At 53.9% G+C, this 94,676-nt stretch carries 60 protein-coding genes, 1 tRNA gene, 1 other RNA gene and 5 pseudogenes (1 of these 67 only partly in view); 48 read left to right on the plus strand and 19 right to left on the minus strand.

Features of this window, described 5'->3' with window-relative positions:
- Window positions 1–1,154, minus strand: partial view of a transglycosylase domain-containing protein gene (locus GA0061077_RS00200; protein ID WP_091846950.1) — the 5' portion only. It extends 1,147 nt beyond the left edge of the window; the window shows 1,154 of its 2,301 coding nt (coding positions 1–1,154); it begins with the start codon at window positions 1,152–1,154; its stop codon lies beyond the left edge, outside the window.
- Between the two features lie 285 nt (window positions 1,155–1,439).
- Here GA0061077_RS00200 and GA0061077_RS00205 point away from each other — a divergent pair, with 285 nt between their 5' ends.
- The gene (locus tag GA0061077_RS00205) at window positions 1,440–2,582 is read left to right on the plus strand and encodes an inositol-3-phosphate synthase (RefSeq protein ID WP_091846951.1); all 1,143 of its coding nucleotides are present in this window, start codon (window positions 1,440–1,442) and stop codon (window positions 2,580–2,582) included.
- A 261-nt stretch (window positions 2,583–2,843) separates the two neighbouring features.
- On the opposite strand, the gene glf is transcribed toward GA0061077_RS00205, so the two are convergent.
- Both glf and GA0061077_RS06685 read right to left on the minus strand, forming a co-directional pair.
- On the minus strand, window positions 2,844–4,025 hold the full coding sequence (gene glf, locus GA0061077_RS00210; protein ID WP_091846952.1) for a UDP-galactopyranose mutase: 1,182 nt from the start codon (window positions 4,023–4,025) through the stop codon (window positions 2,844–2,846).
- A 467-nt stretch (window positions 4,026–4,492) separates the two neighbouring features.
- Window positions 4,493–4,756 (minus strand): hypothetical protein, encoded by a 264-nt coding sequence (locus GA0061077_RS06685; RefSeq protein ID WP_143249570.1) that lies wholly within the window; start codon window positions 4,754–4,756, stop codon window positions 4,493–4,495.
- An 832-nt stretch (window positions 4,757–5,588) separates the two neighbouring features.
- On the opposite strand from GA0061077_RS06685, the gene ffs reads away from it, so the two are divergent.
- The 11 genes from ffs (at window position 5,589) to GA0061077_RS00275 (ending at window position 26,411) form a co-directional block, all read left to right on the plus strand.
- An RNA gene (gene ffs / locus GA0061077_RS00225) (signal recognition particle sRNA small type) lies at window positions 5,589–5,685 on the plus strand.
- Window positions 5,686–5,796: 111 nt separating this feature from the next.
- Window positions 5,797–10,584, plus strand: a complete 4,788-nt coding sequence (locus GA0061077_RS00230; protein ID WP_091846955.1) for a PD-(D/E)XK nuclease family protein — start codon at window positions 5,797–5,799, stop codon at window positions 10,582–10,584.
- A 1-nt stretch (window position 10,585) separates the two neighbouring features.
- The gene (locus GA0061077_RS00235) at window positions 10,586–14,830 is read left to right on the plus strand and encodes an ATP-dependent DNA helicase (RefSeq protein WP_091846956.1); all 4,245 of its coding nucleotides are present in this window, start codon (window positions 10,586–10,588) and stop codon (window positions 14,828–14,830) included.
- Window positions 14,831–14,900: 70 nt separating this feature from the next.
- Window positions 14,901–15,575: a GNAT family N-acetyltransferase gene (locus GA0061077_RS00240; RefSeq protein ID WP_159426885.1), complete on the plus strand. Its 675-nt coding sequence runs from the start codon at window positions 14,901–14,903 to the stop codon at window positions 15,573–15,575.
- A gap of 131 nt (window positions 15,576–15,706) precedes the next feature.
- A complete protein-coding gene (locus GA0061077_RS00245; RefSeq protein WP_234696434.1) occupies window positions 15,707–17,068 on the plus strand; it encodes an MFS transporter in 1,362 nt (453 codons plus the stop codon).
- A gap of 101 nt (window positions 17,069–17,169) precedes the next feature.
- Window positions 17,170–17,922: a 4-hydroxy-tetrahydrodipicolinate reductase gene (dapB, locus tag GA0061077_RS00250; RefSeq protein WP_091846958.1), complete on the plus strand. Its 753-nt coding sequence runs from the start codon at window positions 17,170–17,172 to the stop codon at window positions 17,920–17,922.
- A gap of 216 nt (window positions 17,923–18,138) precedes the next feature.
- Entirely contained in the window at window positions 18,139–19,050 is a 912-nt protein-coding gene (dapA, locus tag GA0061077_RS00255; RefSeq protein ID WP_091846959.1) for a 4-hydroxy-tetrahydrodipicolinate synthase, read from the plus strand.
- A 150-nt stretch (window positions 19,051–19,200) separates the two neighbouring features.
- A complete protein-coding gene (locus GA0061077_RS00260; RefSeq protein WP_091846960.1) occupies window positions 19,201–21,207 on the plus strand; it encodes a ribonuclease J in 2,007 nt (668 codons plus the stop codon).
- A 209-nt stretch (window positions 21,208–21,416) separates the two neighbouring features.
- The gene (pepN, locus tag GA0061077_RS00265) at window positions 21,417–24,029 is read left to right on the plus strand and encodes an aminopeptidase N (protein ID WP_091846961.1); all 2,613 of its coding nucleotides are present in this window, start codon (window positions 21,417–21,419) and stop codon (window positions 24,027–24,029) included.
- A gap of 235 nt (window positions 24,030–24,264) precedes the next feature.
- Window positions 24,265–25,653: a phosphoglucosamine mutase gene (gene glmM / locus GA0061077_RS00270; RefSeq protein ID WP_091846962.1), complete on the plus strand. Its 1,389-nt coding sequence runs from the start codon at window positions 24,265–24,267 to the stop codon at window positions 25,651–25,653.
- Window positions 25,654–25,751: 98 nt separating this feature from the next.
- Entirely contained in the window at window positions 25,752–26,411 is a 660-nt protein-coding gene (locus GA0061077_RS00275) for a peptide deformylase (protein WP_407640887.1), read from the plus strand.
- A 239-nt stretch (window positions 26,412–26,650) separates the two neighbouring features.
- Here GA0061077_RS00275 and GA0061077_RS00280 read toward each other — a convergent pair whose 3' ends face one another.
- Window positions 26,651–27,649, minus strand: coding sequence for a response regulator transcription factor (locus GA0061077_RS00280; protein ID WP_091846964.1), 999 nt, complete (start codon window positions 27,647–27,649; stop codon window positions 26,651–26,653).
- A 470-nt stretch (window positions 27,650–28,119) separates the two neighbouring features.
- On the opposite strand from GA0061077_RS00280, the gene GA0061077_RS00285 reads away from it, so the two are divergent.
- From GA0061077_RS00285 to GA0061077_RS00300, 6 genes are all read left to right on the plus strand, one after another.
- Complete coding sequence (locus GA0061077_RS00285) at window positions 28,120–32,154, plus strand: ATP-binding cassette domain-containing protein (RefSeq protein WP_091846965.1); 4,035 nt, start codon at window positions 28,120–28,122, stop codon at window positions 32,152–32,154.
- A gap of 129 nt (window positions 32,155–32,283) precedes the next feature.
- Window positions 32,284–33,156: an aldo/keto reductase gene (locus GA0061077_RS00290; RefSeq protein WP_091847531.1), complete on the plus strand. Its 873-nt coding sequence runs from the start codon at window positions 32,284–32,286 to the stop codon at window positions 33,154–33,156.
- A gap of 174 nt (window positions 33,157–33,330) precedes the next feature.
- On the plus strand, window positions 33,331–33,459 hold the full coding sequence (locus GA0061077_RS07110; protein WP_267886408.1) for a hypothetical protein: 129 nt from the start codon (window positions 33,331–33,333) through the stop codon (window positions 33,457–33,459).
- A gap of 30 nt (window positions 33,460–33,489) precedes the next feature.
- Entirely contained in the window at window positions 33,490–33,591 is a 102-nt protein-coding gene (locus GA0061077_RS07185; protein ID WP_200754428.1) for an alcohol dehydrogenase catalytic domain-containing protein, read from the plus strand.
- Window positions 33,557–33,931 (plus strand): alcohol dehydrogenase catalytic domain-containing protein, encoded by a 375-nt coding sequence (locus GA0061077_RS06920; RefSeq protein WP_200754429.1) that lies wholly within the window; start codon window positions 33,557–33,559, stop codon window positions 33,929–33,931. Before GA0061077_RS07185 ends, GA0061077_RS06920 begins: the two co-directional genes overlap by 35 nt.
- Before the next feature lie 538 nt (window positions 33,932–34,469).
- Entirely contained in the window at window positions 34,470–35,915 is a 1,446-nt protein-coding gene (locus tag GA0061077_RS00300; RefSeq protein WP_091846966.1) for a hypothetical protein, read from the plus strand.
- A gap of 62 nt (window positions 35,916–35,977) precedes the next feature.
- Here GA0061077_RS00300 and GA0061077_RS00305 read toward each other — a convergent pair whose 3' ends face one another.
- Window positions 35,978–37,033, minus strand: a complete 1,056-nt coding sequence (locus tag GA0061077_RS00305) for a Gfo/Idh/MocA family protein (protein WP_091847532.1) — start codon at window positions 37,031–37,033, stop codon at window positions 35,978–35,980.
- A gap of 307 nt (window positions 37,034–37,340) precedes the next feature.
- Between GA0061077_RS00305 and GA0061077_RS00310 the strand changes: the two genes are divergently transcribed.
- Entirely contained in the window at window positions 37,341–37,853 is a 513-nt protein-coding gene (locus GA0061077_RS00310; RefSeq protein ID WP_267886409.1) for a very short patch repair endonuclease, read from the plus strand.
- A 41-nt stretch (window positions 37,854–37,894) separates the two neighbouring features.
- Here GA0061077_RS00310 and GA0061077_RS00315 read toward each other — a convergent pair whose 3' ends face one another.
- A complete protein-coding gene (locus GA0061077_RS00315) occupies window positions 37,895–38,659 on the minus strand; it encodes a DUF4391 domain-containing protein (RefSeq protein ID WP_091846968.1) in 765 nt (254 codons plus the stop codon).
- 267 nt (window positions 38,660–38,926) lie between these two features.
- Between GA0061077_RS00315 and GA0061077_RS00320 the strand changes: the two genes are divergently transcribed.
- From GA0061077_RS00320 to GA0061077_RS00330, 3 genes are all read left to right on the plus strand, one after another.
- Window positions 38,927–38,999 (plus strand) — tRNA-Arg (locus GA0061077_RS00320).
- Between the two features lie 218 nt (window positions 39,000–39,217).
- The gene (locus tag GA0061077_RS00325; RefSeq protein WP_091846969.1) at window positions 39,218–40,348 is read left to right on the plus strand and encodes an endonuclease/exonuclease/phosphatase family protein; all 1,131 of its coding nucleotides are present in this window, start codon (window positions 39,218–39,220) and stop codon (window positions 40,346–40,348) included.
- 150 nt (window positions 40,349–40,498) lie between these two features.
- The gene (locus tag GA0061077_RS00330) at window positions 40,499–40,699 is read left to right on the plus strand and encodes a hypothetical protein (RefSeq protein ID WP_091846970.1); all 201 of its coding nucleotides are present in this window, start codon (window positions 40,499–40,501) and stop codon (window positions 40,697–40,699) included.
- 127 nt (window positions 40,700–40,826) lie between these two features.
- Here GA0061077_RS00330 and GA0061077_RS00335 read toward each other — a convergent pair.
- Together GA0061077_RS00335 and GA0061077_RS00340 are read right to left on the minus strand one after the other, a co-directional pair.
- A pseudogene (locus GA0061077_RS00335) lies at window positions 40,827–41,521 on the minus strand (NAD(P)(+) transhydrogenase (Re/Si-specific) subunit beta).
- Between the two features lie 18 nt (window positions 41,522–41,539).
- Window positions 41,540–41,803 (minus strand): hypothetical protein, encoded by a 264-nt coding sequence (locus tag GA0061077_RS00340; protein ID WP_091846971.1) that lies wholly within the window; start codon window positions 41,801–41,803, stop codon window positions 41,540–41,542.
- A gap of 856 nt (window positions 41,804–42,659) precedes the next feature.
- Between GA0061077_RS00340 and GA0061077_RS00345 the strand changes: the two genes are divergently transcribed.
- The 4 genes from GA0061077_RS00345 to GA0061077_RS00360 all read left to right on the plus strand — a co-directional run bounded on the left by GA0061077_RS00345 (window position 42,660) and on the right by GA0061077_RS00360 (window position 45,439).
- Window positions 42,660–43,400: an ABC transporter ATP-binding protein gene (locus tag GA0061077_RS00345; protein ID WP_091846972.1), complete on the plus strand. Its 741-nt coding sequence runs from the start codon at window positions 42,660–42,662 to the stop codon at window positions 43,398–43,400.
- Window positions 43,397–44,035 (plus strand): hypothetical protein, encoded by a 639-nt coding sequence (locus GA0061077_RS00350; protein WP_091846973.1) that lies wholly within the window; start codon window positions 43,397–43,399, stop codon window positions 44,033–44,035. The genes GA0061077_RS00345 and GA0061077_RS00350 overlap by 4 nt, the downstream gene beginning before the upstream one ends.
- Before the next feature lie 136 nt (window positions 44,036–44,171).
- The gene (locus GA0061077_RS00355; RefSeq protein WP_200754430.1) at window positions 44,172–44,750 is read left to right on the plus strand and encodes a hypothetical protein; all 579 of its coding nucleotides are present in this window, start codon (window positions 44,172–44,174) and stop codon (window positions 44,748–44,750) included.
- On the plus strand, window positions 44,747–45,439 hold the full coding sequence (locus GA0061077_RS00360) for a hypothetical protein (protein ID WP_091846975.1): 693 nt from the start codon (window positions 44,747–44,749) through the stop codon (window positions 45,437–45,439). Before GA0061077_RS00355 ends, GA0061077_RS00360 begins: the two co-directional genes overlap by 4 nt.
- A 113-nt stretch (window positions 45,440–45,552) precedes the next feature.
- Here the strand turns inward: GA0061077_RS00360 and GA0061077_RS00365 are convergent, their stop codons facing one another.
- Together GA0061077_RS00365 and xseA are read right to left on the minus strand one after the other, a co-directional pair.
- Entirely contained in the window at window positions 45,553–45,897 is a 345-nt protein-coding gene (locus GA0061077_RS00365) for an exodeoxyribonuclease VII small subunit (RefSeq protein ID WP_091846976.1), read from the minus strand.
- 108 nt (window positions 45,898–46,005) lie between these two features.
- Window positions 46,006–47,331, minus strand: a complete 1,326-nt coding sequence (gene xseA, locus GA0061077_RS00370; RefSeq protein WP_091846977.1) for an exodeoxyribonuclease VII large subunit — start codon at window positions 47,329–47,331, stop codon at window positions 46,006–46,008.
- Window positions 47,332–47,656: 325 nt separating this feature from the next.
- On the opposite strand from xseA, the gene nrdD reads away from it, so the two are divergent.
- The 3 genes from nrdD to GA0061077_RS00385 all read left to right on the plus strand — a co-directional run bounded on the left by nrdD (window position 47,657) and on the right by GA0061077_RS00385 (window position 56,203).
- Window positions 47,657–50,053, plus strand: coding sequence for an anaerobic ribonucleoside-triphosphate reductase (gene nrdD / locus GA0061077_RS00375; RefSeq protein ID WP_091847533.1), 2,397 nt, complete (start codon window positions 47,657–47,659; stop codon window positions 50,051–50,053).
- A 121-nt stretch (window positions 50,054–50,174) separates the two neighbouring features.
- Window positions 50,175–50,909: an anaerobic ribonucleoside-triphosphate reductase activating protein gene (gene nrdG, locus GA0061077_RS00380; RefSeq protein WP_234696436.1), complete on the plus strand. Its 735-nt coding sequence runs from the start codon at window positions 50,175–50,177 to the stop codon at window positions 50,907–50,909.
- 257 nt (window positions 50,910–51,166) lie between these two features.
- Window positions 51,167–56,203, plus strand: a complete 5,037-nt coding sequence (locus GA0061077_RS00385; RefSeq protein WP_091846979.1) for an acyl-CoA dehydratase activase-related protein — start codon at window positions 51,167–51,169, stop codon at window positions 56,201–56,203.
- Window positions 56,204–56,301: 98 nt separating this feature from the next.
- On the opposite strand, the gene GA0061077_RS00390 is transcribed toward GA0061077_RS00385, so the two are convergent.
- Entirely contained in the window at window positions 56,302–57,429 is a 1,128-nt protein-coding gene (locus GA0061077_RS00390) for an oxidoreductase (protein ID WP_091846980.1), read from the minus strand.
- 309 nt (window positions 57,430–57,738) lie between these two features.
- Between GA0061077_RS00390 and GA0061077_RS00395 the strand changes: the two genes are divergently transcribed.
- A complete protein-coding gene (locus GA0061077_RS00395; protein ID WP_091846981.1) occupies window positions 57,739–59,010 on the plus strand; it encodes a glutamate-cysteine ligase family protein in 1,272 nt (423 codons plus the stop codon).
- A gap of 120 nt (window positions 59,011–59,130) precedes the next feature.
- On the opposite strand, the gene GA0061077_RS00400 is transcribed toward GA0061077_RS00395, so the two are convergent.
- Window positions 59,131–59,751 (minus strand): TetR/AcrR family transcriptional regulator, encoded by a 621-nt coding sequence (locus tag GA0061077_RS00400; protein ID WP_091846982.1) that lies wholly within the window; start codon window positions 59,749–59,751, stop codon window positions 59,131–59,133.
- A 269-nt stretch (window positions 59,752–60,020) separates the two neighbouring features.
- Window positions 60,021–61,289, minus strand: a complete 1,269-nt coding sequence (locus GA0061077_RS00405) for an MFS transporter (RefSeq protein WP_091846983.1) — start codon at window positions 61,287–61,289, stop codon at window positions 60,021–60,023.
- Window positions 61,290–61,704: 415 nt separating this feature from the next.
- Between GA0061077_RS00405 and GA0061077_RS00410 the strand changes: the two genes are divergently transcribed.
- The 9 genes and pseudogenes from GA0061077_RS00410 to GA0061077_RS00450 all read left to right on the plus strand — a co-directional run bounded on the left by GA0061077_RS00410 (window position 61,705) and on the right by GA0061077_RS00450 (window position 72,583).
- A complete protein-coding gene (locus tag GA0061077_RS00410) occupies window positions 61,705–63,537 on the plus strand; it encodes an ABC transporter ATP-binding protein (RefSeq protein WP_091846984.1) in 1,833 nt (610 codons plus the stop codon).
- 40 nt (window positions 63,538–63,577) lie between these two features.
- Window positions 63,578–65,611 carry an ABC transporter ATP-binding protein gene (locus GA0061077_RS00415; RefSeq protein WP_375773984.1) on the plus strand — a complete coding sequence of 678 codons (2,034 nt, stop codon included), beginning with the start codon at window positions 63,578–63,580 and terminating at the stop codon, window positions 65,609–65,611.
- 343 nt (window positions 65,612–65,954) lie between these two features.
- Window positions 65,955–66,602 (plus strand): annotated as a pseudogene (locus GA0061077_RS07155) (ECF transporter S component); the annotation flags it as partial.
- 141 nt (window positions 66,603–66,743) lie between these two features.
- Window positions 66,744–67,502, plus strand: a pseudogene (locus tag GA0061077_RS07160) (energy-coupling factor transporter transmembrane component T); the annotation flags it as partial.
- The gene (locus GA0061077_RS00430) at window positions 67,499–68,350 is read left to right on the plus strand and encodes an energy-coupling factor ABC transporter ATP-binding protein (RefSeq protein WP_091846986.1); all 852 of its coding nucleotides are present in this window, start codon (window positions 67,499–67,501) and stop codon (window positions 68,348–68,350) included. The pseudogene GA0061077_RS07160 and the gene GA0061077_RS00430, both read left to right, overlap by 4 nt.
- Complete coding sequence (locus GA0061077_RS00435) at window positions 68,347–69,156, plus strand: energy-coupling factor ABC transporter ATP-binding protein (RefSeq protein WP_091846987.1); 810 nt, start codon at window positions 68,347–68,349, stop codon at window positions 69,154–69,156. Before GA0061077_RS00430 ends, GA0061077_RS00435 begins: the two co-directional genes overlap by 4 nt.
- A 100-nt stretch (window positions 69,157–69,256) precedes the next feature.
- On the plus strand, window positions 69,257–70,171 hold the full coding sequence (locus tag GA0061077_RS00440) for a ribokinase (RefSeq protein ID WP_091846988.1): 915 nt from the start codon (window positions 69,257–69,259) through the stop codon (window positions 70,169–70,171).
- A gap of 3 nt (window positions 70,172–70,174) precedes the next feature.
- Window positions 70,175–71,110, plus strand: a complete 936-nt coding sequence (locus GA0061077_RS00445) for a nucleoside hydrolase (RefSeq protein WP_091846989.1) — start codon at window positions 70,175–70,177, stop codon at window positions 71,108–71,110.
- A 30-nt stretch (window positions 71,111–71,140) separates the two neighbouring features.
- Window positions 71,141–72,583 (plus strand): MFS transporter, encoded by a 1,443-nt coding sequence (locus GA0061077_RS00450; RefSeq protein ID WP_091846990.1) that lies wholly within the window; start codon window positions 71,141–71,143, stop codon window positions 72,581–72,583.
- A 201-nt stretch (window positions 72,584–72,784) separates the two neighbouring features.
- Here the strand turns inward: GA0061077_RS00450 and GA0061077_RS06995 are convergent, their stop codons facing one another.
- Genes GA0061077_RS06995 through GA0061077_RS07000 form a run of 3 tightly spaced genes read right to left on the minus strand, consistent with a single transcriptional unit; the run spans window position 72,785 to window position 74,009 of the window.
- Window positions 72,785–73,333 carry a PfkB family carbohydrate kinase gene (locus GA0061077_RS06995; protein ID WP_260281748.1) on the minus strand — a complete coding sequence of 183 codons (549 nt, stop codon included), beginning with the start codon at window positions 73,331–73,333 and terminating at the stop codon, window positions 72,785–72,787.
- A complete protein-coding gene (locus tag GA0061077_RS07190) occupies window positions 73,287–73,496 on the minus strand; it encodes a PfkB family carbohydrate kinase (RefSeq protein WP_260281747.1) in 210 nt (69 codons plus the stop codon). Before GA0061077_RS07190 ends, GA0061077_RS06995 begins: the two co-directional genes overlap by 47 nt.
- Window positions 73,497–73,508: 12 nt before the next feature.
- On the minus strand, window positions 73,509–74,009 hold the full coding sequence (locus GA0061077_RS07000) for a LacI family DNA-binding transcriptional regulator (RefSeq protein ID WP_324609210.1): 501 nt from the start codon (window positions 74,007–74,009) through the stop codon (window positions 73,509–73,511).
- Between the two features lie 322 nt (window positions 74,010–74,331).
- On the opposite strand from GA0061077_RS07000, the pseudogene GA0061077_RS00470 reads away from it, so the two are divergent.
- The 4 genes and pseudogenes from GA0061077_RS00470 to GA0061077_RS00485 all read left to right on the plus strand — a co-directional run bounded on the left by GA0061077_RS00470 (window position 74,332) and on the right by GA0061077_RS00485 (window position 84,209).
- Window positions 74,332–77,165 (plus strand): annotated as a pseudogene (locus tag GA0061077_RS00470) (heavy metal translocating P-type ATPase).
- Between the two features lie 530 nt (window positions 77,166–77,695).
- Window positions 77,696–79,864, plus strand: coding sequence for a GTP-binding protein (locus tag GA0061077_RS00475; RefSeq protein WP_091846993.1), 2,169 nt, complete (start codon window positions 77,696–77,698; stop codon window positions 79,862–79,864).
- A 120-nt stretch (window positions 79,865–79,984) separates the two neighbouring features.
- Window positions 79,985–80,686 carry an ABC transporter ATP-binding protein gene (locus GA0061077_RS00480; RefSeq protein WP_091846994.1) on the plus strand — a complete coding sequence of 234 codons (702 nt, stop codon included), beginning with the start codon at window positions 79,985–79,987 and terminating at the stop codon, window positions 80,684–80,686.
- Window positions 80,687–80,690: 4 nt separating this feature from the next.
- Complete coding sequence (locus GA0061077_RS00485) at window positions 80,691–84,209, plus strand: FtsX-like permease family protein (protein ID WP_234696440.1); 3,519 nt, start codon at window positions 80,691–80,693, stop codon at window positions 84,207–84,209.
- 178 nt (window positions 84,210–84,387) lie between these two features.
- On the opposite strand, the gene GA0061077_RS00490 is transcribed toward GA0061077_RS00485, so the two are convergent.
- Window positions 84,388–85,017, minus strand: a complete 630-nt coding sequence (locus GA0061077_RS00490; RefSeq protein ID WP_091846995.1) for an NAD(P)-dependent oxidoreductase — start codon at window positions 85,015–85,017, stop codon at window positions 84,388–84,390.
- Between the two features lie 487 nt (window positions 85,018–85,504).
- Here GA0061077_RS00490 and GA0061077_RS00495 point away from each other — a divergent pair, with 487 nt between their 5' ends.
- The 5 genes and pseudogenes from GA0061077_RS00495 to GA0061077_RS07010 all read left to right on the plus strand — a co-directional run.
- Window positions 85,505–85,789: a winged helix-turn-helix transcriptional regulator gene (locus GA0061077_RS00495; protein WP_091847537.1), complete on the plus strand. Its 285-nt coding sequence runs from the start codon at window positions 85,505–85,507 to the stop codon at window positions 85,787–85,789.
- Window positions 85,790–85,933: 144 nt separating this feature from the next.
- Window positions 85,934–88,738 (plus strand): ABC transporter ATP-binding protein/permease, encoded by a 2,805-nt coding sequence (locus GA0061077_RS00500; protein ID WP_091846996.1) that lies wholly within the window; start codon window positions 85,934–85,936, stop codon window positions 88,736–88,738.
- Window positions 88,739–88,895: 157 nt separating this feature from the next.
- Complete coding sequence (locus tag GA0061077_RS00505; protein WP_260281746.1) at window positions 88,896–90,296, plus strand: O-acetylhomoserine aminocarboxypropyltransferase/cysteine synthase family protein; 1,401 nt, start codon at window positions 88,896–88,898, stop codon at window positions 90,294–90,296.
- A 222-nt stretch (window positions 90,297–90,518) separates the two neighbouring features.
- Window positions 90,519–91,457: a fluoride efflux transporter FluC gene (locus tag GA0061077_RS00510; protein ID WP_091846997.1), complete on the plus strand. Its 939-nt coding sequence runs from the start codon at window positions 90,519–90,521 to the stop codon at window positions 91,455–91,457.
- A gap of 83 nt (window positions 91,458–91,540) precedes the next feature.
- Window positions 91,541–91,689: pseudogene (locus GA0061077_RS07010) on the plus strand (SPFH domain-containing protein); the annotation flags it as partial.
- Window positions 91,690–91,774: 85 nt separating this feature from the next.
- On the opposite strand, the gene GA0061077_RS00515 reads toward GA0061077_RS07010, so the two are convergent.
- Entirely contained in the window at window positions 91,775–92,626 is an 852-nt protein-coding gene (locus GA0061077_RS00515) for a patatin-like phospholipase family protein (protein ID WP_234696441.1), read from the minus strand.
- A gap of 171 nt (window positions 92,627–92,797) precedes the next feature.
- The coding region (locus tag GA0061077_RS06925) for a BspA family leucine-rich repeat surface protein (RefSeq protein WP_200754431.1) at window positions 92,798–94,676 on the minus strand (1,879 nt) is incomplete at its 5' end.

Raw genomic sequence — 94,676 nt, forward strand, 5'->3', positions numbered from 1 at the left:
CCCGTCTGCATGCCTTGACTGAGTGTTTTGGAGTTTTCCGGAGTGGAGGGGCTTGCGGTGTTGTGCATCAGCTCCTGCTTGCCCTTGTCGATGGTGGTAACGATGGTATAGCCGCCGCTATCGATGTCATCAGGAGTGAAATTGCCGCTGCCGATGAGCTCGTCGCGAACCATCTGCAGTATGTAGCCGTTCGGTCCCTTATATGAACTTTGTTGGGACTGCACGGGTATAGTTTGCGGCATTTGTGCGGCTTTGGCGTCCTGTTCGGAAATGTAGCCCTGCTTTTCCATAATGCCGATGACGCGCGTAAAGCGCTGCTCGGCGCGCTTGGGATTAACCGCTGGATCCCACGCCGACGGTGCCGGGATGATGCCGGAAAGCATGGCTGCCTCGGGCATGGTCAAATCCTTGGCATCCTTGTTGAAGTAGGCTTTTGATGCCGCTTCGATGCCGTATGCGCCGCGTCCGAGATAGATCGTGTTCATATAGTTGCACAGGACCGTGTCTTTATCCTGCGATTTGGTGATTTTCATCGCTAGAATCGCTTCATGCACCTTGCCTGAATACGAATGGGTATCTCCCATGTAATATCGCTCTGCGTACTGCTGCGTGATGGTGGAGGCGCCTTGGCGGCTGCCGCCGCTGACGTTGTTGAGCAGTGCGCGTGCGATGCCCTTGAAATCAACACCAGTGTCTTTGTAGAACGTCTGGTTCTCTGAGGCGACTATTGATTCTCCCACGTATTTTGGCAGGGCTTCGCAGCTGATAATCTCGCGATTCTGCGTGGCGAAACTGCCGATTTCCGTGGAGCCGTCGTTGTAGTAGACCTTGGTCTTCTCGGCCATGGCGATTTTCTCGGGCAACGGGATTTCGATGGTGGCATACAGATATGCGAATGTGCCGGCGCCCGCAAGAATGAGAAGAGCGATAATGCCCAGTGCCCATCTAAGGATGCGGCCGAGCAGGCTGCGTTTGCGTTTGGGCTGTTCGCGCGGGTCGCGTTTCGGGCCTCGTTTATTGCTTGGCCCGCCCGTTTTAAGGTTTTTGCCCGGGGTTTGGTTGAACGTGTTTCGCGTGTTTGTGTAGGTACGTCTCACCTTGACTCTCCCCGAGCCGATGGAACGTGCCGAAACTCTGCGGTTCTCTCTGACCATGCCAACTACCGTAACGGTTACCCCTGAAAAACTGCTGAACGGTTGGTTGAAACCATTTCAAATGTGTGGTTTTTGAAATAAAAACACGGCGAATATTCGCAGGTTTTCTCTTGCCAGGGCTTTTTGGGTGTTCTCTCGACGCCTGTCGGCGTACTCATCCGCAAAAGCGCCATAATCCCGGTCTGTTTCGGTAACGGCGAACGCTTTTGACGCACGGCCTGTCCTTTTCTTTATGAGGGGCTAAACTCAGATATGGAATTTTGCACGTGAAATAAAGGAGTCGATATGAGCATTCGCGTGGCGGTCGCAGGCATTGGCAACTGCGCCTCGTCCCTGATTCAAGGGGTGGAGTACTACAAGGACGCGCAGGATGATGAAAAGATTCCTGGCCTGATGCACAACAACTTCGGTGGTTACCGGGTTCGTGACATTGAGTTCGTTGCGGCGTTCGACGTTGATGCACTCAAGGTGGGCAAGGATCTTTCCGAGGCCATCGGCGCTTCCCAGAACAACACCTACAAGTTCTGCGACGTGCCGAACCTAGGTGTTGAAGTGATGCGCGGACCGACATACGACGGGCTTGGTGAGTATTACCGTCAGATGGTCGATGAGTCCGAAGCTCAGCCGGTCGATGTGGCGCAGGTGCTGCGCGACGCGAAGGCCGACGTTCTGGTCAGCTACCTGCCCGTCGGTTCCGAGGAAGCGGACAAGGCCTATGCTCAGGCTGCAATGGATGCCGGCTGCGGTTTTGTCAACTGCCTGCCCGTCTTCATTGCTTCCGACCCGGAATGGGCCCAGAAGTTCCGCGATGCCGGTGTGCCGATTGTCGGCGACGACATCAAGAGCCAGGTCGGTGCCACCATCACGCACCGTACGATGGCCCGCCTATTCGAGGACCGTGGCGTGCGTCTCGACCGCACCTACCAGCTCAACGTCGGCGGCAACATGGACTTCATGAACATGTTGCAGCGCTCGCGTCTTGAATCCAAGAAGATCTCCAAGACCCGCGCCGTCACCTCCATCGTGCCTCACGAGATGGCCGAGCGCGATGTGCACATCGGTCCGTCCGATTACGTGGCATGGCTCGACGACCGCAAGTTCGCCTTCGTGCGTCTTGAGGGCACGACCTTCGGCGATGTGCCGCTGAACCTGGAATACAAGCTTGAGGTTTGGGATTCCCCGAACTCCGCCGGCATCGTCATCGACGCCGTGCGTGCGGCGAAGATTGCGCTTGACCGTCATCTTGCCGGTCCGATCCTCGCTCCCAGCTCCTACTTCATGAAGTCTCCGGCAGTTCAGCATGAGGATACCGAGGCCCGCCAGTTGGTGGAGAAGTTTATCAAGGGCGAGGTTGAGGGCGACGAGGCCGCTCTCGATGCCGACGTGAAGGCCGCCAAGGACAGCGGCAAGGATGTCTGGCACGCCTGAAAACGCGCAGCTGCACGCCTGTAGCTGAGACATGAAGAATGGCTGCCACCCGCAACGAGCGGGTGGCAGCCATTCTTCATGCTGTGGTGAGTATTCGCTTTGACTAGCAGGTCTCGGCTTGAGGTCAGGTGAACTTTTGTTTCCGCCCGATAAACGGTCGAAATTAGTCGGGCTGTTCTACTCGCCGGTTGGTTTGCTAATCTGTCCGATTCGACGTCTCGTATCCGTCTATCTGACTGACCTACTTGCCAATTGGTCTACTCACTTGTGCAGCAGCGGACCAACTTGCTTCTCGTAGGCGATGAGAGCTGAATTGATGACCTGATGCATGTCGTAGTAGGCGTAGGTGCCCAAGCGGCCGCCGAAGACGACCTGCGGTTCCTGCGCTGCCAGGTTCTTGTACTCCTGATAGAGCTTCTGGTCGTCGCTGGTGTTGATGGGGTAGTAGGGCTCGTCGTCTCGTCCGGCTGAACGGCTGTACTCCTCCCAAACCACGGTCCTGTCGGGGTTCTGCTGCTCGCTACGCTCCGGGTTGAAGTTCTTGAACTCGATGGCGCGGGTGTACGGCACGTCCGCATCCACGAAGTTCATCACCGGGCAGCCGAAGTGGTTGTCCTCGTCGTAACGCTGCTCCTTGAAGTCCACGGTTCGCCATTTGAGGTCACCGAGTGAATAGTCGAAGTAGCGGTCAACTGGACCGGTGTAGACGATCGGTACGCGGCCCACCAGTGCCGCCTTGTTAAAGGGCTGGGATTCGTCGAAGAAGTCGGTGTCCAGGGTCACATGGATTTTCGGATCGTCGATCATGCGCTCCATCCAAGCGGTGTAGCCGTCCTTGGGTAGACCCTCCCACGTGTCCTTGAAGTAGTGGTTGTCGTAGTTGAATCGCACCGGCAGGCGCTTGATAATCGAAGCGGGAAGCTCGGCGGGGTCGGTCTGCCACTGTTTGCCCGTGTAATTCTTGATAAACGCCTCATACAGCGGACGGCCGATGAGCTGAATACCCTTGTCGTTGAGGTTTTCCGGATCCGTGCCGGCCAGCTCGCCCGCCTGCTCCTTGATGAGTTCCTGGGCCTGCGCCGGGGTGTAATGGGCATGGAAGAACTGGTTGATGGTCCCTAGGTTGATCGGCATGGGAAAGACTTCACCGTCGTGTGTGGCGTAGACGCGGTGCTGGTAATCGGTGAACTCGGTGAAGCGGTTGACGTAATCCCACACACGCTTGTTGGAGGTGTGGAAAAGGTGAGCCCCGTACTGATGGATTTCCGCGCCCGTCTCCTCATCGGTGTAGGAGTAAGCGTTGCCGCCAATATGCTTGCGAACATCGATGATCTCGACGGTGTGCCCGTTCTCGGCAGCCTGCTGTGCCACGGTCAGTCCGAAGAGTCCCGCTCCCACCACGACCAGATCGGGCAGCGCCGCGTTTCTTTCGTTGTTAGCCATCTGTTTCCTCTCAAAATACGGAGATATACCATCCGCGGCATCCGGTTCTGCTACCCGTTGCCACGTTAACCTGTCCTCATTCTACGCAAAGGTGTGCTCTGCGCCATACGAACCGTCGCAACGCGCGCCGCGCATTGCCGCTCGTCAATATTGCGGGGGGGCATAGAGGTACGCCGCAGCGCACCGATGCTTAGCTTCAAAACGGAGGCAACCGCTCGTAAATCAGCAACTCATGCAAAATATGATGCCGGGCGTCTACACGTGGGCGTTTTGGGTGTTATTTCCGTGCGGGCGTCCGGCTGTGTGTTTCTGTCCGGTCCTAGGTTTTGGGCATATGGGCCGGGGGGATAGTTGTGCCGCCGCCGGCTGTAGGGTGGCAGATGTGGATGGTGTCGGTGGGGTTGTTGGGTTTGGCGGCGCTGCTGATGATGACCTGTTGGTGTTGGGGTTGCGGGATGCGGTGATGCCTATGGGGCTGTCGAGGAGTGTCCATCAGGCATGAGGGTGACGATGGTGCGTCCTTGTGCGTCAGTGGTACCGAGGTTGGTGTTTACGGGCGGTGTGCCGGTTCCTGTTCCGGTTTGGTAGTTGATGGTGATGATGAGGGAGGCGCGCACGTAGTGGCCTGGGGGCGTCCGGAGTTGCGTGCGGTGCGTGCCATCAAGCTGAGGACCGGCGTTTGATCGCCTGTTGCGGGCAGCTCCACCAGCCGGTGTCGTGGCCGAAGACATATTGATTCGCCGCTTCGGTTGTCGAGGTAGGTGTTGGGTCCGAGCCGCAGCTCCCGCAGCTTCGAACAGCCGAAGAATATGAAGGCCATGTTGGTGGTGCTGAAGCTGTTGAGGTTGTATCTGTCTGTGGTGCGGAGTGTGAGGTTGCCGTCGATGTGGATTTTGGTGATCTGGTTGCGGTACGTGTCGCACGGGACGTAGTAGCTGTGGCAACAGTCGAGTGTGGTACCGCGGTGGATGGTGAGGGTGCATTGGTTGTTGATGGTCCCATTGGACGGTTCCTGGGTCCCTGTTGGGTACGTTGTTGACGGTGGCGTCGTTTGCGGGTCGTCCCCATGTTCCACCTGTGGGTGTGCAGGTGTTGTCTTGTGGTCCGATGGCGTTGTCGTCCTGTGCCATGTCGATTTGGTCTTGGATGCCGGTTCCGTGGTTGGTAAGTGGTGCGGATGCGGGGTTGAGCGGTGCCGCGGGTGCCGTCGGCGATTCGAGTGTAGCGTCTACCAGCATTGGTATCGGGTTTTCTGATTCCGGGTTTGGTCCGGTGTCGGTACCGGGGGTCGTTTCGCTGGCAGTGTGTGATGTCGTGCTTTGTTGCGCGACCGTGCCGGAAGTCTTGGGCGTGAGGTTGGTAGTTTGTTGTGTTCGTGGTGTGCTGGTTAGTGGGTTTTCAGTTGGTCGCGGGTGCTTTTATGACGGTTCGGCAGGTGCTTCGGTGTATTGTGCCGGCGAATGTCAGTTGTTGTGTGTGAGTTTGAGAGTCGCTGACCGGGTTGCGGGAAATGCTTGTTTGATCAGAGAGTGAATCGTTGTTATCGAGGGGTGGGGTATACTGGTTAGGCCTTCACGTGGCGTTATGTCACCCAATCCCCCCAGGGCAGGAATGCAGCAAGGGTAAGTGGCCTCTGTCGGGTGCGTGAAGGTTTTCTTTTACTTTGGCATCCGGTTGGCGCTGAGGCCGACTGTTGACGTTGTGATTCTCCAATTGATTGTTGATTTCATTAAACGCTTTGTGGGACTACACCGGCATTTAAACTGGGGGAATGGCTATGGATGAGAATGGCACCTTGGATTCCGTTGGAAATGCTGCTATGGATGCGGTGAAGAAGCTGCTTGATGCGCAGGTTGCTGCAGGTGGCGACCGGACTCATTCGCTGCTTGTGGCGGGGCCTCCATGCTCGGGGAAGACTGAGTTTGCGGTGGCGGCGACACTTGAAGGCATTTCGCGGTTCGGGGATGCCAAGGTGCTGATGGCGGTCTCGGGGCGGCAGACGGCCGACAGGCTTTCGGACAGGGTTATTCGGGCCGTCGGTTCCGTTTCGAGTGCGAGACCGGTGACCACGCTTTCGGCCATTGCTTTTCGGCTTCTCTCTGCGGTGCGGGAGAGTCGGCGCGAACCGTTACCGAAACTGTTGAATGGTGCGGAGCAGGATGCACTGCTGCGGCAGGTAGTTGCGGTGCATGTGCGCCATGTACAGGCCGGGGAATTGTGTGGCACGTGCGGGTTGATGCGTCAATATTTCGCTAATAAAGACTGGGTTAACACCGTTTATGACGCGACGGGCGGCGAAAAGGGGGAGCGGCCGAGTATGTCGGCAACCGGCGGCCGGACCGCGGCTGCTGTTTCTGAGACTCAGCCCGGTTCCACTTCTCAAGGTATCGGTTCGAGCGATGTGCTGTTCTCACGGGGGGTCAGCGATGCGTTTGTGATGCAATTACGCGACATGCTGGCGCGTATGGATGAACTTGGTGTGGGCAACGAGCGTGAAGACGAAGTGCTTTCGATGCTTGAACACTCGGGGCAAACCGACGCGGATTATCGGTTGCAGGCCGAAAGGCTCGGCGTTCAATGGCGATTGGCGTTTGCGCTGCGTCGGGAGTATGTGCAGGCGGTTGCTCACGGGTATCCCAGCGAGTTCCGGCTGGATTCGTCGCGTCTGTTGGTTGAGGGTGCGCAGGTGGTTGCCTGGATTGGTGAGGCTGAGCTTCCTGCTCTTGTGGTGGTCGACGATTTTCAGGATCTGACGTTGGCCGGGCTTGCGTTCCTTGAGGCGTTGGCGCAACGCGGGGTGCGGCTGGTGCTGGTCGGAGATCCAGACGAGGCTGTGCAGACTTTCCGTGGTTCATATCCTGAATATCTGTTCGAGCGTGCTTGCGAGGTGCCGATTGCCGCCGAAATGTTGGAACTTCCCGTTCGTGCGGTTTGCGATGGAAACACTGCTTCAGGGGGTGTTCAGCATCGTCGAGAACGTGATGTCGGCCGAACAGCGGTTGAAGATGCGGTCGGTGCGGATTCTGGTCTTGCTTCCGGCAATCCGTCGTCTTATCTTGATGTGCTGGCCTCTCGTGTTTCACTTTCTATTGCAGCCTCTGACGATACCTTTGTTGCCCTGCCGGATCGACCTGGCAAATTGCCTCGTTTCAGCGGTGCTTTGCCCATCGAACCTCTTGATGCAAATAATCCGTTGCTTGCGGACAGCAGTGTTAAAGCGGCGCTCTATCACACCGAGCGAGAAGAGCTGGATGATGTGGTCTGGCGCATCAAGGAGGAGCATCTTTCCGGCGGTCGCGAATGGAACGAGATGGCGGTTATTGCCCATGACAACAGCACGGTGCGCGCATTCGGTGAGCGGCTGCGGCGTGATGGGGTGCCGGTACGCTATTCGGCCGTTACCAAGCCGTTGAAGGACGATTTGAGTGTGCAGGGACTGTTCGCGCTGCTGGAGCTGGCCGGTTTGCGGCGTGACGGTATCGAAGGTAATGGCATGACGTTGGTGCATACGGCCAAATACATCCGCTCGCGGGTGCAGGCTCTGCTGGAAAGCCCCTTGGTGAGCCTGCGTGGAACGACTGGCGTTTCCGGGGCATCGTTGCCGGCGCGTCTTGCGCCGGTGGAATCGGTGATGAAGGCCATCGCGTCCCTTGCCCACGTTCTTGACGGTGTTGCTGCTGGTTCTGCCGATGCTTCTGATGCCGCCGGCTCTGTTGATTTGGTGGGTTCAGACGGTTTGACCGATGCTGACGGACCTGCTGATTCCATGGATTCCCGTGATTCTTCAACTTCCGCTACTTTGAGCAGCGGCAAGGTAGCCGGTGAAGTCTCAGGTGATTCTGGCGATATTGACATGACCGCCGCCTTGCCGCAATTGCAAGCGGATTGGCAGCGGCTTCGCGACAACATGCTCTCGCAGCGCGAGAGCAGCAACGTCAGTGTTGACGACAGTCTGATTGACGGGGACGCGCAGCAGCAGGATGCCGATATGCCCTTGGGTGTGGATGCCCTGTACGTCATGCTTGCCTTGGGTGCCGGTGCCAATGCTGGTGTCGATTCCACATCCGCAGATTTGGATGAAAGCCGAAGCGTTGCCGACGAAGCGTTGGGCCTCATCATGGCCGTGGGTAACAACGCCTACACGCGTGCGTTCAGTCATGTGTGGAAGCTGGTGGGCGAGGTTGAGCGGGGATTGTCGGCGTTGCCCGGCAGGGAGCCCGAGTATGCGCTCGATGTGGCTTGGAAGGCTTGTCGCGTTGATAAGGCGTGGCAGTGCCTAGCGCTGGTCAACAACGACGAGGGGCGTGCGGCCAATGACCGGCTCGATGTGATGATGCGCCTGTTCGCCCATGCTTCGGGTGCTGGTGAAAAACAGACTATCGAGGACTTCATTGCCAGCGTGCGATCGTTGCGTATCGAGGCGGATTCGTTGGCCAAGGTGGCGCCCATCGATCAGGCCGTTACACTCACCACGCCAGCCGGTGCTGCGGGAGTGCATTGGTCGCTGGTTTTCATCACGCAGATTCAGCAGGATGTCTGGCCGAATCTCGCTGCGCGCAACACCATGTTCGGTGGGGAAAATCTGGCTGATATCGTCCTGCGCGGATGCATAGGCGATGTTCGCGATCGAAATGGAGCCCCCGGGGTTGATTCCGAGCTTGCGCAGGTGCTTTTGGGCGAGCAGAAGAGTTTCTTGGTTGCCTTGACGCGAGCGAGCGGGCAGGTGGTGCTCAGCGCTGTGCTGAGCGACGATGCGGTGCCTTCCGATTTCCTGTACACCTACGTTCCCGAGTGGTTCGACCGGGTGCGCGATGCCGACCCAGAAGCGCGCAACTATACGCAATTGGCGGATTCCGGTCGTTTTGTAGGTCTTGATACCAGCTCGCGAGGGTTGGTGAGCGCGGCTCGAATTGAGCTGATGCGTCAGGCCGGTTCCGGTCTTGCCGGCGCGGATCAGGGTGACGATATCGGTGCGGGTGAGGCTGATGAGCGAGATGCTTCCTTGGCGCAGGCCGCTGACAGTGAAGCAATATCGTTGGCACGCACTCGTGATGCTGCCAGGTCGCTGGTGTTGCTGGAACGTAACGACCTTCATGCCGCAGATCCCGATGCCTGGCCATATACGTTTGGAGGCGACAGAGGCGAAGACGATGCCGAGGGTAGTCGCGAAGATGCTAACCCCAACAATGACGGTAGCAATGGTGCCAGCACTGGCAATGGCAGTGACAAAGGCAACGGTGGCAGTGGCAACGCTGGTCATCGTTTCAATGATGACACTGCGACCGAAGCTCCTATGGTGGTGCTTTCGCCATCGCAAGTAGATCGCCTCTGGTCCTGCCCGGTGTGCTGGATGCTCGAAAGTCAGTTCGCAGGTCCGAGACCTTCCAACGTGGCCACCAGCTTCGGATCGGTCATCCACAACGTAGCGCAGAAAGCGGGGGATGAGGGACTCGATGCGCCTGATTTCATGGCAGGTAGCCCCGACGATGAACGCATCGCCAAAATCACGGACCGAATGATGGAAATGTACCTCAGCCTTGCCGACGATCTTGACGCGATCGATGATCCGGAGCAGCGGTATCAGGCGGAACGAAAGGATGAGGGCGCTCGGCAGACGTTGACCAACATCGCCACGTATTTCGTTGAGTCCAACAACAAGGGCTATCCGTACGGCAACCTCAAAAACTTCAGCGTCGGCCGACTGGAACGATCCAACAGCGAACTTACATTCACCGCAACATTCAATCTTGACGACATTCGTGACGCCTATAACGCCATCGACGGGATCGATTCGATCGGAACTGATGAGCTTGCTTCCATCATGGGGACGCTGTGCGGCGGCTGGCCTGAGGGGATGCGCAACGACCTCTGGATAAGGCTGACCGGACGCATCGACCGCATGGAATGGCGGGATTTGGGCGATGGCAAGCAACATGTGCGTCTGATTGATTGGAAAACCGGCCACAAACACAACAGCGAACAGATGCTCGACGACTTGCAGCTGGTATGCTATCAGCTCGGCCTCGCGTTCCCCGATTCGGTGCAGCCTGATGACGATAGCGTCACCGTTTCATCGATGCTGCCCAATGCCGGTTTGCGTGGTGTCGAGGCGCTCAACGCCATGCCCGACATCGCGCAATCCGCCCTGTTTGATGTCGATGTGGCAACCGCGCCGGCGCAGAGCTACGGTGCCGCGGAAACGTTGTTCCAACCGGCGCTTTTCCGTTCGGGGGCAATCAATAGCAACGCTTTCATGCCTCGTAGCCATTATCCGGACCCGCAGAAGGTGGCGAAGCTGGCGAATCTGCCGGATCTGCCGGAGATTGCGCCCGAAGGGGTGGGCGAGCGTACATGGGAGCAGTTCCTCGCTCTGCGCGGCACTCAAGCGGTCTGGGCGTTGACCATGATCGCGCGGATTGTTTATGCGGCGGCGGCGTCGCGCTCGCATACGCTGGTTGCGAGGCCGCAAGCCGACCATGTTCAGTTCTGCAATATGAACAAGGTGTGCCCGGCCTGTGCCGGCGAAGTCGATACGGTGTATGAGGTCAGGAGGGGCTGAAATGCAGGAGGACGACAAAACGGCTCGCGGGGGCATCTCGAAGAAAAGCGTGACCGATAGTCCCGAGCAGGCGAAGGTCATCAACGCACGTCAGAACGCCAACGTGCTCGTGGTCGCCGGCGCGGGATCGGGCAAGACCTACACCATGACTCGCCGCATTATCAACCTGATTGAAAACGGTGTTGCGCCCGAGAAGATTCTCGGCCTGACCTTCACTCGCAAGGCGGCTTCCGAGCTGCTGGGGCGGGTGTCGGCCGCCGTGGTCGAGAACGCAAGAACCGCCGAAGCCGAGGCGGTCGCCGCAGGAATCAAGCGCGCCAACGTGTTCCTCAAGCCGCAGGTTTCTACTTACGACGCATTTTTCCAGTCCATTGTGCGCCAGTATGGCCTGCTTGTGGGCTTCGATCCGAATACCCAGCCCCTGAGCGATGCCGGGGCCCACCAGCTCGCCGTCACGGTGATCGATGAGAACATGGACATGCTCAAAGGTCAGGAATTCGGCAGTTTTTCGGATGTCGTTGACAAGATGCTGGCCCTCTCCAACGCAATCAGCGGTTCGATGATAGGTGAAGGGTGCGCGAGCGTGCCTGAAGCCATCGAGCGTATCCGCCAATGGGATCAGGCGTTCATTGCGCAGATGGATGTCGCCATCGGTGACGAGGAAGCCACAGAAGATGAGCCGAAAATAGGTGCCGTGCCCAAGCGCAGGAGGAAGGACAACGACGAACAATATGCCGAACGCTTGGCCGCATATCGTGCCTCATACCATCAACTGGCCGTGTACCGCACTGCGGGCTTGCGTGATGTGGCCCGCAAGCGTGACATCCTGTTGACGTTGGTGGAACGATACCATGAACGCAAACAGCAGCTCAATATGGCGGAATTCAACGATTTCACCGTTGCCGCTTACGCCCTGATCGCCCGTTTCCCTTCGATCGGTGAACGGCTTCGTCGTCGGTATACGCACGTATTGCTTGACGAATATCAGGACACCTCCACTACGCAGGCCGCTCTGATTGCGGCGCTGTTCCACCCCGATTGCTCGGATTCCGACTTGACTTCCGGTTCGTCTTTGGAGCAGGCGACGGTTTCTGCGGTCAACGCCGTGGGTGATCCCTTCCAGTCCATCTACGCTTGGCGAGGGGCAAGTCCGGGCGCTTTCCGTATGTTCGAGCGCGATTTCGATATGGACGAATCGGTCAAACCGTATTCACTCAGCGTTACCCGACGCAACTCGCAGGTTGTGCTTGAAGCGGCCAACGACCTCACCCAGCCGTTACGCGTGGCCGATCGCAGTCGCTCAAGTTCGCTCATGCGTGAAGTGGAGGTCCCTGCGCTTTCAACCGTCGATGGTGCGAAGGTGGGAACGGTCGGTGTACTCGGTTTTGATACGTTGGGTCAGGAAATCGATGCGGTGGCGAGGTTCGCCAAGGCTTCCATCGCTCGCCACACCCCGAGTGATTCCAGTCAAAAGGATATACGCCCGCATGTTGCCGTCCTGTTCCGCAGCAAAACGAACATGTCGCAATTCGCTGATGGGTTGCAGGCTGCGGGACTGAGCACTCTGACAGTCGGTTATTCAGCTCTGCTGGAACGTCCCGAGATACGCGATGTGCTCGCGTTGCTCCACGTCCTAGCGGATCATGCCGATTCGGGCGCCCTGATGCGTCTTCTAGCAACGCCTCGCTTCGGTTTGGGCAGAAAAGACCTGAGTGCTTTGGCCCGATATGCGGACCGGTGCAACGATGAATACCGTTTCCGTGCCTTGGTGCAGGCCGGACTGGTGCCACAAGACGCCAAACCGGAGGAGCGCGGGAGGCTGCTTGCCGATCATCGCGATCAGGTGCCCAACATGGTATTCCTCGCCGATGTTCTGATGAATGACGACAGTCTGTTGGACCAGTCAAAGCTTGACGACTTGTTCAGCGCTTCTGGCGCGAAGGCCGTTGCACATGCAATTCGGGTGCTGCGGCAGGTCGGGCCGGTGGTCAATCATTCGCTTGTTGAAGTGGTTGAAACGGCGATCGAAGCCCTTGATCTTGACGTTGATACCGTGGTCTCGCAGGCAGTGCGGGAACCAGACAAGCCGCCGCAACCCGTGCTGGCGCGTATGCCGATGCATGCTCTGACGGATTTGGTGGACACGTACACGCGTGAGATTACAGAAGGGGCGATTCCCACGTTGCGCGGCTTTGTCGCCTGGGTGGATTCGTTGAGCAGTGTTCCCGACGAAACCGCATCCTTCCGCGGCGACCCAGTCGACGTGGTGCTGATGACCGTTCACCAGTCCAAGGGTCTCGAATGGGATTCGGTGGCCGTTGTCGGCATGAAGAAGGGCGGTTTCCCTTCGAATCAGGGTGACGGTCTGAAAATAGAAGCCGATGAGGAACATGTCGGTGGACTGCAAGACGGTCAGTGGCAAGCTCCCCAGTATCGGGAAACTGCCAAAACGTGGCTCGACGATGCGGCCGCGGTGCCCGTGCCGGTGCGTGCTGATGCCGAAATTCTGCCTCGTTTCCCGCATGATATGCCTGTGGGTGGCGACCCTCTTGCCGTGTTGGCCGAGCTTGCTGACGTTGAAACGGTTACAAACGAATCGGAAGGGCTGATGCGTCCCGTCGATGGTTTGGGCGATGGTAGTGAGGGCTCGCAGAACTCGAGTGAAACTTCGGTTTCGCCGATTGATGATGCGGATGCGGGCTACCTTTCGCAGCAGGAGGAATACGGCCGCAGGCTGCACGCCGACGAACGACGTCTTGCCTATGTGGCGCTGACCCGTGCCCGTGAAGAAGTGCTGATGACCTACAGCCGTCGTGCCGACGCTTCGCGCATTCCCGCCGATACCGGTTCCCACAACGCTTCGAAGCCATCCAATTTTTGGGATGAACTGCGTGATGCCTTGATTTATCGCGACGACGTGGCGGTGGTTGATGGCGGAATCGCGCAGACCGATGGTGGTGCCGCAGTTTCCGAAGGTAATCAGGGTGAAATGTCTATGACGCCCACGTTGACGGATCTTGGAGTTGCAAAGCCGGACGGTATTTTCGTCGGGTCTGCGGCTCAGGAATACGAGCAGGCTGTTGTTGAACAGGCCTGGCATGAGCCGATTACCGAGAACGGTCAACACGATGAATCCTTGTCGTGGCCGGCAGCGATGAGTGATGAGATGGAACGTCGTCTTGAACGTTCCGCGCAGCAGGTGCGTCAGATGCAAAAGCGTTTTGACGCCGAAGTCTCCGATGCGAGCGTGAAAGACGCGGGAAGTGGGGCTGACAACTTTGTTGAAACCGTCACTTCGCGGCTTCCCGAAGGTGAATCGTTGGCGCAGCGCACTCGCATGTTGTTGGCTGATGAAGACCTGATGCCGTCGATCGGTGTGGTTGCACGTGACGCGTCTCCGTCAGGTACGCAGCAAAACGCGTCTGGGCAGAACCAGGTTGCCGGCGGCGATACGTTGGATGACCAAGTGCGCCGTCGCGGTGAGCGGTTTCTTGTCAGCAGACGGCAGAACGTCACATCATTGCAGGCGCACGCAGGCATGATGAGCGAACGCGAAAGCCGAGAATACTGGCGCGGATTGGTTCGTCCGATTCCACGTGTGTCCTCTCCTGCCGCGCAAGCCGGTACTCGATTCCATGAGTGGGCGCAACGTTTCGTCGACGCTTATGGCGAGGATCCGGTGTCTGGGGTGGTTGGCGATGACGGTATTTCGGCGGTGGCGACGGATGTCGAACCTGAAACCCGGGCATCGCTGCTGGCCGATCTCGCTGCTGCCGAGCAACGTCCCAAGGATGCCCGAAGTTCAGTGGAGCGCAATATTTTGCTCTGGCAGCGTCGGTTGGTTGAGGGGCGTTGGGCCGCTCGTCGTCCCTATTGCGCCGAGGAGCAGATTGTCGTCGCAATTCCTGAGCTTGGCGGCCTCATCGTCAACGGCAAGCTCGATGCCGTGTTCTATGGCGGGCTTGATGAAAACGATGCAAGAAAACGTTTCACGGTTGTTGATTGGAAAACGGGCAAAAAACCGACCGCGCAAGAGGATGTTGAACATAAACTTGTTCAACTCGACATGTATCGACTTATGCTTTCGGCTATGAAAGGTATTCCGCTGGACAGTGTGGACGCTACCCTCTATTACTTGGGTATTGCAGCGGAGAACCAGCGTGAAATTCATGCGCGACCCAAATCCAAAGACGAGATTCTGGACGAGTTAAAAGCCGGGATTCCTACTTGGTCCGATGAGGACTAGGCGTGTGGATGGCAGATAAATGGTTAATTCGGAAGGGTGCGGACTTATGCAGAACGGAGCAAGAAGCGGTATGACAGGCGAAGTGATTTATGCACCGATGGTCTGGCGAGACGTGGAGAACATCACTCGTCAGTTCGATCAAACTTGGGGTCACTGCACGGCCGTCGACGACAAAGAGCTGTCGATGTTGCTCTCCTACCACTCCGTTTTACATTATGTTGAGCCCGCCACACATGGTGAGGTCGCTCGCAAAAACGGGGAATTTATGGGTGTCATTCTTTCTCGTGTAGCCGGGCAACCTCTCATGTTTTCCAACATTGCGGAGCAAATGATGAAGGTCGACGAAAAGATCAATGCCACCGAGGCTGGGCGCAGGGCGCTTGCCGACGTTGAACTTGGTTTTGAGATCGAACGACGGATGGAACGTCAGACTGGTATCAACGACAATGCTCCCGCCGAAATCGAACTCTTCCTTGTTTCACAGGCGTCCCGAGGACAGGGTGTAGGAGGTGATCTGTGGCGTCGCGCGATGGACTATTTCGTTGGTTTGCAGGTGCCGATGTTCTATCTGCACACCGATTCTGACTGCGATGTGAGCTTTTACGACCGACATGGCATGAAACGTATCATCGAACGTGAAGAGCGACGTCACATCGATGATGGTCACGACAAGCCGACGACTACCTCGATGTTCATATACTCAGGTATTCCGAGTCAAGTTAAGGCTTCTGGATCGGCGCGATGATCCGTTTGTCAGCGCCAAGAAGCGAGAAAAGTGGCGGAATAGTCCGCCGTGTGCAGGGGTAGAACCGCGAGGCCAAGTTCCCTGCTTTGCTGATTTGTCGTTGGTTGACGACGAGTGTCAGGAAGGATTTGATGGTAGTGCGCAGGACAAATCGTTCTATGCGGGTGAAGGATCATCGTTCGCCGTTCGGTAGGCTTTTTGCCATACCCGGCGCCAAGGCGTTCTGTGTTTCAGGGGCGGTGGCACGGCTTCCGATTTCCATGATGAGTTTGGGGATTGTTCTTGCATTGAACCACATGTACGGCAATTGGACGGTCGCCGGCACGATGAGTGCGGTCTACATCTTGGCTGTCGCGTTCGTAACCCCGTTTTATGCAAGGCTTTTCGACCGTTTCGGACAGCGCAAGGTCGGTTGGGTCGCGTTGATGTTGTCTGTTGCCGCCATGCTCGTTTTCGCCGTCGCCGTGTGGTCCCATGTTTCGATTCCGGTTCTGTTCATTCTGACAATCGTTACCGGTTGCACTCAGTTCTCGTTCGGTGCCCTCGTCCGTACCCGTTGGGCCTATGCGCTGCGCAAGCCTGAGGCTGCCGATTTGCTCGATGCCGCATACGCTTTGGAAGCCGGCATCGACGAGATGGTTTTCGTGCTCGGACCGATTCTTACCGCATTCCTGGCCACCTCGGTAAGTCCCGTCTCTCAGCTTTTCGTGCCGACGATTGCCTGCGCCCTCGGCGGGTCGGTGTTTTTCTCGCTCAAGGACACCCAGCCGCCGGTGATGGAGATGTTGCCGGTCGTCGCTGCTTCTTCTGCCGATCAGGATGTGGTGGCGGCTTCTGCCAATTTGGGCGGTATCGAAGGGTCCAGGCCTGAAGAGGATGGTGTGAGTCTTCGCCAGTTGCATACCCACGGACCCAAGCCGAAAAGTGTGTTGCTGTATGCCGGTGTTATCCCTTTGCTGGTGGTTTTTGTCGTCTTCAACATGAGCTTCAACGAGTTTGACGTTTCCGTCACCGCTATGATGCAAGACATAGGTCGTGAGCAGTGGCTTGGTTTGCAGCTTGCGATGTTTGCAGCCGGATCCTGCATTGGTGCGTTCATCTTCGGTTCCAAAAAACCCAAGGGCTCAAACTGGCAGCACATGGTCATCTATCTGATTCTGATGGGATTTGGGTATGTATGCTGCCGTCTGGCGATGGACAACCTTGTTTTGCTCGGTCTGTGCTCAGTGATTTCAGGTTTGTTCTGCTCCCCGCTCTTTGCCACGGGCAACCTCATCATCAAAGACATCGTGCCGCCGAGCAGTCTGACCGAGGGACTTTCATGGGTCACGACGGCAGGCACAATCGGTACATCTCTCGGCTCATCCCTGGCAGGTAGGGTTCTCGACGTCTCCGATCCACACATGGGCCTGTTGCTGCCCATAGCAACCACATTCGCCGCCATTCCATTGGCCATTTTGGGTTCGTTGCTTGCCGGGAGACGTCGCAAGTAATCGTAATGTGACTTGGCTGCCCACTCTGGGCTTTCGTGCGCTATGGTGAATGGTAAAAGATATACAAGGGCTATTGGGAAAGCCGTGAGAGTGAGGTTGCTATGATTCGAGTTTCCGTAGTTGGAGCGCAGGGTCGTATGGGTGCCAGTGTTGTTCAGGCTGTCGAGGCGGCACAGGACATGCAGATTGCCCAGAAAATCACTGAGAATGACGATATCGCCGCCGTTACTGCCGACAACACGGATGTGGCCGTGGAGTTCACGGTTCCTTCTGCGGCGTTGGATAACGTTTTGAAACTCATCGCGCAAGGTGTGAGCGTTGTGGTCGGTACTACCGGATGGACCGACGAGAAACTTGATCGGGTCAAGGCCGCGCTCGCTGATGCGCCGCACCAAGGCCAAGCCGTTTTCATTGCCCCGAATTTCGCCATTTCAGCTGTACTTGCCGATAAATTTGCTGCCGAAGCGGCTAAGTATTTCACCTCCGCCGAGGTTATCGAACTTCATCATCCCAACAAGGTTGATGCGCCTTCCGGCACCGCAATCCACACCGCCCATGCCATTGCGGCTGCACGTCGTGAGGCTGGTTGCGCTCAGATGCCCGATGCCACCCAGGGCGAAGTGGCTTCTCGAGGCCAGAGCGTTGACGGTGTCCATGTTCATGCCGTGCGACTACAGGGGCTTAATGCCCATGAAGAGGTGTTGCTGGGCAATGCTGGTGAGCAGCTGGTCATCCGCGCCGACAGCTTTGATCGTGCTTCGTTCATGCCCGGCGTTCTGCTGGCCGTGCGCAATGTCGCCTCGGGTGAACACCCCGGTTTGACTGTGGGCCTCGACACCTTCCTTGACCTGTGATGCCAACAAAAGCCTAAATTGTTTTTGTTGTTGCGACGGACCTTCACATCAGCGGCATAAACAGGTGATTCCGTTGTGTTTCGTGCCGAGTGTGCAGAAGGTCTGCTCTGTTCCGTCCCCGCAGTTCTGGTCGCTGCTGCATATATAGAGATATGGTATTTCGGTGATATTTCGTCTTGCGGTTATGCGTCCCGCCCGAGCAGTAGCGTTATATCTATGAGTGAGTCCTCTATGCATCTACTCGATCCAGCGCCGTTCGGCAGGGTGATTCCTGCGATGGTGACGCCGATGCATCATGATGGTTCTATTGATTTTGAGGCGTCTGCAGCATTGGCCAGGAAGTTGGTTGCTTCCGGCGCTGATGGTCTGTTGGTCAACGGCACGACCGGTGAATCACCGGCGACCCACATGGATGAGAAAGTCGAGCTCGTTCAGGTCGTGAAACAGACCGTGGATGTGCCGGTTATTTCCGGTGCCGGTTCCAACGATACTGCGCATACCGTGCGTATGGTTGAACAGACGCAGGAAGCTGGTGCCGATGCGGTGCTGGTTGTTTCGCCTTATTATTCACGCCCTTCGCAAGAAGGCATTTTTCGTCATTATCAGGCTGTTAACGAGTCGGCGGACAAGCCGATTATCGTTTACGATGTCCCAGGGCGGACCGGTGTTCATCTGGAACTTGAAACGTATTGCAGGCTGGCTGATCTCGAACATATCGAAGCGGTCAAGGATGCAACGGGGGATATCGCCGGTGCGGTGCGCAAGCGTATGGAGACCGGACTTACCTGGTATTCCGGAGATGATGCGCTCTTCCTACCGTTCCTTTCTATCGGTGCCGTCGGCATTATTTCGGTGATTGCCCATGTCGCTTCGTATCCGATGCATCGGCTCGCCGATGCTTTCGACCAGGGCGATATCCACCAGGCCCAGCGTTTGGCGAATCGCTTGGCGCCGTTGGTTGATACGGTTAACGGAACCGGGTTCCAGGCTGTACTCGCCAAGGCCGTACTGCATGAGCGTGGATGGCTTGACGAAACCATGATGCGTCTACCGAATGTCGGACCAAAAGAACCGGAGTTCAAACGCGCCCGTCAGGGCATGATCGATGCCGGTATTCTGGATGCTTAGGTTTCAAGGGTTCTGCAAGAGACAGGGCATGACATAGCTCATTTGCAGCGGTAAAGCTTGTGGCAGAAGAAGACTGCAGGTTTTGGCTGCTTTTATACCTCGTTTGTGCATAGGCGCAAACACTAAGAAAATAGAAATTTAGTAACGAATATGACAGAAACAGAAGAAAAAGCAACAGCGCCCGCCACGCGTCGCCGTGGCAGCGCCAACAGATCACGAGCCCGCAGGAGCGAGGCGACGGCGGAAAAGAACGAGAAGCGCGCCAACACCAAGCGCGGAGAGTCTCGTGCCTCCAAACGCGAGGAATCTCGCGGAGGATCGCACTCGAACAATCGTCGTTCCGGCAACGCCGGTTCTTCCCGTTCAGGTCGTGGGGGCAACCGTTCCGCCGACCGTCGCTCGAACCAAAGCGGCTCGCGTACTCCCGCCACCGCTCATCAGCAGGACGAAATGTTGATTGCCCCGCCCAAGTATCGCAAGGGTTCCATGCGCATCGTTCCACTCGGCGGCTTGGGTGAAATCGGTCGTAACATGAATGTGATCGAATACAACGGTCACTTGCTGATTATCGATTGTGGCGTGCTGTTCCCCGATGAGGAGCAACCTGGCGTTGATCTCATTCTGCCTGATTTCAGCTACATTAAGGACAGGCTCGACGACGTTGAAGCCCTTGTGCTGACTCATGGTCATGAGGATCACATCGGAGGTGTGCCTTATCTGCTGAATCTGCGTCCGGATATTCCGCTCATCGGTTCGAAGCTTACTCTTGCCTTCGTCAAGGCCAAGTGCGAGGAGCGTCACCAGAATCCGCGTTGCATTGAAGTCTCCGGTCGTGACAAGATCAAGGCAGGTCCGTTCAATCTTGAGTTCGTTTCGGTCACCCATTCCATTCCCGATGCGCTGGCTGTATGCATCAACACACCTGCCGGGACCGTCATCGACACCGGCGACTTCAAGCTTGACCAGCTGCCCATCGACCACCGCATCACCGATCTGGTAGAGTTCGGCAAGCTTGGCGAAAAGGGTGTCGATCTGGTGATGGTCGATTCCACCAACGCCGAGGTTCCTGGCTTCGTACGTCCTGAAAGCACTATCGGCCCGGAGCTTGAGCGCGCCTTCAGCGAGGCCACGCGCAAGATCATCGTCGCCTCCTTCTCCAGCCACGTCCATCGCGTGCAGCAGGTGGTGGATGCCGCACACAAGGTCGGCCGCAAGGTTGTTTTCGTGGGCCGTTCAATGGTGCGCAACATGTCCATCGCCGCCGATCTCGGCTACTTGCACATACCCGAAGGCACCGTTGTCGATCTGAAGAAAGCCAAGGATATTCAGGACAACAAGCTGGTCTACATGTGCACCGGTTCGCAGGGTGAGCCGATGGCCGCGCTCGGTCGCGTCGCCGATGGCACGCATCGTGACATCACGATCAATGAGTTCGACACCGTTGTGATGGCCAGCTCTCTCATTCCGGGCAACGAGAATGAGGTCTACGGTCTGATCAACAAGCTCGTGCAGAAGGGTGCGCGCGTGATCAACCGCGACAACGCCAAGATTCACGTCTCCGGTCACTGCAACGAGGGCGAGCTGACCTACTTCTACAACATTCTCAAACCCAAGTGCGTTATGCCGATCCACGGCGAGAACCGTCACTTGGTCTCCAATGGTCTCGTCGCGGTCAAGACCGGCGTCGATCCCCAGAACGTCGTTCTCGCGGAAGACGGTGATGTGGTCGATCTTTATCATGGTCAGGCGGCTGTTGTCGGCAGCGTGCCTTGCGCCTATGTCTATGTTGATGGCGATTCGGTTGGCGAGTTGACCGACGAAGAGCTTGAAAAGCGCAAGATTCTCGGTACCGAAGGTTTCGTTTCCTGCTTCGCTGTGGTTGATACCGACGCCAAGAACGTCATTTCCGGACCGAAGATCTACCTCAACGCAATGCCTGAGGACGAGCGTGAGTTCGAGAAGGTTCGCCATCAGATCGTTCAGCAACTCGAGGACGCGATGATGGAAGGCACTCACGACACATACAAGCTGCAGCAGATCATGCGTCGCACCGTCGGTAGCTGGGTTTCGCGCCAGCTTCATCGCAAGCCGATGATCGTCCCCGTCGTGGCCGATATCGCCCACGATGTGATCGACGGTACTCTGTCCAGTCGCTAAGGTGAAGCTGGAACATCGCGCTTCGGCGGCACTTTGGCGCTGATGCAAAGTGATGAATGACTGATTGCAAGGTTCCCTGGTAGGTCTTATAGCCGCCGGGGAACCTGCTATGCGGAATAAGTGACTTACGTGACTGGCATAATGGAAGTAACATCTGACCGTGCCAAGCAAGTCGTTTCGCGGTAAAAACGAAGAATCGAAGGAGTATAATGTCAGGAGCGAATCTCACCCGTGTGGAAGCCGAAGATCGAAAGTCCATCATCGCTGGGCCTGTCAGCTATCATGTTGATCTTGATTTGACGCAAGGGCCGAAGAATTTTCCTTCGGTTTGCGAAATCACGTTTGATGCGAGTGTTGGCGCTTCAAGTTTCGTTGATCTCATCGCCGACGAGGTGAGCGACATCGAGCTTAACGGCGAGAAGCTCGACCCCGCGAAATATTATGCTGACAACCGTGTGGAACTGCCGGTACTGAAGGAACGCAACACGCTCAGGGTAGTTGCGTCCTGCCAGTATTCGACCACCGGCGAGGGTCTGCACCGCTCTGTTGATCCCTCTGACGGTAACGTTTATTTATACTCTCAGTTCGAGGTGCCGGACGCTCGTCGAGTCTATGCAGTATTCGACCAGCCCGATATCAAGGCCGTGTTCGATTTCACCGTCACCGCTCCTAAGTCGTGGCTTGTTACTTCCAACATGCCGGTCAAGTCAACCGAGGAACTCGAGACCCTGACCGCTGAGGGAACTCTTGAAACCCATCCCGCTGAAAGCACGAAACGTTGGGTGTTCGAGACCACGCCGACGATGAGCTCCTATCTGACTGCCATCTGCGCCGGTCCGTACGCCGAATGGCACACCGAATATGCCAACGAAGATGGCCGTACGGTCACGATGGCGCAGTACTGCCGTCAGTCGCTCAAAGACGATTTTGCCAAGGATGTTGACTATCTCTTCGACATCACTAAGAAGGGCTTTGCTTTTTATGCCAAGACCTGGGGCGTACCGTATCCGTATGTCAAGTACGACCAGATTTATGTACCCGAATACAACGCTGGCGCGATGGAAAATATCGGCATGGTGACTATTCGTGACTCCTATGTGTTTGGGTCCAAGGTGACCGACGCGCTGGCTGAACGCCGTGTGGTTACCGTACTGCACGAACTTGCGCACATGTGGTTCGGCGACTTGGTGACGATGAAGTGGTGGAATGACTTGTGGCTCAACGAATCTTTCGCCGAGTTCATGTCAACGCTCGCGACGGCCGAAGCCACGGAATGGAAGGATTCCTGGGCTACATTCACCTCCGGTGAGAAGAGTTGGGCCCTGAATCAGGATCAGCTGCCGACCACCCATCCGATCACTGCGCCGATTAACGATTTGCATGATACCGAAGTGAACTTCGATGGCATCACCTACGCCAAGGGCGGTTCCGTTCTCAGGCAGCTGGTCGCCTATGTTGGCCGTGACGAATTCTTTAAGGGCATTAACGCCTATCTCAACAAGCACAAGTATGACAACGCGACGCTCAACGATTTGCTTGTCGAACTTGAAGCGGCGAGCGGGCGTGATCTGAAGACCTGGAGCAAGCAGTGGCTTGAGCGGTCGGGTATCAATACGATCTCGGCTGGTGTCGAGGAGAATGCTGACGGAACCATTAAGTCGCTGGTTTTGACACAATCAGCACCTGCCGATCATCCCGTGTTGCGCACCCACCGCATGGCAGTTGGCTTTTATAACCGCGATGCGGCGACTGGTCAGGTCGTTCGTACCGACAGAATCGAGCTGGATGTCGATGGTGAAACCACCATGGTTAGCGATGCCGCCGGCAAGAAACGTCCCGACTTCATCCTCCTGAACGATGACGACCTGACCTACGCCAAGCTGAGGTTCGATGACAAGTCGCTTGAATTTGCTGCCGATCATCTGTTCGAGTTTGATGATGCATTGGCGCGTGCCGTGATCTGGCTGGCGTTCTGGGATATGACTCGAGATGCCGAATTCCCGGCTGAGCGCTTCATCGATTTGAGCCTCAAGATGCTTTCGACCGAGCATGAATCCACCACATTCCGCTATGCGTTGAACTGCTTGAAAGAGACGGTTACGCGTTATGTTGCCCCGGTACGCCGCGAGAGCGTAGACAAGCATGTGGCTGAAGAGTTGTGGAACCTGGCCAACGAAGCCGAGGTCGGCAGCGATGAACAATTCCAGCTCATCACCGCTTATCTTGGATACGGAGTCGAAGGTGATGCCCCGTTTGCTTCGAATGTTCGCGGGTTGCTATCCGGTTTGCTGAAGCTCAAGGGGCTTGAGATCGACAACAACATGCGATGGTCGCTGATCAAGGCGCTTGCCGGTGTCGCTCAGATGGACGATGATGCCATCGAAGCGGAGCTGAAACTCCGTGACACCACCGAAAACCGCGAGTTTGCTTATGGTGCTCGTGCCGCTGTGCCCACCGCTGAGGCAAAGGCATGGGCTTGGGAAGCTTCAATTCGCGACTTGGCTCTGACGAATTCGCAGCTTGAGGCGGCGGCACTTGGATTCTCTTCGAATCTGACCGGCAAACTTGCCGAACCGTATATCGCCAAATATTACGATACTGTCGACTGGATTTGGGAAAACCGTACATTCCATATGGCCGAAACGCTGTTGGAATGTCTCTATCCGATCTATGCCGATCCTGCCGAACTGGTGAGTGCAGGTGACGAGTGGCTGGAATCGCATAAGAATGCTGCGCGCGCTTTGCGCAATATCGTCATCGGTAATGTCGACTCCTCGCGACGCGCTCTCAAAGTCAGTACGTATAACGCAAATTTGGAATAAGGAATAAGGTCCGTTCTTATGGTTTCGCTGGTTGCAGTCATCGCTTGCGTCATGCTGCAACCAGCGCTTGTATTGAAAATCATCCTCGAAACCATGGATGCCAGATAGCTGTCTTGACTAACTGAGGGCAAATGCGTGGAAATGGGGCAGCATTTGTTTTTCTTTGCCCGTTTCGTGTTGGTTTCTGCATAGAATAGCTACAGATAATGTTCTTGCAGACGGAGGATGTGACAGCATGCCCAATATGTTTGGTACCGATGGGGTTCGCGGACTTGCGAACAGGGATTTGACTGCAAAGTTGGCGCTCGACCTGGGCGACGCCGCAGTACGGGTACTGGGCGATGCCTCGGGAACCGAAGAAGAGCACCGTGAGGGGCGACGTCGTGCGTTGATCGGACGTGATACCAGAGTTTCCGGCGATTTTCTCTCTTCTGCGCTTGCTGCCGGCATGAGCGCTGGCGGGTTCGATGTCATCGATGCCGGTATTATTCCTACTCCCGGTGTGGCATATCTGACCAGCGAACTCAACGTTGAAATGGGCGCTGTGATTTCCGCTTCTCATAATCCCATGCCCGACAATGGCATCAAGTTCTTCGCCCGTGGCGGTTTCAAGCTGCCTGACAAGAAAGAAGACGAGATTGAGGCGGTGCTCGGTCAGGAATGGGATCGTCCGACGGGTGCAGGTGTGGGGCGTGTGAGCCGCGACTCCGATACGGCGACCAATATGTATATTGATCATCTTGTTGCGTCCATTGCGCCGATTGCGCCGGACAAGACCCAGCCGAAGCCGCTTAAGGGTTTGAAGATTGTTGCCGATTGCGCCAATGGTGCGACTTCCGTGGTTGCTCCCGAAGCTTTGCGCCGTGCTGGGGCCGAGGTGTTGGTCATCAATGCTTCGCCTGATGGTTACAACATCAACCAAAAGGCTGGTTCCACACATCCCGAGCAGCTGCAGGCTATGGTTAAGGCCTCCGGTGCTGCGATGGGTGTGGCGTTCGATGGAGATGCGGATCGTTGCCTGGCCGTTGATGAAGACGGCAATATGGTCAACGGTGATCAGGTGATGGGTATTCTCGCTCGAGCCAAGAAGCGTGAAGGTAAGCTTAACCATGACACGCTCGTGGTCACGGTGATGAGCAACCTTGGCCTCAAGCTTGCGCTCAAAGACATGGGCATTTCTACCGTTGAGACAGGCGTGGGCGATCGCTATGTGCTTGAGGAGATGCTGAAGGGCGATTATTCACTCGGTGGTGAGCAGTCGGGACATGTCATCAACCGTGAGTTTGCGACCACTGGCGACGGCACGTTGACCGCGCTTACCCTGTGCAGTGAGGTTGTTAAGTCCGGCAAGTCGCTTAAGGATTTGGCCGCAGATTTCCCGCAGTTGCCGCAGCAGCTCATAAATGTTCCGAATGTCGATAAGAAAGCCGCACCCACGAATGCCAAGGTGCAGGAAGCCATCGAGCGTGAGGAGAAGTTGCTTGGTTCCGCTGGCCGCGTGCTGCTTCGTCCCAGTGGCACCGAGCCGTTGGTTCGTGTGATGGTTGAGGCCGAGGCGCAGCAGCAGGCCGATGAGGTCTGCCAGCGTCTGGCGTCCGTGGTTGCAGAGGAGCTCGCGCTCTGATGTTTTCTCGCAATTCCAAAGTTGATGTTGAGCTCAATCATGCCGTAGAACAGCTGCTGAAATCGGCAGGCAAAGGCAAGGTGCTTCCCATCGTGCAGATGGGGGAGCCGGTCTTGCGCCAGAATGCCGTTGAATATGATGGGCAGCTGAGCAAGAAAACCCTTGCCAAGTTGATTGAGTATATGCGTGCGACCATGATCGAAGCCCCAGGCGTTGGTCTTGCTGCTCCCCAGATTGGTCTGGGAATGCGCATTGCCGTGCTTGAAGACCATGTTCGTAGCCAGGAAGCGATCGGTGATGATTTCGTTGATGCCGATGCAGTCGAGAGTGATGGAGGCTTTGCCGCAGTCGACAATGATGCTGACGCATCGACTGTGACCGACGATGGTCGTGATCCGCGTGAAATCGCTGAACTTTCGTTCCGCGTCATTATCAATCCTACGTATGAGCCGGTCGGTTCCGAACAGAGAAGCTTTTACGAGGGTTGCTTGAGTTTTTCGGGATACCAGGCGGTTCGTCGTCGTTGGCTCGATATCGTTGCCCGTTGGCAGGATGAGGATGGCAATAAGCACGAGGAGCGGTTGCATGGTTGGCCTGCCCGTATTTTCCAGCATGAGACCGATCATCTTAGCGGCGAAGTTTACATCGATCAAGCCGAGATTCGTTCCTTGGCAACCGATGAGAATCTTGAGGATTTCTGGTGTGAGGATCCTGTTCCAACGCAAGCTGCTGAGGAATTGGGCTTTAAATTGGTCTGATCACTGTTTGCCAATGTCCGCCATTGCAAGTTCGTGTATGCGAGACGGCAGGTGACACGAGCATGGGTAAGAATGAGGCATAATCGGGCTTCATCCTCACCCATATGATTTCTTTTCTTTACTGGTTTCGAGTGTAGATAGCTGCTGTGGTCATGAGGGTACTGTGTTCGGCGTCGAATACAATTGGCTGGCAATGATGTGATCGTAATCGACGATGTGTCCTTGAGTTGAGTGTGTATCTATCCGCTTGTTCCGGTCCGCAAGAGGCAGACGGATAGGGCATCTGCCCAGGTGCGTGTATCGCACTTGGACATGATGTGACTGCGATGCGAATAGATTGTGTTGACGGAAACGCCAAGGCGTTTGGCGATGTCCTTCGGATCGAGTCCGATAGAGCTGAGTTTAAGAACATGCGTCTCTGTCGGTGTCAGTGATATCGCCGGTGATGTGGCAAGGGATGTTGTGTTCATCTTGTTCATCTGTTGCGCAAGATTAAGTGTTTCCGGTCCAAAAGTAGACAGATTGCGGGATTGTTCCTTGTCTGCGTTTTGTATATGATCTTCCCCTCTACGTTGCGGGGAGCATATTCTTTGAGATGCCGTGGGTGCCTGTTGCAGAGGATTTTTCTTCGTAGACGAGTTTGGCCCATTTGCGGATATGTTGCTTTTTGCTGTTGATATCTTTGCGTTGTGATGTTGGGCGGAGAATGAGGGGAATGTGTCTGTGTTCGGTTGCTCTGAGGTGCTGCGAATTGTTGCTTGATGGGAGGTTGGTGGGGAATTGGAAAGTCTTCTGTTCTCCGTGTATGGATGGTTCCAGATGATTTTTTCCTGATAGAGGCGATTGAGGATGCGCAAGATGTTGCGATTGAGGTCTGCTTTATCGAGGATGCATCGTAACGGTGAAAGACGTCCTGTATCGAGTTGATAATCTTTGATGTGCGGCGTGATGCCGATAACGATGATATCAGGGCGTGCCTTTTTGAGTTCACGGGGAATGTCGCGACCGGTTTCATTGTTCAAGGACATGTCAAAAATGACGACATCGACGGGATGGATATCGTATAAGCACTTTTGTATGCCGTCTTCAAGTTTTGTGGTGCTCCAGATTTTAAAGTGACACCCGTTGCGATTTTGCAAAAAACTGAGCAGAGCTGTCTCGTAGTGCAACGCACATGGGTCATCGTCAATAATGGCGATATGCAGATCCCGTGATTGCGGTAGTCGTTCTTTGTTCATGCTTCAACCCTATATAACAGATTATGCAATTTCCAATCAATATGTAAAATTTCAAGATATCTTGATTTTCTTTCGATTTTTGACTCCCAATTTGACTTTTCGCTATTTGTAGTGCTTAAACGTATGCCGCTTATTAACGCATGATCGATTTAGGGGCGTTCAAGTCCGTTTGGGTTATTTTCCGTCCTTATCGTTCAGGTTGTCGATAATTGCAATGCCGATAAGGGTCTCGTGAGGTGTGTGGCCTACTTGGCATAAAGTTCTTGCGCAGTAAACGTCGATTAAAGAAAGCATTGGCGTTACTTGGATATGACGGTCGCAAAGTGCCGTAAGTATAGTACTTTTGTAACGAATCTCGCTCAGGATTGGGATCGTGTTCGACTCACACTATTGTGTAATAGTGGCTCTGTGTGATCTGAGACGCGCCTCTATTTGGATGCTTTCTGCAGATCGTCTCGGAAAGGTTTTTCATGTTTGATCGTCGGCTGTTCACCCTGGTTCCACGAAGTGGCGCGTTTGTCGTCGCAAAAGTGTTGAGTTTATGGGTTTCGTTGCTGGCTGATATTGGATGCATCTTCATTTTTGTGGGTCTTCTCGATAAGCTTTTCCCTGTGCTTGCCGGTGTTAATGACCGGGGAAAGCCCTCTGCAATAAGCGCGTTGTTGAAGGATTTTCAAGCGGTGCCTAATGGTTATTCGGCGTTCGTCTTTGCGCTCGTCGCTATCGTGATTGTCAAGTATCTGGCCGTTCGTTTTTCGCATTTTTTCGGTACAGAGGCGTCGGCTCGTATCAAAATATCGTTGCGAGAGCGTTTGTACAATAAGATGCTTGATCTCGGGCCGACTTATTGCGAACATGTCAAAACCGCTGACGTGGTGCAGTCGCTTACCGAAGGCGTCGATAGGATAGAGGGCTTATTCCGCTCGTTCCTGCCACAGCTGGCTTTTGCTATCTTGGCCCCGTTGACTTTTTTCGTTGTGTTGCTGCCGCTTAGTGCCCCGGTTGCTGGTGTGCTGTTAATTTGTGTTCCGTTGATTGTGGGCATCGTTGTTTTGGTCTCCGTGCTGACTTCGCGCGCGTACAGTAAATATTGGGACCGCTACACCGACATGGGTGCTGCGTTTCTTGACAATGTTCAGGGTCTGGAAACACTAAAAACCTTTGATGCCGATGAGGCTGCTGCGCAACGTATGGATCAGAAATCCGAAGATTTCCGCAAGTCGTCCATGAAGGTATTGCGAATAGAACAGTTCTCGCGCTTGGTGATGGATTTGATTTCATATGGTGGCACAGTCGGTGCCATCGGGATAGTCGTTTGGCAAGTTGCTTCAGGGCACTTGAAATTAGCCACGGCGTTGGTGGCAATACTGCTTAGCGTGATGTTTTTCGTGCCGTTGCGTCGACTTGGTGTTTTTGCCGATACGGCGATGGACGGAATCGCTGCTGTGCGGCGAATCTATGCACTGCTAGATGTGCCAGTATACAGTGACGGGCAATCTGCGTTGCCGCAGGGTATCGAAGGCTGCTCAGTGACGTTCCGCAACGTCAGCTACACCTACGGTTCAATCGGTGAAGACAACGACGATACCTTGCCGATTCATCGTCTTTTCATTCCAGAGGACTCGCAAGAAGCATCGATTGCGGAGAATCATGGCGAATTCGGCATAAAGACGAAGCCCAAGGCGCTGGATTCGGTCAGTTTTACTACACGACCGAACGGGTTCACCGCCATAGTCGGCATCAGCGGTTCCGGGAAGTCCACAGTCGCATCCTTGATTGCCGGCAAACGTGGTGATTACGAAGGATCCATTCGACTTGGATATAGGGTTTTCGGTGGCGTAGGCAGCTGCGAGTTGCACGGTCTTAAGCGCCGATCGCTTTTGGAAGCGGTAACGGTAGTGGATTCCCATAGTCATCTCTTCGCGGGCACCCTTAGGGAGAACCTACTGATGGCGAAACCTGATGCAACGGCCAATGAGATGTGGTTGGCGCTGGAAGGTGCTCATATCGACGATTTCGTGTATTCCCAGCCTGAGCGGCTGGATATGGTCATCGAAGCGGATGCAAACAATCTTTCAGGTGGGCAGAGGCAGCGTTTGGCCATTGCACGGGCATTGTTGCGAGATAGCCCCATTTACGTGTTCGACGAGGCTACCAGCAGCGTCGACTCGGACAGCGAGCGTCTTATCAATGGGACAATCCGGGAATTGGCACAGTCTCGAACGGTTATCGTCATCACACATCGTCTCAACCAAGCCGTTGATGCCGGCAATATCGTCGTTCTCGACGGCGGACGAGTTGTTGAGAGCGGTACGCATGCCGAACTTATGGCTTCGGGCGGCCGCTATGCCACGATGTTCCGCACCCAGGAGTCGATTGGTCGTGTATCCCATCGTAAAAGTTGGGGGAGTGCATACGCTGGGCAGGTGCCACGTGCCGATGCAGTGAGTAGGCCTTTCGATTTTGCGCTGCTCGATTACCAGAACCAAGACGGACATGAAGATGAAAAGCCCTCTTGTGATTCGAGTGGATCAGGACGCAAACAGGATGGCGAAAATGTGTTCCGTTCCTCGTCTGGACATGTACCCGCTGATGTAGCACATGCTGGTCCCGCATTCGCCAGGGCTGCAGTGTATTCAGAAGAAAACGCGATGGGACGTCGTATCGAAAAGGGTCCGAATTCGGCATCGTCGGTGACATCTCAAGGTGCAACAGACTCCTCTTCATCAAACGGACACGATGAAATCGTCGGTGCGGGAACGACTGATGTTCATGCAGAGCATGTCGATGTCACGTCGGATATCGCCGGTCGGCCGCATGATGATGACAGAGCTATGGGAACGGCCCGTCTCATGCTTCGACTTTTTAGTTGCGTTGGCGCGCTCGCGCCGTTAATGGTAGGTGCCAGTGTGTGTGGTGTCGTAGGCTGCCTTGCGAGTACGTTCCTGCCGGTTTCCGGCGTGCTTGCGTTGATGGCCGCACTTGGGCATCCCGTATGGGGAATGAGTGTGAGTCTTTCGGTGTTGGCGATGGCAATGTGTGCGGTATTGCGTGCTCTGATGCGTTACGCCGAAGAATATATGAATCATAACTTGAGTTTTCGTGTGCTTTCGTTGCTGCGTTCCAAGACCTTTGAGGCGTTGCGACGTCTTGCGCCAGCGAAACTCAAGCGTCATGGCAATGGCAATCTCACTGCATTAATGACTGCCGATATAGAATCGCTTGAAATGTTTTTCACAGGTGCCGTCTCGCCGGCGGTTATCGCCGTTTCAACTTCCGTGGTCTTCGCGGTTTTGTTGTGGACGCTTGATCCGTATTTTGCGCTTTTGCTCATCGTTGCTCATATATTCATAGGGATTGTGCTGCCGCGTTTCTATGCGAACAATGTGCGTGGAATCGGCGACAGAATCCGAGACAATTCCGCACGGCTCGGTAACCGTCTGATTGACGACATGCGCGGTATCGACGAGATTATCCGGTTCAACCAAGGGTCTCGTCGCTTGTCGGATATTGTGCAGGATGACAGGAATCTTTGGTTGTTCAACGGTCGATTGAGTCGTAAAAACGGCGTATTCGAAGCGCTTGGAGCTGTTTCGGCAATTGCGTTCAGCTTCGTTGCAATCAAGATGGTGTTTGGTGTTGTTCAAGCCGATCCTCTGTCCATCGCTCAATCGTTGGTCGCGTTTGTCCTTGTTCTCGGCTCGTTCGGTCCCACGCTTGCGCTGGACATCTTGCCGGGGAGCCTCACGCAACCGCTTGCTGCCGCGCGTCGCTTGTTTAGATTGTTCGATGAGAATCCTGTCTTGCAGGAAAACGGTACGGATAAACCCAAATTCGACACTGTTTCTCTTAAAGGCGTAACGTTCGCCTATCCGTCGAATTCATCGCTTTCCGAGATGGTTTCATCACCGGCGTTGGTACTCAAAGATTTTGATTTAACGACTTTGCACTCAGGTATTCTTGGAATTCAGGGTGCTTCGGGACGTGGCAAATCTACGATTCTGAAACTGATGATGCGTTACTGGGATCCGCAGCAGGGGTCGGTTGATTTTTCCGGTGGGCCGTTGCCGGGTCTTGAACCGCATTATCGGCGTCATATCGAGACGATGATGGGTGAAGAGACGTATCTTTTTGATGGCACGGTGCGCGACAACTTATTGATTGCGAATCCGCAAGCTAAAGATGCGGATTTGCACGTGGCGTTGGAACGGGCTTCGGTTGCCAGTGTTATCGAAGCGCTGCCTGATGGGTTGGATACTGCTGTGGGGGAGCTTGGCAGCCGACTTTCAGAGGGGGAACGTCAGCGTATCGGCTTGGCAAGGGTTTTCCTAACCGACGCTTCGCTGGTGCTTTTTGATGAGCCGACCAGTCAGGTGGACTCTTTGAATGAGTCGGTGATTCTTCGTTCGATTAACACACTGGCCTCCGAACGTCCTGTTTCCATCGTGCTTGTCTCACACCGGGCCTCGACCATGCAGATTGCCGATCGTGTAATTACGCTGTAGGTCTTGGATGTGTAGTTTGCGGGACTGAGCCCTAGCTATATTTTCAGCTGTGTTGCGTTGTTTTCGGCTGTGCTGGATGGGGTCGGCTAGTAGTGTTGGTGTCAGCAGGGATGAAAGTGAGCAATGGCAATGGGCATCGAAGAACGTAGGGCAACTGCCGAAATTCCAAGTGTTGTATTGCGGGATGGTAACAGCATTCCTCAGGTTGGTTTGGGAATGCTGCGCATCAGCGACGATGATGTGACAAGTGTCGTCAAGTCAGGGCTTGACGTCGGATATCGCCATATTGATGCGGCGGCGGGGTACGACAATGAGCCGGGTGTCGGACGTGCGCTTTCAGAAACGGGATTCAATGCCGGGCAAGCGCGCAAGATGCTGTGGGTGACCACGAAACTCAAGGATTCCAAGCAGGGTTATGGCAGCGCCTTGAAGGCATTCGACCGCCAGATAAACGAGTTGCGTCTCGATTATGTTGACATGTACATGCTGCATTGGCCCACGCCATTCGACTGGCGATCCGGCGAAACGTGGAAAGCGTTCGTCAGGCTGCGCGAAGAAGGCCGGGTTCGTACGTTGGGTGTGTGCAACTTCATGCCGGAGCATCTTGAACGCCTGCATCGCGAGATCGGCGAATGGCCGGCTGTCAACCAGATCGAACTGCATCCGACATGGCAGCAACGCGAGGTAGTTGCGTTCTGCAAACAGCACGACATCGCTGTAGAGGCGTACTCGCCAATGGCGCGAGGTGCCGATCTGAATGCGGGAGATGGCACCATCGCGCGCATCGCCGCGGCCCACGATGTGTCCGAAGCCCAGGTCATCCTGCGCTGGCACATCGAAAACGGCACCATCGTCATCCCCAAATCCGTCCACACGCAGCGTCAGCGCGAAAATCTCAATCTCTTCGGCTTCGCGCTAACCCCCACCGAGCATGCCGAAATCGAGGCACTGGACGGCCCTGTCCGTGCCGGCCACGACCCAATGACCTTCACCTATGCCTAAAGTCGAAGCTTCCTCATCGCAGGGGAATTCTACTCGTGGTCGATTGGAACGGCCCACGGATGCTGATGAATGATGGGTTTACCGCAAATGTATCATTGGTAACAAATGCCCCATTGTTCTTGTTCTCTTCCTCAACAAAGTTGTAGAGCGAAAGGGCAACATTACAGTGCTGTGATGAAGGATGCTCTTATGCCACAAGAGATTGAAGCTTCGATCGTGTACGGTTTGGGCAAAGGTTTTGCTCAGCCGGAAGAAATCATCATTGACGATCCCATTGGTGCTGAGATTCTTGTCGATGTATAGGCAAGCAGTTTGTGCCATTCCGGTCTGCATTTGGTCGAGGACGAAGATCAATTCTTCCTGTTCCCTGTGGTCATCGGCCATGAAGTAGCGGGCGTCGTTGAGTCGATCGGGCCCGGAAGTGCGAGGTTTTAAGGTCGGTGACCGTGTGGTTGCTTCGCTGGAACAAGTATGCAGACATTGTTTCAACTGTCTCAACGTTCATCTGAAGTCCTGCCTGCAACAGCAGGGATGCGTACGTAAGCCCAGCGAGAAGTCGCGCTTGTCCTGTCTGGATGGACGTCCGATTATCCAAGCGTTTGGCGCGGGTGGTTTCGCCGAGAAGGTTTTGATTCATGAGAATCAGATCGCTGTTATTAATAACAAAGTTAAGTGGGGCGAGGCTGAGTGCATCGGTTGCGCCACCATGAAACAGTGCTGGGACATGCTCGGTGTTGACGGTACGGCTTATTGCATCGGGTTTGGCCAAGCCTGACGTTGAGGTTAACCCTGCTGCAGATTTACTGGCCCATCAGCGCGGGTTCAGGTTGTCTGATGTATGCTCTGACGTACGCACACTTCGCTGTTGGCGGGCGTCTGAACATGCCTACATCGGCACTCGGCACATCACCTGAGCCAGATCGATGAGGTCTATGTCCGGCTGAAAAGGGCGAAGTCATCCGCTCATTCATCACTGAGTTCTGATTTTCGGAAAGAGAATTCGTTGTACGTTAAAATAGATCACAATCAATGACAAGAGCGGTTTATGGCGATTAGAACCAATTTTGTGTTTTGCGTTAGTTGGTTCCAAATCGTTATGTGACGACTTGATTTGCTGCACGAAACTATTTAACGCTCGCATTTTTCCTAATTCGTTTTGCATAGGCGACAACAAAGTTGACATATTAAAAAATGTTAACTATAATCACTATTAGTCACCGGACGGTGGCTGGAAAATCTGGATAGATTTTGGAGTATAGAGTTTAATATTGTTTCTCTCATTCCATACTATCCGCTAGTAGAGTGGAGTAGTTATGTCAATAAAATATAATGATGAAGGCATCGTTCTGCGTTTTGAACAGTCTGTCCAGCAGACGATAGGCGAGACGAGCAAAATCGCTGGGATGGCAAGAGCCAAATATCTCATTCCGCTCATCGATAAGCTTGATTTGCAGGCTAATCCGCGATCTTCAAAAGAAGGTCGAGTAACAAATGCGATTCAAGAGTCCATTGAAGATGATGTGTCTTTGTTCCCGTTCAAAACAAAAGGCATATTGCTCGGCGCATCCGATTATGAATTACTTGAACGTGGCCGTGTCCGGGTTTTCTTTGACAATACGAACATTGAAGGAATTCTTGATGGCGGGCATAACACGTTGGCAATTGGTCTTCTGATTTTGCGTCGTGCACTTGATTTCACAGGGAAGAAAATCCCTAGGGGACCAAAAACATGGCGTGAATTCAAAATTCTTTGGTCAGAGCATCGGAATGACATTCAAAAATATCAAGAAGCGGTTCGGAAGAATGAGGACGGGACTGTGTCGAATCCTCAAGTTGCAGGTGATTTATCCTTCTATGTTCCTCTGGAACTTCTGGTACCAGCTGATCCGGATGATGACATTTGTGTGGATGCTTTCCGGCATAATATCCTCGAGATTTGTGAGGCGAGAAATAACAATGCCGAGTTGACTGCCGGCGCTAAAGCGAATCAAAAGGGATATTTTGAAGACCTTGCCAAGCTGTTGGAATATGAGAATCCTGCGGTTAATAGCCGAGTTGAATGGAAAACTAATGATGGCGGTGATGTAAAAGTTGCTGACATCGTCGCTCTGACGTGGATTGTATTGCGAAAATTGCCTGAGTTTGGTGACGGAAGTGGATGTTTATCCTTTAAGGACGCTGAAGGTAAAGTGATTGAGGCGCCTTCCCCTCAACAACTATACAGCGGCAAAGGAAGTTGCCTGTCAATATTCAATCGATTTATGAGTTCACCAAATGTAACCGGTGGAACGAATGATTATACGGCAGAGTTGAATAATCCTCTTGTATATAGTGCGTTTGAAAAAGCCGTACAAATTCCAGAACTGTATGACTACATCTACGCGCATTTTCCTGACCTTTATAACAGGGCGCATGGAAGTTATGGGAAAATTATCGCTGTGAAGGGTCTCAATCCCGAATCAAAGAACACGAAAAAATATACGCCTTTTGGAAAGCAACCGGTGGAAATTGCAAACCCTGCAGGGTTTATTGTTCCGTTGGTGTACGGTCTTACCACTTTAATCAAAGTTGAATCGGATGAAGTGATTTGGCTGCAGGAGCCTAAAGGATTTTTGGAGCAAAATCTTCCGAAGATTGTTGCACAGTACAAAGAAGTCTTTGATCCCTGTGGTTATGATCCGCAAAAAATCGGTAAGTCAGCAATGAGTTATACTGCCGCGGAAAATGCCTATAAAATGGCTCTATTTGGCATTTTGTAGAGCCGACGCGTTGATTTTGGGTATTCCGGTCAGAACGGGATACCCATTTATTTGTTTAAGCATCACTCAAACGGATACTTCAGTCCCCAGATGCTGCGGATTTGGTCCATGAGTCGCAACATGCGTAGGGTGTCGGCGTGGGGCATCTGCGTGCATTCGGGTTTGCCGTCGAGAATGGCGTTGGCGGCTGCGGCTACCTCGTATTCGAAGCCGGTGATTTGTGCGGGGACGTCGATGTGGCGAACGAGTTTGTGGTCGAGGTCGTAGAGGTCGATGCCTTCGACGTTGTTGATGTTTTGGCAGACCATGTAGCCTTCGGTGCCACAGATAGTGCCGGAACGATCGGATGCGCAGAGTATTGAGGCGTTCGCTGTGGCCAGCACACCGTCGTCGTAGCGCAATGTAATCGAATCGATGGCGTCCACGCCGGTTTCGTAAGGTACCGTCGAAGTCTCGATGTCTGCGATGGTGCGATCGCTGGTGTCGCGGCCAAGCGCCATATCGAAGAAGTTCAGCGGGTATATGCCAACGTCGAGCAGCGCGCCACCGGCCATGGCGGGGTCGGTTATGCGGGCCTTGTGTGTGGTGGGGTAGCAGAGATTGGCAGTGGCCGCCTGCACTTGCCCGATTTCTCCGGATGTGATGAGGTCAGCCACGATGCCGCGCGATGGCAAATAGCGCGTCCAAATGGCTTCGGTGCACAGCAGGCCAGTCTCGTCTGCAACTTCAAGCAGTTGCTGTGCCTGGTCTGCGTTCGCAGTGAATGACTTCTCAACGAGGATGTTTTTGTCTGCCTTGAGGCATGCGATGCCCTGCTCGGCATGGAGCGCATGCGGTGTGGCGATATAGACAAGGTCGACTTCCGGGTCGGCCAGGAGTTCTTCATAAGAACCGTAAGATACGTCAAAACCGTACTTTTCGGCAAAATCGGCAGCGCGGTCTGCATCGCGTGCGGCGACGGCATAAGGTTCGATAAGGCTGCTATAACGCGAATCGCGAGTCATTTCAGCCAACGTATTTGCCATGGTGTGCGCGATACGTCCGGCTCCCAGAATCGCGACGTTGACTTTCAACCCTTGCTTCTGTGCTTCGGCTCGCTTACCGTTCAACCTGCTCATGGGAACCTCCCCGTGCTTCATGGTTACGAAACGTTTATAACCATCATTGACAGGGAGGTGTACATTCCGATGTTGATGATCGCTGAGGTTGGCCGTGCGCCGATAGTGAGGAGCCCTGGGTTATGTTTGTCGCCCATTAATCGTGAAATGGAACGATACGGCGTTAAGGAATTTGGTAATTTATCGATGGGGGACTGCTTTGGATTTGGACAACACGGTCCTCGAGCACGGTGAGTGCCCACGCACAAGTGGCGCTAAAGCACTGAAACCTTCGAAAGTCGTTGGCGCTGACGCTTCAGTAACATCCGTGAAACTAAGGAAGCGGACGAAGTCAAAGAAAACGGTAAAACCTAAAAAGTACGAGCGCGGTACGCGCAGTTACACTATGTCACGTATTCGCGGCAAAGATACAAAAATTGAGGTTTTGGTCCGGTCGTATCTCTTCCGACGTGGGCTGAGGTTTCGCAAGAATGACAAGCGATACCCCGGCCGTCCCGATGTGGTATTGCCCAGATACCGCACCATTGTTTTTGTCAACGGCTGCTTCTGGCATATGCATGAAGGCTGTTCGAAATTTTCGATGCCTAAATCGAATGTTGAATTCTGGACGGCGAAGTTGGTGCGCAACCATGAGCGCGACATTCGGCAGCGTGCCGAATTGGAGGGTGACGGGTGGCGTGTGCTCGTCGTTTGGGAGTGTGAACTGACAGTCAAACTCCGTGAGGAGAGGCTCGAGCGACTCTATCGCGAGATTGTGGGCGAAGATGACAGCGGAGATGTTGGTGCCGAGTCGGCTGGTGATTTGCCAGTGCTCGTGTAACTGTCGTCGCCAACTGACGGTGACAGCTACGATTCCACCGGTTACCGCTGAGACTTTAGCTCGTCAAGCTGCTTCTTTGCCTTATGAAGCTTGACGAATATTTCGTTTCGCTTCGTGCCGTCCTTCGCGCGTGAATGGTCACCTTCAAGTTTAGCGATTTGGTTCGTGAGCTCGATCATCGTTTCTTGCCTGGTAAGACGCTCTTCGAGGTTGTTTCCATCGGCGTCACCAAAGATGACCTGAGCGCACAGGCTTTGCCACATGTCGTCCATCGTTTGGCCGTTCAAACTTAATCGCATGCTGGCCGCATCGTACCAATCGCTTTTGTATGTCTGCATCTGCGCCTCATCCTGATGTCCGGGGCGTACAGGCAGCTTGCGTTGAAATGCAGAGCACGCTTGCCACTTGCTGCTCTGGTTTCCCAAAGTATCACTATCGGCATCATCTTCGCTGTCGGCAAGTGTGGCATCGCGTACGCAGACGAATAGGATATTGGACGACGAACGCAGTTTGGCGATATGCTCCATAACTTCGACGGGGGCATCGGCGCCGGTTTGCCGCAGTCCCATGACAAGAACTTCTTTTACCTTGGTTCCTGCGGCGGCGTTGAGGGTGCCAGGTCGCAGCAATGCCAGCATTGTAATCGAGTCGATATCGGTTACGAAATGTTGCTTGAGGCGAGACGAAACCGGTGGTTTGAGATAGAACATCTGCTTGGGCAGTACGCTTTTTGCCTCAGGAATCGCGCAGGAATCAGGCAATCCCAGTGAGGTTGCGCTGACGGTCTCACAGTGTGCCACAGTCATTGTCGGCCTTTCTTTTCAATGCCGCTACCGTTAAGTTCGTAATATTCGTGTCCGCTGTTGTCTAAAGCGACGTCGGGTCGGCACTTGCTCGTGGTTTCAATAACAAGTATAGGCGCTTAAATGTGGAGCGAGCATACGCCGTTCAGATTCGCCGTGTGAGTCACACATAGGCATCTTCGCTAAGAGCGGCGCAGGTAAGAAACAGAGATGAGGCGGCGGCTTGCGCGTGGCGCGCAGACCATGTTTCCGTGTACAATACGATATGTTGCCCGGATAGCTCAGGGGATAGAGCACCGCTCTCCTAAAGCGGGTGTCGTCAGTTCGAATCTGATTCCGGGCACTTGTTTTGCATCGGTCGATTTCCCGGTTGGTTTGCCGGCTTGGAGACATTCGAAGTTTCGCTTCTTTGTCTGACTTACTTTGTGTCCTGATAGAGCAGAGTACTCGCGTTCGAGCGGATACTTGCGCGGTGTACGGCTCTATTTGACAGGATGATTAAAACGTCAATCATTGGAGTTGTCAAATGGCTGGAGTGTGCTGAGTGCAGGAGGGGATGCGATGAGCAAGGCGCGGGCCCAGTCGGGAAAGTCCGGCAACGCCGCAAAGAAACGAGTGAACGGCGACACCTGCAAACCCGTCAAAGGGAACGGAAAGTCTGTGCGAAAGTCGCGGAGTTTCCTTCAGCGGTGTAGACGCTTCGTGTTTGGTTTTATTGCTTGGGTGTTGCTGGTCGTCGCTCTGTTGGGCACGCTGTCGCGTGCGTTGCCGGAAGAGTTGCAATCGTTGCCTTATGTGCCTGTAGTGGCGGCGTTTACCCCTTGGTTTGTGCTGCCTGGTTTGGTGTCCCTGGTCCTGGCTCTGGTTTCTCGCCGATGGTTTGCGGCGTTGCTTGCTCTGATGTGTGTAGGGTTGCAAGGATGGTGGCAACACCCCTATTTTGTACCGCAAAGTCATCTCGGTGACACTGCAATCACGGCGGTAAGCGGCAGAAAGGCGAACATCGACGACGGATATGCGCGCGTCATGACGGCGAATGTTTATCGGGGTAGGGCGGATGTAAAGGCCATCATTGCGGCTGTGCGTGACCAGCGAGTTGAAGTTTTGGCGTTACAGGAGACAACACGTTCATTCATCAATGATCTCAAATCCCAAGGCATTCACGATTATCTGCCTTATTCCCAAGTCTCTTCGTCGGACGGTAAGTACGGCAATGCGCTGTTTTCCGCGGTGGCCTTGGATTCTCCTTCCGATGATGACGTTGATTCTGCTGCATCGTTCATGCCGGGTGGCACGGTTTCGCTCGCTGGGGGAAAGACGCAGGTTCGATTCGTGTCCGTTCATACCACGTCACCAAAGCCCGGCCGCTGGGTCCGGTGGCGCACTTCACTCGATGAGGTCGCCAGAATGAAATCTCGCGAGGATGTCAAATATGTGTTGATGGGAGATTTCAACTCGACTACCGATCACACGCCATTGCGCAATATCCTCGGCTCTCGATTCCATGATGCAGCCCAGAGTGCTGGGCGCGGACTGGTGTTTACTTGGCCGTCTGATATGGCGGGAGTTCCCAAATTCGCAGGCATTGACCACATCGTACTTGACCAAGGCCTCGTGGCCGGTCAGGTCAGCACTTTATCAATTCCAGGGTCTGACCACGACGCATTGTTGGCCACCATCATGGTGCAATAAATCTCCAAGTTCGCAGTACCGATGGGTTTCTTGATTTCGTCGTGATGCACAAGTTAGTGCAAGCGAAGAGCTTCATCTACCTTAGTGATAACATCGAAGTCAGGCAGCGGATGCCCAGTTTTGCAAGTGAGATTACAATGAGGAGTACTCATGGATCAGAAAACGTTGGTAGAGAAGCTTTCCAAAGTCACCACTATCAGTGAAGTGCTTGAGGTCACCAAGGAAGCAGGGAAGTCGTTGACGGTCGAACAGGGCGACATGCTCCTGCAGCGTTTGTTCAAAGCAGAGAACGATACCGGCAAGTTGATGGGCGACAGTGTGGAGAAGGCAATCAAGGAATTCTTTGGCTGAAACATCAATGGCCTCTGTTCTGCGACTGGGGAATAAAGGCCAATGATACGAGTTGGCGGTTTACGAATAGTAGTTGGGGCCTGTCAGCACCATTCATCGGACAGGCCCCAACTGCATCTTCTGATAGTTACTGCCTATATGGCTTCGGAGATGGCCCCCACGCTACCCTTTGCGTCTCCGAACAACATGGAGGTGTTGCGTTGAAGAACAGCGGGTTTTGCGCCCCGGCGTAACCTGCTCTCATCGAACGTTTCAGCACCACGACCTGCTTGGTCTTCCAGACGTGCAACACCGGCATGCCGGCGATGGGGGAGTTCGGATCTTTGGCCGCTGCCGGGTTGACGGTATCGTTTGCTCCGATAATCAATACGACGTCGGTGTTCGGTAAGTCGTCGTTGATTTCGTCCATTTCCATGACGATGTCATAGGGGATTTTGGCTTCAGCGGGCAGGACGTTCATATGTCCGGGCAGGCGGCCGGCCACTGGGTGAACGGCAAAGCGAACTTCGATACCCTGCGCTCGCAGCTTTTCGACCAGACTTGCGACAGCCTGCTGCGCATTGGCCGCGGCCATGCCATAACCGGGGGCGATAATGACAGAGTTGGTGTTTTTGAGCATTTCTGCCACGTCAGCCGAGCTGGTTTCATGCACTTCGCCGGTGATTTCTTTCCCGCACCTCCCTTGGCAGGCTCATCGCTGAAACCGCCGAAGATGACGGACATGAACTTGCGGTTCATGGCCTTGCGCATCAGGTAGGACAGGATGGCGCCGGAAGCACCGCTCGGCGATCCGGTGATAATCAGCAGATTATTGTCGAGCATAAATCCCGATGCTGCAAATCAGTATGGCCCTGGTTTCATCAGTGAGATCTGCTCGCTCGTCGGTGCGTTGACGCTTGCTACGATGTCGGCATTCCACACCTCGGTCGCGTCGCCGATCGTCGCCCCAGCCTGCTGATAATTGTCGTCGAGGAATCCGGTCTGCTTGCAGGTCCCGGTTTCCGGCATCACCTTGTATCCCAGTTTCCCAAGTTGAACAGCGGTTTTCGGCGTTACCGCCACCAGTTGTTCACCGGGAGAAATCTCCTTGGGTGTTCCAATAATTACTGTTGTTTCCGCTTTAGTCTAATGACGACATCTTCTTCTCGGGATTGCATACAACTTCACGGTTGTCTTTTGCTCTGATAACTGATGTCAAGAATATTGATTGTAGCCGTATTTTGTGCTTTACCACGAATGATGGGCGTTGTTGAACAGATTGTTGTGTTTAAGTAGGGAAATTTCTCTGCAGAATGATCCGTATGACTTCGAGACAGATACTAAGAATGGGGTTGTATCAATAATCGCAAGAGCTGATGAAATGGAAGATGTTCGTTTAGTCTGTTCCGGTTGAAAGTTTTGAAAGATGGTCAACATGTCGTAAGAATTACAATATGATAGATTCTGAAAAACTTCGCTAATCAAGGAAGGGTTCGTCACGAGGTTTCAAAATAATAAAGTATGGCCAGTGATAGCTGCCGGTGTCTTATCTTTTGGTTTATTTGCCAGCCTTCCGGCTGCGGCTGTGGCATCTACGGTGGAAGAATCCACAGTCAATACTTTTGGTACTTGTCGTCTTGTAGCTGATGCCAGTCGCAATTCGTCAAATGTATATTTCTATGGAGGAAGGTTGGGGTGCGCGAACGGTGCTTAATACACATGTCCTGGCCAAGCGTGACATTCGATTCAGCCCAGATCAAATTTTCTGGGATCAGGCTATTCCGAGTGGAAATGGGATGAGGAGTGGTTCGGTTCGAGCCACTGCTGGGCATAGATATTATACTGAAACTTATTCGTCTACTGGTGCGAAGATGCAGTCTGGTCGAGTGTGATGTTCTATTTGTTTTGACTTGTATCTTAGCTTTCGTGTCTGCCATAATTCATTTTTTCGGCAGACGCGAAAGCTTTGAACGGAGGAGTAATGGTTGGTATAGTCCAATGCAAAAACGTAGGATTTCGTTACGGGGAAATCGTGGCATTGTCCGGAGTTTCATTCGATTTGACCTGTGGAGTGACGGGATTATTGGGTGTGAACGGCGCTGGTAAGAGTACGTTGATGCGGTTGTTGGCCACGTTATGCAAACCTTCGTCGGGGTCGATTAGGATAAGCGGCAAAGACGTGTCGAAGACCTCCGAGCGTACAGAGGCGCGGCATCACCTCGGCTATCTGCCGCAGGCATTTGATGTGATGGGATTTTCCACGTTGCTTGCAAATGTGGAATATGCGGCGTGGTCGCATGGCGTCAGCGAAAGTGACGTTCATCGTGTCGCTGTAGAAGCATTAAAAACGGTGGATTTGTCAGATTTGCGGAATCGTCGTGCACGTACGCTTTCTGGTGGACAGCGGCAGCGGTTGGGTATCGCGTGCGCGACGGCACATCGGCCTGATTTACTGTTATTGGATGAGCCGACCGTTGGTGTGGATCCGTTGCAGCGTGCAGCTCTGCGAGATTTGATTGGCAGGCTTGGTCACAGCAGCACAGTGTTAGTGAGTACGCATTTGGTTGAGGATATTGCACGACTTGCTGACCATGTACTCATCGTCGATCAAGGTCGTTTGGCCTTTGATGGTACTGCTGATGATTTGGCATCTATGAGTCCAGATCAGACTGACCGTGCTGCGGCAATCGATCGTGCTTTTCAACAGGTGGTATCCGGATGAGCAAAGATGGCATCATGTCGGACTCTGGTCGACAATCCGACCCTGCATGGTTTCTGATGAGCCGTTATCCTTCCGCGCTGTTGTTGGTGGGAACCGGTTTGTTGTGTGGTCTTGGCGCGTTTATTGCAGGATTTGGTTCTCTTTCAGGTTCCGTTGTTCGCTGGTCGTCGTTCGCTGCGGTCTGTCGTGAAGGAGTCCTGCTGCCTTCCTTGGTCATTGGTGGGGCATCGTTCTTGCTGGGTCGCAGATTTTCCGATACGAATGTGGTGGTCGGTCGTGCAGCTTCACGCGGGGCCGATCGCATCTGGCTGCAACACGGGTTCAGACTCATGTTCGCCGTTATTGTTGGATATACCATTGGGCTGATTCCTGTAGTCATCGGTCTTTCTTTCAAAGCTACTTGGAAGGGGGCGGATTGGTGGGCTCTGCCAGATACCTGGACGGTGTTGTGTTTCCTAGTTGTCTTCGGCATGGCTTTGGCTGTTGTGCTTCACGGGCGTTGGGGGGGCGTTGGTAGTCCCTATGATACTGCTGCTTTCGGTCATAGTGTTGTACTGTGTCAACGAATATGCGCTGACGAACACCGGACACTCGTCGCTGTTGTTTGCGCCGATTTGGGGCAGTCAAAGTCCTGACCTAGGAATGAAGATAGGGTGGCGGGTTCATGTCGCGAGAATCGTCTTTTATTGTCTTCTTTCTATGCTCGTTATCCGAGTAACCTTGGGGAAATTGCAGGGCCGCCATTCAAGGAACGATGTATCATCATGGATGATGGCCTTCGCTTTGGTCATCGTTCTTGTGGTATCCATCGTTTTTCCGCGCAATCTTGTCAGTCCAGAAGCCTACGACTATGCATGTGATGTGACGTCATCTGGGGCTAAGCTGTGTCTGCATCCGGCAGATGTTTCGGTCCGTGCGCAAATCGAACCTTTGATCGACAAGGCGGTAATGCTTACTGGTACGCAAAATGCAACCTATGCCGAGTATGTTCCGGGGGATTTGGCACCGGGACAAGGGCGCACGGTGTTTACAATAGTTTTTGACGGTTCAGGCAATATCGATACAGAACAGGTTGTCCATAACCTTGATTCACAGATTCTGTTTACTGGTAGGCAATGCCTACAGGAGCAGCGCGACGGCAACGGGAGCGATATAGTCTTGGCGGAGCTTGACAGTCGAGTCAGTGGCAAGAGCGAAACCACGATGGAAGATGACACGCGCCTCTTTTCAGGACATTTAGAACCGGGTGCCGGGTTCCAGTCCATGAGCGACAAAGAATTCACTTCCTGGCTCAAGGCGCATTGGGCGGAGGCCAGTTCCTGCACCATGAAAGAGGATGCTCTACCGTGAAAACCCTTGTTTATTATGCAAAAGGACGTTTTCTTGTTCCTGCAATCTTCCTTCTGGTGGCTGAGTTAGTGCTGAGCCTTCGGTACTGGTATCTTCGCGTGCCCTTCTATCTCACGGGACAGGGAATGCCGACCTACCTGATTATGACGATTGTCATTGGCCAGATTGCAGGGACGTTGGCGTTGGCCTGCATTGCGCCCAGAATTCCGCTGATTGACAGGCTTGCCACACGGAAAGTGCGTTTTTGCAATGTTGTTGCTGCTGCCATTGTCGCACTGGTTTCAGCTACGATACCGTTCTTCTGGTATCAATTGTTCACCGTTATTCCTATCGGCATGGTTCCTTGCCATAAGGATTATATTGCAGACGGGCAACGCTTTACTGAAGCCGTCTCTTCGACTCTTCCGGTTTATTGTTTCATTTCTATCATGATGTACATGGTCATTGCCATCACGGTCACCGCACTCGCAGGCAAGCTCATTGGTACGGTGTCCTCGTTCATCACCCTCATCGCTGTAATCCTTGTTCAGGCCATCTGGCCAAACAATGACAATCTGCAGGGTGGCTTTATTCAAGACCCTAGTCACGCCGTTGTAGCTGTCGTCGTGGTCATTGCACTTCTCGCTGCAAGCCTGACGGTTTGGTATCTGACCGATGCCGGCGCTCCGCTTGCTGACAAATACAGATAGTGAAGAAAAACACTTCAGTATGGAAGCGATTCCCTGTCAGACATCGAACACCCGTCTTGAACGGTCCGGATTTCCGTTTGAGGCGGGTGAATACGTGGCCTAATTGCAGACCGTTATTCGAGGTTTGACTGTGTGCCTGCTGTGGCGGCAGTTGATTGTTGCTCAGCTTCGGCGTTCTCCAGTTTTGCGCGAACTTCGTTGAGCAGGCTTTGAGCTCTTCTGGCGAGCGCCTCGCCGACCTCCCACTGGTGCATCGACTGGTCGAGACTCAGACCGCCTGCCTCCAACGCTTGCACTGCCTTAATGAGATTGTCACGAGCCTCTTCGTAAGGCATGTTGGCGATCTGATCGCGCTCTTTGTCGCTGAGGCTCGAGGCTGGAGTCGAAGCCTGTCCAGCGTTTGCCGGTTTTGACTCGTCCGTCTTGTTCTCTTCCGCATTCTTGGTTCTTGCTGCCATGTCAGGTCCTTTGTTCCTCAATGTGCTGTTCTGATGTCAATGATAGTTGGGGTGGGTGTCCGTCATCAACGCAACTAGGCCACGTCGATGATGCGATGAGCTGCGTAGTTATTCGGGAGTTGCTGCTGTAGCCTCCGCGACCACTTCCCCGTGCTTCAACGTAAGGGTGAGCATGTCGCCGGGGGAGACCGACGAAGCATCGTCGAGGACGTGTCCGTTCGCCGCTTGGACCACGGCATAGCCGCGATCGAGCGTGGACTGTGGACTCAGGGCGGTGAGGCTGGCATCCAGTCTTTCCACGGTGAGGCTGGCATCGTCCACAAGTCGAGTGAGTCCCAACTCCATCCGTTGTCTCGATTCATCGAGGAACCGTTGATGTGGTTCAAGCATGGTCTGTGGATGGGTGAGGCTTGGACGGCTCGCATACCCCTCAATGACACGAATTTCGTTGTCGATGCGGGCGTTGATGCGCATATCCATTTGGGAGCGGGCATTGGCGATGAGTTGCCACTGTTCATGCACGTCCGGCACCACTTTCTTCGCGGCGTCGGTGGGGGTAGATGCACGCAAATCCGCTGCCAAATCGATCAGCGTCCAGTCGTCTTCATGACCCACCGCCGAAACAATCGGTGTCTGGCAGGCGGCCGTTGCACGTACCACGCCTTCGTCCGAAAAGCCGATAAGGTCTTCGAAGCTGCCGCCGCCTCGGGCGACGATAATGACATCGACCTGCGGGTCGGCATCAAGTTTCTTGATAGCGGCGACGATTTCCTGTGGACATTGGGCGCCTTGCACATGTGCATGCACGACCTTGAATTCCACTGCTGGCCAGCGCAGGTTGACGTTGGTGATGACATCGCCTTCCGCGCGGGCCTGCGGTGCGCAGATCAGCCCGATGCACTTGGGGAATTCCGGCAATTCGACCTTGTTTTCCTGATCGAACAGGCCTTCGCCCTTGAGTTTTTTGCGCAGCTCATCGATTTGAGCTTTTAGGTCTCCTGCGCCGATACGTCGGATATCGTCGGCGACGAAGCTCAGTCGTGTGGCTTTGATCCAGATATCGGGCTTGCCGTGAATCACAACTCGGTCGCCCTGATGGAAGTTCGAGGCCAAGGCGACGAAATTGCGGAATCCCATCACTGAAATGGAGATATCCTCGAAATTGTCGCGCAGGGTGATGTAGCCGGAGGTTGCGCGCCGCATGTTGATTTCGACGATTTGCCCCTCGATCCATGAGCCCGGCCAGCGTTGGACCGCTTCATGGTATTTCTGGCTCACTATGCTCACCGGCCAGGGGTTTTCCGCAGTGGTGTCGCGTGCCAGTCTGGGCAGCTGATCGAGCGGTCTGGGTCCCTGATCCAGTGAGGTTCCGCCAGCTCCGGATCCTATGGACCCTTCGGATAGGGTATCGCCATATCTTGTATTGAACGCCATGGTTCCACAATCCTCTCTATGAAGGACAAGCGTTTATTCGGTTGTTGTTTTTGATAAGTTTCATCGTCTGTGTGAACGGGTGGACAGATTTCGTGTCTGGTTGTTTGCGACACACCGAAGGTTTGGTCCTTGAAATTTTTTGGGTTGTGATTTTCGCTATATTCTGCCATTGTTACTATATCTGGGATGAAACGACGAGTGATTGCCCTATATCTAGTATTTGGGACGTCGTATAGTGATGAAAGACACAATGGTTTATATGCTTGTGGTTTGCTTCACTCGTTGTACCAATTGGGGTCAAGTAAGTTCTGAGGAAGGGATTGTGATGCAGGATCAGGTTCTAGATGAGCTGACAACGCAGGGCGCGGGCGTAAAGACCGTGTTGGTAGAGAAGCGTGACGGCCGTATCGTCGATTTTGACCCAGTGAATATTGTCGCCGCGGTCAAGTCGGCCTTTAAGGATCTCGACAAGAAAGTCGGCCCTGAGGAAGAACGCATGATTCGTGATCTTGTGGATGGCATCGAAGGCGATATTAAGGAACGATACAGCGGTCCTGCCAAGATTGAAGACATTCAGAATCTCGTCGAGCACGGCCTGGTTGAGAACCACCTTTATGATGTGGCTCGCACCTATACCAGTTACCGCCTGAACAAAGACATTGAGCGTGCGAAGGCCACCGACATCAATGCGGCCGTTGAACGTCTTGTCAACAAGGATGAGGCGCTGGTTCGTGAGAACGCCAACAAGGATTCCAACGTGTATGCCACACAGCGTGATCTATTGGCCGGCGCGGTCTCCAAGGCATCTGCGTTCTCCATGCTGCCCCCGCGTGTATCCAACGCACACATGAAGGGTGATATTCACTTCCACGACGCTGATTACTCGCCGTTCACCGCTGAAACCAATTGCAGCCTGCCGAACTTTGCCGATATGCTTCACAATGGTTTCGAGCTGGGCAATGCGATGATGGACACTCCAAAGTCGATCGGCACCGCGGCTACGCAGATTACTCAGATTATCAAGGATATCGCCGGAGACCAGTATGGCGGACAGACCGTCAATCGTGCTGATGAGATGCTTGATGAGTATGCGCGCAAGGACTATCGCAAGTTCCTTGATCAGGCCCGTACCATGATTCCGGATTCCATGTCCGAAGACGTGGCGCAGGAAATCGTTGATGGTCTCAAGGCAGACGAGCCCAAGTCCCTTCACTTTGATGCGGATCGTGAGCCTCTGCCTCAGGATACGCCGTTCCATGAGAACGTTTCCAGGCTTGAGCAGATTCGTGAGATTTACGCGAAGATTATGACGCGTAAGGCCATCTACGATGCCATGCAGACGATGGAATACCAGATTAACTCCAACCGAGTTTCCAACGGTCAGACCCCGTTTGTCACCGTCGGTTTCGGACTGGGCACCTCGTGGTTTTCTCGCGAGATCACCCGATGCATCTTCCTGGTGCGTATCCTCGGTCTCGGCCGCGACCACCACACTGCGATCTTCCCGAAGCTTACGTACGCAGTCAAGCATGGCGTTAACTCCGAACCGAATGACCCGAACTATGATTTGAAGCAGCTTGCACTCGAATGCTCATCCAAGCGCATGTATCCCGACATTCTTTTCTACGAGAACATCGTCAAGATCACCGGTTCCTTTAAGGCTCCGATGGGTTGCCGTTCCTTCCTGTCCAGCTGGGTCAATCCCGAGACCGGTCAGGATGAGGAAGAGGGGCGCATGAACCTTGGTGTGGTTACTCTCAACGTTCCCCGTATTGCGTTGGAGTCGCACGGTGACAAGGATCGCTTCTGGAAGCTTTTCGAAGAGCGTCTGAAGGTTGCCCACGAGGCTTTGCAGTTCCGCATCATGCGTTGCAAACAGGCCAAGCCGGTCAATGCTCCCACGCTTTATCGTTATGGCGCTTTCGGACGTTTGTCCACCAATGACAGCGTCGATCAGCTGTTCAACCATGATCGTGCGACGATTTCGCTCGGTTATATCGGCTTGTACGAGGCTACAAGTGTCTTCTATGGCAAGGATTGGATGACCGACCACAGCTGGGACGACGAAGGCAAGGAATTTGCGCTTTCCATCGTCAAGAGGATGCACGATTTGTGCGTTCAGTGGTCTAAGGAAGAGGGCTATCACTATTCGGTCTATTCCACACCGGCTGAGTCGCTTACCGATCGTTTCAACCGCATGGATCATGACAAGTTCGGCGATGTGCCTGGCGTTACCGACCATGACTTCTATACGAACTCTTTCCACTACCCGGTATGGCTTTCGCCAACACCGATGGAGAAGCTCAACTACGAGAAGGACTTCCCGTACTATGCTTCGGGCGGGTTCATCAACTATTGCGAGTTCCCGACCATGCGTTCCAACCCAAAGGCGCTCGAGGCCGTGTGGGATTATGCGCATAACATCGGTATCGGATACCTTGGCACCAATACCCCGATTGACCGTTGCTATCTCTGCGGTTTCGAGGGTGACTTCGCGCCCACAGAAGAAGGCTTCAAGTGCCCCGAGTGCGGGAATTCCGACCCGGATCAGTGCAATGTCACCAAGCGTACCTGCGGCTACCTTGGTAACCCGGTACAGCGTCCCATGGTTCATGGTCGGCACGAGGAAATCACGCATCGTGTGAAGCATATGAGTGGTGAAACCGGCCATGTCGTGCTCAAGGATGGCGCCGAGCGTCAATGGTATGAAGAGGCAAAGTAGTTCTTTGTATGTAGGGCGGTAGCAGGGGCGGTTCATCGATTGGTGGCCGCCTTTGTTTTAGTTCGGATGGACCTGTCTAAACAAGTTCCTATGTATTTGTCGTATGTCGTTTGAATAGGGAATGACGAAACGAAAAGAGGTAACAATGGGCAAGCTCGCAGGTGGTAGACTCCATGATTTTGCGGCAGATGAGCAGAATCGCGGCCCTTGGATTCCTACGACTTATGCTAATAACCCCAAAGCTGGGCAATGGACGAGCGAACGGCTGAGCCACGGCATGATTGCCGATTACAAAAGCATGGTGATGACCGATGGTGAGGGTATCCGTTGCTCGATCTATGTGTCCGGTTGCCCGTTCCATTGCGTCGAATGTTTCAATGAATCCATTTGGGATTTCCGCGCGGGGCAACCGTATACGCAGGAACTTGAAGACAGGATCATCAGGGATTTGTCGCAGGATGTGATACAGGGGGTTACCTATCTTGGCGGTGAGCCGTTGCTGAATACCGGTGTGTTGCTCAAACTTTCTCAGCGTATTCGCGAGGAGTTCGGCCATGATAAAGACATTTGGTCCTGGACTGGGTATACCTGGGAAGAATTGATGCGCTTTGGCGAAAGTTCGGACAAAATCGAATTGTTGCGGTACATCGACGTTTTGGTTGATGGTCGATATATGAAAAATCTCCACGATTCGTTGCTGCAGTTCCGTGGCTCAAGTAACCAGCGCATTCTGGATGTACATGCTTCCTTCGAAGCGGGGGAGGCTGTAATCTGGCCGAAATTGCATGATCAGCATCGTTTTATCCCGGAGATTTATGGCAAAGACCGATCCTTTGGCGAAGGGGCCGCCAGCTGAGCGTTGCTGAAAGAGAAATGTTGTGCTTTGAGACGCAACCATGGCCTTGCAAGAAAAGGCGGCAAAAGCGTCTTGCATGTTTTATTGGTTTTGTCAAGAGATATACGTCACAATGCTTGCTTCTGTGAGCTGAATTTGGATTCATAATAACAGAAACTGGGCTGCATGCCTACTAACCTTGTCAAGTAAATGTGTGTAAGCTCACAGCGTTGCATCGCATACAACGATGTGTGCGGAGAGATGATAAGGATTCAGGCATGGCTGACGGGATGGATACCAAGGTCAGGAAGCGTGGTGTTGCGCCTCTGCGTGTTGGTTTGGATATCGGGTCAACCACGGTTAAAGCCGTGGTGCTTGATGACAGCAATGATTTGAAAGATGCGATTTTCTCGGATTATCGTCGGCATCATGCCAATGTGCGCGCTACCGTAGTTGGACTGTTGCAAGATGTTAAGGCGCAGCTTGATCAGGAGGGGTGTGGCGGCAGGCCGATTCATCTCGCCATTACCGGTTCTGGTGGTCTTAGCCTGGCTGACGACATGCGTGTACCGTTCATTCAGGAAGTCATAGCCGAAACCAAAGCCATCGATGCAGCGTACCCGACAGCTGACGTCATCATCGAGCTCGGTGGTGAGGATGCGAAAATCACGTATTTGAAGCCGAGTCCTGAGCAGCGCATGAACGGTTCATGCGCAGGTGGCACAGGTGCATTTATCGACCAGATGGCCACCCTTCTTGACACTGACGCCTCCGGACTCAACGAGATGGCCAAGGATTACAAGGTTCTTTATCCAATTGCTTCACGCTGCGGCGTATTCGCCAAGTCTGATTTGCAACCGCTGATCAACGATGGTGCCGATAAACCCGATTTGGCCGCTTCCATTTTCTCGGCCGTCGCCACGCAGACCATAGCCGGCCTTGCGTCCGGCCGTTCCGTTCGCGGCAACGTCATTTTTCTCGGAGGGCCGCTTTTTTTCCTCTCCGAGCTTCGTGCGGCGTTTGCCCGTGTTCTTGAAGGTAAAGTCGAACAATTCATTGTTCCCGAAGATGCCCACCTTTATGTGGCTTATGGATCGGCGTTGATGTGCGGTGATGACGATGAGCTCGATTCCGAACAGCACTTCCAAGCACGTACCTGTGAGGAGATTATCGACGACTTGGACACCTTGAAGAACAAGCCGGTGGATGCTGCTACGCTGCCGCCGTTGTTCCCCAATCCGCAGGATCGACGCGAGTTTGATGAGCGCCATCATCGGGAACATATCAAGGTCGGAACTCTTGAAGGGGCAAAGGGTCCCCATTTCTTCGGTATCGACGCAGGGTCGACCACAATCAAGGCAACGTTGATCAACGATGATCGTGAGATTGTATGGTCGTCTTATGCCACAAACGATGGAAGTCCGCTGGACGCGGCCATCGAAATCGTGCGCAAGATTGAGCGCGAATTGCCGGAAGATGCGTGGATTGCCCGAAGCTGCGCCACAGGCTATGGCGAAGGCCTGATCACCACCGGTTTGCACCTCGATGAGGGTGTGGTGGAAACCATGGCGCATTATCGTGGAGCAGAGATGGTGAGCCCCGGCGTTACCGCCGTTATCGATATAGGCGGGCAGGACATGAAATATCTCGCCATCAACGACGGTGTAATCGATTCGATTTCCGTCAATGAGGCATGTTCGTCCGGTTGCGGCTCATTCCTGCAGACATTCGCTCGTTCCATGGGTCTGACCATCGAGGAATTTACCCAGGCTGCGTTGAATTCGGATCATCCTGTTGACTTGGGTTCGCGATGCACCGTGTTCATGAACTCATCGGTTAAGCAGGCCCAAAAAGAGGGTGCATCTGTTGAGAACATTGCTGCCGGTCTTTGCTATTCCGTGGTGCGTAACGCCCTGTACAAGGTCATTAAGTTACGCGATGCCGGTCAGCTGGGCGACACCATCGAAGTGCAGGGTGGAACATTCCTCAATGATGCTGTGTTGCGCGCTTTCGAACTGTTGACCGGAAAAGAAGTGACCCGTCCGAACATTGCTGGTCTTATGGGCGCATACGGTGCGGCCCTTACCGCCCGTATGCACTACGAGGATGCCTACGAAGTGGATGAAACAGCAGGGCACACGCGTTCTGCCATTATCGAGGGGGAGGAACTCGACAATCTGTCGATGACTTCTTCACGCGACGTGTGCAAACGATGCCAAAATCGTTGCAAACTGACGATCACGACCTTCCAAGATGGTTCGCGCTACGTTACCGGTAACCGCTGTGAACGTGGCGCCGATGCTAAGGCTGAACGTAGCGAACGTCCGAATCTCTATGACTACAAGTACAAGCGTGCATTCGCTTACCGCAGGCTTACCGATAAGAAAGCCTACCGAGGTGAAATCGGCATTCCGCGCGCGCTGAATATGTACGAGAACTATCCGTTCTGGTTTACTCTGTTGACCGAACTTGGTTTCAAAGTCCGTATTTCTGGCCGATCAAGCCATGAACTTTTCGAGTCCGGCATCGAATCCATCGCTTCGGAAAACATCTGTTATCCGGCGAAGCTGGTGCACGGACACATCGAATGGTTGCTTGACCACGGTGTAAAAACCATTTTCTATCCTTGCGTTTCCTACGAAGAGAACCTTGTGGAAGACGACACTGACAACCATTACAATTGTCCGATTGTCGCCAATTACCCGGTGGTAATTGAAGCCAACATGGCCGAGTTGCGCGAACCGGGCATTCGCTATATGCGACCCTACTTCAATCTGGCCGACCACGAGCTGATGGTGCAACGAATCGTCGATGAATTCGGCTGGGCCAATGTTACTAGGGAAGAGGCAGAGGGGGCCGTCAAGGCCGCTTATGCAGAGGACAAGATTTTCAAACACGATGTCCAGCAGGAGGGATTGCGTGCGCTGGCCTATATGAAGGAGCACCACAGCCGAGGCATTGTCCTCGCAGGACGCCCCTATCACGTGGATCCGGAAATCAACCACGGTATTCCGGAAACGATTTGCTCACTGGGAATGGTGGTCCTTTCCGAGGATTCAATCTGCGAACTGCAGCCTGGCGAGAAACTACATTTGACCGATTTCCTACCCAACGATGAAAAGGACCCAAGGGCCAAGAATGAAGGTGGATTCCGTGAGGTGGGGGATCGTAAGGTTGTTCATATGCCCTTGCGCGTCGCCAATCAGTGGGCCTACCATTCGAGGCTTTATGCGGCAGCCAATTTTGTTGCGTCCTATCCGGGGCTTGAATTGGTGCAGCTCAACTCCTTCGGTTGCGGTATCGATGCCATCACTACCGACCAGGTATCTGAAATCTTGGCAGAAAAGGCTGATGTGTATACGCTTCTCAAGATTGATGAAGTCAGCAACCTTGGTGCGGCAAAGATTCGTTTGCGCTCGCTCAAGGCTGCGGTCGAAGAGCGTGAGGCGAACAAGCGCAAGCTCAAGCGGATTGTTGCCGATGTCGAATCCGATGTACCGGTGGTTGCCAACGGACAGAACGAGGGTGATATGGAATCCGCTGCGCATTCCGCGGCTCAGGAAAAGGCCCGCAAGCAGGCTGCTGCGAAGCGTGAAGCTGAGTTGAAGGATGCCGAAAGCAAACTTGAAGAAGCCAAGGCACAATTGGCTGTTGCTCAGGCCGCTCTCGAAGCTGCGCAGAAAACAGCCGAAAACGCTAAACAAAATGCTGACGCCGTACCGATTGAGGATGGGGGAGCGTCTGTTGAAGGCTCGGGTCGAAACGATGAAGCTGCAGGGCTCAAACGGGGTGAATTCCGCAAGACCGGCTCCGAGGCACCCACTCCTGGACGCCAGGCACTTTTGGATAGCGTAATGAAGGCGAACCCGAAGTTGACGCAATCGATGAAGGATGCCTCACGTCGTGCCAACGGTGAATTGAATGCGAGCAATGGTGCTGATGACTCGGCATCCGCATCCGTCGATCATGTCGGAAAAGCGGGCGACGAGAAGAAGCCGGGCAAGGGTACCCTTTCCGATTATGCCCATAAAGTGCGTTTCCAGAAGGAGATGCGTAAGGATTATACCATTGTTGCTCCACAGATGAGTCCTGTGCATATGAGTTTGGTTGAAGCGGTGATTCGGTCCGGTGGCTATCATTTTGATGTCCTTAAGATGGCCGACCATCAGGATGTTGAAACCGGGCTCAAATATGTCAATAATGATGCCTGCTACCCAGCCATCATGGTCGTCGGTCAGCTTGTTGATTCGATCATCAAGGGCAAATATGATCCGGACAAGGTATGCCTCGCAATTACCCAGACCGGTGGCATGTGCCGAGCAACCAACTATTACGGTTTGATTCGTAAGGCTCTCATCGATGCGGGGTACCCGCAGGTGCCGGTTATAGCGATTTCGACGCAAGGCATTGAAGACAACCCGGGCTTCACGGTGACTCCGGCTTTGCTGTGGCGTGCGGTTAAAGCGTTGGTTATCGGTGATTTGCTGATGAAGTGTCACTATCGTGTTCGTCCCTATGAGTCGGTGAAGGGCAGCGCCAACCAACTCTACGAGATGTGGGACAAGATCGTGCGTGAGACCATCGAGCATCACGGTTATTCGGCTATCGCCAAGCAGGAAATAGGCAAGGGCTATCTGCCGTATCGGACGCTGCTGCGAGAGATCGTCAAAAGTTTCGATGCATTGCCGTTGCGTGATATTCCGCGCAAGCCGCGTATCGGTGTCGTCGGTGAAATTCTTGTGAAATACCATCCGGATGCCAACAACCATCTGGTCGAGCAGATTGAGGAACAAGGCTGTGAGGCCGTGGTACCCGGCATCATGGAATTCATGACGACTAACCCTTATATCTCCGACTGGAATAAGGAAAATATCGGCAAGGGTGGCAATCAGAAAGTTTACGCGTTCATGCGCTGGGCTCTTGACAGGGTCATGAACCCGTTGCGCAGCGCTATTGACCTCGCGCACGGCAAATTCAGCCAGGACACCCCAATGCCTGAACTGGTGGATTTGGCCTCCACTGTCACCTCTATCGGTGTGCAGGCCGGTGAGGGTTGGTTGCTTACGGGAGAGATTCTCGAACTCATCAAGTCGGGCTGTCCGAATGTGGTGTGTGCTCAACCCTTTGCATGTTTGCCCAACCACGTCACTGGACGTGGCATGTTCGGCAAGATTCGCAGGCTGTATCCCGAGGCGAATATCGTGTCCATTGATTACGACCCAGGTGCTTCCGCCGCCAATCAGCTCAACCGCATTAAGCTGATGATTGCCGCGGCTAAGAAAAACGAGCAGGAGAAGCTGGAAAAGGCCGATTGAGCCAGGGAATTGAGTTTCCCGTATTTTTCGGAGATCCGGTGGTTCAGCAGAAAACGGGTGATGGTCTTTGTGGACATCACCCGTTTTCGTTTAAGTTCTTACCACTGGGCGCGCCAGTATTGCGGTGCAGCTGGAATGTTCTCTTTCGCAACGCCAAGTTTCCCAGCTGCCATTGCCGGCCAGTGTGGATTGCGCATGGCGGCCCGTCCGATGGAAACCGCATCGACTTGATGTGTGCGCAGCATCGTTTCCGCCTGTTCAGGACTTGAAACACCGCCGACCACGCTTACTGTTGCATTGTTGCCGGCCAAAGCTTCTTTCATCTGCGCTCCGAGTATGGCATGAAACCCTGGTCCCGAGGGTTGCAACGGGGTATTGGCCAGACCGCCGGAGGATACGTCCACCCAAGTGACTCCATGGTTGTCGACCAAATTGCGCATCAGGCTTGAGGTGGTGGCGATATTAAGTCCGTCTTCCACCCAATCCGTCGCCGAAATGCGGATGCCGAGCGGTTTTGAGTCTGGCCAGACGGCACGTACCGCATCGACCACTTCGCAAATAAAACGGGAACGGTTTTCCGTGCTTCCGCCGTATTCATCCGTGCGCGTATTGACGAGCGGAGAAAGTGATTCGTGAAGGAGGTAGCCATGAGCTGCATGAATCTGTACGGCATCGTAGCCTGCTGCATCCGCTCGTTGTGCCGCTTGTGCAAAAGAGGCTACGATTTGTTTGATTCCGGCGTTGTCCAACGCCATTGTCGGTTCGTAGCCTTCCATGACCGACTCGCTGGTCATGCCGACCGTGTGCCAACCGCCGTCTTCTTTTGAGGCGGATCCGGTGTGCAGGCCTGGAAGCCAGGGTCGCCCTGAGCCCCGACCGCCGGCATGATTGAGCTGAATCGCCGCGGCCGCACCTTGCGCATGGATGAATGAAACCAGGTGACGATGGGATGCGGTCTGTTCGTCGGTGTACATCCCCAGGTCGCGTGGCGAGATTCTGCCGACCGGGCACACGCCGGTCGACTCAACGGTCAGCATTCCGAACCCGCCCGCGGCCATGGCTCCGTAGTGTTGCAAATGCCAGTCTGTCGCTACACCGTCCTGCTGGTCGACGGCGTACTGGCACATGGGTGAAAGAATGGTCCGGTTGCGCAGCGTTAGTCCAGTGCCGTCAGGGCTGGCAATCGTTAACGGTGAAAACAGTGTGCTGTGATTGTCCGTGGTCATAGCGGTGCCCCTTTGATCCGTGTGATTAGACGATTGATTCGTTGCTTTTCAATATGGTAAACCAGCCGTCAGTCTTTCGTTTTTGAACTGTTCGGCTGTATTCTCATCGATAGCATTTTGGAATTTCTTTCTAATTATCTGCTGTCTAACGCTATCTATCCAACGGTAGCGTATTTTGTTTCAATCCCTATTTCTCGGGTTTTGCGACTTATGAGGTACCGTGTTTATGGCCGATAACGGATGGTGCAAGTAAGTGCGCAACTTGCGTAATTGTTCGAAAAATGCGGCCCAGGTGCTTACGATGGGAGTATGAATCCTCCAAGGGTGAGTTATGCGCATCTTGGCGCAAAAGTCAACGACAAGCATCTGGCCAGTTTACTGAGGTTTTTCCAGTCTGGTGCCAAGCCGGAAAAGGACGACGGCTACGGTGTTGAAATCGAGCATCTTCCGGTCCGAAATGGCAGCGATCGGGCCGTGAGTTACGCGGAACCTGACGGTGTAGAAACGCTGTTGGAACGGCTTCGCCCATACTATGACACCGATAAAGAGTTCGTTGAGGACGGCCATCTGCTCGGCCTTTCCCGTTCGGGAATCAGCTTGTCACTTGAGCCTGGGGGTCAGTTCGAAACATCGATCGGTGTGCTGCATACGCCCGAGGAATTGCTTGATGTCTATGGTCAATTCAGGAATGAAGTCGCCCCGATTCTCGATGAGCTCGGCTTCCGTCTTGTCAATTACGGTTACCAGCCGGTCACTGGCTTTGCTGATATCACGCTTAATCCCAAGCGGCGCTATGCGGTGATGGATGAGTATCTGGGGCATGTTGGTTCGTACGGACCTTGCATGATGCGAGCCTCAGCTTCTACACAGGTGAGTATCGACTACGACGGCGAAGCGGATGCCATCGCCAAGATGCGAGTGGGGACTGCGTTGGGGCCCATCATTTCCCTCTTTTTCCGCAACTCGCCGTATTTCGAGGGTGAACGCAACCCTTACCCGTTGTTGCGCCAATATATTTGGGACAAGACCGACGCGCAGCGCACCGGCATTACTCCTGGGTTGTTCGATCGGCGGTTTGGTTGGGAAGATTACGCGCGTGATGTGCTGTCAACGCCCATGATGTTTGTCGACCTGACGCATACACCGGAAGCGAAAGGTCTGAGCGAGGACGAGCAGGAATTCCCTGCATTCGAGCGAAATGCCGCCGATATCTATCCCGATCGTGAGCTTAACGACTACGAGGTCTCGCATCTGCTGTCTACACATTTCAATGATGTAAGGCTGAAGAATTTCGTGGAACTGCGGCATTGGGACTCGCTACCTATTGAGCGGGCCGAACTTTTGGCTGAAACCGTGAAGTCCATCTTTTATGAGGATGACAATTTTGCTCGATGGAAGTCATTTGCCGAAGGTCTGAACATAACTGATGTGGAACTGGCGAAAGCCGATTTGCAGGCACGCGGCATGGGCGCTCGCCCGTTCGGCCGTTCGATGGAGCAGTGGCAATCCGAACTAGGTCTTAGTGATACCCGTCCGAACATCCCGGGTGATCCCGTTCATCCTGACGTTTTTCAGCGGTAACGCGATTCGGCGATTATGTATACCGGTGCACTGGTTTTGGGTGTTTTGAGGCGCGCCGCTACGCATGAGAGACCGGATGTTTTGGTGTTGTAGCTGCTTGCGTTGTTCGACGAAGTGGTGTTACCGGTATCCTTCCCATAACGGCATCGGCATCAACTCCGATTCGCACTCTGCCCACATGTCGTTGAGGTTGCGCTCCGGACAGCGCAACCAGCGCAGCTGGATGCCGTCCATCATGCTGAATCCCGCCTGGATCAAATGCTCGATATTGATGCCTTCGGGAACGACCCATTTAGTTTGCAAAGCGACGTCAATGGTGTGCTGATCCCGGTCTCTGAAGTAGTCATGTGCTGGATGTTTGGGGTCGATTGATTCGGCGTCCAGTGTGGAGAACATATGCACCTGTTCAGGACGTTGCGCGTTGATTGCTACCACTTCTCTCCACATCTGAGCGATGAGAGGGCGTTCAACTTGGGTGTAATGGTTGATGACTGTATCGGTTCCGTCGTCATAAATTTCGTTGAGCCCGATGTCAAGCAAACCTTCTTTGCTGCCTATGTGGTGTAAGATACCAGCCTTGGTCATGCCCACGGTATTGGCGATTTTTTGTAGTGATGTGCCGTAATATCCACGTTCTCCGAATGAGTTGACGGCTGCGTTGAGAATTGCGGAACGGCTGTCTTCACGCGTGGGGTTGACTGTTGAGTCCGATGATGAGGACTGTCGGGATAGATGAGGCATCTTGTGATGAACTCTTTCTGAACAAATTAGGGAGGTTTTGTATTGCTCTATAAGATGCGATTTTGCCTCTCAAGGTAGACTGTGCGAGGCTTCATAGGGTTTCTCCGCATTACGCACTGGTTTTCTGCGCGGATTGCCAGTTCTTGATCGGTGCTGTCTTGGCAGGTTGTTCATTGATGTCACAGAGCCCCACCATTGTCAACTGATGGTGGGGCTCTGAGTTTCGTAAAGTACACCCGGTAAGAGTCCGCGTGGCTTATGCTATATGGCTATTTCACCTTGCGGATCATCATGATGAAGATAGTGCCGATGAGCATGAAGGCTGCTGCGACCGGGAAGACGCCCTTATAGCCACCGGAGAAGTCGATGAACATCGTGGTGAATACCGGGGCGAGCGCCTGACCGATGGTGTTGGAGAGGTTCAGGATGCCGAGATCCTTGCCTGCTTCTTCCGGGGTGGGCAGCACATCGACGTTCAGGGCCTGATCGACGGACATGTAGCAACCGTTGCCGAGTCCGGCGAGAGCTGCGTAGATGTAGACACCAACCGTTGTCGGCATGAGCCACAGGGCAATCATGCCAACGGCAATAATGATGCAGCTGAGTGCCACGATGAACTTACGACGATGGAGGAAATCAGAAAGTGGACCGGAAAGCACCGAGGCGAGGATGGTGGTCACCAGGGTGATAACCGACATGAGCTTCATGGCATTTCCGGCGTCCGTCACGTCCAGACCGACATAGCGCTGGAGGATGAGCATCAGGTAGCCGGAGATCATGTAGCTACCGATGACGAAGGCAAGGCGACCGAAGAGTGCGAGGTAGAAATCGCGGCAGTTTTTGGTCGGGGGAACGAACGACTGGAGGATGTCCTTTAGTGAAACGGCTTTGGTGTTGTTCTCCGCTGATTGTTCGCGGGGCCAGACCAATACGGTGATGATGCCGGAGAACAGGAAGAAGCATGCGCCGACGATCATACCGGTGTTGAGCTTGGTTAGGAAGAAGGTGCCGATGAAGTTGCCGATCTGCATGCCGACGATCTGACCGGCGCCGTAGAGTGCTGAGAACGTGCCCCGCACGTCTTCGGGAATACGGTCGGAAAGCACTGCGACGGCGGGTGCGATCAGGCAGTTGATCCCAATCTGTACTATGCACCAGCCGATGACCATCCAGAGCAGCGAAGTTGAATGGGAGGTCAAGAGGTAGCCTGCAGCGCCAATGATGCCACCGACGACGATCCAAGGGGTTCGTTTGCCGATCTTGAACTTGGAAATATCTGAGAGCGTACCGAAAATAATGTTCGCAAGCAGGGCAAAGATTGCACTGACCGCGTTCATCGTACCCAGCGCGTTCTCTGCGGAGATTCCCTTGATGCCTGAAAGTACCTGTGGCAGGAGCACGCCCGAACCCATGCAGAAGGGGATTGTCCAGAGAATTGAAACCAGTGCAAATCCCGTGGCGAAGCGGAACTTGTTTTCGAGAGGTTTCTTTGTGTCGGGGGCTAGGTGTGCCGGCGTTGGCGAAATTGATGCATCCATGCATTTCCTCCTTGAATGTTGGTAACTTCATGGTTACCGTACGGTCGGTAAGCTATTTTAGCAGAATAATCAGTTATTTGAACCGGCTTGGTAAAAACCGCTGAGATTCGGTGACTTGTTCCGTGGAAAAGCAACAAAGCGCAAGTACGTATATCTAAAATCATCTTTTAGCTAAAACGGTTGCGGGGTGTCTTGAGGTAATAACATTTTCCTTGATGTTCGGGGTGTTTTCGGATTGTGATTTGTATTTGGTGGGTAATAGCGTTACATATTGTTTGTCGGCTTCAGCAGTCCCTCGTCTGACCGGTTGGCGCGTCCTTATTCGGATGCGGCTTCCTGACATAAGGCGGGATGAAAAATCGTGGGTAAGAAGCGGCTATTTCGTCAGAATGAATAAATAGGAAATGAGGGATGAATGGGCAAGGCACTTGATGCTCCCCAAGATACTCGGATAGAGACAGCGAATCAGACGCGCCCGAAACATCTGATACGAACGTTGCTGCATAGTCTTCGTGAATATAAACGTGAGAGTTTGTTGTCTCCGTTGTTCGTGATGGTCGAGAGTGTGCTCGAAATTCTTATCCCGACCATCATGGCGCAGTTGATTGACCAAGGTGTTGCTGGTGGGTCGATGTCGGCAATTTGGAAGTTCGGCCTTATCCTGCTCGGTTGCGCCGTGGTTTCACTGTTCGCCGGCTTTATGTCCGGACGGTATGCGGCTATTGCTTCTTCAGGTTTCGCCAAGAACTTACGTCACGATCTCTTCGAGAAGGTCCAATCGTTCAGCTTTACGAACATCGACCGTTTCTCCACCGGTTCGATCATCACCAGGCTCACCACTGATGTGACTAACGTGCAGTTCGCGTACCAAATCATCATCCGTGTGGCGGTACGCGCTCCGATGATGGTTGTCATTGCTTGGATTTTCTCGTTCAGAATCAGCCATTCCATCTCGCTGGTGTTCCTTATTATCATTCCGATTCTCGGGGCAGGGCTCACGGCGCTCGCGCTTTCGGTGCACCCCGTCTTTGAAAAGGTCTTCCATACCTACGATCATCTGAACAACATCGTTGACGAGAACCTGCAGGGCATTCGCGTGGTGAAGTCTTACAACCGTGCAGATCATGAGAACCGAAAATTCGCTCGGGTTTCGCAACAAATCTATGACCTTTACTGCAAGGCCGAACATGTTCTGGCTTTCAACTGGCCTATCTTGAACACCTGCATCTACGGCGCGATGCTCATCATCTCGTGGATGGCCACCAAGCAGATCGTGGGTTCGCATAACAATCCTGCGCTTGGCCTGACCACCGGTGATCTGACCGCATTGGTCACCTATGCCATGCAGATTCTCATGTCTCTGAATATGGTTTCCATGATTATTGTTATGGTTGTCATCTCCCGTGCCGATGCTGAGCGTATCTGTCAGGTGCTTAACGAGGTGAGCACCGTGCGTGACTGCAAAGATCCGATAGATGATGTGCCCGATGGCTCGATTGTGTTCAATGATGTCACCTTCCGCTACTCCGAAGGGTCTGAGCGCCCGGTGCTCGAAGACATCAACCTTAAGATCGCCTCTGGCAAAACCGTCGGCGTCGTCGGTGGTACGGGAGCGTCCAAATCAAGCCTGGTGCAGCTTATCCCTCGTCTTTATGATGTCAGTTCTGGGTCGCTTGAAGTCGGCGGTCATAACGTGCGTGACTATGATCTGGTCGCTTTGCGTGACGCCGTGGCCATGGTGCTGCAGAAGAACGTGTTGTTCGCGGGCACCATCTCCGAGAATATTCGTTGGGGCAATCCGGACGCAACGGATGAGGACGTGGAACGCGTGTGCAAACTTGCCCAAGCGGACGGGTTCATTCGTGAATTCCCGAAGGGCTACGACACCTATATCGAGGAGGGTGGATCCAACGTCTCCGGCGGACAGCGTCAGCGTCTGTGCATTGCTCGCGCACTCTTGAAGAAGCCGAAGATCCTGATTCTTGACGATTCTACCAGCGCCGTCGATACCAAGACGGACAAGCTGATTCGCGCTGCTTTCGCCACCGAGATTCCCGATACCACCAAGATCATCATCGCGCAGCGTCTTGCTTCCGTGCAGGATTCCGATGAGATCATCGTTATGGATGAGGGTCGCGTTCTCGACCATGGCTCTCATGAGCAGCTCTTGCAGACTTGCGACGAATACCGTTCGATTTACGAATCCCAGACTAAGAGCCAGGGCAAGGGGGATGACGACGATGAGTAAGCAGAAAGAGACCAAAAACAAAGGGCACCAGCAGTTTGATATGAACGCGAACAAAAGTGAGGACTTGGCACAAAACCGGAGATCCGGTGTTCCTGGACCGCAGAAAGCGCCGAAAGGCACCGCCAAACGGCTGATGAGATATATCTTCCGTTATCGCTGGCAGTGCATTGTCGTCATCATCGGCATTCTTGTATGTGCATGCACGCAGTCCCTGCCGTCTTTCGTGTTGCAACCGTTGATTGACAACTGCATCATGCCGTTCATCCATGCCGAAACCCCGGATTGGGGACCGCTGATTCACATGACCATTGTTGTCGGGCTGATTTACGCGGTTGGTATGGTCTGCTCGTTCATGTGGAACTACATGGTCGTCAACATCGAGCAGGGTGTTCTCAAGACGGTGCGCGACGAGATGTTTGCGCACCAGCAGTGCCTTCCGATTCGTTATTTCGACACCCATGAGCACGGCGACATGATGAGCCGCTATACCAACGACACGGACACCCTGCGTCAGATGGTTTCGCAGGCGCTGCCCCAGCTCCTGATTTCCGGTGCGTCCGTGGTTGCGGCGCTTTTTGCGATGATGTGGCTTTCCGTGCCGTTCACGATATTCACGGTTGTGTTCGTCGTGTTGATGATGCTTCTGGTCCGCGTGATCGTCAGCCGTTCCGGACGGTATTTCGTTCGTCAGCAGCAGACAATCGGTGACGTCAACGCATTCGTTGAGGAGGCAGTCAATGGGCAGAAAGTCATCAAAGTCTTCAACCACGAGGATGCTACCCAGTCGACGTTTGACGAAAAGAACGAGGAGCTGTTCCGGGCTTCCGCGAAGGCGAACTTCTACGCGAACATCACCATGCCGGTCATCGGCAACATGGGCAACGTGCTTTATGTGCTGCTGGCCATCATTGGCGGTGTTGCCGGCATTAACGGATGGTTCAATTTCGGCCTTGCCGGAGTCAACACCCTTTCTTTGGGGGCGATCGTTTCGTTCCTGACGCTTTCCAAGGCGCTGATCAATCCCATCAGTCAGATCTCCTCGCAGATCAACATGATAATGATGGCGCTTGCCGGTGCTGCCCGGATCTTCAATCTCATTGACGAACAGGCGGAAGTCGATGACGGATCCGTGCGTTTGGTGAGTGTGGAACTGGGGCCGGACGGTCGCACGATGACCGAAACCGACCATCCTACTGGTCATTGGGCATGGAAGCGCGCTGCTGACGATGACGGCATGCGTTCGCTTGAGGCCGCCAAGAAGCTCAAGGGCTCTGCGCGCGAGGTTGCTATGAAGGCTCGTGAGCAAGCCATCACCTCGCCAGACGGACGTTTGACCCTGCTTTGCGGCGATGTGCGATTCACCAATGTCTCGTTCGGCTACAATCCCGACAAAACGGTGTTGCATGACATCACATGGTTCGCCAAACCGGGGCAGAAGATGGCACTGGTCGGTGCTACTGGAGCAGGAAAGACGACGATTACGAATCTGATCAACCGCTTCTACGATGTGCAGGAAGGCCAGATTCTCTATGACGGCATCGATGTGAAGAACATCAGGAAGGACGATTTGCGTCGTTCGTTGGGCATTGTGCTTCAGGATGTCAATCTCTTTACCGGTACCGTGCTGGAAAACATCCGGTACGGCAATCTTGATGCCACCGATGAGGAATGCATTGCGGCCGCCAAGCGAACCAACGCCGATGCCTTTATTCGCATGTTGCCAGAAGGTTACAACACGGTGCTCGAAGGTGACGGTTCCGGTCTTTCACAAGGTCAGCGCCAGCTGATTTCTATTGCGCGTGCGGCCGTGGCCGATCCGCCTGCCATGATTCTTGATGAGGCGACAAGCTCGATCGACACCCGTACCGAGGAAGTCGTCGAAGAAGGCATGGATGCGCTGATGAAGGGTCGGACGGTCTTTGTTATTGCGCACAGGCTTTCCACCGTACGCAACTCGGATATCATCATGGTGCTTGATCATGGTCGTATCATCGAGCGAGGCACGCATGACGAGCTTATTGCCCAGCGTGGCGAGTATTACCAGCTTTACACAGGTAAGCTCGAGCTGGAGTAACTGGACACTGCTTCAGGTCTGACGATGCCCCGCCGTGGTCGCAAAGACTGCGGCGGGGCATCGTTTTGTCATGGAGTTTTCCGCTTAACCGATGGTCTGGATTATCTATGGACAAATCGGCTTTCAGTGATAAAAATTAGACAGTTTGCATTTTCGTGACTGTCCTCCTAATATCGACCGCTGGTCTAACACAGTCGGTTTACGCAATTGCGCTGTTTGACTTGATGTGAACTGAGTACTACATATGTCCGGGAAAATAATTTAGGAAAATCATTTCTCAACGGTTATGGCTCGAAGTGCCGATGCTGTACCGGTCATGAACAACGGTAAAGGTGGGGTGCAAATGGTTTTATCGCATAAAGCGCTTCGTGGCATCGCCTCCCAGTTTTCCACAAAATCGCTTGTTTTGATTCCCATTGCAGTCGGAATCAATCTCATTGGTGGAACGTTGTGTTCAACACTGAAACTGCCATTATTCATGGATATGATCGGCACCGTCGTCATCGCCTGCCTCAGTGGGCCTTGGGTTGCTGCATTGTGTGGACTGCTCACGAATGTCTTTTTGGCTATCGTGGCGAATCCGGTCTATTTGCCTTACGTCATGTCGAGTGTGCTTTGTGGCCTTGTCGTCGGCTATATGGTCAAAGCGGGTCTGTTCAAGAAAGTATCGGGTGCCGTCCTGATCTGGCTGACTTGCTCAGTTGTCAATACCGTCACGGCTTCCCTGATCACCGTTCTTGTTTACGGCGGTGCCACGGGGGTCAACGGCACCTCGCTTCTTACCGCAGCGCTCGCCGTGGCGTGGAAGAACATCCTTATTTCTGTCTTTTCCTCGTCCATGGTGGAGAATCTGCTCGACAAGGGCATTACGCTTATCGTCGCGTATCTTGTGGTCAAGGAAATCCCGCCCCGTTTCATGAGCCAGTATGCCTCGGGCAATATTGGAACCACGGATTACGAACCCATCAAGGCGGATGTTGACGCCCGTGACTATGACCTTGAATCCATCCTTGCCGATTTGCGCCACAGCAATGACAATACTGTGCTGAACGATGCGCAAATGGATGAGCGTTTGAACAAGGCCGATGCGGCACATGATTTTCCGGGATTCATGGGCGAGGTCAACCCGCTGGTCAAGTTCCTGGGTGTAGTGGTATTGGGAATCGCCGCACTGATTTGGCCTGATTTTACATTGGGCCTTTTCCTTGTGGTCGTGCTATTCGCCCTTGCCTTGCCCATCGGTTGTTTGAAGCCGCTCTCCAAGCTGATCTTCGGTTTCGGCATACCGATGACGATTATGCTGGTCTTTATCCAGGGTTTTTATAGTCCTAAAAACACTGTTTTTATTGCCGATTGCGGTTTTGCGAAGCTGGGCCTGGAAGGCCTGCTGTATTCCTTGAAAATCGTGGCTACCGTGCTGGTGTTTCTCGGCAGTTTTTACATTGCCAACACAACGACTTATATCGGCTCGTTGGTGGCGGCGTTGACGCAGATTGGCTGCCCAAGCAAAATCGGTTATCTGATTTTCGCTTCGTTGAATGTAGTCCCGCAGATGCAGCGCAAGTTGACGGTGATTCGTCAGGCGCAAAGCGGCCGTGGGCTGACGACGGGCGGTAACCTGATTTCGCGATTCAAGGCGTTCCTGCCGCTGATTGGGCCGGTGGTCATGTCCTCGCTCACCGATGCCCAGGAGCGTGGCATGACGCTCGAAACCAGAGGTTTCGGCATCAAAGGTACGCGACGGACCAATTATGTCGAGGTTCCTTGGTCGTTCAGGGATTCGGTGATGCTTTGTGTGTTGATTGCCTTGTTTGTTGTGGTGTTTGTTTTTTCCGTTCTCGATTACAGCGGGATGCTGTCGGTGACCTGTCAGTGGGGAGGTGTGAGGTGAAAGAAGTCGTCCAAGTCGATCATTTCTCGTTTACCTATCAGGACGCTAAGGCTCCTTCGTTGCGGGATGTGAGCCTGACGGTGCGCGAAGGTGAGTTTCTGTGTGTTGTGGGTGCCAACGGTGCCGGCAAAACAACATTGTGCAATTCGCTCGTAGGTCTCATACCGCATTATTTCAGCGGTAGCAGCGAAGGGTACGTTCGTGTAAACGGTGCTGATACGGCACATAGCAGTGTGGCTGATTTGTCGAACTATATCGGCCTGGTGTTCCAGAATCCGTTCAACCAGCTTACGTACGCGTCGGGAACCGTCGCTGAGGAACTTGCATACGGACTCGGCAACAGGGGCATCTCTCGCGACGAGATGCGTAGGCGTGTCAAGCTGGTGTCGCAGTTGATGCACATCGAAGACCTTCTCGACCGTGATCCATTGGAGCTTTCCGGCGGGCAGGTACAGCGCGTGGCGTTCGGATCCACGTTCATCATGGAGCCCAACATCCTTGTGCTTGACGAGTGCACAACCCAGCTCGATCCGCTCGGAGCTTCCGAAATATTCGAGATTGTCAAGCAGCTCAATGCCGAGGGAGTGACGGTCATCATGGTCGATCACGACATGGAACGTGTGGTTCAATACGCCGATACCGTCGTGGTTATGGATGCCGGACGAGTGGTGCTGTCGGGCAGTCCTAAGGGAGTGTTCGCTCTTTCGGATCTCGGCCGATACGGTATTGATGCGCCGGAATACGTCAAATTGTCGAAGGGGCTCGAAAAGAACGGCCTTGCGAATGGTGATCTCGCAATCACTTATGACGAATCGGTCGCGATGGCGAAGAAGGCGTTGGAACGATGAGGATTGAATTACGTGACGTGTGTTATGGCTATCAGCCGGAGCGACAGGTGCTTCGTCATATTAACCTTTGTTTCGACGGTAATCAGTCGGTCGCCATCATAGGGCAAAACGGTGCCGGTAAGACGACATTGGCCAAGCATCTCAACGGTATATTGCGTCCGACGCAAGGTTCACTGCTGATCGATGGCACCGATATCTGCGATTGGACGACCGCCCAGTGGTCATCACGGGTTGGCTATGTTTTCCAGAACCCCGATGACCAGCTGTTCCTGGGAAGCGTACGCGAAGAGTTTTCCTTCGGCCCGCGAAATATCGGCATGGATGAAGCCGCGATCGGGCGGCGAATCACGAAGGTTGCCGCGTTGACGGGCTTGCAGGACAAGCTCGATGCTCATCCCTCTGATTTGAGTCCCACGGAGAAGAAATTCTGTGGTATCGGCGCTGTTGTCATGATGAATCCGGATGCCGTGGTTTTTGATGAGCCGACCTGCGGTCAGGATCATGCGGGCAATGCGCGATTGCATCGTCTCATTGCCGAGTTGAAGCATGAAGGCAAGATGTGCTTGGCCATTAGTCACGATATGAAATTCGTTGCTGCCAACTTCGATCGCGTGGTGGCTATACGCAAGGGTGAGGTGTTGCTTGACAGCACACCCGAAGACGTGTTCTCTCAGACGGATACATTACGCGAATCCTTCGTCGCACCGCCTCCCATTACCAGGGTGGCGCAAGGTGCGGGGCTGGCTGACACGGTTTTTTCAGTCGATCAGTTTATCGAAGCAATCAGGAACACCCGTTCCAAGTAGGAATCTTGAAATACGGATAAGGAGCACGGCATAAGGCGCCAATTTCGGCGGACAACCAATTGGTTGTATTCGGACAGCAACAGTTAGGAAAAGAAAACCAATGAGTATTCTCAATTTTGGTTCTTTGAATATAGATTTTGTCTACGATGTCAGCGATTTCGTTACCAAGGGTCAGACCATCACCTCGCACGATCTCAACCGCTACCCCGGAGGCAAGGGACTGAATCAGTCCATAGCGGTCGGCAAGGCCGGTGCCCAAGTCAGCCATGCCGGTCTGATCGGTGAGGATGGCACGTTTCTTCGCGACCTGCTCCAAGAGGCCGGAGTGGATACCTCCGAAGTGAGGGTATCCGAGCAGGTGCGTAGCGGTAACGCGATCATCCAACGCAACAGTGATAGCGATAACTGCATCATCCTCTTCAGTGGTGCCAACCGTGCCTTCACCGAGGATTTTGTGGACGAGGTATTAGCGAAGTTTGGCGAAGGGGATTGGCTCCTGGTGCAGAACGAGACCAATATGCTGCCGTACATCGTGCGTCGGGCGCATGAGCGCGGCATGCAGGTGGCCATGAATCCTTCTCCCGCCGATTCCCTCTTGAAGGATGTTGATCTGAATCTGATCGATTGCTTCATTCTCAATGAAGGTGAGGCTCAGGTGATAACCGGTCAATCTGGCTCTCCCGAAGTCCTGCTGGAAGGGATGTCCGAGCAGTTCCCCGAGGCGGCGATTATCCTCACGGCGGGATCATGGGGTTCCGCTTATGCCAAGGGGGCGCAGCGCGTTAGGCAGAACGCCTATCGCGTTCCCGTGGAGGACACCACCGGCGCAGGTGACACGTTCACAGGTTATGTTTTGGCCAATATGGTCGCCGGTGTCGATATGGCCGAGTGCCTTGACAGGGCTTCGCGTGCGGCCGCGATTGCGGTTTCGCGTCAGGGGGCGGCCACTTCAATACCGTTGGCCGATGAGGTCGAACATTTTCAATCAACACCGATTGCAACAACGGAGGAATAACGGATGAATACAAAAAAACCACTGATTATCGATACCGATCCCGGTATTGACGATGCCGCTGCCATTACCCTGCTCGTTGATGATCCGAGTGTGGATATCAAGCTCATCGCTTCGGTTTCGGGCAATGTCGGTGTCGGCCACACCACAAACAATGCCTTGAAGCTCCTGGCGTTCCTTGGTCGGCGCATTCCTGTGGCCAAGGGTGCCGCGGCTCCGCTGATGCGTGACAACCGCTTCGCCACGGAGGCGCACGGCAAGGGTGGCATGGGCATGTTTGATTTCCCAGAGCCCGACACCTCGCTCCTGACCGCCAACAATGCGGTTCTCGAAGAGCGTCGCGTGCTTATGGAAAGCGATGAACCGGTTACGTTGCTTACGCTGGGACCGTTGACCAATATCGCGTTGCTGTTCGCGACCTTCCCGGAGGTCAAAGAGCATGTGGAACGCATCGTGATGATGGGCGGCTCGACCCAACGAGGCAATATCGGTGTCTACGGTGAGTTCAATATCTCGGTCGATCCTGAGGCGGCCAAGATGGTGTTCCGTTCGGGGGTGCCGATTCTCATGGTGGGACTTGACATCGGCCGTAAGGCACACCTGGTCGTGGACGATCTTGATCGCATGGAGGGCACCGGTGAGGTTGGCGTCATGATTGGTTCGCTGTTCCGTTCCTATGATGGCGGGCATATCGAAAACGGCATCAAGATGTACGATCCCTCGGCTGCTCTGGCGATGGTGGAGCCCGATATGTTCACCATGCAAGACGCCTTCGTGGATGTGGAGATTTCCAGTCCTTTGACCCTTGGTGCCACCGTTGTGGATTACGACGGCATCATCAGTGATGACCACAACGTCAGCGTCTGTGTGGATGTGGACGTTGAACGGTTCCGCGAACGTTTCGTGGAGCGGATTGCATCCGTCGAACGCAACAACAAGTGATATCAACTTTTTCAAGAGAAAGGTTACATAATGGCTGAAACTACAGTCAAGGAAGAACACAACGGAATACCTGTGCCCGAAGAGGGAACGCCCGAGTTTGCCAAAATGAACAAGATGGCCAAGGTGGCCATTCCGATCATCCTGGCGCTGTTTACTTTGGGTGTGCTGCAGCAGCAGGCATTCGGCATGATCTATGTCAACATCGGTCAGCAGCTCGGCGCCCCTGGTCTTGCTCCGCTGATCACTTCGATCCCTGGAATTGTGCTAGGTATCGTGTGCGTTATTTACGGTTCGCTGGGTGACTTTGTTTCTTTGAAGAAGATGGTTTGCTTGGGCACAATCGTCTTCATCATCGGTTCGATTTTGGGCTGCTTCGGAACGCTGAGCATCTGGATCGTCATTGCGGCTCGCGTTCTCCAGTCCATTGGTTGGCAGGTCAGTGGATCGATCTTCCTGGTGCTTGTTTCCAAATATGTCGAGAAGCGCAAGCGCGTGATCTGGTACGGTGTTTTTGTCGCCGTTTTCCGTATCGCAGCGGCGCTGGGTGTGTTTCTCGCAGGCTACATGACCTTGATTGATTGGCGGTGGCTCTTCGGCGTTGGCATCATCGCTATCTTCTTCCTTCCTGCACTGGCCAAGAACCTTCCCGATCAGCACGCTGAGGGTGCCAGCATCGATGGTGTTGGCTTCACGCTCATCGGTCTGTTCGCCGGTGCGGTGACCATGTTCTTCACCGACATGAACTGGATGTGGGGAATTGCCTGCATCGTGACGCTCGTGGCTTTCGTGATTTACATCAACAAAGCCAAGAGCCCCTTCATCACCCCGAAGATGCTCACCAACCCCGCCTTCGCAGTGACCATGATTGTTATTTTCGTCGGTTACTTCTTCAGCTACACCCTGAACGCCGGCGTCAACAACATTGGTATGAACGTCTACGGCATCGATTCCTCAAAGGTTTCCAACTTGCTGGTCTGGTCGATCATCCTCGCGGCGATCATGGGCTTTGCTGCTGGTCCTATCATTCAGCGTATCGGTCGCAAGGCTTCCATCATCTTGGCGCTGGCCTGCATGGGTGGCGGTTTGATCGCTATCGCGTTCCTTATTCCTGCTGGCCAGTTCTGGGCCCTCGGTGTGGCTCCGTGCATCTACTACTTCGGTACTTCCTTCTTCTATCAGCCGATCGTCGATACTGCAACGTTGACTGTGGAGCCTGAGGAATCCGGACGAGCGCTCGGCTTCAACGATTTGATTCAGGCCATCACCGGTTCCATCGGTGTTTCGCTCTTCGGTCAGATGATGGCGAAGACCTCCCTGAGTGGTGGCAGCATCGTAGGGACTCCCGCCGGTGCCGCGTCCTCGTACGCCAACGTGTTCCTTATCGGTGGTTGTGTCATTCTGGCTGCGCTTGTTATCTTCATGGTCTTCATGAAGATGATCTACAGCCGATCTCGCGCCGACAACGAGAAGTGAGCTGCGCACTCTATGGTGTTGATAACAGCCGCTTGATGCGCGCTATCAATGGGGTCACCGTGAATAACGATTTGCGGTGACCCCACTTGCATACCCGAATTATTTGGTCTGCTGGCGATGGTGCCGATTCAATGGTTGCGCGTTATTTCTGGTTTTCCTATTCGATGCGTTCCAGATGCGATTCCAAGGTAAATTTATCGATTAACGAGGGAATGCCACCTTCTCTGGTCGCGGAGAAACCGGCGGCAAAATGGCGACGGATGTTGCCTCCGGCAGTTTGTATCCATAAAGGAGATACGAGGCAAGAGCGCTGACGGATGCATCGCCGGCGCCTGTTGTGTCTATGGCGGCGAGTGGGGCGGCGTCATAGTGGTGTTGTGTTTGGTGATCGAACAGATAGCATCCGTTCTCGCCTTGGGTCACAATGATGCATTGGGCACCGCGCTGCTGCTGGCGTTGTGCCTTTTCCTGGATCGTTCCTTCGTCCGACTCCATAATGGCAAGTTGCTGGGCATTGAGTACGAAGATATCTATTGCTGCAATCAGCTCGTTCGGCAAGTAAATGTCGGAAGAAAGCTTGAAAATCACCTTTGCTCGGTGCTCGTGGGCCGGTTCACATGCGGTGTTGATGGCTGCCAACGGTATTTCCGATTGCAGTAAGCAATAGGCCGCATCTTGGAACAAGGCTTCGTTTTTGCTGATGTCATCCTTCGTCAGCGATGCGTTGGCCCCTGCAATGACCGAAACCATCGAGTCTCCATTGGGGGGTGATGAACATGTATGCTTTGCCGGTATTCGCCCCTGTGACGCGGTGCGCCCCGGAAGTATCGATATTCCAATGGTGCAATGCCGCAAAAAAATAGTCCGAATCGCTGTCTGAGCCGACGTTGCCAATAAGAGAGACGTCGTGCAAGTTTCGCCGCTCCTATGGCTTGGTTGATGCCGTTACCTCTGAGATGTTGGGAAGTCGAGCGGGTCGGCACCGTTGTTCCTTCGCTTGGAACTGTGGGACGGATAGATAAATGTCGGTGTTGTTGAAAGCCGTGTTGATTTTCAGACTGTTCTCGCTGACGGGTTCCCATATGATGCCGTCAACGTTCTGGCTGCGAACCGAAGTGATGTTTGTTGGCTCTTGCTGTTCATCGTCAAAGCCGTTGAAGGCAACCACCCCGGACCCAGCGGCCTGTGTGGTTTTGATGATGCCGACCAATGTGGTGTCGGAAGAGATCGATGAACACAGAATGACACCGACGAGCCAGTGTTTGGTATGGGTTGTATTCGACGAATATGCCCGGTAATGGTACCGGTTTAGCGACTCCATGACTTTTTCTCGGGTCTTGTCGCTGATGGCTTCGTCTTTGCCGCTGACAATTTTCGAGACTGTTGATGAAGACACGTTTGCGATACGGGCGATATCTTTTGATATTCACAAGATCCCTTTCTGTACGAATTCATTGTAACTTGTTGAAATTCGGTCCGTTTCTGTTCTTGAAATGGCGTCGGGTATTTTGCCAGATGCCTAATTATGGTGATGGTTTTGTTTGCTATTTATCGGTCAGCGATTCACTTTGCGTTGCAACGGCGGCCTCGCAGCTGTCAATGCGAACGTGAGCAAAAGTAGTTGCGTCGATTTGAAGACGCAATTGGGTATGACAATCTGGGTAAGCACAGAGGTATGGTTGCTTGTAATCACATCGTAAGATTTGATACGCATGCCGCCAAGAATCTGGCGACGGATTGCGAGGAATATGGTAGGCAATATCACGGTACTGGTCATAGCGCTGGCAATCAGTGTTGGTATCCTCTGGTACTTTTTCGGACCGCGGAAGGCGGAGCAGGCCAACAGAGAAGGTGCGTTGCAGGTGGCGCACATCGTGGTCAAGGGCGGATACAGCCCTCAAGAGATAGAGGTTGAGGCCGGATCTCCGGTACGTCTGCAATTCGACAGGCAGGAGGATGGCGAATGCTCTTCGCATGTGGTGTTTAGCGATTTGGGCATCGACCAGACGCTGCCCGCATTCGAGACGACGACCGTCGAATTCACGCCAGAGCAGCCCGGTGATTTACCGTACGCATGTGGCATGAACATGTTGCACGGCATGGTTCATGTCCTGCCGAAGGGGACGGAGCGCACATGAAAACCCAAGTGAACGGACAGACTATGTTCAACACCGATGCAAACGGGCTTCAAGGTCGCAGCGGCACCGATCCTGACGCCGAGCGCAAACGCGAAATTAAGGTACTCAATCGCAGGCTCGTTATAGCGGCAGCGCTTACCCTCCCCATATTGGTCTTCGCGATGTTTGGCATGTGGCTTGCGGTGTTCGTTCCCATGGGGGTCGTCGATTGCTTCACGAATCCTTGGGTACAGTTCGTATTCATCACCCCGGTGATGTTCTACTCGGGCTGGCCTATTCATCGTACGGGCTGGCTTGCGTTAGTGCACCGCTCGCCGGAAATGAACTCGCTGGTGGCGCTGGGTACCGCTGCGTCTTATGCATATAGCGTTGTAGTCACGGTGATGCCGGGTCTGCTGCCGTCTGGCGCTCGCGAGCCGTATTTTGAGTCCGTTGGCACCATTATCACATTGATGTTGCTCGGACAGCTGCTTGAAGCTCATGCTCGGCTTGGCACGGGGGAGTCCATTCGGGCGCTCATCGATCTGACGCCGAAAACCGCACATGTGGTTCGTGATGGCAATACTCTCGACATCGACGCTGATCGGGTTGAAGTAGGAGATGTTGTCCTAATCAAGCCGGGCGAACAGCTTCCGGTTGATGGCACGGTGATTTCCGGTCGAACTACCGTCGATGAGTCGATGATTACCGGTGAGCCCATTCCTGCCACCAAGGCTGAAGGGGATACGGTGACTGGCGGTACCGTCAACGGCAACGGGACGTTGCAATATCGGGCCACCAAAGTAGGGCGCGACACCGTGCTTTCGCAGATTATCGAATTGGTGCGTACCGCGCAGACCTCAAAGGCGCCGATCCAAAAGCTCGCCGACAGAATTTCCGGCTATTTCGTGCCCGGAGTAATGCTCATTGCCATCTGGACATTCGTGGTCTGGTGGATATTCGGTCCTGCGCCGCGAGGCCTGTATGGCCTCGTTGCCGCAGTCGCGGTTCTCGTCATCGCGTGTCCGTGCGCCCTGGGTATCGCCACGCCGCTTTCCGTGACCATTTCCACCGGCAAGGCCGCGCGCTACGGCGTTCTCATCCGTTCAGCGGAGGCGCTGGAAACTACGCGTGAAATTGATACGGTTGTCCTTGACAAAACTGGGACCATCACTCGGGGCAAACCGGAATTGACCGGTGTCAGTTTGGTGAACGACGTTTTGGGTGACGGGGGCGAAGACGCGCTGCTTTCTCTGGCTGCCGGTGCCGAGCAAGCCTCGGAGCATCCGCTTGCACAGGCCGTTGTGGAGGGTGCGCAACGACGTGGGCTAACCGTACCTCAGCCAGATTCGTTCGAGGCCGCACCTGGTAGTGGGATCGTGGCACATGTTGAGGGACATGAAGTCGTTGTGGGCAATGGTGACCTGATGAAGAATTGCGGTGTTGACGTGCAGTCTACTTCGAGTGTGTGTAAAGCGGTTGCGCAGAGCGAGGCGGACGCGACGCAGGTGTTTGCCGATTATGCCCAGCAAGGAAAGACCCCCATGTTCGCGGCTGTGGATGGACAACTGGCCGCGGTGCTTGCAGTCGCGGATACGCTCAAATCCGATTCTGCCGAAGCAGTGACTGCGTTGCGCGAGCGGGGGTTGCAGGTAATCATGTTGACCGGCGACAACGCGACCACCGCTGAAGCCATCGCCAACGCAGTCGGCGTCGATCACGTCATCGCCGGGGTGCACCCCGAACACAAGGCTAAGGAAATCGCGCGTTTGCAGAACGAGGGACATATGGTCGCGATGGTCGGCGACGGTATCAACGACGCCCCGGCGCTCGCTGCCGCCGATGTCGGCTTTGCCATGGGAACGGGTACGGATGTGGCCATCCAATCGTCTGATATTACACTGGTTTCTGGCAGTCTCAGCGGTCTGGTTACCGCCATCGACCTCTCGCGGGCGGCGATGCGCAACATCAAGCAGAATCTCGGTTTCGCATTCGGATACAACGGCATTGGCATTCCTGTAGCCGCCGGTATTCTCTACCCGATCTGGCATATTATGCTTAGTCCGATGATTGCCGGTGCTGCGATGGCGTTCTCGTCGCTTTCCGTGGTTCTGAACGCGAATCGTCTGCGTTCGTTCGATCCGAACAAGATCAAGCCCCGTAAGTTCGCCTTCAAACTGCATGAACGCCATGTAGAGCTTGCTGTTGCCCCAACAAAGTCTGTCGACGCATCAGCGGATGCGCCGCACGATGTACCCGAACAACATATGAAAAAGAAAGAAGGAAGTGCCATGGATATGAACATGAATGCAAGTGCCAACACCGTCAAGGATCCGGTTTGCGGAATGATGATCGATCCGAAGACCGCCGCCGCCAGCCAGGATTACAACGGCAAGACCTACTACTTTTGCAGCGACAACTGTGCCAAGAGCTTCGCCGCAGATCCCGCCAAATATGCCGACTGAAAGTTGTTGTTAGCACATTTGTGGAATACTTAAAGAGGCCGCTGTCGAGAGACGGCGGCTTTTGCGAGTTGAGAGGTTTCCTATCAAGTGCATATGGAAAAAAGTTTCTGGCGACAAGTCGAAATGGTGGTTAAAGGAAACCGTACTGCAGGCGGACGTGGATCTACTGAAGAACGGACTTTCGTATTTTGAGACGGAATTGAATAAAATGTCGTAAAAAATGTGATTACGAGGTACGCTCGCAAAAGGTGATTCGGTCGAGGCTTTCTTTCTCCTCGATGGTCATTCGGGGTCCGGTTCAACTGGAAAACCGGTGCTGATAATTTGTGTGGTGGGGTATGCCGTTTTTCCTCTCTTCCCATTTTCCGGGTCTGCTCCGCCATGCTTCCCGCCTCTGGTCGTAAGGGTATTCAGGGGTTTTTGCGTACATCGCAGACATCGACGCGGGTTGCGGTTGATGTATTGCCTGGGTGCCTTCGCCTTATGATTTAGGGGTAAGCCGAAGAAAATGCGATTCGAAGGAGCGGGCGATGAGACGAGCGGTTGTGGGAATCGCGGCGCATGTGGACGCCGGAAAGACCACGCTTTGCGAGGCAATGCTGTATCGTGCCGGTGAAATTCGCAAGCTTGGGCGCGTAGATCACGGCGATGCGTTCCTTGATACCGATGCAATGGAAAAACGTCGTGGCATTACCATCTTTTCCAAACAGGCTATTCTTGATGTTCGAGCAGAAGATGCTGGGCGATTCAACGAGCCAAAGCATAAAAATGGCGGCAATGGCCGACATCGCAATAGCGACGATTGTGAGGATGGTGTTGAATTCACACTGCTTGACACCCCGGGTCATGTTGATTTTTCGACGGAAATGGAACGAGCGGTGAGGGTGTTGGACTACGCGATTCTCGTGGTGGGTGCGAACGATGGTCTGCAAGGTCATACCGAGACGTTGTGGAGGCTCTTAGTCCGATACAACGTTCCGACGTTCATTTTCGTCAATAAGATGGATGCCGTCGGAGCCGACAAGAATGGGCTTATTTCGCAGATGCAACGGCGATTTTCCGAAGGGTGCATTGATTTCGAAGGTGCTGTGGAGCCGAACGAGCAGGAGGAAATCGCATTGCTCGACGAGAGTGGCACCGCGATGGATGAGCTGCTCGACGGGGGCAGGATCTCGGATGATACGTTGTGCTCGATGATAGCAACACGTAAGCTTTTCCCTTGCTACTGCGGGTCTGCGTTGAAACTTGAAGGTGTTGATGAGTTCCTCGCGGGCTTGCGGCGTTTTACCGAAAATCGCACATATCCCAGTGAGTTCGGTGCCCGTGTCTACAAGGTTTCACATGATGGGCAAGGTAATCGTGTCACATGGCTGAAAATCACTGGTGGCACGCTTGGGGTCAAGGCGCTGTTGACCAACGAACGTGGGGAAGGTGTGACTCGGGAGCCGGAAGGCGTGATCTGGCGGGAAAAAATCGATCAGATTCGACGGTATTCCAGCGTGAAATTCGAGCTGGCGGACGAAGTGACGGCCGGCGAGATATGCGCGGTGACTGGGTTGACCAAAACGTTCCCCGGCCAAGGTTTGGGGTTTGAAGCCGATGCCGAGGAATCCGTGTTGCGGCCAGTTCTGACATATACCGTGTTGCCCGGTAAGGCGCCGGCTCCTGATGATTCCGAGAATGCCGATGAGGTGAAGGACTATAATTCGTCGTCGGCCGAGCAGCCCACCAAGTCTGCGGAAGTCACACCTGAGTTGCATAACATCCTGGTGGCGTTGCAAGAACTTGAGGACGAAGATCCGGCACTGCAGGCGCGTTGGGTCTCCCGACTTGGCGAAATCCATGTGCAGCTGATGGGGGCGGTGCAGGTCGAAGTCATCACACAGATGATGCTCGACCGCTTCGGCATCGATGTTCATTTCGGGCCCGGCGGCATTCTCTACCGTGAGACAATTACGGCACCGGTCGAGGGTATCGGGCACTTCGAACCATTGCGGCATTATGCTGAAGTCCATTTGCTGCTAGAACCTGCACGGCCGGGTAGCGGCTTGCATTTCGAATCGAGATGCAGTTTGGACGACCTTGACCGCAATTGGCAGCGGGCGATTCTGGCCCATCTGCGCGAAAAGGAGCATCTGGGTGTGCTCACGGCTTCCCCGATAACCGATATGACGATTTCCCTTGTTGCCGGACGTGGTCATGAAAAACATACCGAAGGCGGTGATTTCCGTGAGGCCACCTACCGTGCAGTACGCCAAGGGCTGATGGAACTCAAGGCGCGCGGTGAGTGCAAACTTATGGAACCGTGGTATAACTTCACTCTGGAAATACCGCAGGATATGCTGGGACATGCGATGGCTGATATTCAGCGGATGAGCGGCATATTCAACACCCCTCAAACCGATGGCGATTACATGCAGTTGGAGGGCAGCGCTCCTGTCGAGCAGATGCGTGACTATTCGATGGAAGTCAATGCCTATACCCACGGAAGGGGCTCGCTAACTTGTGTGTTTGCCGGTTATCGTCCGTGTCACAACGCCGAGGAAGTCATAGAACGAATCGGTTACGACCCTGAAATCGATCTTGAAAATACGCCAGATTCCGTATTCTGCGCTAACGGTGCCGGATATACCGTGAAGTGGAACAGGGTGTCGGATTTCTCCCATGTTGACAGCGATTTGCAACTTGAGAGACAGTGAAAACGAATTGATTCGTTGACTGCTTATACGCCTAGCGGTAATCCCTGCTGGATATTAATATCGATTTTAGGTAAGAATTATCGGCCCCTTTCGGGTCTGAAGCAGAGGAGGAGCCGCGAGATGTCTTATATTGAGGTGCGGGGCGAAACGAAGCAGTACAAGACCGGCGATACCAGGATTTATGCGAATCATAATGTGGGTTTCACGATTGAGCGGGGGGAGCTGGTGGTCATTCTCGGTGCCTCGGGAGCAGGCAAATCGACGTTGCTGAACATTCTTGGCGGAATGGATACGTGCGATTCTGGCCAGGTCATTATTGATGGCAATGACATTGCGCAGTACGATGCCCGTCAGCTCACTGCCTACCGTCGCTATGATGTTGGCTTCGTTTTCCAGTTCTACAACCTGGTTTCGAACCTGACCGCACGTGAAAATGTCGAACTTTCCGCTGAGATTGTTCCTCAGGCTGCCGATCCGACCGAGACACTCATCGAGGTGGGGCTCGAAAATCGTCTTGACAACTTTCCTGCCCAACTTTCGGGTGGTGAGCAGCAACGTGTGGCCATTGCCCGAGCCGTAGCTAAGAAACCCAAGATTTTGCTGTGCGACGAGCCGACCGGTGCTCTTGATTACAAAACCGGCAAACAGGTTCTGCGTATTTTACAGGATCAGTCGCGCAAGTTCGGTTCCACGGTAATCATTGTCACCCATAACGCGGCCATCGCTCCAATCGGAGACCGTGTCATTCACATGCGTGACGCCCAAGTGCAGTTTGTCGAACAACACGAGACGCCTGCCGATATCAACGACATTGAATGGTAAGGATATGGCGGGCGAAGCAATGACGAACGGAAACGCAGGAGGGAAAGAGACGCATACCTCGGACCCTCATATGTCCAAGCGCATGTTGTGGCGTGATATTCGGCAGGCATTCTCGAAATCAAAGGGCCGGTTCTTCTCTATTGTCTGTTTGGTGGCACTCGGCTCCTTTGCTCTTGTCGGTCTCACGGTTTCGGGTCCGGATATGCGAGACACCGGCAACGCCTATTTTGCTCAGCATCATCTTTCGGATTTGAGTGTGATTTCGAACTATGGTCTCGATAAGGATGATCGTGACCAGATCGACAAGGCGCCAGGTGCTTCGCATATTGAATATGGATACCTCAAGGACGTTGTTGTCAAAAACAGCGACGAAAGTGTACGGGTGTTCTCCGCGCCCAAAGATGTGTCTACCTATCAGACCGTTGCCGGGCGAATGCCTCGCAATGCCAATGAGATAGCCATTGATTCCTCACATCAGAGCAGGTATCCCATAGGATCGACGTTCAAGTTGGACGAGAAGGCGGATCCGTTGGGTCGCAAGGTTTTGCGGCACGAGAGTTACAAAGTTGTAGGTGTCGTTGATTCTACCGAGATTCTAAGCTCGGTCAACATGGGGCCGTCCACTTCAGGTTCCGGCTCGCTTGAAGGCTATGCGGTGGTGACGCCCGCTGCGTTCAAATCCGATGATTACATGATTGCCCGCATCGCATACAGCGATCTCGACGGCATGCGCGATCATTATTCCGCAGCGTACAACGATAAGCTCCAGGAACATAAGAAGGCTCTCGACCATATTCTTTCCAAACGTCCGAAGGAGAGGCGACAGGGCATCGAGGGGCAGGCAAATGCTAAGATCGATTCCGGTCGTCAGCAGGTTTCCGATGCCCGCCAACAGCTTCGGAATGCTCAACAGCAACTGAATGATGCCAAGACGCAGCTTGACAACGGTAATCAGCAGCTGAACGATTCCAGGCAACAGTTGAGCACACAGGCCAATTCGGCACAGCAGCAAATCAGCAATGCTCAGGCGAGACTTGCGCAGGGGCAACAGCGGTACGCTACGAACAAGCGGCAGTATGACGATGCGGTACCGAAGCTTCAATCGGCGCAACAACAGGTCAATGATGCGTATGCTCAAATCAACGCTGGACAATCGCAGATTAACACTAACGCGACGAATCTCGAAACTGGAAAGAAGCAGGCCGACGAGACCGTAGCGCAATTGACATCCTCGCAGCAGCTCAATAAGCAGGGCATCGACGCCAGTAACGCTCGGATTGCCCAGATTGACGCCCAATTGGCTGATGGATCGCTTTCCGACGCCGATCGAGATGCGCTGTCCGCCGAACGCGGACAGCTTTCCACACAACTTGGGATTCTTGCGGCCCAGCAGACCCAAATCAACAACGGTTTGAGTCAGGCCAATACCGCGCGTGACACGTTCATGGCCAACGTATACAATCCCGGCGTGGCGCAGGTGCAGACGGTGCAGAAGCAGCTCAACGCCAAGCGCACCCAGGCCGATGCCGGCAAGGCGCAGGTCGTTCAACAGCAGCAACAGCTGCAATCCTCAAAGACGCAGCTTGATCAGGCGGCATTGCAGCTTTCTCAAAGCAAAACCCGGATTGAACAGTCACAGCAGGAGCTTGATGCCAAACAACGACAAGGCCAGTCGCAGATTGATGCAGCGCAGGCGGAACTGACTGAAAAAAACAACGAATACAACACGAAAAAGGCGCAGTTCGAACAAAGCGAACCTGATGCGCAGCAGAAAATCGTGGATGCCGAGCATAAGCTCGATGAGGTCACGGCCGCGCTTAATGCGTTGCAGGATCCTGTGTATTCCGTCGATTCCAAGCGTGAGACGCCAGGGTCCGATGGTTACAAACTCTACGATTCAGTCTCTGTGATTGTTGATTCGCTTTCGCATATTTTCCCTTATTTCATGTATCTGGTTGCGGCATTGGTTACGTTCACGACAATGACCCGTTTCGTTGACGAGGAGCGCGTCAACGCCGGAACGTTGAAAGGGTTGGGGTATTCCGATGTTGATGTGATGAAGAAGTTCGTGGTGTATGGCTTCTTTGCGTCCATTCTGGGTGCGGTCATCGGTATTTTCGCCGGACACACGCTTTTACCGATGATCGTCTACGACGCATACAAGGTGGGCTTCAACGTGCCGGTCATCCATCTTGGATTTTATTGGCAGGTCACGCTGCTCGCCGTAGTGCTCGCTTTGCTCAGCGCCGTCGTTCCCGCGATTCTCAGCGCATCTCGTCAGTTGAAGGAGCGTCCGGCGGCGCTCATGCTGCCCAAGCCTCCAAGTGCCGGTTCCAAGATTCTTTTGGAGCGCGTACCTTTCATCTGGAATCATCTGAATTTCACCCACAAGGTCACCGCACGTAATATTTTCCGTTACAAGCAACGGATGTTCATGACCATCTTCGGTGTGAGCGGGTCTGTGGCTCTGCTGACGGCCGGATTCGCGGTTCAAGGATCGATTTCAGGTATCAATGAGCACCAGTTCGGTGACGTGATGCATTACAGTCTCATCGCTGCCGAAAATGCTCACGTTACCGACTCGCAAAACAAAGCCATCGAAAAACGGCTTAAAGAAAGCGATGTGCAGCGTTCCCTACCGGTCCGTTACGAATCGGTGAGCAAGGTCGCCGGACGCAACGGCGATAAGCAGCCCATTACCATGCTCGTGCCGGGAAATGCTTCCAAGTTTGATGACTATGTCAAACTTAACACTCGTAAGGGCCATCATCCGTTGAAGCTCGATTCAAACGGCGTGGTGATCTCCGAGCGGTTCGCGGACCTGATACATGCCAAGGCGGGGGATACCATCGATTTCCAAGATGGTTCCGGCAAGACCTATCATGCAAAGGTTTCCGGCGTCTGCGAGATGTATCTCGGTCACTTCATGATGATGAGTCCGACGGCTTATCGTTCAGTGTTCGGGCAGCCTTATTCCGTCAACGCCTACATGGTGACCTTGAAGGACAACAGTGTGGATAACACCAAGAAACAGGCGGCTTCGTTCATGCGTCTTGGTGGTATTCAGGGTGTTGTGCAGAACACCACGCTTATGCATCAGATCGACGTGGTGGTCGCGGCGCTCAACCAGATTATGTGGGTGCTCATCATTGTGGCGACCTTGCTTGGCGTGGTCATTCTTTACAACCTCACCAATCTCAATGTCTCCGAGCGTGTTAGGGAACTCTCCACCATCAAGGTGCTGGGCTTCTTCAATGGTGAAACCACAATGTACATCTACCGTGAAACGATCCTGCTCTCGCTGATTGGCATCGTCGTGGGATACGGCTTTGGCGGTTGGTTGCACCGTTACATCATCACTGCCGTTCCGCCTGATGATGTCATGTTCGATCCGTCGATTACCTGGCTTGCCTTTGTGGTGCCGGTGATCGTGGTTGGCCTGATTACGGCCGTGCTCGGCTGGTTCGTAAACACAAGGCTCAAGCGTCTGGATATGCTTGAAGCGTTGAAGTCCGTGGACTGATCCCTTTGAGGCCTGATCGTCGAACGGCCTGAATATTGCCGGTTAAAAACATGTGGCCGCTTCATCCAGTGAGATGAAGCGGCCACATGTATTCGGTACCGGTGTTGTTGAAAGGATCCGTGATAGCGAGCCTACGGAAAGCCTCTTGCCAAGGTCTTCACACCTTGGTGCAATCGGTTTACCAGCGTACGGAGATGCGCTCGCGGTCGTGCGGCTTGTCTGTAGCGATTTCATCAACCATCGCCACTGCATAGTCGGCGTAGCTGATCGCGCTCTTGCCGTCGTTGTCGGTGGTGTATTCCTCGCCGGCAAGGACGTAGGTTCCGGTTCGTTCGCCATCGGGTTGGAAATCGCCGGCGGGGCTTACATATGTCCAATGAACATCGTCGCGTTCGCGCAGCGCGTCAAAAGCCTTGCCCATCGCCAGTGGCACGCCTTTGATGTTTTCCGGGAAGGAGTCCGAAAGCTGCTTGGTGTGTGCTTTGTCGGTATAGAGGCTGCCTGCGCCTCCGACTACCAGCAGACGGGTCTTGCTGCCGGAAAGCGCGTCTGCAAGGTGCTTCAGCGATGTGCTGTGCTCGTCCAGTTTGGCTGGGTTGAAGGTGCCGAATGCATCGACGACCGCGTCAAAACCGTTCAGATCGTCCGTGGTCAGGCCGTAAAGGTCTTTGACGATGGCGTGTTGGGCGTTGGTTGTGTTGTCATGACGTACAACGGCGGTTACGTTCATGCCCCGTCTGATTGCTTCTTCGACGATTGCTTTTCCGGCTTTGCCGTTTGCGGCGACCACCGCAATGTTCTTGCTCATAATATCGTTCTTTCGCTAGGGACGGATGCTTACGATGTTTCCGAATCCCAAAACGGTAATGCGTGTCATGACGTGCTCTTCTCCATGTAGGTATGTGTCTGTTTCGCGCTATACGGATTTTAAGAAATTAGAAATCGTAATTGTCACTATATCGGAGAACGGATTGTGAAGTAGGTAGTTACATTATGAATCTATAGTTACTTTATGTAACTTTAGAATGATTGCAAAGAAAACGTGTTTCGATCGTCTACAAAGATATGCTATTGGAAGAATGATGATATTGGGAAATAGAGTCTAAAAAAGATGTTGGTAACTAAAAGTAACCTTTCGTTAATGTTGGATTGTGTCTGGATTCAAGCATTTCTGATGCGACGAAAGGATGCATTGAAAGTGAAAGTGCTTAACCGTGAATAATGTCGCAAGTGCCCAAAGTGAGAAAAGCGCGTGCGTCGTCAACGACCTTCCGGTTTGTCCGGTCGAGACGACCATGACCCTCATTGGCAACAAGTGGACCGTTCTGATCGTGCGTGATCTGCTGCAAGGGACCAAACGGTTCAGCGAATTGCGTCGTTCGATCGGCAATGTCTCGCAGAAAGTGCTTACTTCCAATCTTCGGGAGATGGAGGCGGCCGGTCTTGTCAGTCGCAAAGTCTACGCCGAGGTTCCGCCTCGAGTCGAGTATTCATTGACCGAAACCGGACGGAGTCTCAAAAGGGTGATTGATGCCATGAGCGCTTGGGGGGCCGGCTACCAGCAAGCCATGTGCCACTGAGGGATTGGGTGGCTGGACCAATTTCAGTTTCTTACAGTTCGAGCGATATACACGTAACTTTGGGGCATCGCTGGTAGTGTTGCAAGATGACAGCAGGGTGACGTGAACTTGCCTGCGATACCGATACAAGCAGTGAGGGATTACGTGTTACAGATCAAAGACATCAGCAAGCAATACAAGACGGGTGATTTCACACAGCAGGCGCTTGACCATGTGAGTCTTACCCTGCGCGACAATGAGTTCGTCGCGATTCTGGGGCCGTCAGGTTCGGGTAAGACAACCCTGCTGAACATCATCGGCGGACTGGATCGTTACGATGAGGGCGACCTTGTTATCAACGGTACATCGACCAAGAAATACAAGGATCGCGACTGGGATTCTTACCGAAATCACACCGTGGGCTTCGTGTTTCAGAGTTACAACCTGATTCCACACCAGAGTATTCTTTCCAATGTTGAGCTGGCTCTGACGATCTCTGGTGTTTCGCGAGCCGACCGTCATAAGCGTGCCGAAGAGGCGCTCAAAAAGGTCGGTCTCGGGAAGCACGTCAACAAGAAGCCGAACCAGCTTTCGGGTGGTCAGATGCAGCGTGTGGCCATTGCGAGGGCGCTTGTCAACGATCCGAGCATCGTGCTGGCCGATGAGCCTACCGGTGCGCTGGACTCTGAAACGTCCGTGCAGATCATGGATTTACTCAAGGAAGTGGCGCAAGATCGCCTCGTCGTTATGGTTACTCATAATCCTGAACTGGCATACGAATACGCCAACCGCATCGTTGAGCTTAAGGACGGTGTTATCCGTGGTGATTCTAGGCCGGTCGAACCCGAGGAAACGGCGAGTGAAGCACCTGCCGTACATCGCACGATGGGCAGGGCTTCGATGTCCTTCGCTACCTCCGTCGCATTGAGTTTCAACAATCTTAAAAGCAAGAAGGCCAGGACGATTCTCACGTCATTCGCAGGGTCGATTGGTATTATCGGCATCGCCTTGATCCTTTCCGTTTCCGCTGGTGTGAATCATTACATCACCGATATCCAAAAGGAAACGTTGACTTCGTATCCTATTGAGATTAACCAACAGACCTTCGATATGAACAAGATTATGGATACTGCACAAGCTGCCGACGATTCCAAGGAACACGCGCAGCTTCGTGACGGCATCTATCCCGACGATTCAAGTGTCAAAGGCGCTTCATCAGTCACGAGCGGAATCACCACCAATAACCTGAGTCCGTTCAAAAAGTTCCTCGACAAGCCTGATAACGATGTGCGCAAGCATGTTGGCGATGTTGGTATCCAGTATTCATATTCGCCCAAGTTCTCGGTGTTCACGCACGATGGCAGTGGTACGCTGGTGAACGTCGACGGCGTGAAAATAAGCGGGAGTTCCGTCGCTTCTGATTCAGTAGCCAGCACCATGGCCGGATTGAATTCGTCCTCAAGCGACATCGGCAGTATTCAGTCGATGCAGATTTCCAAAATCACCGGCAAAACCGAGAACAACAAAGCTCCATCCGCGTTCTCCGAAATCATGCCTGGTGAACATGCCGACAAGCAGCCCATCAGCTCGGTAATCACCGACAATTATCAGATGGTTAAGGGGGATTGGCCGAAGTCTAGCGACCAGGTCGTGCTGGTTCTCGATAAGAACAACGAGATTCCGCTGACCCAGGTCTATGAGCTTGGCCTGCTTCCCAGCGCCGATTACAACGATATGATGAACCGTCTCAACAACGGCGAAAAGGTCAAGACGAACACTTCTCGCATCGATTATTCCAAGGCCATGGAGCAACCGCTGACATTGCTGCCCGCTGCCGATCAGTATGTGAAGGATGCCGATGGGCACTATCGATACGTGGGTAATGACGCCGATCAGGTCGGCAAGCTCATGGATTCGCCCAATGCGATGAAGCTGCATGTGATGGGAGTTGTTCGTGCCAACAGCGATGCCAAAACCACACCGCTTGCCCCGGGCATCGGATACACGCGTATGCTTACTGACAAGCTGATTGCCCACGCAAACGACAGTGAGATCGTGTCCAGCCAGAAGACGGACCGTGGACACAATGTGCTCAACGGGATGACATTCGCGCCGTCCGACGATGCCGCCAAGGCTGCGAATGCCAAGACGTATATCGCTTCTCTGCCGGTTTCCGAGCAAGCGAACATGGCAAAGAGCCTGATGAGCCAGACGTCCCTCGGCATGGGGACACCTGCTCCATCGCAGCAGTCGGCTGGCGCCACGGAGGAGCAGACTGCTCAGGCATTCAACCACTATCTTGCCACAGCTTCCGAAAGTGTGTTGGTTTCGATATACAACCAGTATGTTTCCACTGGCACCTACGACGGCAACCTCGCTGATTTTGGTGTCATAGGGCGTGATGCGCCCAGCTCCATCAAGATTTATGCCGATAGTTTCGAAGCCAAGAACGCTATCGAAGATGCAATCAAGCAATATAACGAGGGAGCCAAAGAGAAGGACCGTATCGTGTATACCGATTACGCGGGTCTGATGATGAACTCGGTGACCACCATCATCAATGTCATCACCTACGTTCTGATTGCCTTCGTTGCCGTTTCTCTGGTGGTTTCCTCGATCATGATTGGCATCATCACGTACATTTCCGTACTTGAACGAACCAAGGAGATTGGCATCCTGCGCGCGATGGGTGCGTCGAAACGTAATGTTTCCACGGTGTTCAACGCGGAGACGGGCATTATCGGTTTGTGCGCTGGTCTCATCGGCATCGCGGTCACGCTTATGCTCATTATTCCGGGCAACGCCCTCATGCACCACTTTATGGGCACTGATCAGGTCAACGCCGTTTTGCCTGTTTCCGGAGCTGTCATTCTGGTGGTGCTCTCGGTAGTGCTCACGCTGATTGGCGGTCTCATACCTTCAAGCAAGGCTGCCAAGCAGGACCCAGCCACCGCGCTGCGCACTGAGTAACCGGTCATATTGACACGCGAATCCCAGCGGACATGAAACCGCTGGGATTAGTCGTAATCAGGTATGAACGGTTTATAGATTTTAGGTATGACAACGCGCATGCCTGTGCTATTTCGAGGCGGTAAGGTGGTGCCAACAATGGTGAATTGGAGACATCATGATTAATGAGAGCGCAGATATGTTCGAAGGTTGTCTGAACGACGAAGTCGGACGGGACACGGCCTGTCCGCCGAACATCGGTGGTGGTGCGAGCATAACTGAGACGAGCCTAAGATTTGAAACCAGAGCCCTCCATGCTGGCTACGATCCTTATGGACACAACGGTTCCATGAGCGTGCCTATTTACCAGAGCGCCGCATTCGCCATGCATGATGCGCAGCGTGGTGACAGTCTGTCCTCCGGTGAAATAGAGGGATTTTCTTATTCGCGCTGTGGCAATCCTACTGTAGATGCATTTGAGCGCCGCATAGCCGATCTCGAAGGCGGTGTCAGTGCAGTTGCTCTCGCTTCAGGCATGGCAGCTGTGTCGTTTGCCTTGTTGTGCGCCGCTGAGGGCGGCGGTCGCCTCATAGCGCCTACTGATCTGTATGGAGCATCTATCGATGCAATGGAAAGCTTTTTCCCACAATTTGGCATTTACACAGACTTTGTTGACGACATCAACGATATTGCTCAGGTAGAAGTGAAGATACGGCCGGATACTCGTGCCGTTTTTGCTGAGTCGGTAGCCAATCCATCCACCCGTATCACCGACATCAAGCCTCTTGCTGATATGCTGCACCGTCATGGTGTCGCGCTTATCGTCGACAACACCGTATCCACGCCTTATCTGTTTCGTCCCATAGAGTATGGAGCCGATGTGGTAGTCCATTCTACAACCAAAGGTATTTGCGGTCATGGCAATGCCTTGGGTGGTGTGGTTGTTGATTCCGGCAACTTCAATTGGTCGAACGGACGTTTTCCTCAATTCACCGACAAGGAATTGTCAGTAAGCGATGAACGCAAGGGGATATGGCGTAATTTCTCCGAGGCGTATCCGCAAGCGCCGTTCGCCGGTCGTGTTCGCATCAAATATTTGCATAATCTTGGTGCAGTGATGTCTCCGGCAAACGCCTACCTTCAGTTAATTGGGTTGGAGACGCTCCCGCAACGCTGTCGTCAAGCCAGCGAGACGGCTCTTGAAATCGCTCGGCATCTTGAAACGGTGCCGCATGTTGAACATGTCTATTACTCCGGCTTGGATTCGAGCCAGGACAAGCCGTTGGCCGACAAGTATCTTCCGAACGGTGTCGGTCCGGTTTTGTCCTTCAGACTGGAGGGTGATGAATCGCATGTCAACCGTGTGGTAGATGCTGTCAAAGTGTTCTCGTACGTGCCCAATATCGGTTGTACGCACTCTCTTATCGTTAATCCGGCGCGCATTACGCATCGCGAAGTCCCTAGTGCATATCGGTCTGCTGCAGGAGTTGATGACCAGTTGCTCAGGCTTTCGATCGGTCTTGAGGCCCCGAAAGATCTTATCGCCGATCTTGATCAGGCAATCGCTGACGCGTACTGATTCCATTCGTCCGACGGATGGCTCCCGAATTGTTTTTTCAAGTTCTTGATGCTGATGTTCGTGTCTGGGTCATGTCATCATAGGCGCGATTTGTCGTACATGAAGATTAGTTTCAGGAAAACACATGGCTTTGTATTGTCATGGTGAGCGGCGATTCGTGGATTATTGCAATCGGTGACGCTGCGGCTTTGCTGGGGCTGTTGGATTGGTTTGGGGGCAGTGATGAATCGTAAAATCGAAAGTGCCGCCGTTTCGTCAGGTGCAATCATCTTGTCGCTCATTGCCGGAGGGGCCTGCGGTTCGCTTGATCGGGTGGTGTTGAGTGCTTTCCAATCATCCAATGTGCTCTGGCCATGGATAACAGGTGTCATCAATCTCGTAGGTTCGTTTCTGCTTGGATGTGTTACAGCGTATATGTCCACCCTTGGCCCTGATACCGGTGTGCGCAAGCTCGTACGGCTTTTCTTGAATACAGGACTGATTGGCGGATTCACGACATACAGTACCTTCATGCTTGAGGTCGTTAAGCGTCTCGAATGTGGCAGAACGTTTATCGCTTTCATCTACCTCTTCAGCTGCATTATCGCCGGACTTGTGTGCGCGATGGTCGGCTTTGCCGCCGGCAAAGCGATGGGACAACGGCGATTACACCATCCCTCTCAGGTAAAAAATAGCGATGAAACCAAAGCCCCACATTCAACCGGTCTCCGTTCGCTTATGGTGATGCCTGCCGTATTTCTTATCCTCGCACTGGTTGTTGTTGCGCGGAATGAGAATTGCCGACGTGGTGAGGCCGTCGTCGCGCTGATCGCGGCCTCTCTATTAGGTGGTTTGGGGGCGGTGGCGCGTTTCGGTGTGGATGCGTGGGTCAATGCTCGCATACACCTGCCGTTTCCTTGTGGAACGCTGGTCGTTAACGTCACTGCCTGTCTGGCGATGGGGTTCGTATCCGGCTGGTTCGGGGCACATGCCTGCACGGCCATTCCATTGCAGTATCTGTTGGCCTCCGGTCTGCTTGGTGGTTATTCGACGTTCAGTACAGCCAGCGTCGAAGGTGCAAAACTGTTTAACGATGGACATCCGTGGTGGGCCTTGCTTTACACCGGTGTGATGATGCTGCTCAGTATTGCTGCGCTGTTCGTCGGTCTGGTCATACAATAATGGATCCAAGCCAACGAACACCAACGGCTCTTCCGGTACTATTTCTAGCATCCGTCACATGGCGTTTCTTGTTGTCTTAGCCTGAAAATGCGCTTCGTAGTGCCATTCCTGCTCTGGTCTTAGATGATGTCTTCACCCCAAAGATGATATGGCTGCAGATGTGCAGAAGATGACGGAAGGAAAAACGTCAAAGTTTGGCTTCACTGTGGTCAAAATGTTGGTTACCGCGATTTATTCGAGATGTGAGCTTGCACTCAGATGCTTCGGACCATTGCAGGGGGTCCTGAACTTGCAAGATCCCCCTGTGTTGCCGATATTCAGCCGGCGAGGAATTCTGGAACGGCCTTGGCGGCTTCAAACCCGTCCTGATACATTTTCTCGAGGCCTTCGCTATTCTTGCTCAACGTGTCCAGCCCATACAGATCCTTGGGTGCCAGGATGAGTAGCTTGCCTTCTGCTGCTAGTTTTTCCGCCACTTCCATCTCTTCGTTGTAGGTGCGGTAGCGATTCTTGAGCCGTTCCGCTGCAGCCGGATAGGAGTGCTTCAGAATTGCGGCCGGCGCGGCATCCCTCTTTGCCTTACGTACGAAATCACGCTGGTGGGTCAACACAAGTACGATGCGATCGAAGCCTTCGTTGACCGCCAGTTGCACGGGTATCGGGTCGGCTATGCCGCCGTCGTAGTAGGGGACGCCGTCAATTACGTATGGTTCGCATGCCACAGGCACTGCGCTCGAGGCTTTCATGATGTTGTAGTTGTCTTGGTGCACATCGGACTTATCGAAATAACGCGCATGGCCGTTGCGTGCGTCGCAGGCGACCACGGTGAACTCGGTAGGCGAAGCGGCAAATGTCTTGTAATCTAGGGGGTATTCGCCGTCTGAGTTGGAAAGTGTGCTGTAAATATAGTCGAGATTCGCGTAGTTATGAAATTTGATGAAATTATTGGCGCTTGCATATTCGGGACGGAAGGCATAGTCCGTGTAAAACTTCTTGGTGCGGCCGCGTTGACCTGCTAGGTAGGAGACGATGTTGGCACTACCTGCGGAAACGCCATAACACTTGTCGAAAGTGATGCCTCTATCGATGAGCTGGTCAGTCACGCCCGCACCGTAGATGGAACGAAAGCCCCCGCCGACATCAATCATAGCGGTCTTGTTGTTTGTCATTGCCTTCCTCCTCAACTTGAATCGGTGTCTTTGATTAGTTGAGCATACGTCCGACTTCCGGACATTGTTCTGTTGTTGGCGATGGGCTGATTTGACAGCAGAATATCTGCATTCTGTCTTACGGTCGCGAGGTGTGTAGTGGTTCACGAGGGGTGCCGTATATTGGGAAGTCTAGATTCGTTTCCTAGTTTGTTTTCTTGTGTCTGACTTTATGTTTTGGTTGCGTAGCTTGGTGGTTGCTGTGGAGAGGAGCAGTGTCGTTGTTAGTGCAGTGGCCAGCCATAAGGCGATATGTTGTGGGTTTCCGCCAGTCATGGGGAGGGCCTCGTGGCTGGTGGCCGGTGTTTTGCGGATAATGGTGGTGGTGAATGTGGCGTCGGGTCTGCCTTCGCGCCAGACATCGGGAGCGGTGACGGTGGCGGTGATGGTGTGCAGTCCGGCGGAGACGGGTTGACGGCTGGTGGCCCGCCAGGTGCCGTTCTCATATGACACGGGGTTCCAATCCTGACCGTCGTTGGTGACTCGCAGGATGTCGGGGCGTGTGCCCGTGGTTCTGAACGCGGGCGGCGTAGCGCCCTCCATGCTAATGGTGGCGTCCAGATTGGGGGTGATGGCTGCCGTGTTGAGGTCAGGTGTCAGCCCAGTCCTCCATACGGGGTACAGGGTGACGGCGGTGTGTCCAGCGGTGTCGGTGTTGGTCGTCGCGGCAGACACCGCGATGGTCCTGTCGTCGGGGTCGCCCATGCCGTGGTCGGGCGCGACGGCGCCGGGGGTACGGGTCCATCCGTCGAGCACGCCGTCGGCTCTGGTCAAGCCATTGTCGGCGTTAAGCAGCGGCAGGGTGAACCATGCCTTGAGGCTAGCGGTGTCAGTGTACGCGTCAGACGAGCTTGGCGCGGTGCCAGAGGCGGCGCCGTCGTTGCTGTACGTGACCGTGGTGTAGGGCAAGACGCCGGTGCTAATGCTTCCTGCCTCGGCGTCTGGTGCTGTGGTGATGGTGTTGCCGGTGACCGGGTCAATCCGAGAAAGCGTGGCCCTCAATTCGTATCGGCTTCCCGGGGCGGGGCTGATCTGGGAAGCGGGGATGCCCATCCATTTTTGTGTACCGTCGTCGCCGGCGGCACACTCGTGAGTTGCGTCCCATGCCTTGATGTCTTTTCCAGAGGTCTGGGACCAGACGTGGAGCCGGTCGCCGGTTGTCTGCCCGATGGCCTTGGTTCTGATGTCAACGGAGGGTTCCTTGCCGGGTCCGGTATGCACGGTGGAGACTGTCACGATCGGCTGGGACAGGGCTTCCCATTCGGCGGTGAGCGTGGCGGTCCAGTTGTTGTCGGAGCCGGCAAACGCGATGGTTCCGTTCGGTACGGGCGTGCCGGTGTACGGAGCATCGGTAGTCAGCTTCAACTTCGAGAAGACCTTACCCGCCGGATTGGCGTGTCCGGCCGGCGAGGGGAGTGTGTAGGAAGATCCGGTCGGGATCTTCACAGTCGATTTCAGCCCACCGTTGCCCCAGTCTATCTCCAGCGATACGAAGCCGGGCGCCCGGTAGATACCCTCTGGGCTGGTCCCTCTCGTCACCCCCGCCAACGCTGTCACGCCGCCGATTGCGGGGATTTCGACCGTGAAGTCGGAGCCGATTGACGACGCACGGAACCACTTCTCTGTATAGCGGAGTTCCTTGTACGCCGTATGTTCGATCCTGGTCCGATGGCTCAGCCTGAACGCCTGCAGGTTTCTCGGCAACATAGAATCCATGTCGGTGACTTTGGTGGTGTCAAAGCTAAACAGGTCCAGAGCCGTAATTTTGAAGCAGCCGGAGAACATGCTTCTCATGTTGGTGACTTTGGTGGTGTTGAAGTGGGTCACGTCCAGTGTTTTCAGTCCTGAGCAGCTGCCGAACATGCTGCTCATGTCGGTGATGTTGGCGGTGTCGAAACTGGACGTGTCCAGTTTCGACAGACCTGAACAAAAGGCGAACATGTAGCTTATGTTGGTGACTTTGGCGGTGTTGAAGTGGGTCACGTCCAGTGTTTTCAGCCCGGAGCAGCTG

Source organism: Bifidobacterium commune, assembly GCF_900094885.1.
Classification (GTDB): Bacteria; Actinomycetota; Actinomycetes; order Actinomycetales; family Bifidobacteriaceae; genus Bifidobacterium; species Bifidobacterium commune.

What these genes read in the sequence shown, in the direction of transcription:
- GA0061077_RS00485 (WP_234696440.1), top strand. Translation starts at nt 80,691, where the DNA reads ATGGCGGGCGAAGCAATGACGAACGGAAACGCAGGAGGGAAAGAGACG.
- GA0061077_RS00245 (WP_234696434.1), top strand. Translation starts at nt 15,707, where the DNA reads ATGGTAGTGCGCAGGACAAATCGTTCTATGCGGGTGAAGGATCATCGT.
- GA0061077_RS00440 (WP_091846988.1), top strand. Translation starts at nt 69,257, where the DNA reads ATGAGTATTCTCAATTTTGGTTCTTTGAATATAGATTTTGTCTACGAT.
- GA0061077_RS00205 (WP_091846951.1), top strand. Translation starts at nt 1,440, where the DNA reads ATGAGCATTCGCGTGGCGGTCGCAGGCATTGGCAACTGCGCCTCGTCC.
- GA0061077_RS00275 (WP_407640887.1), top strand. Translation starts at nt 25,752, where the DNA reads ATGGGGGAGCCGGTCTTGCGCCAGAATGCCGTTGAATATGATGGGCAG.
- pepN (WP_091846961.1), top strand. Translation starts at nt 21,417, where the DNA reads ATGTCAGGAGCGAATCTCACCCGTGTGGAAGCCGAAGATCGAAAGTCC.
- glmM (WP_091846962.1), top strand. Translation starts at nt 24,265, where the DNA reads ATGCCCAATATGTTTGGTACCGATGGGGTTCGCGGACTTGCGAACAGG.
- GA0061077_RS00290 (WP_091847531.1), top strand. Translation starts at nt 32,284, where the DNA reads ATGGGCATCGAAGAACGTAGGGCAACTGCCGAAATTCCAAGTGTTGTA.
- GA0061077_RS00450 (WP_091846990.1), top strand. Translation starts at nt 71,141, where the DNA reads ATGGCTGAAACTACAGTCAAGGAAGAACACAACGGAATACCTGTGCCC.
- GA0061077_RS00395 (WP_091846981.1), top strand. Translation starts at nt 57,739, where the DNA reads ATGAATCCTCCAAGGGTGAGTTATGCGCATCTTGGCGCAAAAGTCAAC.
- GA0061077_RS00285 (WP_091846965.1), top strand. Translation starts at nt 28,120, where the DNA reads ATGTTTGATCGTCGGCTGTTCACCCTGGTTCCACGAAGTGGCGCGTTT.
- GA0061077_RS00405 (WP_091846983.1), bottom strand. Translation starts at nt 61,289, where the DNA reads ATGGATGCATCAATTTCGCCAACGCCGGCACACCTAGCCCCCGACACA.
- GA0061077_RS00390 (WP_091846980.1), bottom strand. Translation starts at nt 57,429, where the DNA reads ATGACCACGGACAATCACAGCACACTGTTTTCACCGTTAACGATTGCC.
- GA0061077_RS00235 (WP_091846956.1), top strand. Translation starts at nt 10,586, where the DNA reads ATGCAGGAGGACGACAAAACGGCTCGCGGGGGCATCTCGAAGAAAAGC.
- GA0061077_RS00515 (WP_234696441.1), bottom strand. Translation starts at nt 92,626, where the DNA reads ATGACAAACAACAAGACCGCTATGATTGATGTCGGCGGGGGCTTTCGT.
- GA0061077_RS00505 (WP_260281746.1), top strand. Translation starts at nt 88,896, where the DNA reads ATGATTAATGAGAGCGCAGATATGTTCGAAGGTTGTCTGAACGACGAA.
- GA0061077_RS00445 (WP_091846989.1), top strand. Translation starts at nt 70,175, where the DNA reads ATGAATACAAAAAAACCACTGATTATCGATACCGATCCCGGTATTGAC.
- GA0061077_RS00300 (WP_091846966.1), top strand. Translation starts at nt 34,470, where the DNA reads ATGTCAATAAAATATAATGATGAAGGCATCGTTCTGCGTTTTGAACAG.
- glf (WP_091846952.1), bottom strand. Translation starts at nt 4,025, where the DNA reads ATGGCTAACAACGAAAGAAACGCGGCGCTGCCCGATCTGGTCGTGGTG.
- GA0061077_RS00385 (WP_091846979.1), top strand. Translation starts at nt 51,167, where the DNA reads ATGGCTGACGGGATGGATACCAAGGTCAGGAAGCGTGGTGTTGCGCCT.
- xseA (WP_091846977.1), bottom strand. Translation starts at nt 47,331, where the DNA reads ATGGCGTTCAATACAAGATATGGCGATACCCTATCCGAAGGGTCCATA.
- GA0061077_RS00345 (WP_091846972.1), top strand. Translation starts at nt 42,660, where the DNA reads ATGGTTGGTATAGTCCAATGCAAAAACGTAGGATTTCGTTACGGGGAA.
- GA0061077_RS06995 (WP_260281748.1), bottom strand. Translation starts at nt 73,333, where the DNA reads ATGGTTTCGGTCATTGCAGGGGCCAACGCATCGCTGACGAAGGATGAC.
- nrdG (WP_234696436.1), top strand. Translation starts at nt 50,175, where the DNA reads ATGACGAAACGAAAAGAGGTAACAATGGGCAAGCTCGCAGGTGGTAGA.
- GA0061077_RS00510 (WP_091846997.1), top strand. Translation starts at nt 90,519, where the DNA reads ATGAATCGTAAAATCGAAAGTGCCGCCGTTTCGTCAGGTGCAATCATC.
- GA0061077_RS00315 (WP_091846968.1), bottom strand. Translation starts at nt 38,659, where the DNA reads ATGACTGTGGCACACTGTGAGACCGTCAGCGCAACCTCACTGGGATTG.
- GA0061077_RS00365 (WP_091846976.1), bottom strand. Translation starts at nt 45,897, where the DNA reads ATGGCAGCAAGAACCAAGAATGCGGAAGAGAACAAGACGGACGAGTCA.
- GA0061077_RS00330 (WP_091846970.1), top strand. Translation starts at nt 40,499, where the DNA reads ATGGATCAGAAAACGTTGGTAGAGAAGCTTTCCAAAGTCACCACTATC.
- GA0061077_RS00280 (WP_091846964.1), bottom strand. Translation starts at nt 27,649, where the DNA reads ATGAACAAAGAACGACTACCGCAATCACGGGATCTGCATATCGCCATT.
- GA0061077_RS00490 (WP_091846995.1), bottom strand. Translation starts at nt 85,017, where the DNA reads ATGAGCAAGAACATTGCGGTGGTCGCCGCAAACGGCAAAGCCGGAAAA.
- GA0061077_RS00240 (WP_159426885.1), top strand. Translation starts at nt 14,901, where the DNA reads ATGACAGGCGAAGTGATTTATGCACCGATGGTCTGGCGAGACGTGGAG.
- GA0061077_RS00475 (WP_091846993.1), top strand. Translation starts at nt 77,696, where the DNA reads ATGAGACGAGCGGTTGTGGGAATCGCGGCGCATGTGGACGCCGGAAAG.
- GA0061077_RS00230 (WP_091846955.1), top strand. Translation starts at nt 5,797, where the DNA reads ATGGCTATGGATGAGAATGGCACCTTGGATTCCGTTGGAAATGCTGCT.
- GA0061077_RS07110 (WP_267886408.1), top strand. Translation starts at nt 33,331, where the DNA reads ATGAAGGATGCTCTTATGCCACAAGAGATTGAAGCTTCGATCGTGTAC.
- GA0061077_RS00400 (WP_091846982.1), bottom strand. Translation starts at nt 59,751, where the DNA reads ATGCCTCATCTATCCCGACAGTCCTCATCATCGGACTCAACAGTCAAC.
- GA0061077_RS00415 (WP_375773984.1), top strand. Translation starts at nt 63,578, where the DNA reads ATGAACGCGAACAAAAGTGAGGACTTGGCACAAAACCGGAGATCCGGT.
- GA0061077_RS00260 (WP_091846960.1), top strand. Translation starts at nt 19,201, where the DNA reads ATGACAGAAACAGAAGAAAAAGCAACAGCGCCCGCCACGCGTCGCCGT.
- GA0061077_RS00435 (WP_091846987.1), top strand. Translation starts at nt 68,347, where the DNA reads ATGAGGATTGAATTACGTGACGTGTGTTATGGCTATCAGCCGGAGCGA.
- dapB (WP_091846958.1), top strand. Translation starts at nt 17,170, where the DNA reads ATGATTCGAGTTTCCGTAGTTGGAGCGCAGGGTCGTATGGGTGCCAGT.
- GA0061077_RS00495 (WP_091847537.1), top strand. Translation starts at nt 85,505, where the DNA reads ATGACCCTCATTGGCAACAAGTGGACCGTTCTGATCGTGCGTGATCTG.
- GA0061077_RS00350 (WP_091846973.1), top strand. Translation starts at nt 43,397, where the DNA reads ATGAGCAAAGATGGCATCATGTCGGACTCTGGTCGACAATCCGACCCT.
- GA0061077_RS00480 (WP_091846994.1), top strand. Translation starts at nt 79,985, where the DNA reads ATGTCTTATATTGAGGTGCGGGGCGAAACGAAGCAGTACAAGACCGGC.
- GA0061077_RS06685 (WP_143249570.1), bottom strand. Translation starts at nt 4,756, where the DNA reads ATGTCTTCGGCCACGACACCGGCTGGTGGAGCTGCCCGCAACAGGCGA.
- GA0061077_RS00305 (WP_091847532.1), bottom strand. Translation starts at nt 37,033, where the DNA reads ATGAGCAGGTTGAACGGTAAGCGAGCCGAAGCACAGAAGCAAGGGTTG.
- nrdD (WP_091847533.1), top strand. Translation starts at nt 47,657, where the DNA reads ATGCAGGATCAGGTTCTAGATGAGCTGACAACGCAGGGCGCGGGCGTA.
- GA0061077_RS00325 (WP_091846969.1), top strand. Translation starts at nt 39,218, where the DNA reads ATGAGCAAGGCGCGGGCCCAGTCGGGAAAGTCCGGCAACGCCGCAAAG.
- GA0061077_RS00355 (WP_200754430.1), top strand. Translation starts at nt 44,172, where the DNA reads ATGGCCTTCGCTTTGGTCATCGTTCTTGTGGTATCCATCGTTTTTCCG.
- dapA (WP_091846959.1), top strand. Translation starts at nt 18,139, where the DNA reads ATGAGTGAGTCCTCTATGCATCTACTCGATCCAGCGCCGTTCGGCAGG.
- GA0061077_RS00410 (WP_091846984.1), top strand. Translation starts at nt 61,705, where the DNA reads ATGGGCAAGGCACTTGATGCTCCCCAAGATACTCGGATAGAGACAGCG.